This window comes from Streptomyces sp. NPDC006372 (genome assembly GCF_040612515.1).
Classification (GTDB): Bacteria; Actinomycetota; Actinomycetes; order Streptomycetales; family Streptomycetaceae; genus Streptomyces.
Window position 1 is genome coordinate 339,948 of the sequence record NZ_JBEXQJ010000002.1, and the last position, 114,963, is coordinate 454,910.

The 114,963-nt window shown below is 70.2% G+C and carries 105 protein-coding genes, 2 pseudogenes and 1 riboswitch (2 of these 108 running past the window's edge); of the genes and pseudogenes, 55 read left to right on the top strand and 52 right to left on the bottom strand.

The features are described from left to right. The 5 genes from ABZ016_RS06020 to ABZ016_RS06040 all read left to right on the top strand — a co-directional run. A protein-coding gene (locus ABZ016_RS06020; protein ID WP_356915307.1) for a sensor domain-containing protein crosses the window boundary here: on the top strand, positions 1–744 show its 3' portion. 462 nt of this gene lie to the left of the window's left edge; 744 of the gene's 1,206 nt are visible here — the last part of the coding sequence; its start codon lies off the left edge, out of view; it ends in the stop codon at positions 742–744. A gap of 110 nt (positions 745–854) precedes the next feature. After that, a complete protein-coding gene (locus ABZ016_RS06025) occupies positions 855–2,216 on the top strand; it encodes a sensor domain-containing protein (protein WP_356915308.1) in 1,362 nt (453 codons plus the stop codon). 248 nt (positions 2,217–2,464) lie between these two features. Further along, a complete protein-coding gene (locus ABZ016_RS06030) occupies positions 2,465–3,124 on the top strand; it encodes a response regulator transcription factor (RefSeq protein ID WP_356915504.1) in 660 nt (219 codons plus the stop codon). Between the two features lie 168 nt (positions 3,125–3,292). Further along, on the top strand, positions 3,293–5,230 hold the full coding sequence (locus ABZ016_RS06035; protein WP_356915309.1) for a 2-oxoacid:acceptor oxidoreductase subunit alpha: 1,938 nt from the start codon (positions 3,293–3,295) through the stop codon (positions 5,228–5,230). Continuing rightward, positions 5,223–6,302 (top strand): 2-oxoacid:ferredoxin oxidoreductase subunit beta, encoded by a 1,080-nt coding sequence (locus ABZ016_RS06040; RefSeq protein WP_356915310.1) that lies wholly within the window; start codon positions 5,223–5,225, stop codon positions 6,300–6,302. Before ABZ016_RS06035 ends, ABZ016_RS06040 begins: the two co-directional genes overlap by 8 nt. A gap of 33 nt (positions 6,303–6,335) precedes the next feature. Here the strand turns inward: ABZ016_RS06040 and ABZ016_RS06045 are convergent, their stop codons facing one another. Continuing rightward, complete coding sequence (locus ABZ016_RS06045) at positions 6,336–6,716, bottom strand: helix-turn-helix domain-containing protein (protein ID WP_356915311.1); 381 nt, start codon at positions 6,714–6,716, stop codon at positions 6,336–6,338. Between the two features lie 91 nt (positions 6,717–6,807). Here ABZ016_RS06045 and ABZ016_RS06050 point away from each other — a divergent pair, with 91 nt between their 5' ends. The 3 genes and pseudogenes from ABZ016_RS06050 to ABZ016_RS06060 all read left to right on the top strand — a co-directional run. After that, positions 6,808–7,662: an SDR family oxidoreductase gene (locus ABZ016_RS06050; protein WP_356915312.1), complete on the top strand. Its 855-nt coding sequence runs from the start codon at positions 6,808–6,810 to the stop codon at positions 7,660–7,662. 125 nt (positions 7,663–7,787) lie between these two features. Continuing rightward, positions 7,788–8,795 carry an EamA family transporter RarD gene (gene rarD / locus ABZ016_RS06055; RefSeq protein WP_356915313.1) on the top strand — a complete coding sequence of 336 codons (1,008 nt, stop codon included), beginning with the start codon at positions 7,788–7,790 and terminating at the stop codon, positions 8,793–8,795. Positions 8,796–8,811: 16 nt separating this feature from the next. Further along, positions 8,812–8,910, top strand: a pseudogene (locus ABZ016_RS06060) (transcriptional regulator); the annotation flags it as partial. Here the strand turns inward: ABZ016_RS06060 and ABZ016_RS06065 are convergent. Continuing rightward, the gene (locus tag ABZ016_RS06065; RefSeq protein WP_356915314.1) at positions 8,909–9,532 is read right to left on the bottom strand and encodes a CGNR zinc finger domain-containing protein; all 624 of its coding nucleotides are present in this window, start codon (positions 9,530–9,532) and stop codon (positions 8,909–8,911) included. The pseudogene ABZ016_RS06060 and the gene ABZ016_RS06065 sit on opposite strands and share 2 nt — an antisense overlap. A 21-nt stretch (positions 9,533–9,553) precedes the next feature. Between ABZ016_RS06065 and ABZ016_RS06070 the strand changes: the two genes are divergently transcribed. Together ABZ016_RS06070 and ABZ016_RS06075 are read left to right on the top strand one after the other, a co-directional pair. Next, complete coding sequence (locus ABZ016_RS06070) at positions 9,554–10,027, top strand: VOC family protein (RefSeq protein ID WP_356915315.1); 474 nt, start codon at positions 9,554–9,556, stop codon at positions 10,025–10,027. Between the two features lie 162 nt (positions 10,028–10,189). Continuing rightward, positions 10,190–11,137 carry a M28 family metallopeptidase gene (locus ABZ016_RS06075; RefSeq protein ID WP_356915316.1) on the top strand — a complete coding sequence of 316 codons (948 nt, stop codon included), beginning with the start codon at positions 10,190–10,192 and terminating at the stop codon, positions 11,135–11,137. Between the two features lie 3 nt (positions 11,138–11,140). On the opposite strand, the gene ABZ016_RS06080 is transcribed toward ABZ016_RS06075, so the two are convergent. After that, on the bottom strand, positions 11,141–12,523 hold the full coding sequence (locus ABZ016_RS06080; protein ID WP_356915317.1) for a tetratricopeptide repeat protein: 1,383 nt from the start codon (positions 12,521–12,523) through the stop codon (positions 11,141–11,143). A 158-nt stretch (positions 12,524–12,681) separates the two neighbouring features. Here ABZ016_RS06080 and ABZ016_RS06085 point away from each other — a divergent pair, with 158 nt between their 5' ends. From ABZ016_RS06085 to ABZ016_RS06095, 3 genes are all read left to right on the top strand, one after another. Further along, positions 12,682–13,188, top strand: a complete 507-nt coding sequence (locus ABZ016_RS06085) for a DUF6668 family protein (RefSeq protein WP_356915318.1) — start codon at positions 12,682–12,684, stop codon at positions 13,186–13,188. A 14-nt stretch (positions 13,189–13,202) separates the two neighbouring features. Next, positions 13,203–14,444 (top strand): amidase, encoded by a 1,242-nt coding sequence (locus ABZ016_RS06090; protein ID WP_356915505.1) that lies wholly within the window; start codon positions 13,203–13,205, stop codon positions 14,442–14,444. Positions 14,445–14,546: 102 nt separating this feature from the next. Continuing rightward, complete coding sequence (locus tag ABZ016_RS06095) at positions 14,547–15,128, top strand: NAD(P)H-dependent oxidoreductase (RefSeq protein WP_356915319.1); 582 nt, start codon at positions 14,547–14,549, stop codon at positions 15,126–15,128. A 19-nt stretch (positions 15,129–15,147) separates the two neighbouring features. Here the strand turns inward: ABZ016_RS06095 and ABZ016_RS06100 are convergent, their stop codons facing one another. The 4 genes from ABZ016_RS06100 to ABZ016_RS06115 all read right to left on the bottom strand — a co-directional run bounded on the left by ABZ016_RS06100 (position 15,148) and on the right by ABZ016_RS06115 (position 19,534). Further along, entirely contained in the window at positions 15,148–16,029 is an 882-nt protein-coding gene (locus ABZ016_RS06100) for an ABC transporter permease (protein WP_356915320.1), read from the bottom strand. Next, complete coding sequence (locus tag ABZ016_RS06105) at positions 16,016–17,002, bottom strand: ABC transporter ATP-binding protein (protein WP_356915321.1); 987 nt, start codon at positions 17,000–17,002, stop codon at positions 16,016–16,018. The genes ABZ016_RS06100 and ABZ016_RS06105 overlap by 14 nt, the downstream gene beginning before the upstream one ends. A gap of 40 nt (positions 17,003–17,042) precedes the next feature. After that, on the bottom strand, positions 17,043–18,281 hold the full coding sequence (locus ABZ016_RS06110) for a DUF2092 domain-containing protein (RefSeq protein ID WP_356915322.1): 1,239 nt from the start codon (positions 18,279–18,281) through the stop codon (positions 17,043–17,045). A gap of 242 nt (positions 18,282–18,523) precedes the next feature. Next, on the bottom strand, positions 18,524–19,534 hold the full coding sequence (locus ABZ016_RS06115) for a polyprenyl synthetase family protein (protein ID WP_356915323.1): 1,011 nt from the start codon (positions 19,532–19,534) through the stop codon (positions 18,524–18,526). Between the two features lie 504 nt (positions 19,535–20,038). After that, positions 20,039–20,217, top strand: a riboswitch (cyclic di-AMP (ydaO/yuaA leader). Between the two features lie 3 nt (positions 20,218–20,220). Between ABZ016_RS06115 and ABZ016_RS06120 the strand changes: the two genes are divergently transcribed. Then, positions 20,221–21,000 (top strand): LysM peptidoglycan-binding domain-containing protein, encoded by a 780-nt coding sequence (locus ABZ016_RS06120; RefSeq protein ID WP_356915324.1) that lies wholly within the window; start codon positions 20,221–20,223, stop codon positions 20,998–21,000. Here the strand turns inward: ABZ016_RS06120 and ABZ016_RS06125 are convergent. Further along, the gene (locus ABZ016_RS06125; RefSeq protein WP_356915325.1) at positions 20,964–21,812 is read right to left on the bottom strand and encodes an HAD family hydrolase; all 849 of its coding nucleotides are present in this window, start codon (positions 21,810–21,812) and stop codon (positions 20,964–20,966) included. The two genes, ABZ016_RS06120 and ABZ016_RS06125, sit on opposite strands and share 37 nt — an antisense overlap. Positions 21,813–21,985: 173 nt before the next feature. Between ABZ016_RS06125 and ABZ016_RS06130 the strand changes: the two genes are divergently transcribed. The 3 genes from ABZ016_RS06130 to ABZ016_RS06140 all read left to right on the top strand — a co-directional run bounded on the left by ABZ016_RS06130 (position 21,986) and on the right by ABZ016_RS06140 (position 25,460). Then, complete coding sequence (locus ABZ016_RS06130) at positions 21,986–23,071, top strand: GNAT family N-acetyltransferase (RefSeq protein WP_356915326.1); 1,086 nt, start codon at positions 21,986–21,988, stop codon at positions 23,069–23,071. A 20-nt stretch (positions 23,072–23,091) separates the two neighbouring features. Continuing rightward, positions 23,092–24,498 carry a glycosyltransferase gene (locus ABZ016_RS06135; RefSeq protein ID WP_356915327.1) on the top strand — a complete coding sequence of 469 codons (1,407 nt, stop codon included), beginning with the start codon at positions 23,092–23,094 and terminating at the stop codon, positions 24,496–24,498. A 206-nt stretch (positions 24,499–24,704) separates the two neighbouring features. Next, a complete protein-coding gene (locus ABZ016_RS06140; RefSeq protein ID WP_356915328.1) occupies positions 24,705–25,460 on the top strand; it encodes a polysaccharide deacetylase family protein in 756 nt (251 codons plus the stop codon). A 27-nt stretch (positions 25,461–25,487) separates the two neighbouring features. Here the strand turns inward: ABZ016_RS06140 and ABZ016_RS06145 are convergent, their stop codons facing one another. The 5 genes from ABZ016_RS06145 to ABZ016_RS06165 form a co-directional block, all read right to left on the bottom strand. After that, positions 25,488–26,579: a glycosyl hydrolase gene (locus ABZ016_RS06145; protein ID WP_356915329.1), complete on the bottom strand. Its 1,092-nt coding sequence runs from the start codon at positions 26,577–26,579 to the stop codon at positions 25,488–25,490. Continuing rightward, positions 26,576–27,016 carry a hypothetical protein gene (locus ABZ016_RS06150; RefSeq protein ID WP_356915330.1) on the bottom strand — a complete coding sequence of 147 codons (441 nt, stop codon included), beginning with the start codon at positions 27,014–27,016 and terminating at the stop codon, positions 26,576–26,578. Before ABZ016_RS06150 ends, ABZ016_RS06145 begins: the two co-directional genes overlap by 4 nt. Next, the gene (locus ABZ016_RS06155) at positions 27,013–28,815 is read right to left on the bottom strand and encodes a glycosyltransferase (protein WP_356915331.1); all 1,803 of its coding nucleotides are present in this window, start codon (positions 28,813–28,815) and stop codon (positions 27,013–27,015) included. The genes ABZ016_RS06150 and ABZ016_RS06155 overlap by 4 nt, the downstream gene beginning before the upstream one ends. A gap of 221 nt (positions 28,816–29,036) precedes the next feature. Continuing rightward, entirely contained in the window at positions 29,037–31,292 is a 2,256-nt protein-coding gene (locus ABZ016_RS06160) for a lipopolysaccharide biosynthesis protein (RefSeq protein ID WP_356915332.1), read from the bottom strand. Beyond that, the gene (locus ABZ016_RS06165) at positions 31,285–32,544 is read right to left on the bottom strand and encodes a DegT/DnrJ/EryC1/StrS family aminotransferase (protein WP_356915333.1); all 1,260 of its coding nucleotides are present in this window, start codon (positions 32,542–32,544) and stop codon (positions 31,285–31,287) included. Before ABZ016_RS06165 ends, ABZ016_RS06160 begins: the two co-directional genes overlap by 8 nt. 320 nt (positions 32,545–32,864) lie before the next feature. Here ABZ016_RS06165 and fahA point away from each other — a divergent pair, with 320 nt between their 5' ends. The 8 genes from fahA (at position 32,865) to ABZ016_RS06205 (ending at position 42,390) form a co-directional block, all read left to right on the top strand. Next, positions 32,865–34,082 carry a fumarylacetoacetase gene (gene fahA, locus ABZ016_RS06170; RefSeq protein ID WP_356915334.1) on the top strand — a complete coding sequence of 406 codons (1,218 nt, stop codon included), beginning with the start codon at positions 32,865–32,867 and terminating at the stop codon, positions 34,080–34,082. A gap of 222 nt (positions 34,083–34,304) precedes the next feature. Continuing rightward, entirely contained in the window at positions 34,305–35,243 is a 939-nt protein-coding gene (locus ABZ016_RS06175; RefSeq protein WP_356915506.1) for a M56 family metallopeptidase, read from the top strand. A gap of 158 nt (positions 35,244–35,401) precedes the next feature. Next, complete coding sequence (locus tag ABZ016_RS06180; protein ID WP_356915335.1) at positions 35,402–36,190, top strand: GntR family transcriptional regulator; 789 nt, start codon at positions 35,402–35,404, stop codon at positions 36,188–36,190. 33 nt (positions 36,191–36,223) lie between these two features. Then, a complete protein-coding gene (locus ABZ016_RS06185; RefSeq protein WP_003992261.1) occupies positions 36,224–36,451 on the top strand; it encodes a ferredoxin family protein in 228 nt (75 codons plus the stop codon). A 45-nt stretch (positions 36,452–36,496) separates the two neighbouring features. Continuing rightward, a complete protein-coding gene (locus tag ABZ016_RS06190) occupies positions 36,497–37,858 on the top strand; it encodes an ABC transporter substrate-binding protein (RefSeq protein WP_356915336.1) in 1,362 nt (453 codons plus the stop codon). Then, complete coding sequence (locus ABZ016_RS06195) at positions 37,855–38,733, top strand: ABC transporter permease (protein WP_356915337.1); 879 nt, start codon at positions 37,855–37,857, stop codon at positions 38,731–38,733. The genes ABZ016_RS06190 and ABZ016_RS06195 overlap by 4 nt, the downstream gene beginning before the upstream one ends. Further along, a complete protein-coding gene (locus tag ABZ016_RS06200; RefSeq protein WP_356915338.1) occupies positions 38,717–39,556 on the top strand; it encodes an ABC transporter ATP-binding protein in 840 nt (279 codons plus the stop codon). Before ABZ016_RS06195 ends, ABZ016_RS06200 begins: the two co-directional genes overlap by 17 nt. A 23-nt stretch (positions 39,557–39,579) precedes the next feature. Then, a complete protein-coding gene (locus ABZ016_RS06205; RefSeq protein WP_356915507.1) occupies positions 39,580–42,390 on the top strand; it encodes a fumarate reductase/succinate dehydrogenase flavoprotein subunit in 2,811 nt (936 codons plus the stop codon). A gap of 59 nt (positions 42,391–42,449) precedes the next feature. Here ABZ016_RS06205 and recQ read toward each other — a convergent pair whose 3' ends face one another. The 15 genes from recQ to ABZ016_RS06280 all read right to left on the bottom strand — a co-directional run bounded on the left by recQ (position 42,450) and on the right by ABZ016_RS06280 (position 60,632). After that, a complete protein-coding gene (recQ, locus tag ABZ016_RS06210; protein ID WP_356915339.1) occupies positions 42,450–44,432 on the bottom strand; it encodes a DNA helicase RecQ in 1,983 nt (660 codons plus the stop codon). A 164-nt stretch (positions 44,433–44,596) separates the two neighbouring features. Next, positions 44,597–46,246 carry an NADH-quinone oxidoreductase subunit NuoN gene (nuoN, locus tag ABZ016_RS06215; protein ID WP_356915340.1) on the bottom strand — a complete coding sequence of 550 codons (1,650 nt, stop codon included), beginning with the start codon at positions 46,244–46,246 and terminating at the stop codon, positions 44,597–44,599. Next, positions 46,243–47,814, bottom strand: coding sequence for an NADH-quinone oxidoreductase subunit M (locus ABZ016_RS06220; RefSeq protein ID WP_356915341.1), 1,572 nt, complete (start codon positions 47,812–47,814; stop codon positions 46,243–46,245). Before ABZ016_RS06220 ends, nuoN begins: the two co-directional genes overlap by 4 nt. 5 nt (positions 47,815–47,819) lie before the next feature. Beyond that, positions 47,820–49,784 carry an NADH-quinone oxidoreductase subunit L gene (nuoL, locus tag ABZ016_RS06225; RefSeq protein ID WP_356915342.1) on the bottom strand — a complete coding sequence of 655 codons (1,965 nt, stop codon included), beginning with the start codon at positions 49,782–49,784 and terminating at the stop codon, positions 47,820–47,822. Between the two features lie 15 nt (positions 49,785–49,799). Beyond that, entirely contained in the window at positions 49,800–50,099 is a 300-nt protein-coding gene (nuoK, locus tag ABZ016_RS06230; RefSeq protein ID WP_031141126.1) for an NADH-quinone oxidoreductase subunit NuoK, read from the bottom strand. Beyond that, complete coding sequence (locus ABZ016_RS06235; protein WP_356915343.1) at positions 50,096–50,938, bottom strand: NADH-quinone oxidoreductase subunit J; 843 nt, start codon at positions 50,936–50,938, stop codon at positions 50,096–50,098. Before ABZ016_RS06235 ends, nuoK begins: the two co-directional genes overlap by 4 nt. Next, entirely contained in the window at positions 50,935–51,576 is a 642-nt protein-coding gene (gene nuoI / locus ABZ016_RS06240; RefSeq protein WP_039933457.1) for an NADH-quinone oxidoreductase subunit NuoI, read from the bottom strand. The genes ABZ016_RS06235 and nuoI overlap by 4 nt, the downstream gene beginning before the upstream one ends. After that, positions 51,569–52,945, bottom strand: a complete 1,377-nt coding sequence (nuoH, locus tag ABZ016_RS06245; protein WP_356915344.1) for an NADH-quinone oxidoreductase subunit NuoH — start codon at positions 52,943–52,945, stop codon at positions 51,569–51,571. The genes nuoI and nuoH overlap by 8 nt, the downstream gene beginning before the upstream one ends. Further along, complete coding sequence (locus ABZ016_RS06250) at positions 52,942–55,446, bottom strand: NADH-quinone oxidoreductase subunit G (protein ID WP_356915345.1); 2,505 nt, start codon at positions 55,444–55,446, stop codon at positions 52,942–52,944. The genes nuoH and ABZ016_RS06250 overlap by 4 nt, the downstream gene beginning before the upstream one ends. Continuing rightward, positions 55,443–56,792 (bottom strand): NADH-quinone oxidoreductase subunit NuoF, encoded by a 1,350-nt coding sequence (gene nuoF, locus ABZ016_RS06255; RefSeq protein WP_356915346.1) that lies wholly within the window; start codon positions 56,790–56,792, stop codon positions 55,443–55,445. The genes ABZ016_RS06250 and nuoF overlap by 4 nt, the downstream gene beginning before the upstream one ends. Then, positions 56,789–57,649 (bottom strand): NADH-quinone oxidoreductase subunit NuoE, encoded by an 861-nt coding sequence (nuoE, locus tag ABZ016_RS06260; protein ID WP_356915347.1) that lies wholly within the window; start codon positions 57,647–57,649, stop codon positions 56,789–56,791. The genes nuoF and nuoE overlap by 4 nt, the downstream gene beginning before the upstream one ends. Then, positions 57,646–58,968, bottom strand: a complete 1,323-nt coding sequence (locus ABZ016_RS06265) for an NADH-quinone oxidoreductase subunit D (RefSeq protein WP_356915348.1) — start codon at positions 58,966–58,968, stop codon at positions 57,646–57,648. The genes nuoE and ABZ016_RS06265 overlap by 4 nt, the downstream gene beginning before the upstream one ends. Continuing rightward, positions 58,965–59,708 (bottom strand): NADH-quinone oxidoreductase subunit C, encoded by a 744-nt coding sequence (locus ABZ016_RS06270; protein WP_356915349.1) that lies wholly within the window; start codon positions 59,706–59,708, stop codon positions 58,965–58,967. Before ABZ016_RS06270 ends, ABZ016_RS06265 begins: the two co-directional genes overlap by 4 nt. Next, positions 59,705–60,259 (bottom strand): NADH-quinone oxidoreductase subunit B, encoded by a 555-nt coding sequence (locus ABZ016_RS06275; protein ID WP_018528252.1) that lies wholly within the window; start codon positions 60,257–60,259, stop codon positions 59,705–59,707. The genes ABZ016_RS06270 and ABZ016_RS06275 overlap by 4 nt, the downstream gene beginning before the upstream one ends. A gap of 13 nt (positions 60,260–60,272) precedes the next feature. Further along, positions 60,273–60,632 (bottom strand): NADH-quinone oxidoreductase subunit A, encoded by a 360-nt coding sequence (locus ABZ016_RS06280; RefSeq protein WP_003992243.1) that lies wholly within the window; start codon positions 60,630–60,632, stop codon positions 60,273–60,275. A 724-nt stretch (positions 60,633–61,356) separates the two neighbouring features. Between ABZ016_RS06280 and ABZ016_RS06285 the strand changes: the two genes are divergently transcribed. Beyond that, positions 61,357–62,196: a C40 family peptidase gene (locus ABZ016_RS06285; protein WP_356915350.1), complete on the top strand. Its 840-nt coding sequence runs from the start codon at positions 61,357–61,359 to the stop codon at positions 62,194–62,196. 263 nt (positions 62,197–62,459) lie between these two features. Next, positions 62,460–63,178 (top strand): annotated as a pseudogene (gene def, locus ABZ016_RS06290) (peptide deformylase). Here the strand turns inward: def and ABZ016_RS06295 are convergent. Continuing rightward, positions 63,179–64,471 carry a geranylgeranyl reductase family protein gene (locus tag ABZ016_RS06295; protein WP_356915351.1) on the bottom strand — a complete coding sequence of 431 codons (1,293 nt, stop codon included), beginning with the start codon at positions 64,469–64,471 and terminating at the stop codon, positions 63,179–63,181. It lies immediately after the preceding pseudogene. 98 nt (positions 64,472–64,569) lie between these two features. Between ABZ016_RS06295 and ABZ016_RS06300 the strand changes: the two genes are divergently transcribed. Continuing rightward, the gene (locus ABZ016_RS06300; RefSeq protein WP_356915352.1) at positions 64,570–65,100 is read left to right on the top strand and encodes a GNAT family N-acetyltransferase; all 531 of its coding nucleotides are present in this window, start codon (positions 64,570–64,572) and stop codon (positions 65,098–65,100) included. 110 nt (positions 65,101–65,210) lie between these two features. Next, positions 65,211–65,522 carry a PASTA domain-containing protein gene (locus ABZ016_RS06305; RefSeq protein WP_356915353.1) on the top strand — a complete coding sequence of 104 codons (312 nt, stop codon included), beginning with the start codon at positions 65,211–65,213 and terminating at the stop codon, positions 65,520–65,522. Positions 65,523–65,525: 3 nt separating this feature from the next. On the opposite strand, the gene ABZ016_RS06310 is transcribed toward ABZ016_RS06305, so the two are convergent. The 4 genes from ABZ016_RS06310 to ABZ016_RS06325 form a co-directional block, all read right to left on the bottom strand. Beyond that, complete coding sequence (locus ABZ016_RS06310; protein WP_356915354.1) at positions 65,526–66,221, bottom strand: demethylmenaquinone methyltransferase; 696 nt, start codon at positions 66,219–66,221, stop codon at positions 65,526–65,528. Further along, a complete protein-coding gene (locus ABZ016_RS06315; protein ID WP_356915508.1) occupies positions 66,218–67,303 on the bottom strand; it encodes an acyltransferase in 1,086 nt (361 codons plus the stop codon). The genes ABZ016_RS06310 and ABZ016_RS06315 overlap by 4 nt, the downstream gene beginning before the upstream one ends. 764 nt (positions 67,304–68,067) lie before the next feature. Beyond that, complete coding sequence (locus ABZ016_RS06320) at positions 68,068–70,284, bottom strand: bifunctional polysaccharide deacetylase/glycosyltransferase family 2 protein (RefSeq protein WP_356915355.1); 2,217 nt, start codon at positions 70,282–70,284, stop codon at positions 68,068–68,070. 14 nt (positions 70,285–70,298) lie between these two features. After that, on the bottom strand, positions 70,299–70,736 hold the full coding sequence (locus ABZ016_RS06325) for a hypothetical protein (protein ID WP_356915356.1): 438 nt from the start codon (positions 70,734–70,736) through the stop codon (positions 70,299–70,301). Positions 70,737–70,961: 225 nt separating this feature from the next. Here ABZ016_RS06325 and ABZ016_RS06330 point away from each other — a divergent pair, with 225 nt between their 5' ends. Further along, positions 70,962–71,984, top strand: a complete 1,023-nt coding sequence (locus ABZ016_RS06330) for a chitinase (RefSeq protein WP_356915357.1) — start codon at positions 70,962–70,964, stop codon at positions 71,982–71,984. A 16-nt stretch (positions 71,985–72,000) separates the two neighbouring features. On the opposite strand, the gene ABZ016_RS06335 is transcribed toward ABZ016_RS06330, so the two are convergent. The 5 genes from ABZ016_RS06335 to ABZ016_RS06355 form a co-directional block, all read right to left on the bottom strand. Continuing rightward, the gene (locus ABZ016_RS06335) at positions 72,001–72,447 is read right to left on the bottom strand and encodes a hypothetical protein (protein ID WP_356915358.1); all 447 of its coding nucleotides are present in this window, start codon (positions 72,445–72,447) and stop codon (positions 72,001–72,003) included. Positions 72,448–72,506: 59 nt separating this feature from the next. Next, positions 72,507–73,706, bottom strand: coding sequence for a cyclic dehypoxanthinyl futalosine synthase (gene mqnC / locus ABZ016_RS06340; protein WP_356915359.1), 1,200 nt, complete (start codon positions 73,704–73,706; stop codon positions 72,507–72,509). 70 nt (positions 73,707–73,776) lie between these two features. Continuing rightward, positions 73,777–74,769, bottom strand: coding sequence for a CPBP family intramembrane glutamic endopeptidase (locus tag ABZ016_RS06345; protein WP_356915360.1), 993 nt, complete (start codon positions 74,767–74,769; stop codon positions 73,777–73,779). A gap of 125 nt (positions 74,770–74,894) precedes the next feature. After that, entirely contained in the window at positions 74,895–75,623 is a 729-nt protein-coding gene (locus ABZ016_RS06350; RefSeq protein WP_356915361.1) for an A24 family peptidase, read from the bottom strand. Next, entirely contained in the window at positions 75,620–78,619 is a 3,000-nt protein-coding gene (locus tag ABZ016_RS06355) for a BTAD domain-containing putative transcriptional regulator (RefSeq protein ID WP_356915362.1), read from the bottom strand. Before ABZ016_RS06355 ends, ABZ016_RS06350 begins: the two co-directional genes overlap by 4 nt. Positions 78,620–78,936: 317 nt before the next feature. On the opposite strand from ABZ016_RS06355, the gene ABZ016_RS06360 reads away from it, so the two are divergent. The 9 genes from ABZ016_RS06360 to ABZ016_RS06400 all read left to right on the top strand — a co-directional run bounded on the left by ABZ016_RS06360 (position 78,937) and on the right by ABZ016_RS06400 (position 86,785). Further along, positions 78,937–79,593 carry a hypothetical protein gene (locus tag ABZ016_RS06360; protein ID WP_356915363.1) on the top strand — a complete coding sequence of 219 codons (657 nt, stop codon included), beginning with the start codon at positions 78,937–78,939 and terminating at the stop codon, positions 79,591–79,593. Continuing rightward, complete coding sequence (locus ABZ016_RS06365; protein ID WP_356915364.1) at positions 79,590–80,660, top strand: hypothetical protein; 1,071 nt, start codon at positions 79,590–79,592, stop codon at positions 80,658–80,660. Before ABZ016_RS06360 ends, ABZ016_RS06365 begins: the two co-directional genes overlap by 4 nt. 166 nt (positions 80,661–80,826) lie before the next feature. Beyond that, positions 80,827–81,489 (top strand): hypothetical protein, encoded by a 663-nt coding sequence (locus ABZ016_RS06370; RefSeq protein WP_356915365.1) that lies wholly within the window; start codon positions 80,827–80,829, stop codon positions 81,487–81,489. Further along, complete coding sequence (locus ABZ016_RS06375) at positions 81,477–82,562, top strand: hypothetical protein (protein WP_356915366.1); 1,086 nt, start codon at positions 81,477–81,479, stop codon at positions 82,560–82,562. The genes ABZ016_RS06370 and ABZ016_RS06375 overlap by 13 nt, the downstream gene beginning before the upstream one ends. Positions 82,563–82,653: 91 nt before the next feature. After that, entirely contained in the window at positions 82,654–83,295 is a 642-nt protein-coding gene (locus ABZ016_RS06380) for a hypothetical protein (protein WP_356915367.1), read from the top strand. Between the two features lie 153 nt (positions 83,296–83,448). Further along, a complete protein-coding gene (locus ABZ016_RS06385; protein WP_356915368.1) occupies positions 83,449–85,038 on the top strand; it encodes a putative T7SS-secreted protein in 1,590 nt (529 codons plus the stop codon). Between the two features lie 110 nt (positions 85,039–85,148). Next, positions 85,149–85,781, top strand: a complete 633-nt coding sequence (locus tag ABZ016_RS06390; RefSeq protein ID WP_356915369.1) for a hypothetical protein — start codon at positions 85,149–85,151, stop codon at positions 85,779–85,781. 14 nt (positions 85,782–85,795) lie between these two features. Further along, the gene (locus ABZ016_RS06395; protein WP_356915509.1) at positions 85,796–86,404 is read left to right on the top strand and encodes a hypothetical protein; all 609 of its coding nucleotides are present in this window, start codon (positions 85,796–85,798) and stop codon (positions 86,402–86,404) included. A 27-nt stretch (positions 86,405–86,431) separates the two neighbouring features. Beyond that, the gene (locus tag ABZ016_RS06400) at positions 86,432–86,785 is read left to right on the top strand and encodes a hypothetical protein (protein ID WP_003992223.1); all 354 of its coding nucleotides are present in this window, start codon (positions 86,432–86,434) and stop codon (positions 86,783–86,785) included. 66 nt (positions 86,786–86,851) lie between these two features. On the opposite strand, the gene ABZ016_RS06405 is transcribed toward ABZ016_RS06400, so the two are convergent. From ABZ016_RS06405 to ABZ016_RS06460, 12 genes are all read right to left on the bottom strand, one after another. Beyond that, positions 86,852–87,082 carry a hypothetical protein gene (locus tag ABZ016_RS06405; RefSeq protein ID WP_356915370.1) on the bottom strand — a complete coding sequence of 77 codons (231 nt, stop codon included), beginning with the start codon at positions 87,080–87,082 and terminating at the stop codon, positions 86,852–86,854. Between the two features lie 291 nt (positions 87,083–87,373). Beyond that, positions 87,374–88,423 carry a hypothetical protein gene (locus tag ABZ016_RS06410; protein WP_356915371.1) on the bottom strand — a complete coding sequence of 350 codons (1,050 nt, stop codon included), beginning with the start codon at positions 88,421–88,423 and terminating at the stop codon, positions 87,374–87,376. Then, complete coding sequence (locus tag ABZ016_RS06415) at positions 88,423–89,085, bottom strand: hypothetical protein (RefSeq protein ID WP_356915372.1); 663 nt, start codon at positions 89,083–89,085, stop codon at positions 88,423–88,425. Before ABZ016_RS06415 ends, ABZ016_RS06410 begins: the two co-directional genes overlap by 1 nt. A 51-nt stretch (positions 89,086–89,136) precedes the next feature. After that, positions 89,137–89,595: a pilus assembly protein TadG-related protein gene (locus ABZ016_RS06420; protein ID WP_356915373.1), complete on the bottom strand. Its 459-nt coding sequence runs from the start codon at positions 89,593–89,595 to the stop codon at positions 89,137–89,139. Then, positions 89,592–90,017 carry a TadE/TadG family type IV pilus assembly protein gene (locus ABZ016_RS06425; protein WP_356915374.1) on the bottom strand — a complete coding sequence of 142 codons (426 nt, stop codon included), beginning with the start codon at positions 90,015–90,017 and terminating at the stop codon, positions 89,592–89,594. Before ABZ016_RS06425 ends, ABZ016_RS06420 begins: the two co-directional genes overlap by 4 nt. Then, a complete protein-coding gene (locus ABZ016_RS06430) occupies positions 90,017–90,475 on the bottom strand; it encodes a TadE family protein (RefSeq protein ID WP_356915375.1) in 459 nt (152 codons plus the stop codon). The genes ABZ016_RS06425 and ABZ016_RS06430 overlap by 1 nt, the downstream gene beginning before the upstream one ends. Before the next feature lie 40 nt (positions 90,476–90,515). Further along, positions 90,516–90,767, bottom strand: a complete 252-nt coding sequence (locus tag ABZ016_RS06435) for a hypothetical protein (RefSeq protein WP_010041603.1) — start codon at positions 90,765–90,767, stop codon at positions 90,516–90,518. 74 nt (positions 90,768–90,841) lie between these two features. Next, on the bottom strand, positions 90,842–91,768 hold the full coding sequence (locus ABZ016_RS06440) for a type II secretion system F family protein (protein ID WP_356915376.1): 927 nt from the start codon (positions 91,766–91,768) through the stop codon (positions 90,842–90,844). Continuing rightward, positions 91,765–92,712, bottom strand: a complete 948-nt coding sequence (locus ABZ016_RS06445; protein WP_356915510.1) for a type II secretion system F family protein — start codon at positions 92,710–92,712, stop codon at positions 91,765–91,767. Before ABZ016_RS06445 ends, ABZ016_RS06440 begins: the two co-directional genes overlap by 4 nt. A 46-nt stretch (positions 92,713–92,758) precedes the next feature. Beyond that, on the bottom strand, positions 92,759–94,066 hold the full coding sequence (locus ABZ016_RS06450; RefSeq protein WP_356915377.1) for an ATPase, T2SS/T4P/T4SS family: 1,308 nt from the start codon (positions 94,064–94,066) through the stop codon (positions 92,759–92,761). Further along, positions 94,063–94,971 carry a hypothetical protein gene (locus tag ABZ016_RS06455; RefSeq protein ID WP_356915378.1) on the bottom strand — a complete coding sequence of 303 codons (909 nt, stop codon included), beginning with the start codon at positions 94,969–94,971 and terminating at the stop codon, positions 94,063–94,065. Before ABZ016_RS06455 ends, ABZ016_RS06450 begins: the two co-directional genes overlap by 4 nt. Positions 94,972–94,988: 17 nt before the next feature. Then, positions 94,989–95,714: a hypothetical protein gene (locus ABZ016_RS06460; protein WP_356915379.1), complete on the bottom strand. Its 726-nt coding sequence runs from the start codon at positions 95,712–95,714 to the stop codon at positions 94,989–94,991. A 490-nt stretch (positions 95,715–96,204) separates the two neighbouring features. Between ABZ016_RS06460 and ABZ016_RS06465 the strand changes: the two genes are divergently transcribed. The 4 genes from ABZ016_RS06465 (at position 96,205) to ABZ016_RS06480 (ending at position 101,616) form a co-directional block, all read left to right on the top strand. Then, the gene (locus tag ABZ016_RS06465; protein ID WP_356915380.1) at positions 96,205–96,924 is read left to right on the top strand and encodes a hypothetical protein; all 720 of its coding nucleotides are present in this window, start codon (positions 96,205–96,207) and stop codon (positions 96,922–96,924) included. Between the two features lie 139 nt (positions 96,925–97,063). After that, positions 97,064–99,166, top strand: a complete 2,103-nt coding sequence (locus ABZ016_RS06470; protein WP_356915381.1) for a hypothetical protein — start codon at positions 97,064–97,066, stop codon at positions 99,164–99,166. Further along, entirely contained in the window at positions 99,156–100,394 is a 1,239-nt protein-coding gene (locus tag ABZ016_RS06475; protein ID WP_356915382.1) for a hypothetical protein, read from the top strand. The genes ABZ016_RS06470 and ABZ016_RS06475 overlap by 11 nt, the downstream gene beginning before the upstream one ends. 31 nt (positions 100,395–100,425) lie before the next feature. Continuing rightward, positions 100,426–101,616, top strand: coding sequence for an acyl-CoA dehydrogenase family protein (locus tag ABZ016_RS06480; protein ID WP_356915383.1), 1,191 nt, complete (start codon positions 100,426–100,428; stop codon positions 101,614–101,616). Here the strand turns inward: ABZ016_RS06480 and ABZ016_RS06485 are convergent. Both ABZ016_RS06485 and ABZ016_RS06490 read right to left on the bottom strand, forming a co-directional pair. Then, complete coding sequence (locus tag ABZ016_RS06485) at positions 101,613–102,803, bottom strand: LCP family protein (protein ID WP_356915384.1); 1,191 nt, start codon at positions 102,801–102,803, stop codon at positions 101,613–101,615. The two genes, ABZ016_RS06480 and ABZ016_RS06485, sit on opposite strands and share 4 nt — an antisense overlap. Positions 102,804–102,855: 52 nt before the next feature. Further along, on the bottom strand, positions 102,856–104,781 hold the full coding sequence (locus ABZ016_RS06490; protein ID WP_356915511.1) for a glycosyltransferase: 1,926 nt from the start codon (positions 104,779–104,781) through the stop codon (positions 102,856–102,858). 621 nt (positions 104,782–105,402) lie between these two features. On the opposite strand from ABZ016_RS06490, the gene ABZ016_RS06495 reads away from it, so the two are divergent. The 12 genes from ABZ016_RS06495 to ABZ016_RS06550 form a co-directional block, all read left to right on the top strand. Then, positions 105,403–106,074: a hypothetical protein gene (locus ABZ016_RS06495; protein WP_356915385.1), complete on the top strand. Its 672-nt coding sequence runs from the start codon at positions 105,403–105,405 to the stop codon at positions 106,072–106,074. Then, entirely contained in the window at positions 106,071–107,156 is a 1,086-nt protein-coding gene (locus ABZ016_RS06500) for a hypothetical protein (RefSeq protein ID WP_356915386.1), read from the top strand. Before ABZ016_RS06495 ends, ABZ016_RS06500 begins: the two co-directional genes overlap by 4 nt. A gap of 45 nt (positions 107,157–107,201) precedes the next feature. Then, complete coding sequence (locus tag ABZ016_RS06505) at positions 107,202–107,507, top strand: hypothetical protein (protein WP_356915387.1); 306 nt, start codon at positions 107,202–107,204, stop codon at positions 107,505–107,507. Continuing rightward, positions 107,504–108,829, top strand: a complete 1,326-nt coding sequence (locus ABZ016_RS06510; protein WP_356915388.1) for a putative T7SS-secreted protein — start codon at positions 107,504–107,506, stop codon at positions 108,827–108,829. Before ABZ016_RS06505 ends, ABZ016_RS06510 begins: the two co-directional genes overlap by 4 nt. 396 nt (positions 108,830–109,225) lie before the next feature. Then, positions 109,226–109,858, top strand: coding sequence for a hypothetical protein (locus ABZ016_RS06515; RefSeq protein WP_356915389.1), 633 nt, complete (start codon positions 109,226–109,228; stop codon positions 109,856–109,858). Beyond that, on the top strand, positions 109,855–110,448 hold the full coding sequence (locus ABZ016_RS06520) for a hypothetical protein (RefSeq protein WP_356915390.1): 594 nt from the start codon (positions 109,855–109,857) through the stop codon (positions 110,446–110,448). The genes ABZ016_RS06515 and ABZ016_RS06520 overlap by 4 nt, the downstream gene beginning before the upstream one ends. Before the next feature lie 340 nt (positions 110,449–110,788). Next, complete coding sequence (locus tag ABZ016_RS06525; RefSeq protein WP_356915391.1) at positions 110,789–111,190, top strand: hypothetical protein; 402 nt, start codon at positions 110,789–110,791, stop codon at positions 111,188–111,190. 45 nt (positions 111,191–111,235) lie between these two features. Further along, on the top strand, positions 111,236–111,877 hold the full coding sequence (locus ABZ016_RS06530; RefSeq protein WP_356915392.1) for a hypothetical protein: 642 nt from the start codon (positions 111,236–111,238) through the stop codon (positions 111,875–111,877). Positions 111,878–112,617: 740 nt separating this feature from the next. Beyond that, positions 112,618–112,917: a hypothetical protein gene (locus tag ABZ016_RS06535; protein WP_356915393.1), complete on the top strand. Its 300-nt coding sequence runs from the start codon at positions 112,618–112,620 to the stop codon at positions 112,915–112,917. Further along, positions 112,914–114,080, top strand: a complete 1,167-nt coding sequence (locus ABZ016_RS06540) for a putative T7SS-secreted protein (protein ID WP_356915394.1) — start codon at positions 112,914–112,916, stop codon at positions 114,078–114,080. The genes ABZ016_RS06535 and ABZ016_RS06540 overlap by 4 nt, the downstream gene beginning before the upstream one ends. Next, positions 114,077–114,730, top strand: a complete 654-nt coding sequence (locus tag ABZ016_RS06545; RefSeq protein WP_356915395.1) for a hypothetical protein — start codon at positions 114,077–114,079, stop codon at positions 114,728–114,730. Before ABZ016_RS06540 ends, ABZ016_RS06545 begins: the two co-directional genes overlap by 4 nt. Before the next feature lie 21 nt (positions 114,731–114,751). Then, positions 114,752–114,963, top strand: the start of a protein-coding gene (locus ABZ016_RS06550) for a hypothetical protein (protein ID WP_356915396.1). Its footprint extends 1,102 nt past the window's final position; 212 of the gene's 1,314 nt are visible here — the first part of the coding sequence; the start codon lies at positions 114,752–114,754; its stop codon lies beyond the right edge, outside the window.

Here is a 114,963-nt window from a genome sequence, read left to right on the forward strand (position 1 = left end):
CTGTGGCCGGTGCTGCCGTTCATCGCGCGGGGGCTGACCAACGCCGACCGGGCCATGGTGCGCGGGCTGCTGTCGCCCTCCGACGAGCTGGAGCGGCGCATCGCCGAGCTGGAGTCGGACCGGGGGGTCGTGGTCGACACGGCCGCCGCCGACCTGCGGCGCATCGAGCGGGACCTGCACGACGGGGCGCAGGCCCGGCTGGTGAACCTGGCGATGGGGCTGGGCCTGGCCAAGGAGAAGGTGCTGGAGGACCCGGAGGCGGCGGCCTCGATGGTGTCGGAGGCGCACGGCGAAGTGAAGCTGGCGCTCCAGGAGCTGCGGGACCTGGCGCGCGGCATCCACCCGGCGGTGCTGACCGACCGTGGCCTGGACGCGGCCCTGTCCTCGATCGCCTCGCGCTGCACCGCCCCGGTCAAGGTCACGGTCGATCTGGCGGACCGGCCCGCCGCGGCCATCGAGGGCATCGCCTACTTCACCGTCTCGGAGCTGCTGCAGAACATCAGCAAGCACAGCGGGGCGAAGTCGGCGTCGGTGGATGTGTGGCGGACGGACGACCGGCTGCTCATACAGGTGTGGGACGACGGCCGCGGGGGCGCGCGGCTCGACCGCGGTACGGGGATGAAGGGCCTGGCCGACCGGCTGGACGCGGTCGACGGGCTGTTCGTCCTGGAGTCGCCCGAGGGCGGCCCGACGACGGTCACGGCGGAGCTGCCGTGGCGCGACCGGTCCGGAGCCCCGGGGTAGGGAAAACCCCCCGTCCAAGAGGCCGACGGACTCCATGGTCCGCCGACCTGCGGCGGAGCAGGGTGGAGGTACGAGGGCACAGCCGCAGGACGAGGAGAAGGACGACGCCGATGGCCACGGAGTACGGACAGGGGTACGGGCTCGACGGTGGGCCGGGGTTCCCCGGGAGCACGGAACGGCGGCACCGGCTGCCCGCCGCGCTGCGGGCGCCGGTGGAGGGCCGCACCTGGCGCGAGCTCGGCCATGTGCTGCTCAGCCTGCCGATCAGCATCCTGCTGTTCACGTACGCGGTGACGATGGTGTCGCTGGGGGCGGGGCTGCTGGTGACGTTCCTCGGCGTTCCGGTGCTGGCGGCGGCGCTGGCCGGGTGCCGTGGCTTCGGGGCGTTGGAGCGGATGCGGGCGCGGGCGCTGCTGGACCTGGACGTGGCCGAGCCGGAACCGCTGCGGATGAGGAAGCCGGGCGCCATGGCGTGGATGGGGGCCGTCCTCAAGAGCGGCACCTCGTGGCGGGCCCTGCTGTACGCGGTGCTGCATCTGCCCTGGGCGGTGTTCTCGTTCGCCGTCACGGTGAACGTCTGGGCGCTGGGGTGGGGTCTGCTGACGTACCCGCTGTGGTTCTGGGCACTGCCGATGCACGCCGGGCAGGACGGGATCCAGCTGTACGGCGACGAGACGCACCGGGTCTACCTCGACAATCCGTTCGAGATCACGGTGACCGCGCTGGTGGGGCTGCTGTTCACGATCGCCACGCCGTGGATCGTGCGGGCGCTGACCATGGTGGACCGGCTGCTGGTGCACGGGCTGCTCGGGCCGTCACGGCTGGCCTCGCGGGTGGTGGAGCTGGAGTCGGACCGGGGGGTCGTGGTCGACACGGCCGCCGCCGACCTGCGGCGTATCGAGCGGGATCTGCACGACGGGGCGCAGGCCCGGCTGGTCGGTCTCGCCATGGATCTGGGGCTGGCGAAGGAGAAGCTGCGGGAGGATCCGCAGGCGGCGGCGCGGATGGTGGACGAGGCGCACGGCGAGGTGAAGACGGCGCTGCAGGAGCTGCGGGACCTGGCCCGGGGGATCCATCCGGCGGTGCTGACGGACCGGGGGCTGGACGCGGCGCTGTCGGCGGTGGCGTCTCGGTGCACGGTGCCGGTGCAGGTCGAGGTCGACCTGGTGGAGCGGCCGGCGCCGGCGATCGAGGGGATCGCGTACTTCACGGTGTCGGAGCTGCTGCAGAACATCAGCAAGCACGCGCGGGCGACCTGGGCGGGTGTGGAGGTGTGGCGTACGGAGAACCGGCTGATGTTGCAGGTCGTGGACAACGGTGTGGGCGGGGCCGATGTGTCCCGGGGGTCCGGGCTCGCGGGGCTGGCGGAGCGGCTCGACGCGGTGGACGGGATTCTGGTGGTGGATTCGCCGGCCGGGGGGCCGACGCGGGTGACCGCCGAGTTGCCTTGGCGTGGGGCTCATGTGCGGTGATCTCCGGTCGGGGGCGTCCGTGGCGGGGGCTCCGCCCCTGTGACCCCGCCGGGGGGCTCCGCCCCTTGGATCCCCGGCCTTCGTCCTCCCACCGCCCGACACGGTCGGACATGAAGTAAGCCTTCCCTCCCCCATCCACCCCCCGATCCTGAAATGCTGGCCCTGTCGCACGGGTGGGCGCGGGGCCGTTGGGGGTCGCGGACGGGCGGCGTCGGGGCTGTGGGGGGCCGGACATCGTGGAGGACAGGGTGCGGGTGGTCATCGCCGAGGATTCAGTGCTGCTCAGGGAGGGCCTGACCCGGCTGCTGACCGACCGCGGGCACGAGGTCGTCGCCGGGGTCGGTGACGGCGGGGCGCTGATCAAGACCATCACGGAGCTGGACGCTCAGGGTGAGCTGCCGGACGTGGTGGTCGCCGACGTGCGGATGCCGCCGACGCACACCGACGAGGGCGTGCGGGCGGCGGTGCAGCTGCGCAAGGCGCACCCGGGGCTCGGTGTGCTGGTGCTGTCGCAGTACGTGGAGGAGCGCTACGCCACGGAGCTGCTCGCGGGTTCCAGCCGGGGTGTCGGCTATCTGCTGAAGGACCGGGTGGCCGAGGTGCGGGAGTTCGTGGACGCGGTGGTGCGGGTGGCCGAGGGCGGTACGGCCCTGGACCCGGAGGTGGTCGCCCAGCTGCTGGGCCGCAGCCGCAAGCAGGACGTGCTCGCGGGGCTCACCCCGCGGGAGCGTGAGGTGCTGGGGCTGATGGCCGAGGGGCGGACCAACTCGGCGATCGCGCGGCAGCTCGTGGTCAGTGACGGGGCGGTCGAGAAGCACGTCAGCAACATCTTCCTGAAGCTGGGGCTGTCCCAGAGCGACGGCGACCACCGCAGGGTCCTTGCCGTGCTGACCTACCTCAATTCCTGACATGCCGTATGTCTGGCAGGTCCGGACATCAGGCCGCATGATCGTCTCAAAGTCGTGTCCAACATACGAATGACCCAAATAAGGCGACCCTTACGGTCGTAGGGTTGATCCGGGAGGGCCTGCGGGAAGGCCTGTCCCGGACAGCCGCCTCGAGGGAGGTCCAGTTCAGTGACCAGCCAGGTCAGCAGCCCAGCGGAGCAGGCCGACGAAACAGACGAAGCAGTCGTGGGAGAGCAGCGCAAAGCGGCGGGCGCCAAGGACGTCCGCCGCCTCGACCGGGTGATCATCCGGTTCGCGGGGGACTCGGGTGACGGTATGCAGCTCACCGGCGACCGCTTCACCTCGGAGACCGCGTCGTTCGGCAACGACCTGTCGACGCTGCCGAACTTCCCGGCCGAGATCAGGGCACCCGCCGGAACCCTGCCGGGTGTGTCCTCCTTCCAGCTGCACTTCGCGGACCACGACATCCTCACGCCCGGCGACGCGCCGAACGTGCTGGTGGCGATGAACCCGGCCGCCCTGAAGGCCAACATCGGCGACCTGCCGCGCGGTGCCGAGGTGATCGTCAACACGGACGAGTTCACCAAGCGGGCGATGCAGAAGGTCGGCTACGAGACGTCTCCCCTGGAGGACGGCTCCCTGGACGGCTACCACGTCCACCCGGTGCCGCTGACCACGCTCACCGTCGAGGCGCTGAAGGAGTTCGACCTCACCCGGAAGGAGGCCGAGCGCAGCAAGAACATGTTCGCGCTGGGCCTGCTGAGCTGGATGTACCACCGGCCGACGGAGGGCACGGAGAAGTTCCTGAAGTCGAAGTTCGCGAAGAAGCCCGACATCGCGGCGGCCAACATCGCCGCCTTCCGGGCCGGCTGGAACTTCGGCGAGACCACCGAGGACTTCGCCGTCTCCTACGAGGTCGCCCCGGCGGCCACGGCGTTCCCGCCCGGTGTCTACCGCAACATCTCCGGCAACCTCGCCCTGTCGTACGGGCTCATCGCCGCGAGCCGGCAGGCGGATCTGCCGCTGTATCTGGGGTCGTACCCGATCACTCCGGCGTCGGACATCCTGCACGAGCTGAGCAGACACAAGAACTTCGGCGTGCGGACGTTCCAGGCCGAGGACGAGATCGCCGGTATCGGGGCCGCGCTGGGCGCGGCCTTCGGTGGTTCGCTGGCCGTGACCACGACGAGCGGCCCCGGTGTGGCGCTGAAGTCGGAGACGATCGGCCTCGCGGTCTCGCTGGAGCTGCCGCTGCTGGTCGTGGACATCCAGCGGGGTGGCCCCTCGACCGGTCTGCCGACCAAGACCGAGCAGGCGGATCTGCTGCAGGCGATGTACGGGCGCAACGGCGAGGCCCCGGTGCCGGTGGTGGCGCCGCGTACGCCGGCGGACTGTTTCGACGCCGCGCTGGAGGCGGCCCGGATCGCGCTGACGTACCGCACGCCGGTGTTCCTGCTCTCCGACGGCTACCTGGCCAACGGTTCCGAGCCCTGGCGGATCCCGGACCTGGAGGAGCTGCCTGATCTGCGGGTGCGGTTCGCGCAGGGCCCGAACCACACGCTCGACGACGGCTCCGAGGTGTTCTGGCCGTACAAGCGTGACCCGCAGACCCTGGCCCGTCCGTGGGCGGTCCCGGGCACGCCGGGTCTGGAGCACCGGATCGGCGGCATCGAGAAGCAGGACGGCACGGGCAACATCTCCTACGACCCGGCCAACCACGACTTCATGGTGCGTACCCGCCAGGCCAAGATCGACGGCATCGACGTGCCGGACCTCGAAGTGGACGACCCGCACGAGGCCAGGACACTGGTCCTGGGGTGGGGTTCGACGTACGGGCCGATCACGGCCGCGGTGCGGCGGCTGCGGCGGGCCGGGGAGTCGATCGCGCAGGCGCATCTGCGCCACCTCAACCCCTTCCCGCGGAATCTGGGCGCCGTGCTGGAGCGTTACGACAGGGTGGTGATCCCCGAGATGAACCTCGGGCAGCTCGCCACGCTCATCCGGGCGAAGTACCTGGTCGACGCCCACTCGTACAACCAGGTCAACGGCATGCCGTTCAAGGCGGAGCAGCTCGCCGCGGCTCTGAAGGAGGCCATCGATGGCTGAGACGTCCACGACAGGCACCGGCACCATCGAAGCGCTGTCCCTCGTCCCCAAGGCCGAGGGAAAGCAGTCGATGAAGGACTTCAAGTCCGACCAGGAAGTGCGCTGGTGCCCCGGCTGCGGCGACTACGCCATTCTCGCGGCGGTGCAGGGCTTCATGCCCGAGCTGGGGCTGGCGAAGGAGAACATCGTCTTCGTCTCGGGCATCGGCTGCTCGTCCCGCTTCCCGTACTACATGAACACCTACGGGATGCACTCCATCCACGGCCGCGCCCCGGCCATCGCCACGGGTCTGGCGAGCTCGCGCCGGGATCTGTCGGTGTGGGTCGTCACCGGTGACGGAGACGCGCTGTCCATCGGCGGCAACCACCTGATCCACGCGCTGCGCCGCAACGTGAACCTGAAGATCCTGCTGTTCAACAACCGGATCTATGGCCTGACCAAGGGCCAGTACTCGCCGACCTCCGAGGTCGGGAAGATCACCAAGTCGACGCCGATGGGTTCGCTGGACGCGCCGTTCAACCCGGTGTCGCTGGCGATCGGGGCGGAGGCTTCGTTCGTGGCGCGGACGGTGGACTCCGACCGCAAGCACCTGACGGAGGTGCTGCGCCAGGCCGCCGCCCACGAGGGCACGGCACTGATCGAGATCTACCAGAACTGCAACATCTTCAACGACGGCGCCTTCGACGCCCTGAAGGACAAGCAGCAGGCCGAGGAGGCCGTGATCCGGCTGGAGCACGGCAAGCCGATCCGGTTCGGCAGCGACCTCGCCAAGGGTGTCGTACGGGACCCGGCGACCGGTGATCTGAAGGTGGTGGCGGTGACGCCGGAGAACGAGGACCAGGTGCTCGTCCACGACGCGCACTCCGCGTCCCCGACGACGGCGTTCGCGCTGTCCCGCCTCGCCGACCCGGACACCCTGCACCACACGCCGATCGGCGTCCTGCGCTCCGTCGGCCGGCCCGTGTACGACACGCAGATGGCCGACCAGCTCGACCAGGCGATCGAGCAGCACGGCAAGGGCGACCTGGGGGCACTGCTGGCGGGCGGAGACACCTGGACGGTCGTCGGCTGACCTGCCGTACGGCCGCCTCGAGGCCCGGGACCGCTAGGAAGCGGCCCGGGTCTCGTCGTACGTCCGCCGCGCCTTCTCCACGTCGTCCATGCGGTCGTGCGTCCACTGCGTGAGGGCGCGTACCTGCTCGGCGGCCTCGCGGCCCAGGTCGGTGAGGGAGTAGTCGACGCGGGGCGGGATCACGGGCTTGGCGTCGCGGTGGACCAGGCCGTCGCGCTCCAGGGTCTGGAGCGTCTGCGTCAGCATCTTCTCGCTGACGCCGCGGTCTCCCCAGCGGCTGACCGCCCGGCGCAGCTCGCTGAACCGGTACGAGCGCTCCAGGAGCTCGATCAGGACGAGCACGCCCCAGCGGCTGGTGACGTGCTCCAGGACCAGGCGGTGCGGGCACAGGGCCTCGACTTCACTTACTGCCATGCCAGTACCTTACTTCAAAGTGGGTACTATCCAAAAGTTAGCGTCCCTCCTAGGGTTAGTGCCATCGCACCCCACAAGGAGAGTCGGCATCATGAGCATCATCGTCACCGGAGCCACCGGACACCTCGGTCGTCACGTCGTCGAGCAGCTGCTGGAGAAGGTCCCGGCCGGGCAGATCACGGCCGTCGTCCGCGACCCGGGGAAGGCCGCCGCCTTCGCGGATCGCGGCGTGCAGATCGCGACGGCCGACTACAACACCCCCGCGTCCTTCGACGGCCTCTTCTCCGCCGGTGACAAGGTGCTGTTGATCTCCGGCAACGAGTTCGACAAGGGGCGTGTGGAGCAGCACAAGGTCGTCATCGACGCGGCCAAGGCGGCCGGTGTGGCCCTGCTCGCCTACACCAGCGCCCCCGGCTCGCTGACCGCCGCGCTCGCCGACGACCACCGGGGCACCGAGGAGGCGCTGCTGGACTCCGGCGTGCCCTACGCCCTGCTGCGCAACGGCTGGTACCACGAGAACTACACGGAGAACCTCGCCCCGGTGCTGGAGCACAACGCGGTCGTCGCCGCCGCCGGCGAGGGCAGGGTCTCCTCCGCCTCCCGCGCCGACTACGCCGCTGCCGCCGTCGCCGTGCTGACCGGCGAGGGGCACGAGAACAAGACGTACGAGCTGGGCGGCGACACGGCGTGGAGCTTCGCCGAGTACGCGGCCGAGCTGAGCCGGCAGACCGGCAAGGAGATCGCGTACAGCCCCGTCTCCCCCGACGCCCTCGCCGGCATTCTCACCGGCGCGGGCCTGCCCGAGCCGTTCGCCCGGATCCTGGCCGGGGTCGACGCATCCATCGAGAAGGGCGAGCTGGTCGTCTCCACCGGCGACCTGTCCCGGCTGGCCGGGCGTCCGACCAGCCCGATCTCCGAGGCCATCGCCGCAGCGCTCAAGGGCTGAACTCCCCCGGCGGGTGAGCCACCCCACCCCCGGCTGTCATGACCGTATGCCGATACGGGCATGACAGCCGGGGGTACTCGGCGTTACCGTCGTGCACGCGGACACGACGTGCGAAGGAGGGGCCCGTGAAGCCGAGGGGTGAGCGGCACATAGGACTGCTGAACGGCTTCGCGGCCTACGGGATGTGGGGGCTCGTCCCCCTGTTCTGGCCCTTGCTGAAGCCCGCCGGCGCCATGGAGATCCTGGCGCACCGGATGGTGTGGTCGCTGGTCTTCGTGGGCGCCGCCCTGCTGGTGCTGCGGCGCTGGGCCTGGGCCGGCGAGCTGCTGCGGCAGCCGCGCAAGCTGGGCCTCGTCACGGTCGCCGCGACGGTGATCACCGTCAACTGGGGCCTGTACATCTGGGCCGTGAACTCGGGGCACGTCGTCGAGGCCTCGCTCGGGTACTTCATCAACCCGCTGGTCACCATCGCGATGGGTGTGCTGCTGCTGAAGGAGCGGCTGCGGCCGGTGCAGTGGGCGGCGGTCGGGACCGGCTGCGCGGCGGTCGTCGTGCTCACCGTCGGCTACGGCCGGCCCCCGTGGATCTCCCTCGCCCTCGCCTTCTCCTTCGCCACGTACGGGCTGGTGAAGAAGAAGGTGAACCTCGGCGGCGTGGAGTCACTGGCCGCCGAGACCGCGATCCAGTTCCTGCCCGCGCTCGGCTACCTCGCCTGGTTGACCGCGCAGGGCGGCTCCACCTTCGCCGACGAGGGCGCAGGTCACGCGGCGCTGCTCGCCTCGGCCGGCATCGTCACCGCGCTGCCGCTGGTCTGCTTCGGCGCCGCCGCCATCCGCGTGCCCCTGTCCACGATCGGCCTGCTGCAGTACCTGACGCCGGTCTTCCAGTTCCTGCTCGGCGTCCTCTACTTCCACGAGGCGATGCCGCCGGAGCGCTGGGCCGGGTTCGCGCTGGTGTGGCTGGCGCTCGCACTGCTCACCTGGGACGCCCTGCGCACCGCCCGCCGGGCCTCCCGCGCGCTCAGCAACGAGATGAGCGTGCCCGGCGCCACCAGGGCGACCGGCACGGTCAGCGCCACGCGGAACGCCGACAGCGTGGCCTCGGATCCGGACCCGGTGGACGCCAGGCCGTAGCAGGACGCCGCGCACCACGATCCAGACCCTGGTGACCTGGACGGAGCAGCACCAGGACGAGATCGCGGCGGCCCGGACCGCGTACGACGCCCGTGGGGCGCGGGACTCGGAGGCTACGGCTTCCCGGGCTCCTGGCGGGCTCGGTGGGCCCGGACCTTCTCGCGGTTCCCGCAGTGCTCCATGGCGCACCAGCGACGGCGGCCCGGGCGGGAGGTGTCGACGAAGAGCAGGTAGCAGTTGTGGGCGCCGCACTCGCGGACGCGGTGGGCGTACGGCCCGGTGAACAGGTCGATCGCGTCCCGGGCGACCGTGGCGAGCAGCTGGGTGCCGGTGGCGCCCGGGGCCCAGGCACGGCTGCCGTCCGGTGCGATACGGGCGACGAGCGGGGGCCCGGCCGCGGCGGCGTTGACGACGTCCAGGTGGGCGGCTCGCAGGGGGCGGTCGTGGGCGCGGTCGGCGGCGAGGGGGAACAGCGCGTCGCGCAGGGCGCGGGCGTGCTCCAGCTCTGCGGCCGAGACGGCGAGGTCCAGCCCGTCCGGCAGACGGCTGCGCCGCGCCCAGGCGACCAGGTCTGCGGGCTCGTGCAACACCTCCCAGCGCGCGAACGCACCCGGGCCGCCGGTCGGCAGCAGCTCCAGGCACAGGGCGCCGGGGTCGAAGCGGAAGGACTTCCCCTGGGACGAGACCAGCGTCAGCCCGGGCGTCCGGTCCGGCGATTCCCCTGCGCGTCCACTCACCTAACCAGTATAACTGGTTACATGACGCAGACATCGGCAACACCCGCTCCTGTGCACTGGAAAGTCGTCATCGACGCGAACGACCCGCACGCGCAGGCCGACTTCTGGGCCGCCGCCCTCCGGTACGAGACGGAGGACAACAGCGCGCTCATCGAGAAGCTGCTCGGCTTCGGCGCCGTGACGGAGGACCTCACCGTCGAGTGGCACGGGCGCCGCGCCTTCCGGGACCTGGTCGCGGTACGGCACCCCGAGGACCCGTTCGAGGAGGAGAGCGGAACGGGGCTGGGGCGGCGGCTGCTGTTCCAGCGGGTGCCGGAGGTGAAGACGGTCAAGAACCGGCTCCACCTCGATCTGCACCCGGGCGCTGGTCGGCGCGAGGAGGAGGTCGCGCGGCTGGAGAAGCTCGGGGCTCGCGTGCTGCGGCGGGTGGCGGAGCGGGGCGGCGAGTGGGCCCTGATGGCGGACCCGGAGGGGAACGAGTTCTGCGTGCACTGATGCAGGACCGGTGTCGGACCGGTGCGTCGGTTAACAAGGCCCTGGCCGGATAAGAGTCTTGACGGAGAGTCAGTAGCAGCTTCACCATCCAGGCACCCCATTCACTGTGGGCTGCCCGTGGCCATCCCACGAGCTTCCCAGAGGAACTCGGAGCCCCCACACATGAAGCTCTCCGTTTCCGCACGCGCCGCCGCCGCGGCCGCCGTCGCGACCACCCTGCTCCTGACGGGCGGTGCCGTGGCGGACGCCGCGTCCGCTCCGGCGAGACCGGCCGCCGCGTCCGACATACCCCTGGCGGGCGTCAAGGCCCATCTGTCCCAGCTCCAGTCCATCGCCACCGCCAACGGCGGCAACCGCGCGCACGGCCGGGCCGGCTACAAGGCCTCGCTCGACTACGTCAAGGCCAAGCTGGACGCGGCCGGATACACCACCACGGTCCAGCAGTTCACCTCCTCCGGCCGCACCGGCTACAACCTGGTCGCCGACTGGCCCGGCGGTGACACGAGCCAGGTCGTGATGGCCGGCTCGCACCTCGACAGCGTCTCGGCCGGGCCCGGCATCAACGACAACGGGTCCGGCTCGGCCGCCGTCCTGGAGACCGCCCTCGCCGTGTCACGGGCGCAGTACAAGCCCGCCAAGCACCTGCGGTTCGCCTGGTGGGGCGCGGAGGAACTCGGCATGGTCGGTTCCCGCTACTACGTCAACCGGCTGGCCACCGGGGACCGTTCACGGATCAGCGCCTACCTGAACTTCGACATGATCGGCTCCCCGAACCCCGGCTACTTCGTCTACGACGACGACCCGGCGATCGAGAAGACCTTCAAGGAGTACTTCAGCGGCGTCAACGTCCCGACGGAGATCGAGACCGAGGGCGACGGCCGCTCCGACCACGCGCCCTTCAAGAGCGCGGGCGTGCCGGTGGGCGGGCTGTTCAGCGGGGCCGAGCGGGCGAAGACGGCGGCGCAGGCGGCCAAGTGGGGCGGTACGGCCGGGCAGGCCTTCGACCGCTGCTACCACTCCTCCTGCGACACCACCGCCAACATCAACGACACGGCCCTCGACCGCAACAGCGACGCCCTCGGGTACGCGGTGTGGGCGCTGTCGGACTAGGACCTACTGGGCGCGGGCCCGTTCGGTGAGGCGGCCCATGCGGGCGCGGGCCGCCTCCAGACCCTCGATCTCCTCCGCGGCGGGGCCGCCCTCGGCGGCGAGGTCCGCCCAGAGGGTGATCAGATCCCGTCCCAGCTCCAGTCCCAGCGCCGGGTCGCGAACCGCGCGCCAGGCGGTGGCCGCGCTCTCCACGTTGCCGTAGGCGGCCTCTCCGTCGCCTGTACGCCGGTAGGCACCCGCCAGGTCGAGCGACAGGCGGAAGGCGCGGACCGGATCGCCGGCCAGGTAGGCGACGTAGGCGGTCAGTTCACCGAGCCGGAGCACCTCGGGGTGCTCCGGCCCCAGCGTTCCCGAGGCCTGTGCGACGGTCTGGTCGGCCAGTCCGGCCGCCGCCTCGATGCGGCCCTCCTTCACGGCTTCACCGATCCGCGCGATCGGCTCCGCGAGGACAGCCGGTGCGGCGGAGTCACCCGGGACGCCGAAGGGTTCGTCACCGAGCAAGGCCTCCGCGACGGCGTCGAAGCCGCGGATGGGGGTGGGCTTCAGGTCGGGGTCGGTGGCGAGCAGCTCCGCTTCGGACAGCGGGGCGGGAGCCGGGCGGCGCTTCGGGGCGGGACCCGCTTCGGGGACGGGCAGCGGCCGCGCGTCCATGGGCGGAGGCGGGCCGAACTGGCCGGTGGGGGGTGCGACGGTGCCGGGGGGCGTGGCTGTGCCGGGGGGCGTGGCCGTGGCCGGGGGTGTGTCTTCCGGGGTGGGCGGCGGGGTGGCTTGTACGGGTCGCAGCTTGAACGTCGGTGCGGGGTCGTCGGACGGCTGCTGTTCGGGTACCGCCCGCAGTGGGAACGTCGACGACGCGCCCCGGCCGGACTCCGGCATGGGACGCAGGATGTGCGTGGCGCTGTCGCTCTGCGGGTGCTGTTCCTCCGACGCGGGCGGCATCGGCCCAGGGGCGGGAGCCGGCGGCTCCGTCACCGCGCCCGCCGGGGGCGTCTCCCGGGGCGGAGGTGCCGGGGCGACGGCGTCGTCCGGTGGTGCCGTACGGACCGGCTCGGCGGTGAAGCGGCTGGAGCCGTCCGGGTCGACCTGGAGCGGGACGACGTAGCCGATGCGCTCGTCGTGGACCGTGGCGAGGACGGGGTGGCCGGTGGCGAGGGCGATGTGGTGGAGGCGGTTCAGGACGGCCTGCTGGATCTCCTCGCCGGGGGCCGCGAAGACCGGGACGCCTCCGACCGACGCCCCGTCGGACCCACCCGCCGCACCGGCTCCCGGCCCGGCTCCCGGGTCCGCACCGGCCACGGGAACCCGGACGTCCACCGGCGCCGCCGGGGTCGCCACGCGTGCGGCCTGCTTCTGTTCCCGCTTCTTCTCGCGGCTCAGTCGAGACATCGTCCCCTCACTCGGCGTCGTACACCTACGGTCGAGTGTGTCCGCTCGCTCCCGTTTCTCACGTCACCGCGGTGTCACAGGCTCGTCCCAAGGGCCGTGTGCCCCACGCCATCGTTCCGTATGGCATGCGGAGCCGGAGCACGAGGGAAGAGAGGGATATGCACACAGGCACGCGACAGGGACCGGAGATCTGGATCCGCGGCCCGGTGACCACCCCGGAGCCGGGGCCACCGCCGGAGCCCGCGCACGCCCATGCCGGGGCACGGCGTTTCTCCTGGGTCGGCACGCACGGCGGCGCCGGTGTCTCCACCCTCGCCGCGGTCTACGGCGGCTACGACAGCGGCCGCGCCTGGCCCGGGCCGGACGGTCCCCCGTCGGTGCTGCTGGTCGCGCGGACGCACGCGGCCGGGCTGGACGCGGTGGCCGCCGCGGTGGAGGTCTTCCGGCACGGCCGGGCCCCGCAGGCGCTCGACCTCGAGGGTGTCGTCCTCGTGGCGGACGCCCCGGGCCGGCTGCCGCGCCCGCTCGCCCAGCGGGTCAGGTCCCTGGAGTCGGTGATCGACGTGTACCGGGTGCCGTGGGTGCCGGCCTGGCGGCTGGGCGAGCTGGGCCGTCCGCCGCGCGAGACCGCGGCCCTGGCCCGGCTGACGGGAGCGGCGCGCTGACGGCCGCGGCGGCCCTGTCGGCCGGGGAGATCGCGGCGGGCGTACGGGCCCGGGAGCTGCGCGCTGTCGACGTGGTCACGGCGGCGCTGGAGCGGATCGAGCGGGCCGATCCGGCGCTGTGCGCGTTCGTCGAGGTGTGGCGCGAGGAGGCGGTGCGCCGGGCGGGCGAGCTGGACGCGCGGCTCGACCGGTGCTCCGGAGCCGTCCCCCGCGCGAGCGCGAGGGAGGGCGGGGCGCCTTTACGGGATGCCCCTTTTCGGGATACCCCGGATATCACTCGTACGAGCGATGCCGCACGGGCGGGCCGAGCCGGACCGCTGCCGCTGGCGGGCGTTCCCCTCGCCGTGAAGGGGCGGCACGGGTTGCGGGCGGTGGGTCCGCTGCTCGCGGCCGGCTGTGTGGCCGTGGGTGCGACCTCGGTGCCCGGGCCGGGTACTCCCTGGCAGACCTGGGGGCTCGGTGCTCACGGCCGGACGGTGAACCCGTGGCGGGCCGACCGTACGCCGGGCGGCTCGTCGGCCGGGGCCGCGGTGGCGGTGGCGGCCGGGCTGGTGCCGCTGGCGACGGGCGGCGACGGGGCCGGGTCGGTGCGGATCCCGGCGGCGTGGTGCGGCGTGGTCGGCTTGAAGACGACCCGCGGGCGACTGCCCTCCGCCGACCGTACGGGTCTCGCCGTCCCGGGCGTGCTCGCCCGCTCGGCGTCGGACGCGGCCCGCTGGTGGCAGGTGATGTCACGGGAGCCGGCGACGCCCGGCCCCCCGCTGCCCGTCACCGCCGTCTGGTCCCCCGACCTCGGTTTCGCCGGACCCGACCCGGAGCCCGTCGCGCTCGCCCGGGCGGCGATGGAACGGCTCGAGGCGGCCGGTGTCGTACGGCTCGTACGGCCGCGAGTGCCGCCCCGGCTGCTGGACCCGGGGCCCGCCTGGCTCGCCCTGCGCACACCCGGTGCCGACCCGGCCGGGGCCCACCGCGTCCGGGCGGAGAACGACCGGCGGCTGGCCGGGCTGTTCGCCGGTGCCGAACTGCTGCTGACGCCGACGGCACCCACCGCACCACACGGCCACGAGGGGCCCGGAGACCGCTACTCCACCTCGCTCACCTGGGCGTTCAACCTCAGCGGGCATCCGGCGCTGAGCCTCCCGGCGGGCTTCGGCGGTGACGGCTGCCCGGCCGGGCTGCACCTGGTGGCGGCGCACGGGCGGGAGGCGTTGCTGCTGGCCGTGGCGCGGGAGGCGGAGGCCGCCGGCACCCACTGAGGAGTCCCGGAGTGGCTGACGGGCACCCTTGGCGAATTAAATGCATCCGCATATGATGCAAGCGCGTGTAATTGACGTGCGCCTATCTTCTGGGGGACTCCCATGACCCGCCGCTTCCTTTTCGTCCTGGGCAGCGCCCGCGCCGACGGCAACACCGAACTGCTGGCCCGCCGGGCCGCCGAGCAGCTGCCGCCGGACGTCGAACAGCAGTGGATCGACCTCGCCGAGCACCCGATCCCCGACTTCGAGGACCTGCGCCACGACAGCGACCACGTCCGCCCGACCGAGGGCAACCTCGCCCTCCTGCTGGACGCCACCCTCGCGGCCACGGACCTCGTGATCGCCTCGCCCCTGTACTGGTACTCGGTCTCCGCGCACACCAAGCGCTACCTGGACCACTGGTCGGGCTGGCTGCGCACGCCCGGTCTCGACTTCAAGGCGACCCTGGCCGGGCGCACCCTGTGGGGCGTCACCGCGCTCGCGCACCAGGAGGAGGTGGTGGCCGACCCGCTGGTCGGGACGCTCAACAACTCGGCCGCGTACCTGGGGATGCGGTTCGGCGGGGTGCTGCTCGGCAACGGCAGCAAGCCCGGTGACGTACTGAACGACACCGAGGCGTTGACCCGCGCCAAGACGTTCTTCGCGCAGGAGGCGCCGCTCGCCCGGTTCCTGTACGAGGAGTGAGCACCAGAAGGAGTGAGCGCTAGGCGGTGATGTCCTTCGTCGTGAAGCGCGCCCAGGCCGCCGAGCCGAACACCGCCGCGTACAGGGCCTGGAGACCGAGGTTCTTGGCGAGGTCGTCCCAGTAGACCGGTTCGCGCATGAGGTCGGCGAAGGACAGCCAGTAGTGCGAGAAGAAGTACGGCTGGAGGGCGTGCAGTTGCGGGATCTGGTCGAGGATCTGGACCGTGATCAGCAGGCCGACCGTGGTGGCCATCGCCGCGATGCCGCTGTTGGTCAGCGTCGAGACGAACAGGCCGAGCGCGGCGACGCCGATCAGTGACGCGGCGACGACCAGGGCGATCAGCAGGGCTCTGCCCAGACCTTCGGCGAAGCTGATCTGCGTGCCGGAGATGGTCGTCAGGTCGCCGAGCGGGAAGAGGAGTGCTCCCACCGTCAGCGCCGAGACGGCGACCACGAGGGTGGCGGCCAGGCAGAACAGCACGACCGTCGCGTACTTGGTGAGCAGCAGACGGCTGCGGCCCGCGGGGGCGACCAGCAGGTAGCGGAGCGTCCCGGCGTTGGCCTCGCCGGCGATCGCGTCGCCCGCGACGACACCGATCGCCATCGGCAGGAAGAACGGGAGGGTGGCGGCCAGGGCGGTGAAGACGAGGAACAGGCCGTTGTTGGTGATCTGGGAGATGAAGGCCGGCCCTCCGCCGCCTCCCCCACCGCCGGGTGACGAACCGTCGCCCGTCTCGATCTTGACGGCGATGCCGACCAGGACGGGCACTCCCGCCAGCACGGCCAGCAGGGCGAGGGTGCGCCAGCGGCGGAAGGTGGTGGTGAGCTCGTTGCGCAGCAGCCCGAAGGTCCACAGCGGACTCACCGGGCGTGCGCTCTCGGCGACTTCAGCCCGCGACATCGAATCCCTCCCCCGTCAGCGCCACGAACGCGTCCTCCAGCGAGGCCCGTTCGACCGTGAAGCCGCGTACCCGGACTCCCGCGGTGACCAGCGCGGTGTTCACGTCGGCGAGGTCGCGGTCCGGTGGTTCGCCGGTCACGCGGTCGTCGGTCACGACCAGGTCGCCGACGCCCTGCTCCTTGAGGACGCGGGCCGCCTCCGCCGGATCCGGGGTGGTCACCACCAGCCGGCCGCGTGCCCCGGCGGCCAGCTCGGCGACCGGGCCCTGGGTGATCAGGCGGCCCTGTGCCATCACGGCCGCGTGCGTGCAGACCTGCTCGATCTCGTCCAGCAGATGGGAGGAGAGGAAGACGGTCGTGCCGTCCGAGGCCAGCTCCCGTACGAGGGTGCGGATCTCGCGCATGCCCTGCGGGTCGAGGCCGTTGGTCGGCTCGTCGAGCACGAGCAGCCGGCGCGGCCGGAGCAGTGCGGCCGCGAGGCCCAGGCGCTGCTTCATGCCCAGCGAGTAGGCCTTGGCCTTCTTGCCCGCGGCGGCCGTCAGGCCCACCCGGTCCAGGGCCGCGGCCACCCGGGCACGCCGGGTGCGCGGGTCGGCGGCCGGGTCGGCGGAGTCGTACCGGATCAGGTTGTCGCGGCCGGAGAGGAAGCCGTAGAGGGACGGGCCCTCGATGAGGGCGCCGACGTGCGGCAGCACGGCGCGGGTGGCCCGGGGCATGGGCTGCCCGAGCACCCGTGCCGCGCCGGAGGTGGGCTCGATGAGGCCCATCAGCATGCGGATGGTGGTGGTCTTGCCGGAGCCGTTGGGCCCGAGGAAGCCGAAGACGCTGCCCGCCGGGACGGTCAGATCGAGCCCGTCGACGGCGAGCTGCCCGCCGCGATAGCGCTTGGTGAGCCCCCGTGTGGCGATGACGGTCTCCCCACCCAGGACATTCGCGCCGCTCTCCTCCGGCTCCGCGGCGGGCTGTTCGGCCATCGGCTTCCTCGTTCTCTCGGTGTCCCGTGACGTACGGGACCTACTTGCCGGCGTCGGCCGCCTTCACGAGGGCGTCCTTGGTGACCATGCCGACGTAGACCTTGCCGTCGTCCGTCATCAGGGCGTTGACCAGGCGGGTGGAGAAGACCGTGCCCGAGCCGAACTTGCCGGTGACCTTGTCGCCGAGCGAGTTCACGAAGCCGCCGAGGTCGCCGCCCGCCTCACCGGAGGGCACACCCTCGCCGCCGGTGTCGAAGGTGGCTATGGCGTTCCAGCCCTCGCCGATGGTCTTCATGCCCTCGGCACCGCCGAAGCCCTTGCCCAGGTCCTCCGGGGACTTCGGGGACTTCAGGGACTTCGGGGCGCGCTCGGCGTGCTTGCGCGCCCCACCCTTGTCGGAGTCCTTCTCCTCGGTGACCTTCGCACCCTTCGGCGGGGTGAAGTCGAAGGTCGACGCGGCCGGCCGGTCGAAACTCACCTTGGTGAAGCCCGCGTCGACGACGGCGGCGCCCCCACTGGCCGGGGTCAGTGTGAACTTCAGCGGCGTACCCGTCTTCGCGTCCACCGCGACGGTGACCGCGCCGACCGTGGAGCCGGACTGCTTCGGCTTGATGAGCAGCTTGTAGGCGTCCCGGCCGGCGACCTGGGCGGTGCCGTCCACGGTCACGGAGGTCGTGTCGTCGACGGCCTTCAGGGCCTCCTCGGCGAAGTCCTTCGGCGTGGCCGGCGGCTGCTCCTTCTCGTGCTTCGGGCTGTCCGAGGCGGTGCCGTGGTAGACCTCGTTCGACTTGCTGTCGTAGCCCCAGAGGTCCTTGCCGTTGTGGACGACGCTGTACTCGGCGGCGTTCTCCAGCAGCGACAGCTTCTGCTTCTCCGGGCCGTCGACAGCGACGCGCAGGGTGTGCGTGCCGGAGGCCAGTTCGGTGAGCTTGGACGTCGGGTCGGCGGAGGAACCGCCCTCGCCCGGGCTCGCCGCACCGGACATCAGGCTGCTCTCCAGCCCGCCGAGGTCCGGCAGTCCGAGATCCGTGCTGATCTTCACCGTGCCGGACAGCTGCTGCACGTCCGACTTGGCGATCTTCTCGATGAGCTGCTGTGCCGTGATCTTCGGGAGGTCGGGGTCGCCCGAGTCGGCGAGTGCGGGGACCAGGCCGATCGTCGCGGCCGCCACCCCCATCACCGTGACCGGGACGACGTACCGCGCGGCTTTGCTCCGCCGGGAGCGCTGCTCGTCGACCTCCCCGGCGGTCGTGTTCTCGTCGGATGCGTACGGTGCCATGTGTGCCCTACCTCCGTGGTCGGCGGCGGCTGTCCGTGTCGTCCACGCACTCGTCCCTGAGCCGCCATTCTCACCCGAACAGGTGAGGAGTGGTGTTCTTCGGTGGTCTCCATCTGACCAAATCGGCCGGGGAGATACGTCAGACCGCGGGCTCAACTCCACGTACTGCTGGGGTATGACACGGAGGGGCGGTGTCTCCCCCGACCCGTAGGGGGCGGGGGATGAACCGGACCGGTGCCGCGCTAGCCGGCGCGGTGCACCACGGCGTCGCTCAGCTCCACGAGAGCCGCCTTCGCGGCGCACTCCGGCAGGGGTGCCAGGGCCGAGCGGGCGTCCTGGGCGTAGCGGACGGTGTCCCGGCGGGCCTGTTCCAGCGCCGGGTGGGCGCGCAGCAGGCGCAGGGCCTCGGCGTGCCGGGCGTCGTCGGTGAGGTCGGAGTCCAGCAGCTCGCACAGGGCGATGTCGTCCGCGAGCCCGAGCCGGGCCGCGCGCTCGCGCAGCCGCAGCACCGGCAGCGTGGGGATGCCCTCGCGCAGGTCGGTGCCCGGGGTCTTGCCGGACTCGTGGGAGTCGGAGGCGATGTCCAGGACGTCGTCAGCGAGCTGGAAGGCGACGCCGAGCCGCTCGCCGTACTGGGTCAGCACGTCCACGACCGTCTCGTCGGCGCCGGACATCATCGCGCCGAACCGGCACGACACCGCCACCAGCGAGCCGGTCTTGCCGCCCAGCACGTCCAGGTAGTGCTCGACGGGGTCCCGGCCGTCCTGCGGTCCGGCCGTCTCCAGGATCTGCCCGGTCACCAGCCGTTCGAACGCCTCGGCCTGCACACGGACCGCCTCGGGGCCGAGGTCGGCCAGGATGTGCGAGGCGCGGGCGAAGAGGAAGTCGCCGGTGAGGACCGCGACGGAGTTGCCCCAGCGGGTGTTCGCGCTCGCCACCCCGCGGCGCACGGCGGCCTCGTCCATCACGTCGTCGTGGTACAGCGTGGCCAGGTGGGTCAGCTCCACGACGACGGCGGACGGCACGATCCCGGGCGCGTACCGGTCACCGAACTGGGCGGAGAGCATCACGAGCAGCGGACGGAACCGCTTGCCGCCGGCCCGCACCAGGTGCTGGGCGGCCTCCGTGATGAAGGGCACCTCACTCTTGGTGGCCTCGAACAAGCCTTCCTCGACAGCCGCCAACCCGGCCTGGACATCGGCTTCCAGAGCCTGGTCCCGCACGCTCAGCCCGAACGGCCCGACGTCGGTCACGAGGGGTCTCCTGTCTGCTGTGTCTGCCGGTGATTACGCGGATTGTCGATAGGTCGCTGCCCTCACTCGAGTCAGCGTATCCGGTCACGTTTCGATCACCGCCAGCGCCCATGGTTACAGGCCGGGTGGTATCCGATCACGACCTCCATGTTTTCGATCAGTCCATAAGAACAGACATTTATCCACTTACCAGGAGGTAGCGAGATATAAACGATTTGCCGCGTTGCGTAAGTTAATTCCCTTTGCTGATATGTACCGCACAGGCTCGTGATCAGTGAGTTCGGTCACGTCGCCCCTTTTGCCCCCTCGCTCCGGCACCGGCCCGTACCCCCTTCCACCGAAAGCCAGTTGAGCCTTGGCTCCCGCAAAGGATCAAGCGGGCCAAACCACTCAGACCAAGGTCAACCGGCTCGGAATGTGACTCCGGTGCTTGTTCCCGACATGTGCTCTCGCATACGTTCCCGGCTTGTCCGGCGGACCGCCGAATCCTGCCGCCGCCCGGACACCCCACACACACCGACTCACTCACGCAGGGCAGGAGCGGGGGACCCAGGTAAGTCGCCGGTCCGCACAGCGGACCGGCTCGGGGTGAAGCCGCGTACGGCAGCACAGCGCCGTACGCGGCCGGACACCTCCCGGCCCGAACCCGACAGCTCACCTCGCAGGCGCCGGAGAGGAACATCGCCATGGCCGGACGAGGCATGCACCGTCGCAGCAGAACCAGCCCGCTCACCCGAGGCGTCGTAGCCGTCGGAACCGGCGGAGCGGCACTCACCCTTCCGCTCCTCGGCGCGACGCACGCGAGCGCCGCCGAGCCCCAGAGCGCTCCCGTCGTCGCACAGTCCGTGCACCAGGCGGCCCAGCCCGCCAAGTCCCTCGCGTACACCGTGGTCAAGGGCGACACGCTCTACCGCATCGCGGACAAGTACGACGTGTCGGGCGGCTGGAAGCAGCTCTACAAGGACAACCGCGCCGCCGTCGGCGACAACCCGAAGCTGATCCACCCGGGTCTGAAGCTGAAGGTGAAGACCGCCAAGGCGGACGCCGCCCCGAAGCAGGCGACCAAGTCGTCCGCCCCCGCCAAGCCGGCCGCGAAGCCCGCCACGGGCGTCGCCCAGGCCGCCCCCGCCGCCGCGAAGACCTACGCGAACAACCTCGACGGGTGGATCCGCGAGTCGCTGGACATCATGGCGCAGAAGGGGATCCCGGGGTCGTACGACGGCATCTACCGCAACATCATGCGTGAGTCGTCCGGCAACCCCCAGGCGATCAACAACTGGGACTCGAACGCCGCCGCGGGCACCCCGTCCAAGGGCCTGCTCCAGGTGATCGACCCGACGTTCGCCGCCTACCACGTGCCCGGTACCTCCTTCGACCCGTACGACCCGGTCGCCAACATCACGGCGGCCTGCAACTACGCGGCGGCCCGCTACGGCTCGATCGACAACGTCAACGGCCCGTACTGATCCACCCCGCCCAGCAGTCGCTCGAGGACGACGGCGATGCCGTCGTCCTCGTTCGACAGCGTGACCTCGTCGGCCACGGCCTTGAGTTCGGGATGGGCGTTGGCCATGGCGACGCCGTGGGCGGCCCAGTCGAACATCGGGATGTCATTGGGCATGTCACCGAAGGCGATGGTGTCCGCCGGCCGCAGCCCCAGGTGCTCGGCGGCCAGCGCCAGGCCCGTCGCCTTGGTGATGCCGCACGGCTGGAGTTCGACCGTGCCGGGCCCCGACATTGTCACCGTCGCCAGTGAGCCGACCACCGAGCGGGCCGTCGCCGCCAGCTCGTCGTCCGTCAGACCGGGGTGCCGCAACAGCACCTTGCTGATGGGCTCGCACCACAGGTCGTCCCGTCGCTCGACCCGTACGGCGGGCAGGGTCGGGTGCGGCATGAGATAGCCCGGCTCGATGAGCGTGAGCCCGTCGACCCCGTCCTGGTCGACCGCGGCGTACACCTCCCCCACCTCGGCCTCGATCTTGCCGAGGGCGGTCTCCGCCAGTTCACGGTCCAGCGTGATGGACCACAGCAGCCGGTCCGCGCCGGCGTCGTACACCTGCGCGCCCTGGCCGCACACCGCGAGCCCCGTACAGCCGAGGTCGTCGAGGAGCGGCCGCACTCTCGGGGCCGGCCGGCCCGTCACCACGAGGTGCTGGGCGCCGGCGTCCGCCACCCGCGCGAGTACGGCGAGAGACCGGTCGGAGAAGGTGTCGTCGCCGCGCAGCAGCGTCCCGTCCAGGTCGGTGGCGATGAGTGAATATGCGAGGGGTGCGGCCATGATCAGAGAATACGGACAGCGCGCCCGTTCGTTTCATCGCACGGTGGACACCGATTGCCCGATTGAGGGCCCCTCTGCACCAGTTGGCAACAACATGGTCCGCTACCTACCCGTGAGGCCGTCCCGAGCGGTACCTTCCAAGTGTCCAGGGGGGACTTGATCGGGGGGTCGGGTTGAGCAGTGGGCGCATTCGTGTGGCCGGGGCCGGGGAGCTTCGCGAGGCGGAGAGGGAGCGCTGGCGAGCGCTGCGCGCCGCGGCGGAAGCACCGCGCAACCCGTTCATGGAACCGGAGTTCACCGAAGCCGTGGGCCGGGTGCGGCCGCAGGCACGGATCGCGGTGGTGTACGACGGGCCGGAGCCGGCCGGCTTCCTGCCCTACGAGCGCGGCCGGTGGGGTCAGGGCCGGGCGATCGGACTCGGCGTCTCGGACGCGCAGGGCGCGATCCTGCGGCCGGGCCTGGACCTGGAGACGGGCGAACTGCTGCGGGCCTGCTCGGTGTCCAGCTTCGCCTTCGACAACCTGGAGGCCGAGCAGCGGCTCTTCGTCCGGTACGCGGCGGAGGAGTACGCCACCTTCGTCATCGACGTGGAGAAGGGCTACGAGACGTACGAATCGGTGCTGCGCGCCCAGTCGCCGAAGTTCCTGAAGACCACCCTGGCCAAGGAGCGCAGGCTGGGACGGCAGGTCGGCGAGCCGCGCTTCGTGTTCGACGAGCGCGACCCGGCCGCGCTGCGCACCCTCATGGAGTGGAAGTCGGCGCAGTACCGCAGGACGGGCCGGCGGGACCGGTTCGCCCAGGAGTGGATCACCCGCCTCGTGGGGCGGCTGGCCCGGACCCGGGCGCCGGAGTGCAGCGGCACACTGTCCGTGCTGTACGCCGGGGAGCGGCCCGTCGCCGCGCACTTCGGACTGCGTTCGGCGTCGGTCCTGGCCTGCTGGTTCCCGGCCTACGACCCCGAGTTCTCGAAGTACTCGCCGGGTCTGGTGCTGCATCTGCGCATGGCCGAGGCGGCGGCCGCCGAGGGCATCGGCATGCTCGACCTGGGGCGGGGCGCGGCCGAGTACAAGGACGCGCTGAAGACGGGCGAACTGCCCGTGTACGAGGGAGCGGTGACGCGTCCGGGGGCGGGCGCGGCGCTGCACTGGCTGAGCCGCGAGCCGGCGCGCCGCGCGCACAGCTTCGTCCGCGGCCGGCCGCGGCTCGCGGCGCTGGCGGCGCGGACCCTGAAGGGCGCGGCCCGGCTGCGCCGTACCTGACACGAGTGGGGGGAGGGCGCATGGCTCGTTCGGCACGTGCGCGGGAGGAGATACGCCGGTTCCTGGACATCGGGGCGGTGCAGGTTGCCGAGGTGGACCTCGATGGGGCGGAGGCGGTGCTCAGACCGGGTCCGGGGAATCCGCCGGTGACGAGCGGAGAGGTGTTCGTACTGGTCAGGAGGGGCGGCCGGCCCGTGGGCACGCTGCTCGGTCGGGTGCCGGAGGGGGCGGACGCCAAGGCCGTGCTGGCGGAGCGGGCGCGGGCGGAGTGTGCGGTGGCCGTCGGTGAGGAGCCCGGGGATGCGGTTGAGCCCGGGTCGGCTCTTGAGCCCGGGTCGGCGGTTGAGTCCGGGTCGGCGGTTGAGTCCGGGTCGGCGGTTGAATCCCGGTCGGCCGGTGCGTCTCCGTACGCGAGTGTCGTCGTCGCGACCCGGGAGCGTGCAGGCCAGCTGGCCCGCGCGCTGGACTCGCTCCTGGCGCAGGACCATCCGCGGTTCGAGATCGTCGTCGTCGACAACGCACCCGTGACGGACGGGACGAGGGAACTGGTCGAGCGGAAGTACGCCGAGCGCGTGCGGTACGTGTGCGAGCCGGTGCCCGGCCTCGCGGTCGCGCACAACGCGGGGCTGGCGGCCGTCCGGGGCGAGGTGGTCGCGTTCACCGACGACGACGTGGTCGCCGACCCGCGCTGGCTGACCGAGCTCACCGCGCCCTTCGCCGCCGACGCCGGACTGGGCTGCACGACCGGGCTGATCCTGCCCGCGCGGCTGACGACCCCGGCCCAGGTGCTGCTGGAGAGCCACGGCGGCTTCGCGAAAGGCTTCACTCCAAGGACGTACGACCCGGCACACCCGCCGGTCGACGAGCCGCTGTTCCCGTTCACGGCCGGGCGGTTCGGCTCGGGCGCCAACATGGCCTTCCGGACGGCCGTCCTGCGTTCCGTCGGCGGTTTCGACCCGGCCACCGGCGCCGGGACGGCCGCCCGGGGCGGCGACGACCTCTACGGCTTCGTCCGCGTCCTGGCCCAGGGCAACCGGCTGCGCTACACGCCGTACGCGCTGGTGTGGCACCACCACCGGGAGACCTGGCGGGATCTGGAGACCCAGGCGTACGGCTACGGCGCCGGGCTCACCGCCTACCTCACCGCGGTGCTCGTCAACCGCCCCGCCCTGCTGCCGGCGTTCCTCGCCCGGCTGCCCCGCGGCCTCGCCCACGCCCGCGCGCTGACCGCCGTGCGCGAGACGGAGGGGGCGGGCGGTGCCGGCACGCCGGGTGATCACGACGTGCGCACGCATCCGTGGCCGCGGCGGCTGTCGCGATTGCAGCGCAGGGGGATGGTGTACGGGCCGGTCGGCTATCTGAAGGCGCGGCGGGCGCTGCGCGCGGCGGCCGGCACGCGAGCGGAGACCGTTCAGGGGGCGCGATGAGGACGGACGGCAGAGGCGGGGCGGAGCACCAGGGTGCGCGGGACGGCGAGGGCCCACCGGCCCCGGCGGGTGCGACGGCTTCGGCGGGCGCGCCCGCCCCGGGAGGTGCGCCGGCTCCGGCGGGCGCGCCAACCCCGGCAGGTGCGCCAGCACCGGCGGGTGCGGTCGGTACTCCGGCCATCCCCGTCTTCCTCTACCACGCCGTGATGGACGACCCGCCCGACTGGATCGCCGAGTTCACGGTCAGCCCGCGGGAGTTCGCGGCCCACCTCGACGCCGTGGTGGACAGCGGCCGGACGCCCGTCACGATCAGCACGGTCGCCGACCATCTGGCCGGCCGGGCGCCCCTGCCGCCCCGGCCCGTGCTGCTCACCTTCGACGACGGCTTCGCCGACCTGCCCGGCCCCACCGCCGAGGCCCTGGCCGGGCGCGGCCTGTGCGCCACCGCCTACCTCACCACCGGCGCCATCGCCCCGGGCGGCCGCAGCCTGCTGCCGCCCGCCCCGATGATGACCCTGGACCGGGCGGCGGAGCTGGAACGTTCCGGCATGGAGATCGGCAGCCACACGGTCACCCACGCCCAGCTCGACACCCTGTCCGGCAGGGACCTGGCGTACGAACTGCGCTCGTCCAAGGCCGTGCTGGAGGATGCCCTCGGGCACGAGATACGGCATCTCGCCTATCCGCACGGCTACAACAGCCCGCGTGTGCGGGCCATGTCGGCCCGGGCCGGCTACGAGACGGCGACCGCCGTACGGCACGCGCTCAGCTCCGACCGCGACGAGCGCTACCGCATCGCCCGGCTCATCGTGCGGCGCGGTCACACCGTCGCCGACGTCGAGGCCTGGCTGGCGGGGACGGGCGCCCGGGTCGCGCCGTACCGGGACGGGCCGAAGACGATCGCGTGGCGGTGGTACCGGCGGGCCCGCGCGGTGCTGCACGGGCCCGAGTTCGCGGGCTGAGCTGCGCTCTCCCGTTGCTGTCCTCGGCTACTTGAGCGGCTGGTTGAGGTAGGGGTCGGCGACCGCCTTGCGCAGACTGTTCCAGGCCGCGTCGTTCGCCACCGCGAGGTCGCAGTGCGGTCCGGGGTCGCGGTAGTTCCACTGGAGGGCGGCCTTGACGCCCTCCAGGCCCTTCAGCACCGCGGGCACCTGCGCGTACCACTCGGCCTGCCGCTGCGGGTGGGCCGGGTCCTGCGCGGTGCCGAACTCGGAGAGCATCAGCGGCTTGTCGTCGGAGATGTGCTCCCGGATCCAGTCGTGCACGGTGTTCTGGGTCTGCGCGAAGGTCATCCAGTCCGCGTTGTGGCAGCGGTAGTAGTTGTACTGGTTGTAGCCGATCCAGTCGACGTAGTCGTCCCCCGGGTACATCCGCTTCATCTCGTCGGCGTGGTCGAGGTAGCCGGTGGTGATCCACGTCCACACGACGTTGTCGACGCCCAGCGCGCGGAACCGGTCGTGGATGTGCCGGTACGCCTTCACGTAGTCGGCGGGGGTGCCGCTGGCCGGGGTGCGGGTGTCCATCTCCAGGTCGAAGGAGAGGAACACCTTCTTGCCGTAGGCCTTGACGCGCTCGGCCTGGACGTCGATCACGGTCTTGTCCAGCTCGCCGGACGCGATCTGCTTCCACGTGGGCTGCTGCCGCTTCGTGCCGCCCCACCACTTGCTCTCCCAGGACAGCAGCAGCAGGTGGTCCTCGCCGACGCGGCGTTCCTCCGGAGTGAGCAGCCGGCCCTCCCGGCGGGCGCCCTTGGCCAGGGACATGTCGTGGTACGTGTACACGATGTCGAGCTTGCGGCCCACGCGTTCCTCGTAGGCGCGCACCTTCTGCGGCAGGTTGTGGCGGTCGTGCGGCACGAACGCCCCGAACCAGGCGCCGCAGGGCGGTTCCAGGAGTGCGGTGGGGCGGCAGTCCGCGCGGGAACCGGTGGCTCCCGGTTCCGGTCCGGAGGCGTTACGGAGGGCGAGCAGGGCGACCAGGACGGCGCTGACGACGGTGGCGGACGTGATCAGCAGCCGGCGCCGGCTCGATGCGAACGGACGGTGGGAGCGATCGGAACGGTCGTGACGGTCGAACCTCACTGAGCGGAACCCTTCGGTGTCCTCGGCGTCGTCCTCGGCGGCGGGGAGGCGCGCAGCGGCGGACAGAACGCGGCGAGCGTGGTCAGCAGCGTCAGCGTCAGCAGCACCCGCTGCGCGCTGAAGGTGTGCGTGGCGATCAGGACGGTCGCGACGAGCATCACGGCGCCGACGCTCACGAACAGAATCAGCATCAGCCGCTCCAGCAGGTCGGAGTGGCGGGCGAAGTCCGGGTCCCGCCGCTCGACGGGCCCTTCGGCGGGCCGCGCCCCCAGCGCGGGGGCGCAGACTCTGACCGCGGCGGCGCCCGGGCCGGCCGCCAGGAAGAGGACGACCGCGGCGCCCCGCAGCGGCGACCCGCCGGGCAGGGCGAGCGTGGCGAGCGCGAGCCAGCCGCCGAACGGCGGCAGCATCCGGACCACGAGTTCCTGCGGTGTCATCGCTCCGCTCCCCCGGTCTGCTTCAGTACGTAGAGCCACCCGGCGCTGTTCTCCGCCACGAGCCGGAACCGTGGTGAGGCGGCGACGGACTTCTGGATGCGGTCCAGCTGCGCCTCGTCGAGCTGTCCGTTCATCTCGGAGTTGGCCAGCTGCCCCTGGGTCAGCAGGAAGTAGGCCCGGGCCGGCCGCTCCACCCCGGCCATGTCCCTGGCGAGGGTGGCGGCCGGGCTCTTGACGATCCGGTCGACGTGACTGCGGCCGTCGTCGAGGAACCAGTAGTGGTCGATGCTCCCGTAGGAGGCGTACGCGAGCGGGTAGTTGCGGTTGGCGGCCACGACGAGCGAGCCGTCGGGCGCCTGGTCGAAGAGCTGCCGTACCAGGTTCACTTCCTGCGGCGGGAAGTAGTTGATCCGGTCCTTGCCGGAGTAGCTCGGGACGAACGCCAGGGTGCCGAGGAGCAGGGCGGTCAGCGGCACCCAGGTGACGATCCCCCAGCGGCGGCTCCCGGCCGGGCTGCGGGCCTCCTGTGCGGCGGCGTCGGCGGCCAGCGTACGGACCTTCGGCAGCAGCGCGGCGGCGGCGAAGAAGGCGGCGCCGGGCAGCATGAACAGCAGCACCCGGAAGATCATCTCGCTGCCGTAACTGCTCGCCGCGAACATCGGCAGCGGGGCCGCCGCGATCAGCAGCAGGGGCAGGGCGCGATGGCGCAGCACCCGCTGCCGCAGCACGCCGAACCCCGCGAGCAGCAGGACGGAACCGGACAGCAGCCGGGCCGCCCAGGAGGTCGCGATCGCCCCGGTGCCGGTCGGGGTGGCGCCGTAGCCGGTCTCGACGTTGGCGCCGACGTCGCCGATGGAACGGATCATGTCCGGCATCGCCGCGGACAGGAAGGGCAGCGCGGCCGTGAGGCACCAGGCCAGGAAGATCACCGCGGTGGTGGCCAGCGGGACCCAGTCGCGGTGGCTGCGGGTGAGGCACAGGGCGAGCAGACAGACGACCAGCATGCCCGGGGTGAGCTGGTGGGAGATGACGATCGCCACGATCAGGACGGTGATCACCACCGTCCACACGGCCTGCCGCGGCCACCCGTCGCGCACGGCGGACCGGCCGAAGCGGCGCAGGACGACGGCCAGGACGCCGACGTGCAGCGCGTAGGCCACGGACTGGGGGGAGAAGTAGTCCTGCCCCACCCAGTTGGCGACGTAGAAGAGCCAGACCGCGGTCCAGATCAGCCGCCGGTCCTCGGTGAAGGTGCGGTAGATCAGCAGCAGCGGGAGCAGCAGCATCAGACTGGAGACCAGGGGCCACCAGGCCATGAACATCGACGCCGAGTCCACGCCCAGGAGCCGCACCAGGGCGGCCTGGGCGGCGAAGAAGCCCGGCCACTGGTCGTACACCGCCATGTCGCCGATCTGATCGGCCGTCTGGAGGCCGCCCGCCGTCAGCAGGTGGTCGATGACCGCGTCGTGCTTCCACGCCCAGGCGTACAGCGGGGTCGGGTAGACCACGGCCTGGGTGGCCCGCTCCATCACCAGCAGGCCGAGGACGTACGCCGCCGCCCAGCGGCCCGGCCTGCGCGGGTCGCGGACCGTGAACCAGAAGCCGGTGGTGAGCACCACGAGGCCCGCCCAGAAGGCCGGGTGCAGCGCGGTGACCAGTCCGTAGTCGTCGAGCCGCGAGACGTCGGTGTGCCGCACGGCGTACGCCCAGAGCACGAGCGCGACGAGCAGCGGGACGCCGGGCCAGGCGAACGCGCGCCGGGTGGTCCAGGCAGGGGGCAGGTCGGAAAGGTCCGTCACGGGCTCATGGGCGGGGCTCGACGACTCCGAGGACGACGGGCTGGAGGACTGGCTGGAGGTCTCGGGGGTGGTGCCGGGCAGGTCCGCTCCGTCCCGCGCGGGCGTGGGTTCCGGCGTGGATCTCTCCCGTGGAGTTGCTGGCGGACGCACGGTGGTTCCCCCCTGGCGGTTCGGCTCTGTGTGGCTCTGTTCGGCTCTGGAGATCGGTCAGTGGAGATCGGTCAGTCGGCGGGCGGGCCGTTCGGTTCTCCGCGGTGCGGCCGCCCCCGGGCCGACGCGGCACGGCGGCGGAGCGGCGGAACCCGGACGAGCAGGGCGAGTACGACGAGTGCGAGAAGCAGCGGCGGCGCGACGGGGGCGAGCGCCTCGCGCCACGCCCAGCCGCCGACCGCGACGAGATAGAGAACCCCCCAGCGCCCCTGCCACGGCAGCCGCCCGCCCGCGCTCGCGAGCAGCAGCCACAGCGGCACGAGGCACAGCAGCTGGCAGACGGGCGGTGCCCAGCGCAGCAGCGGCTCGGGCCCGTTCAGGCCCAGCACGTCCGCGAGGAAGCCGGCCGTCTTCCCGTACAACGCCCCCTCCACCGGCCCCGGTTTCCGGCCGAGGGCGACCGGTGCGGCGTACAGGGCGAGCAGGGCGGTGTACAGCGCCGCGCCGGGCAGCCACGGGTCGCGCCGTGCGCACAGCGTGACCGCGGCGGCGAAGACCACGAGCAGCAGGCCTCCCGCGGTGAGCGACGGCAACGGCAGGCCGTCCAGCAGCTGACGTCCTGTCAGTGCCGGTGGGGTGGCGCCGTCGGGCCACGGCAGGTCGGCCAGCGGCGCCCAGAAGAAGACGGTGGCGACACCGAGGAGGCTCCAGAGGGCGCCTCTCAGCCGCCGCTCCTGTGGCTCTCGGTCCGTGGGCGCCGGCCCGGGCTCGTGAGGTGCTGGTTCCCGGGTGGGGCTCTCCGGCCGCACGATCAGCGCCAGGGTGTCCGCCTGCAGCGCCTCACGCTCGTATCCCGGGCGGCCGATGAACAACGTCACCGTGTCCTCGTCGCCGTCCTTGGGCTGGTAGGCGGCCCGGCGGGCCCAGTTCGTGCCGTACCCGGCGGTGGCGTTCAGCTTCGCCCAGTGCGTGCCGTAGGAGGGGGCGGCGGGGGTACGGGCGGCGGGCGCGATGTCGTTGTGACGCAGTGCCGCTCGCAGTCCGGCCGCGGAGACGATCGCGATCACCGTCATGCTCAGCAGCACCGCCCAGCCGGCCCCCGCGATCCCGGCCGGGGTGAACAGCGCGGCCGCGCTGCCCAGCACCAGGGCGCACATGGCCCCTTGGAGCGCGGCCAGCACACCCGTGCGCCCCTGGACGCGCAGCACGCCGATGTACAGCTCCACCACGACTCGCGGCAGCGCGCCGAGGGCGAGCAGCCGCAGCACCGTCGAGCCGTGCTCGGCGTAGTCCGGGCTGAAGGGCGTGAGGATGTACGGGGCGAAGAGGACCAGTACGGCCACGACCGGGACGAGCAGCAGTGTCATGCGGCGCAGTGCGCCCCGGACGCCGTCGGCGAGCTGCCGGGGGTCGTGCGAGGCGTGCGCGGTGAGGGACGAGGCCATGTTGATGGCCATGAACTCCATCGTGCCGCCGACGGTGTACGCCACGTAGAAGAAGCCGTTCTCCGCCGCGCTGAAGCGGACCGCGACCATCACCGGCAGCAGGTTGATCATCGCCAGGCTGAACAGCGCGCCCAGCGAGTCACCGGCGAGGAAGCGGCCCATGTCGCGGAGTTTCGGGGGCTCTTTGTGACGGTCGAGTTCCGCCTGGCGCGGGATGAGCCGGCGGAAGATCAGCCAGCCCAGCGGCAGGGTGGAGAAGGCGATCGCCACCGCCCAGGAGACGAAGATGCCGAGGACGGGCAGCGTGCCCGCGAAGACGGCCAGCAGGCCGAGCTTCCCGACCGAGAACACCGCGTTCCCGGCGGGCACCCACTCGGCCTTGCGCAGCCCGGTGAGCACTCCGTCCTGGAGGGTGAGCAGCGCCCAGGCCACGCACGCCGCGACGAACACCGCCCCGGCCATCGGCGTGCCCAGCGGGGCGTACGAGGCTCCCCACGCGTCGAGCGTGAGCAGGAAGACGGCGGCGGCGAGCGCCACGACCAGCGAACTCGCCGCGTACGTGCCCCACACCAGGCGTCCGGTCTCGCGTCCCGCGCGGGGGACGAAACGGACCACGGCACCGATCATGGTGGTGGCCGTGATGCTGGCGAGCAGCCGCATCGCGGCGATGGCGGCGGAACCCTGTCCGACGGCCTCCTCCGAGTAGTAGCGGGCGGCCACCAGCCAGAATCCCAGGCCCAGTACGGCGGAGACGCCGGTGCTGAGCATGAGGAAGTAGGCGTTCTTGAACAGCGAGTCGTGCGTGTGCTCGCTGTCGGCAGGTTTCGGCCCGCCACCGTCGGAGCGCGTGGTGGCGGGCTCGTGCACCTGGGTCTCAGACAAGGGACTGCCCCGGCCCTCCCGCTGTCGGCCCGCCGCGGGGCGGTTCTCCCGGTGCCTCGACCGGCCGCGCCCCGGACCGCTCCAGCACCTCGGCGACCGTCCGGGCCCGCAGCGGGTCCACGGGCAGCGCGTGCCGCGCGAACCAGCGGGCTCCCTCGGGTGCCGGTGAGGGGTCGGTGAAATCCGCGCCCGCGTAGTCGTCCAGCGGCGGGTCGTAGAGGTAGCCGACGACCACGCCCTGCCGCGCCAGCGCCGCGATCGCCGCGTCCCGGTCCGCCACGAACAGCGGCACACGGAACAACGGCTGGGTGCCGTGCGTGTCGCGCGGCTTGGCCCAGGGCGTGGACAGCAGCAGCTCCGTGCCCGCCCGGCAGGCGTCCAGCACGTCGTCCAGCCGGTCGAGTCTGCGCCCGATGCGCCGCAGCCGCAGCCGGCCGGACTCCTGGCGGTAGTCGTGCATGTCGACCCGGACCCAGGGATGGTGGGCCTCGAGTCCGGGGGCCCGGTCGGCGGCCCGCGCGAGTTCGTCCGGGCGCAGGGGCATGCGGATCTCCTCGCGGTCCGCCAGCCCCAGCAGCCGGATCGCGGCCCAGGCGGCGCGCCGCAGCCGCAGCCCGCGCACCGTCGCCTCCGCGTACGGCCGGACGGCGTAGGCGAGTTCGGAGCCGATCCGGTTCGGGGTGAGCAAGCCCGCGCACGTCTTCGCCACCGCCTCCCGCAGCCCCGGGTCGGCGAGGGAGAGCATGCCTCCGGCCTTGGCCCCGACGTGCTTGGACAGGCTGAACACCGAGGCCTCGCCCCAGGCGCCGACCGGCCGGCCGCCCACCGTGCTGCCGATGGCGTGCGCCCCGTCCTCGAACAGCGGGATCCCCAGCGCGTCGCACTTCTGCCTCAGCCGCGGTGCCGGGTCCGGGTTGCCGTACAGGTTCGTGGTGAGCACGGCCGACACCGAGCGCCACGTCTCCTCGGGCACGGCATCCATGTCGATCGACGCGTCGAGCGGGTTCAACGGCGCCTGCACCGGGCGCAGTCCGGCCGCGAGCACGACGAAGAAGATCACGTCGTCGTTGACCGGCGACATCAGTACCCGGCCGCCGGGCGGGCACCAGTGGCGCAGCGCCACGTACAGCCCGAAGCGGCACGACGGTACGTACACACATTCCCGGCCGAGTCGCGCGCGCATGGTCTCCTCCAGCCGTTCCGGCTGAGAACCACGCCGCGTCGAGCCCGGACCGGCCTCCCCAATGGCCATCCGCCCCCCTGGTGTGCCGTGGGAACGCCCCCTCCCCGAGGCCTTCCGGCACCCGCCCAGAGTCGCCCCGTTCGCACCGCTCCGTCAAGATTGCGTCGCGTCCTGTGGATAACTTCCGGCTCGTACGAATGTGCCACCCCGTCCGCCGCGTCCGGACGTGCCGGAACCGCGCCGCCCGGCATTCCCCGGCCCCACCTGCCCCGTTCGTCCGTGTCCGCCCCCTCGGACTCTGCCCAGGACCGGGGTGCCACCCGTAACGTGTGGCACGACCACGAACACGTGGCGACGACACGGCACACCCGAAAGCGAGGCAGCACCCGATGCCCCCCTTCGATGTCCCCGAGGGCGATCCCTTCGGCCCGCACAACCTGCCGTACGGCGTGTTCTCCCTCCCCGGCACCACCCACCGGACCGTGGGCGTCCGGCTCGGCGACCACGTGCTGGACGCGGGCGCGGCGGCCCACGCGCTCGGCTCGCCGTACGCCGCCCTGCTCGCGCAGCCGACCCTCGGCCCGCTGCTGGCCGCCGGCCGCACGGCCTGGTCGGACGTACGCCGGGCGCTGACGGCCTGGGTGACCGTGCCGTCCCACCGCGAGACCGTCGAACCGCTGTTCCACCCCCTGTCCTCGGTGACCCTGCACCTCCCCTTCGAGGTCGCGGACTACGTGGACTTCTACGCCTCCGAGAACCACGCCCGGAACGTCGGCCGGATCTTCCGGCCCGACGCCGAGGACTCCCTCACCCCCAACTGGAAGCACCTGCCGATCGGCTACCACGGCCGCTCCGGCACGGTCGTCGTCTCGGACACGGACGTCGTACGGCCCTCGGGCCAGCGCAAGGCGCCCACGGACGCCGCGCCCGTGTTCGGCCCGTCCGTCCGCCTGGACATCGAGGCGGAGGTCGGCTTCGTCGTGGGCGTGCCGTCCCGGATGGGCACGCCGGTCGCCCTCGGCGACTTCCGCGAGCACGTCTTCGGGCTGTGCCTCCTGAACGACTGGTCGGCACGCGACATCCAGGCCTGGGAGTACGTGCCGCTCGGCCCGTTCCTCGGCAAGTCCTTCGCCACGTCGGTGTCGGCCTGGATCACCCCGCTGGACGCCCTGGAGGAGGCCCGGGTGGCGCCGCCGGCCCGGACCCACGAGCTGCTGCCGTACCTGGACGACAGCCACGAGGAGCCCAGCGGCTACGACCTGCGGATCAGCGTCGCCGTCAACGGGCACGTCGTCTCCGAGCCGCCCTTCTCCACCATGTACTGGACGGCCGCCCAGCAGCTGGCCCACATGACCGTGAACGGGGCTTCCCTGCGCACCGGGGACCTGTACGGCTCGGGCACGGTCAGCGGGCCGGCCGACCGGGAGCGCGGCTCCCTGCTGGAGCTCACCTGGAACGGCCGCGACCCGCTCGAACTCCCCGACGGCAAGCGGACGTTCCTGGAGGACGGCGACGTGGTGACCCTCTCGGCCTGGGCCCCGGGGCCGGACGGCGTGCGGGTGGGGCTGGGCGAGGTGACGGGGCGGGTGGTCCCGGGAGCGGAGTGAGTACCCTCCCGGCACTTCTGTTCGCGTTCGGCCCCTGACTCACACCGCCCGGCCCGTCATACTGGGCATCGGGCGGTGTGCCCCGCGCACCGAGGCAGTCGCACGCCCGGCGACCGACCTCTTCCGCGCGACCCGTGGCCGCCCTCCTCCGCACGACCCGTAACCGCTCTCCCGCACCACTCGTAGCCGCCCTCTTCCGACCAGGAACCGGAGCCCGTGGCAATGACCGTCTGCCTGCTCCTGCTGAGCGTTGTCGCCGTGACGGCCGCCGTGCCCGCACCCCGGGCGCTGACCCGGGCCGCGTGGCCCGAGCGGGAACCGGTGGTCGGGCTGTGGGTGTGGCAGTGCCTGGTCGCCACCGTCCTGCTGTGCTGCGTGACGGCGCTCGCCCTGGGCGCCGCCGCCGTCTTCGGCACGGTCCGCGCCCAGCTCTTCGCCCCGGCGCCGCCCGCCGTGACCGCGGCGTACGACCTGTCCACCGCCCCGCCGTGGGCCGCCGCCCTCACACTGCTGCTGGCCTGCGGTGCCGCCTGGACGACCGCGATGCTCGCGCGTGAACTCGTCGAGGCGCGCCGGCGGCGCGCCCAGTCCCGCGCCCATCTGCGCGAGCGCGCCCCCGACCTGCCGGCGGGCCTGGGGGCCGCGCGCGGCCCCCTGCTCGTGCTGGAGGACGAGTACCCCGACGCCTGGTGGATGCCCGGCAACCCGCCCCAGCTGATCGTCACCACGGGCGCCCTGCACCGCCTCACCGGGCATCAGCTCGACGCCGTCCTCACCCACGAGCGCGGCCACGCCCGCGCCCGCCACGACTGGCTGCTGCACCTGTCCACCGCGCTGGCCACCGGCTTCCCGCGCATCCCGCTGTTCGCCCACTTCTGCGACCAGACCCACCGCCTGGTCGAACTGGCCGCCGACGACACCGCCTCCCGCCGCTGCGGCCACCTGACCACGGCCCTGGCCCTGATCGAGCTGAACCAGCACCGCGGTGTCCTGTCCTGCGCCTCCAGCCACCGCCTGCTGGGCGAGCGGGTCGACCGGCTCCTGGCACCCCCGCCCCGGCTGGGCCGCCGCCACCGGGCCCTGACCACCACCACGGCCGCGCTGGTACCGCTGCTGCCGCTGCTGATCGTGTTCGCGCCGGGCCTGACGGCGCTCTCGTAGCCGGAGCGGCCGACGTAGCCGGAGCGTCCGGCGGGGTGGTGGCAGATCTTCCCGCAAGCCCGCCGAAAACCCAGTTCAGCAGTCGAACCGGTCACAATCCCGGTGGCGCAACATTCCCGCAACACTACTTTTCCTATCGGATAGGTATGGTCCGATCCATGCCTACCGACCGCATCCGGGACCACGCCGGCCAGGGAGCGGCGACCACCGTCGCCGCCCACCGCGCGCGGCGCCGGCTGCGCGCCGACCGGGCACGGCAACTGGCCGACCTGTTGCGACGCCAGCTGCTCGCCGACGCCTTCCCCGGCGGCACCCTCCCCCACGAGTCGACCCTCGCGACCGACTACGGCGCCAGCCGCAACACGGTCCGCGAGGCGCTCGACCTGCTGCGGGCCGAGGGTCTCGTCGAACGCCAGCCCGGCGTCGGCACCGTGGTCGTGGCCCACAAGTACCCGCACGGCCTCGACCGTCTGATGGGCCTCGCGGAAACCCTCCGCGAGCACGGCCGGGTCACCAACGAGGTCCGCACCATGGGCCCCGCCCCGGCACCCGCGCCCGTCGCCGAGCGGCTCCACCTCGCGCCCGGCACCGACGTCCTCTACATCGAACGGCTGCGCCGCCTGAACGGCCTGCCCCTGTCCCTCGACCTCACCTACGTCCCCCTCGACATCGGCACCGGACTGCTCGGCGCCGACCTCGAGAACACCGACGTCTTCCGCCTCCTGGAAGCCGTCACCGGCCAGCGTCTCGGCCACGCCGAGATCACCCTGGAAGCGGTCAGCGCGGACACCCACTCGGCCGCCGTGCTGGAGGCCCCGCGCGGCGCCGCCGTCCTCATGCTGGAACGCCTCACCCACCTCGCGGACGGCCGCCCGGTCGACCTGGAGTTCATCCGCTTCCGCGGCGACCGCATCACCATGAGCGGCCTGCTGCACCGGAACCGGTAACCACCCCGCTCGCGCACTCTCCCGGAGACATCCATGCCCTTGGCGCCCCAGCGGGCCGACGTGCCCGTGACCATCGACGAGTCGAAGTGCATCGACGGCTGCACGCTCTGCGTGGACATGTGCCCGCTGGACTCCCTCGCCATCGACGAGCGCAACGGCAAGGCCTACATGCACGTCGACGAGTGCTGGTACTGCGGCCCGTGCGCGGCCCGCTGCCCCACCGGAGCCGTCACGGTCAACATGCCCTATCTGCTCCGGTGAGAGGCCCGAACCACCATGTCCCGAACCAGCTTGCCCCGAATCAGCATGTCCCGATCCAGCGCGCAACGCGCAGCGGTCGCGGTATCCGCCGTCGTCCTCCTGCTCCCGCTCAGCGCCTGCGGCGGTGACGCCGAGGCCGGCAGCGGCTCCACGGTCACCGTCACGGTCGGCTACCAGTCCCGGACGATCAACACCGTCACGGCGGGCACCCTGCTCCGCTCCCTCGGCTCCTTCGAGAAGCAGCTGAACTCCCTCCACGACGGCGTCCACTACAAGGTGAACTGGCAGGACTACGCCACCGGCGCGCCCATCACCGCCCAGATGACCGCCGGGAAGATCGACATCGGCTCGATGGGCGACTTCCCGCTGCTCATCAACGCGGCCCGCGGCAAGCAGCTGAACAGCCCCACCCGGCTGGTCTCGGTCACCGGCTACAACCTGCGCGGCGGCCTCAACACCATCGTCACCGCGCCGGACTCCAAGCTGACCTCCCTGAAGGACCTGAAGGGCAAGAAGGTCTCCACGAGCGTCGGCTCGGCCGCCGACGGCACCCTCGTGCGGGCCCTGCAGCGCGCCGGCATCGACCCGAACAACGGCATCGAGAAGCTCAACCAGCAACCCTCCGTGGGCGCCTCCGCCCTCGCGGCGGGCAGCGCGGACGCCCTGTCCCAGTTCGTCGCCTGGCCCGGCCTGCTCGCCTACCAGGACAAGGCGAAGGCGATCTACGACGGAGCCCGGCTGAACCTGCCGACCTTCCACGGCGTCACCGCCCGCGAGGACTTCGCGAAGGAGCGTCCGGCCGTGCTGGACGCGTTCCTGAAGGCCCAGGCGGAGGCGACCGACTACCTCAACGACCACCCGGTGGACGCCGCCGAGAAGGTCGCGAAGGCGACCGGCCTGCCCGCCGAGGTCGTCTACCTCTACAACGGCGCGCACGGCCTCGCCACCTTCGACCCGGCGATCAAGCCCCAGCTCGTCTCCGCCCTGAAGAAGGACGTGTCGATCCTCAAGGCGGCGAAGCTCACCGGCGACGTGGACGTCGACTCCTTCGTCGACGACCAGTACGTGAAGAAGGCCCTCGGAGCGACGGCGTACACCAAGCATCTCGCCACGAAGCCCGCCCCGGCCGCGAGCGAGGCCTGGCCCAAGGGCGCCTCGAAGACCGTCAGCTTCACATCCCCCTCCGAACTGCTGCGTTATGTCGCCGGGCACCGGGACGCCCTGCGCGCCGCCTACGTCCCCGACACCACCACCGGCACCCTCTGGTTCGCCGACAAGGCCGTGTGGGTGGCCGACGGCTCCAAGCTGCTGCCCTTCGTCGCACCCGACACCGCGCAGGCGTACGTCGCCGGGCACGGTGGGGCGCGGGTCGTCTCCTATGCCGACGCCCTGGAGCAGGCGTCGTGACGCGGTATGCGCTCCGGGTCCTCTCGCTGGTCGCCGCCCTCGGCCTGTGGCAGACGCTGACGAGCCTGCACGTCGACCTGTGGCTGCGCTTCTCGCAGTTCCCTACGGTCACCGACGTGGCCCGTGCCTTCGCCGCCCGGCTGTCCGGGCCGGACTACTGGACGGACCTCACCGACAGCCTCACCCGGATCCTCACCGGCTTCCTGCTGGCCGCTGTCCTGGGCGTGGCCACGGGCGTGCTCGTGGCCCGCTCGCGTCTCGCCGAGGACCTGCTCGGGCCGGTCCTGGAAGTGATCCGCCCCATCCCGGCCATCGCCCTGGTCCCCGTCGCGATCCTGCTGTTCCCCTCCAACGAACAGGGCATCGTCTTCATCACCTGCACCGCCGCCTTCTTCCCGGTCCTGGTCTCCACCCGGCACGCGGTGCGCGCCCTGACGCCCGTGTGGGAGGAGGCGGTGCGCACCATGGGCGGCGGCCGGTGGCGGATCCTCGGCTCGGTCGTCCTGCCGGGCGCGCTGCCCGGGGTGTTCGGCGGCCTGTCCGTCGGCATCGGCGTGTCCTGGATCTGTGTGATCTCCGCCGAGATGATCTCCGGCCAGTACGGGGTCGGCTACCGCACCTGGCAGGACTACACCGTCGTCGACTATCCCGGCGTGTTCGTCGGCATGGTCACCATCGGCGTCCTCGGCTGGCTCACCTCCACGGCCGTGGAGCTGCTGGGCCGCCGCCTCACCCGCTGGCTGCCCCGCACCGCGTACGTCCCCGGCGGCCGGCCGCCACGGCCCGCCCGGTCGGTGAAGCCGGCCCCGGCCGCCCCCGCCACGGCACCCGGCGCGGCCCGACCCGAGGAGGCACGCGATGAGCACCTCGTCTGACACCGCTGCGAACACCTCGTCCGAGGACGTCCGGAACACCACCTCCACGACCGGTGCCACCTTCACGACCGGTGTCACCGCGACGCCGGTGCGCGGCACCCGGCTCACCCTGTCGGGCGCCTCCCTCGGCCGCCCCGGCGCACCGGCTCTCGACCAGGTCGACCTGGACATCGCCCCCGGCGAGATCCTCACCGTCGTCGGCCCCTCCGGCTGCGGCAAGTCGACCCTGCTGCGCACCCTGGCCGGCCTGCTGTCGCCGCTCGCCGGCGAGATCGCCCAGGACGGACAGCCGCTGACCGGCCCCTCGGCCGACCGCGCCCTGGTCTTCCAGGAGGACGCCCTGCTCCCGTGGCGGGGCCTGCGGGCCAACGTCGAACTCCCCCTCGCCATCCGGGGCGTGTCCCGCGCCGAGCGCCGGGAACAGGCCCAGGCCTGGCTGGAGCGGGTCGGACTCGGCACGCAGGCACGGCAGTTGCCGCACCGGGTCTCCGGCGGGCAGCGCCAGCGGGTCCAGCTGGCCCGCGCCCTGGCCGGACGCCCGCGCGCCGTCCTGATGGACGAGCCGTTCGGCGCGCTCGACGCGCAGACCCGCGCGGGCATGCAGGACCTGCTGGTGGAGGTGCTCCAGGGCACCGGCGCCACCGTCGTCTTCGTCACCCACGACGTGGACGAGGCGCTGTTCCTCGGCGACCGCGTGGCCCTGCTCGGCGCGGGCGGCCTCGTCGCCGTACGGGACATCCCCCGCCCGCGCGACCGCGGCGCGCGGGACGACTCGGCGCGCGTGGCCCTGCGGCGCGACGTCCTCACTTCGCTCGGTACGTGAAAGGCACCCCGGTGACCACCTCCGTGAACTCCCCTGCGGACACCCCCCTGGCCGTCCCGTCCCTCGCCGACGCCGAGGAACTGACCTGTGACGTTCTCGTCATCGGCGGCGGCACCGCCGGCACCATGGCGGCCCTGACCGCCGCCGAGCACGGCGCGAACGTGCTGCTGCTGGAGAAGGCCCACGTGCGTCACTCCGGCGCGCTCGCGATGGGCATGGACGGCGTGAACAACGCGGTCATCCCGGGCCGGGCCGAACCCGACGACTACGTCGCCGAGATCACCCGCGCCAACGACGGCATCGTCGACCAGTCCACCGTCCGGCAGACCGCCACCCGCGGCTTCGGCATGGTGCAGCGGCTGGAGTCGTACGGCGTGAAGTTCGAGAAGGACGAGCACGGCGACTACGCGGTCCGCCAGGTCCACCGCTCCGGCTCGTACGTCCTTCCGATGCCGGAGGGCAAGGACGTCAAGAAGGTCCTGTACCGGCAGCTGCGGCGGCGCGAGATGCGGGAGCGGATCCGCATCGAGAACCGGGTGATGCCGGTCCGCGTGCTCACGGCCGGAGGACAAGCTGTCGGGGCGGCGGGCTTCAACACCCGCACCGGACAGTTCGTCCAGGTCCGCGCGGGCGCGGTGATCCTCGCGACCGGCGCCTGCGGCCGACTGGGGCTGCCCGCCTCCGGCTACCTCTACGGCACCTACGAGAACCCCACCAACGCGGGCGACGGCTACGCCATGGCCTACCACGCCGGCGCCGAGCTCACCGGCATCGAGTGCTTCCAGATCAACCCGCTGATCAAGGACTACAACGGCCCGGCCTGCGCCTACGTCGCCAACCCCTTCGGCGGCTACCAGGTCAACCGGCACGGCGAACGCTTCGTCGACTCCGACTACTGGTCCGGCCAGATGATGGCCGAGTTCGCGGCCGAAGTGGCCTCCGACCGGGGCCCGGTCTACCTCAAGCTGAGCCACCTCCCCGAGGAGTCGGTCTCCGCCCTGGAGACGATCCTCCACTCCACCGAACGCCCGACCCGGGGCACCTTCCATTCCGGCCGCGGCCACGACTACCGCACCCACGACGTGGAGATGCACATCTCCGAGATCGGCCTGTGCGGCGGCCACTCCGCCTCCGGTGTCCGCGTGGACGACCACGCCCGTACGACCGTGCCCCGCCTGTACGCGGCCGGTGACCTGGCCTGCGTCCCGCACAACTACATGATCGGCGCGTTCGTCTTCGGCGACCTCGCGGGCGCCGACGCGTCCCAGTACCAGGCCTACGCGGGCGAGTTGCCGGCGGAGCAGCTGCGGGAGGCGCACGAGCTGATCTACCGTCCGCTGCGCAACCCGGAGGGCCCGCCGCAGCCTCAGGTCGAGTACAAGCTGCGCCGTTTCGTGAACGACTACGTGGCCCCGCCCAAGTCCGGTGCCCGGCTGTCGCTGGCCCTGGAGGCGTTCCAGCGGATGCACACCGACATCGCCGAGATGGGCGCCCGCACCGCGCACGAGCTGATGCGCTGCGCCGAGGTCACCTTCATCCGCGACTGCGCGGAGATGGCCGCGCGGTCCTCCCTGGCCCGCACGGAGTCCCGCTGGGGCCTCTACCACGACCGTCTCGACCATCCCGCTCGCGACGACGCGTCCTGGTTCCACCATCTCGATCTGCACAAGTCCCCCTCTGGTGCGATGGAGTTCACGGCCCGGCCCGTGGCTCCCTATCTCGTTCCGGTCGACGGCTTCGCCCCCGTCGGCGGCGCTCCCCGTCACCTCGGCGAGGTCCACGCCGAGGACGTGGCGACGGCGGGCTCGCGGGATCTGGCGCCGGTCGCGGCACAGGCCGGAGCGGCGGCGCCGGCAGCAGCGGCCGCAGGGGCGGAGGCTGCACAGCCCTCCGCTCCCGCGGGTGAGCGGTCCGCCGCCCGCCTCCTCGAACTCGTCGCCCTCGCCGACGAGGAGCCAGAACTCGATGCCCTTCGGCCCTACTTGACCGACCCCGAGCCCGCTGTCCGCCGCGAGGCGGTCGCCGTGCTCACCGAGACCCTGCCGCCGGGCACGGGCCCCGCCCTCGCCGCCGCCCTGCGTGACGCCGCCACCGAGGTGCGTGGCGCCGCGGCCGCGTCACTGCGCGAGCTGGTCGAGACGCTCCCGCCCGAGCCCGAGCTGCGCGACGGCCTCGCCGCCGCCCTGTCCGAACCCGACCCGGTGGTCCGCGCCGCCGCGCTGGACGTCCTGCGTGCCCTGCGCCTCGGAGACGCCGGCCTGTTCGCGGACGCCCTGGCCGACTCCGACATCGCCGTCCGGATCGAGGCCGTGCGAGCACTGGTGTCGGTCGACGCCGCCGGCGAACTGGCCGGTGCGGCACCGGCCGACCCGTCCCGCGAGGTCCGGGTGGCGATCGCCAAGGGCCTGGCCACGGTGGGTGCCGACCGGCTGGCGGGTGACGCCCCGGCCGGCTCCGCCGCCGCTGCCGACCCGGTCGAAGTGGCCCTGGCGGCTCTCCTCGACGACCCCGACGCCCTGGTCCGCGCGGCGGCCTACGGTGCACTGGGCACGACCGGCTGCCCGGCGCCCCTCACCGCGCGGGCCGTGGCATCCCTGTCCGAGACGGCCTGGCAGGTGCGGGCGGGCGCCGCAACCGCGCTGTCCGTCGCCGATCCCGAGGTGGCCGTCCCCGCCCTCGCCAAGGCCCTCGCGGACACCAACGCCGACGTCCGCAAGGCCGCCGTCCTGGCCCTGACCCGGCACAGCGCCACCGAGGAGGCCCGCGCCGCCCTCGCCACGGCGACGACGGACTCCGACGCGGATGTCAGGGCGTACGCGGCACGAGCGCTGTGACGGTTGCTCCGGCGGGACCGGCGCGCGCGACCACCGCGCCGGCCCCGCCGGAGCCCGCCCTATATCCAGTCCGGCTCCGGCTCGGTGTCCGTCTCCGGCCAGTCGTCCGGCCCGCTCCGGCCGGGTGCGGCGGCCTGCTCCGCCCCCGGCCGGGCGCCCAGGGAGGCCAGCACCTCCAGCACACCCTCCCCGTACGTCGCGAGCTTCTTCTCGCCGATCCCGCTGATGCCGCCCAACTCGGCCACCGAAGCCGGCCACAAGGTGGCGATCTCCCGCAGAGTCGCGTCGTGGAAGATGACGTACGCCGGGACGCCCTGCTCGCGAGCCTGCTCCGCCCGCCAGGCGCGCAGTGCCTCGAACGCGGGCAGCAGCTCCTCGGGCAGCTCGGGGGCGGCCGCCTTGCCCTTGCGCTCGCCCCGCCCCGAGCCGGAAGCCGACGAGGCCGCCGACCGGGAGCTCACCGGCTTCTTCGGCTCCTTGCGCAGCGGCACCTCGCGCTCCCGCCGCAGCACCGTCCCGCTGGCCTCGGTCAGCACCAGCGTGCCGTACTCGCCCTCCACCGCGAGCAGCCCCTGGGCCAGCAACTGCCGGATGACGCCCCGCCACTCGCCTTCGCTCAGGTCCTCGCCGATGCCGAACACCGACAGCTGATCGTGGTCGAACTGGATCACCTTGCCGGTCCGCTTGCCCAGCAGGATGTCGACGATCTGCACGGCGCCGAACTTCTGCCCGCGCTCCCGCTGGAGCCGCACCACCGTCGACAGCACCTTCTGCGCCGCGATGGTGCCGTCCCAGGTCTCCGGCGGGGTCAGGCAGGTGTCGCAGTTGCCGCAGCCGACCGGGTCGGGGTCCTGGCCGAAGTAGGCGAGGAGCTGGCCCCTGCGGCACTGGACCGTCTCGCACAGCGCCAGCATCGAGTCCAGATGGGCCTGGGCCCGCCGCCGGAAGGCCTCGTCGCCCTCGCCGGACTGGATCAGCTTCCGCTGCTGTATGACGTCGTTCAGCCCGTAGGCCATCCAGGCCGTCGACGGCAGCCCGTCACGGCCCGCCCGGCCCGTCTCCTGGTAGTAGCCCTCGACCGACTTCGGCAGATCGAGGTGCGCGACGAAACGCACGTCCGGCTTGTCGATGCCCATCCCGAAGGCGATGGTCGCCACCACGACCAGGCCGTCCTCCCGCAGGAAGCGGGACTGGTGGGCCGCGCGGGTGCCCGCGTCCAGACCGGCGTGGTAGGGCACCGCCTCCACGCCGTTGCGGCTGAGGAACTCGGCGGTCTTCTCGACCGAGTTGCGCGACAGGCAGTAGACGATGCCCGCGTCGCCCGCGTGCTCCTCGCGCAGGAAGCTCAGCAGCTGCTTCTTCGGGTCCGCCTTCGGCACGATCCGGTACTGGATGTTGGGCCGGTCGAAGCTCGCCACGAAATGCCGGGCCGACGGCATGTTCAGCCGCTCGGTGATCTCCTGGTGCGTGGCGCGCGTGGCTGTCGCCGTCAGCGCGATCCGCGGCACGTCGGGCCAGCGCTCGCCCAGCAGCGACAGGGACAGGTAGTCGGGCCGGAAGTCGTGACCCCACTGGGAGACGCAGTGCGCCTCGTCGATCGCGAAGAGGGAGATCTTTCCGCGGGAGAGCAGATCGAGCGTGCTCTCCAGCCGCAACCGCTCCGGCGCCAGGTACAGCAGGTCCAGCTCGCCGGCGAGGAACTCGGCCTCCACCACCCGCCGCTCGTCGAAGTCCTGCGTGGAGTTCACGAACCCGGCCCGCACGCCCAGCGCCCGCAGCGCGTCCACCTGGTCCTGCATCAGGGCGATGAGCGGGGAGACGACGATTCCCGTACCAGGTCTGACCAGGGAGGGGATCTGGTAGCACAGTGACTTGCCGCCACCGGTCGGCATGAGCACGACGGCGTCGCCGCCCGCCACCACATGCTCGATGACGGCTTCCTGCTCACCGCGGAAGGCCTCGTACCCGAAGACCCGGTCCAGCGCGGCGAGCGCCTCGCTCTGCGTCACTGACATCTCGGCGATACCGCCTGTCCCACCCATCGTCGTGCCCCCCGTACGTCGTCCCTCGACCACTGTGTCCACGATAGGGGGCACCGCCGACAGCCCCCGGAGTTATCCACAGGCTGGGCGAGCGCCGGCCCGGAAAACCGGCGGCCCGGCTCCCCCGAAGGGAAGCCGGGCCGCGGCCTCACAGCCGTGCGGCGTCAGCGGACGAAGACCCCCGCCTGCCCCGCGAGGTCGAGGAAGTACTGCGGTGCCACACCTAGCACCAGCGTGACCACCACACCCAGCCCGATCGCCGTCATCGTCAGGGGCGACGGCACGGCCACCGTCGGGCCCTCCGGTCGCGGCTCGCTGAAGAACATCAGCACGATGACGCGGATGTAGAAGAACGCCGCGATCGCCGAGGAGATCACACCGATCACGACCAGCGGGGCGGCCCCGCCCTCCGCCGCCGCCTTGAACACGGCGAACTTCCCGGCGAAGCCGGAGGTCAGCGGAATGCCCGCGAAGGCCAGCAGGAAAACGGCGAACACCGCCGCCACCAGCGGGGACCTGCGCCCGAGCCCCGCCCAGTTGGACAGGTGCGTCGCCTCACCGCCCGCGTCCCGTACGAGGGTGACCACCGCGAAGGCGCCGATCGTCACGAACGAGTAGGCGGCGAGGTAGAACAGCACCGACGAGACACCGTCCGGCGTGGTCGCGATGACACCCGCGAGGATGAACCCGGCGTGCGCGATCGACGAGTACGCCAGCAGCCGCTTGATGTCGGTCTGCGTGATGGCGACGATCGCACCGCCCAGCATGGTGACGATCGCCACGGCCCACATCACCGGCCGCCAGTCCCAGCGCAGACCGGGCAGGACGACGTAGAGCAGCCGCAGCAGGGCGCCGAACGCCGCCACCTTCGTCGCCGCCGCCATGAATCCGGTCACCGGCGTCGGCGCGCCCTGGTAGACGTCCGGCGTCCACATGTGGAACGGCACCGCGCCCACCTTGAACAGCAGGCCCATCACCAGCAGCGCGGCCCCGATCAGCAGCAGCGCGTCGTTGCCCATGGTGCCGGCGAGCGCCGGGTTGACGTCCTGGACCGTGCCGTCGACGACCTGGGCGATCGTCGCGTACGACATCGAGCCCGCGTAGCCGTACAGCATCGCGATGCCGAACAGGGTGAACGCGGAGGCGAACGCGCCGAGCAGGAAGTACTTGACCGCCGCCTCCTGCGACATCAGCCGCTTGCGGCGGGCCAGCGCGCACAGCAGGTACAGCGGGAGCGAGAGGACCTCGAGCGCCACGAACAGCGTCAGCAGGTCGTTGGCCGCCGGGAAGATCAGCATGCCGGCGACGGCGAACAGCAGCAGCGGGAACACCTCGGTGGTGGTGAAACCGGCCTTGACGGCCGCCTTCTCGCTGTCGCTGCCCGGCACGGAGGCGGCCTGCGCGGCGAAGGAGTCGACCCGGTTGCCGTGCGCCTCCGGGTCGAGGCGCCGCTCGGCGAAGGTGAACAGGCCGACCAGGGCCGCCAGGAGGATGGTGCCCTGGAGGAAGAGGGCGGGTCCGTCGACGGCGATGGCGCCCATCGCCGCGATGCGCGCCTTGGTCGTGCCGTAGCCGTCCGCCGCGAGCGCGACGACCGCTGCGAAGGCGGCGGCGAGCGCGACGACGGACACGAACATCTGGACGTAGTAGCGCGATTTACGCGGTACGAACGCCTCGATCAGGATGCCGAGGATCGCCGCACCGACGACGATCAGCGTGGGCGCCAACTGTCCGTACTCGAACTTCGGCGCGTCGATCTTGGTGATCGGGTCGGCCGCGGTTGTCCACAGGCTGTGGACGGCTGATGCGCTCACTTGGCCGCCTCCACCTCGGGCTGGGGGTCCTTCTTGTGTACGTCGGACATGGTCTGCTGGACCGCCGGGTCGATGATCTGCGTGATGGGCTTCGGGTAGACGCCCAGGAAGATCAGCAGGACGACCAGCGGTGCGACCACCACGAGCTCCCGCACCCTGAGGTCCGGCATCTTGGCGACCGCCGGTTTCACCGGGCCCGTCATCGTCCGCTGGTAGAGGACGAGGGTGTAGAGGGCGGCCAGGACGATGCCGAAGGTGGCGATGATCCCGATCACCGGGTAGCGCGTGAAGGTGCCGACCAGGACCAGGAACTCACTCACGAACGGCGCCAGTCCCGGCAGGGAGAGGGTCGCGAGGCCGCCGATCAGGAACGTGCCGGCGAGCACCGGGGCGACCTTCTGCACGCCGCCGTAGTCGGCGATGAGCCGCGAGCCGCGCCGGGAGATCAGGAAGCCCGCCACCAGCATCAGCGCGGCCGTGGAGATGCCGTGGTTGACCATGTAGAGCGTCGCCCCGGACTGGCCCTGGCTGGTCATCGCGAAGATGCCCATGATGATGAAGCCGAAGTGGGAGATCGACGCGTAGGCCACCAGCCGCTTGATGTCGCGCTGGCCGACCGCGAGCAGCGCCCCGTAGATGATGCTGATCAGGGCGAGGACGAGGATCGCAGGCGTCGCCCACTTGCTGGCCTCCGGGAACAGCTGGAGGCAGAAGCGGAGCATCGCGAAGGTGCCGACCTTGTCGACGACCGCCGTGATGAGCACGGCGACCGGGGCGGTGGACTCCTGCATGGCGTTGGGCAGCCAGGTGTGCAGCGGCCACAGCGGCGCCTTCACCGCGAAGGCGAAGAAGAAGCCGAGGAACAGCCAGCGTTCGGTGCTGGTCGCCATGTCGAGCGAGCCGCTGGCACGGGCCGCGGCGATCTCCGTGAGCGAGAAGCTCCCGGCGACGACGTACAGGCCGATCACCGCGGCCAGCATGATCAGACCGCCGACCAGGTTGTAGAGGAGGAACTTCACGGCCGCGTACGACCGTTGCGTCGCCGCCGCCTTCTCGCCGTGCTCGTGGGCACGGTCCCCGAAGCCGCCGATGAGGAAGTACATCGGGATCAGCATGGCTTCGAAGAAGATGTAGAAGAGGAAGACGTCGGTGGCCTCGAAGGAGATGATCACCATCGCCTCGACGGCGAGGATCAGGGCGAAGAAGCCCTGCGTCGGCCGCCACCTGGTGCTGCCCGTCTCAAGGGGATCGGCGTCGTGCCAGCCGGCGAGGATGATGAACGGGATGAGCAGCGCCGTGAGCGCGATGAGCGCCACGCCGATGCCGTCCACCCCGAGTTCGTAGCGGACGCCGAAGTCCGCGATCCAGGCGTGGGACTCGGTGAGCTGGTAGCGGTCGCCGTCCGGGTCGAAGCGGACCAGGACGGTGATCGCCAGGACGAGCGTGGCGAGTGAGAAGAGCAGCGCCAGCCACTTGGCGGCGGTGCGCTTGGCGGCCGGTACGGCGGCCGTGGCGATCGCCCCGACGGCCGGGAGCGCCGCTGTCGCTGTCAGCAGAGGAAAGGACATCGGTATCAGACCGCCCTCATCAGCAGGGTCGCGGCGACGATGAGGGCCGCACCCCCGAACATCGAGACCGCGTAGGAGCGGGCGAAGCCGTTCTGCAGCCTGCGCATCCGCCCGGAGAGGCCGCCGACCGAGGCCGCCGTGCCGTTGACGACGCCGTCGACCAGGGTGTGGTCGACGTAGACCAGGGACCGCGTCAGGTGCTCGCCGCCGCGGACCAGGACGACGTGGTTGAAGTCGTCCTGGAGCAGGTCGCGCCGGGCGGCCCGGGTGAGCAGCGAGCCGCGCGGGGCGACGGCCGGGACCGGGCGGCGGCCGTACTGGGCCCAGGCGATGGCGACGCCGATGACCATGCACACGACGGTCGCGCCGGTGACCACGCCCGCGCTGATCGGCGAGTCGCCGTGGCTGTGCCCGGTGATGGGCTCCAGCCAGTGCACGAAACGGTCGCCGATGCTGAAGAACGCGCCGCCGAACACCGATCCGATGGCCAGCACGATCATCGGGATCGTCATGATCTTGGGCGACTCGTGCGGGTGCGGCGGGGTGTACTCGCCGCGGGTCTCGGCGGCGGGCTCCACGTCGGGCCGGTCCGGGGACGGGGTCGGGGCGTTGCGCCAGCGCTCCTCGCCGAAGAACGTCATCAGCATCACGCGCGTCATGTAGTACGCCGTGATGGCCGCGCCGAGCAGGGCGCAGGCCCCGAGGATCCAGCCCTCGGTGCCGCCCTTGGCGAACGCCGACTCGATGATCTTGTCCTTGGAGAAGAAGCCGGACAGACCCGGGAAGCCGATGATGGCCAGGTAGCCGAGGCCGAAGGTGACGAAGGTGATCGGCATGTACTTCCGGAGACCGCCGTACCTCCTCATGTCCACCTCGTCGTTCATGCCGTGCATGACCGAACCGGCGCCGAGGAACAGCCCGGCCTTGAAGAAGCCGTGCGTCACCAGGTGCATGATCGCGAAGACGTAGCCGATGGGGCCGAGACCCGCGGCCAGCACCATGTAGCCGATCTGCGACATGGTCGAGCCGGCCAGCGCCTTCTTGATGTCGTCCTTCGCGCAACCGACGATCGCACCGAAGAGGAGCGTGACCGCGCCGACGATCGTGACGACCAGCTGCGCGTCGGGGGCACCGTTGAAGACGGCCGCGGAGCGGACGATCAGGTAGACACCCGCCGTCACCATGGTCGCGGCGTGGATCAGGGCCGAGACCGGGGTCGGGCCCTCCATCGCGTCCCCGAGCCAGGACTGCAGCGGCACCTGGGCGGACTTGCCGCAGGCGGCGAGCAGCAGCATCAGTGCGATGGCGGTCAGCTTGTCCTCACCGGCGGCACCGGCGAGCCCGGCCTCCGTGTGGGTGCCGAGCACCGGCCCGAAGGCGAAGGTGCCGAACCACAGGAACATCAGCATGATCGCGATGGACAGGCCCATGTCGCCGACGCGGTTGACCAGGAAGGCCTTCTTCGCGGCCGTGGCGGCGCTGGGCTTGTGCTGCCAGAAGCCGATCAGCAGGTAGGAGGCGAGACCGACGCCCTCCCAGCCGACGTACAGCAGCAGGTAGTTGTCGGCGAGGACGAGCAGCAGCATCGCCGCGAGGAACAGGTTCAGGTAGCCGAAGAAGCGGCGGCGCCGCTCGTCGTGCTCCATGTACCCGACGGAGTAGAGGTGGATCAGCGATCCGACGCCCGTGATCAGCAGGACGAACGTCATGGACAGCTGGTCGAGCTGGAAGGCGACGTCCGCCTGGAAGCCCTCCACCGGGACCCAGCTGAACAGGTGCTGGCTCATCTCACGGTGCTCGGCGCTCTTGCCCAGCATGTCGGTGAAGAGCACGACGCCGAGGACGAAGGAGACGGCCGCGAACAGCGTGCCGACCCAGTGACCCACGGCGTCCAGGCGGCGTCCGCCGCACAACAGGACCGCCGCTCCGAGCAGGGGCGCCGCCACCAGCAGCGCAATCAGGTTCTCCACGATTCTCCCGACCCCTTACAGCTTCATCAGGCTGGCGTCGTCGACCGAGGCCGAGTGGCGGGCACGGAACAGGGACACGATGATCGCGAGCCCGACCACGACCTCCGCGGCGGCGACGACCATCGTGAAGAAGGCGATGACCTGCCCGTCGAGGTTGCCGTGCATCCGGGAGAAGGCGACGAACGCGAGGTTGCAGGCGTTGAGCATGAGCTCGATGCACATGAACACCACGATCGCGTTGCGCCTGATCAGCACGCCGGTCGCGCCGATCGTGAACAACAGGGCCGCGAGATAGAGGTAGTTGACCGGGTTCACTTCGACGCCTCCTCGGGCCGCTTGAACGTGGCCGGCTCGATGGCCTTCCGCTCCAGGCGCTCCTCGGCACGCTGCTCCAGGGCCCGCAGGTCGTTGAGCGCCTCCTGCGACACGTCCCGGATCTGGCCCCGCTCGCGCAGCGTCTTGCTGACGGTGAGGTCGGACGGGGTGCCGTCGGGGAGCAGGCCCGCGATGTCGACCGCGTTGTGCCGGGCGTACACACCGGGCGCCGGCAGCGGCGGCAGGTACTTGCCCTCGCGTACGCGCTCCTCGGCGAGCTCCCGCTGTGTCTTGGCGCGCTCGGTGCGCTCGCGGTGGGTGAGCACCATGGCGCCGACGGCGGCCGTGATGAGCAGGGCACCGGTGATCTCGAACGCGAAGACGTACCGGGTGAACAGGAGGGCGGCGAGGCCCTGCACGTTGCCCCCGGCGTTCGCCTGGCCGATGCCGTTGAACTCCTTGAGGGAGGCGTTGCCGATCCCGGCGAGCAGCAGGATGCCGAAGCCGAGACCGCACAGCAGGGCCAGCCAGCGCTGGCCCTTGATGGTCTCCTTCAGGGAGTCCGCCGCGGTGACGCCGACGAGCATCACCACGAACAGGAACAGCATCATGATCGCGCCGGTGTAGACGATGATCTGCACGACGCCCAGGAAGTAGGCGCCGTTGGCGAGGTAGAACACCGCCAGGATGATCATGGTTCCGGCGAGGCAGAGGGCGCTGTGCACAGCCCTCTTCATGAGGATCGTGCACAGGGCGCCGATCACCGCGACGGTGCCGAGGATCCAGAACTGGACAGCCTCTCCGGTGGAGGTGGAGTAGGCGGCGAGCTGGGTGGTCATCGGCCGATCACCTTCTCCGACGCCGGCTCGGTCCCGCCGAAGGTCGAGTCGGCCTCCTGCACGACCTCGCCCTTGGAGTGGGCGACCTGCTGCTCGGTGCCGGGCGCGGCCTCGGTGACCAGGCCCCGGTAGTAGTCCTGTTCGTCCATGCCCGGGTAGATGGCGTGGGGCGAGTCGACCATGCCCTCCTCCAGACCGGCGAGCAGCTGCTCCTTGGTGTAGATGAGGTTGGCCCGGCTGGAGTCGGCGAGCTCGAAGTCGTTCGTCATCGTGAGCGCGCGCGTGGGGCAGGCCTCGATGCACAGGCCGCACAGGATGCAGCGGGCGTAGTTGATCTGGTAGACGCGGCCGTACCGCTCGCCCGGCGAGTAGCGCTCCTCGTCGGTGTTGTCCGCGCCCTCCACGTAGATCGCGTCGGCGGGGCAGGCCCACGCGCACAGTTCGCAGCCGACGCACTTCTCCAGGCCGTCCGGATGGCGGTTGAGCTGGTGCCGTCCGTGGAAGCGCGGAGCCGTGGTCTTCTGCTGCTCGGGGTACTGCTCGGTCAGCCGCTTCTTGAACATGGCCTTGAAGGTCACGCCGAAGCCGGCCACGGGGTTCTGGAAACCGGGCTTGGTGTCCTTCGGTTCCTCAGCCATCGGACGCCTCCTTTCCATCCGTAGATCCGCCCAGAGATTCGTCACTCTGAGTATCGGGGCCACCACTGACAATCAGCTCCCGGTCGCGGCGCGAGCGGCGTCGCGGAACCGGCGGAAGCTCCTGTCCGGGCAGCGGCGGCACGGGGAATCCGCCCGCCATCGGGTCGAAGGCCGCCGGGGTCCCGGCCGGCCGGGCGTCCTGCTTGGACTTCTCGCGGAACATGTCCGCGACGAAGGAGAGCACCAGCAGGGCCAGCACGCCGCCGCCGACGTAGAGGGCGATGTCGCCGAAGTCGTAGCCCTCGTTGCGCAGGGCCCGCACGCTGGCGACGAGCATCAGCCACACCAGCGAGACCGGGATGAGGACCTTCCAGCCCAGCTTCATCAGCTGGTCGTAGCGGACGCGCGGCAGGGTGCCGCGGATCCAGACGAACATGAACAGCAGCAGCTGGACCTTGACCGTGAACCAGAGCAGCGGCCACCAGCCGTGGTTCGCGCCCTCCCAGAAGCCGCTGATCGGCCACGGGGCGCGCCAGCCGCCGAGGAAGAGCGTGGTGGCGACCGCCGAGACGGTCACCATGTTGACGTACTCGGCGAGCATGAACATCGCGAACTTGATCGACGAGTACTCGGTGTTGAAGCCGCCGACCAGGTCGCCCTCGGACTCCGGCATGTCGAAGGGGGCGCGGTTGGTCTCGCCGACCATCGTCACGATGTAGATGACGAAGGAGAGCGGCAGCAGGACGATGTACCAGCGGTCCTGCTGCTGTTCGACGATCGCCGACGTCGACATGGACCCGGAGTAGAGGAACACGGAGGCGAAGGCGGCGCCCATCGCGATCTCGTAGGAGATCATCTGCGCGCAGGAGCGCAGGCCGCCCAGCAGCGGGTAGGTCGAGCCGGAGCTCCAGCCGGCGAGGACGATGCCGTAGATGCCGACCGAGGCGACCGCGAGGACGTACAGCAGCGCGATCGGCAGGTCGGTGAGCTGCATCGTGGTGCGCTGGCCGAAGATCGAGATCTCGTTGCCGGCCGGGCCGAAGGGGATCACCGCGATCGCCATGAAGGCAGGGATGGCCGCGACGATCGGCGCGAGGACGTACACCACCTTGTCCGCGCGCTTGACGACGACGTCCTCCTTGAGCATCAGCTTGATGCCGTCGGCGAGCGACTGGAGCATGCCCCAGGGGCCGTGCCGGTTGGGGCCGATGCGCAGCTGCATCCAGGCGACGACCTTGCGCTCCATGACGATGGAGATCAGCACGGTCACCATCAGGAAGGCGAAGCAGAACACCGCCTTGATGGCGACCAGCCACCAGGGGTCGGTGCCGAACATCGAGAGGTCTTCTGCGGCGAGGTACGGGCTCATGCCTCCACCTCCTTGGGGGCCTCGCCGGCGAGGGTCGCCGGGCCGATGCGGACGAGGGAGCCGGGCCGCGCCCCGGTGTCGGAGGCGACGCCGGCGCCGGTGGAGTTCAGCGGGAGCCATACCACCCGGTCGGGCATCTCGCTGATCTGAAGCGGGAGCTCGACGACTCCCCGGGGGCCGGTCACCGCGACCAGGTCGCCTTCCCTGACGCCCGCCTCGGCGGCCGTCGCGGCCGACAACCGCGCGCGTGCGGCGTGCCGGGTGCCGGCGAGCGCCTCGTCGCCCTGCTGGAGGAGGCCCTGGTCGAGCAGCAGCCGGTGCCCGGCGAGAACCGCCTCCCCGGCGGCCGGGCGGGGCAGCGCTCCCGCGGTCTCCAGGGGCTCGGTGGCCCGCGGGCCGTCCCAGGGGCCGAGCCGGTCGATCTCCGCGCGTACGGTGCGCAGATCGGGCAGTCCGAGGTGGACGTCCATGGCGTCGGCGAGCATCTGCAGCACACGTGCGTCGCCGGGTGCGAGGCGGCGGATCATCTGATCGGGCTTCAGCGCCGCCTCGAAGAAGCGGACCCGGCCTTCCCAGTTGAGGAAGGTCCCGGCCTTCTCGGCGACCGCCGCGACCGGCAGGACGACGTCGGCCTTGCGGGTGATCTCGCCGGGCCGCAGTTCGAGCGAGACCAGGAAGCCGACCTCGTCGAGTGCGGCACGCGCGCGTGCCGGGTCGGGCAGGTCGTCGATCTCCACGCCCGCCACCAGCAGCGCCTGGAGCTCTCCGGTCGCGGCGGCCTCGACGATCTGGCCGGTGTCGCGGCCGTAGCGGTGCGGCAGTCCGGCGACACCCCAGACGGCGGCGACCTCGTCACGCGCGCGGGGGTCGGTGGCCGGACGCCCGCCCGGCAGCAGCGACGGCAGCGCGCCCGCCTCGACGGCACCGCGCTCCCCCGCCCGGCGCGGGATCCACACCAGCCGCGCCCCGGTCGCGGAGGCGGTCCGCACGGCGGCGGTCAGGCCCCCGGCCACCGCGGCCAGCCGCTCGCCGACGACGATCACGGCGCCCTCGGCGCGCAGCGCCTCGGCGGCGAGCGCACCGCCGTCCTCCAGACCGACGCCGCTCGCGAGTGCGTCCAGCCACTCGGTCTCGGTGCCGGGAGCCGCCGGCAGCAGCGTGCCACCGGCCTTCTCCAGACCCCGGGTGGCGTACGTGGCCAGCGAGAAGACCTTCTGCCCGTGCTTCCGCCAGGCCTTGCGGAGCCGCAGGAAGACGCCGGGCGCCTCCTCCTCCGCCTCGAACCCGACCAGCAGGACCGCGGGCGCCTTCTCCAGGGCGGTGTACGTGACGCCCGTACCGTCGAGGTCCCGGCCTCGCCCGGCCACCTGGGCGGCGAGGAAGTCGGCCTCCTCGCTGCTGTGCACGCGCGCACGGAAGTCGATGTCGTTGGTGTCGAGCGCCACGCGCGCGAACTTGCTGTACGCGTAGGCGTCCTCGATGGTGAGGCGGCCTCCGGTCAGGACGCCGGTGCGGCCCCGGGAGGCCAGCAGCCCCTGGGCCGCGATCTGCAGCGCCTCCGGCCAGGAGGCCGGTTCCAGCTCACCCTCGGCGTTGCGCACCAGGGGCGTCTCGAGCCGGTCCCGCTGCTGCGCGTACCGGAACCCGAACCGGCCCTTGTCGCAGATCCACTCCTCGTTGACCTCGGGGTCGTTCGCCGCGAGCCGCCGCATGACCTTGCCGCGCCGGTGGTCGGTGCGGGTGGCGCAGCCACCGGAGCAGTGCTCGCAGACCGACGGGGAGGACACCAGGTCGAACGGGCGGGAGCGGAATCGGTACGCCGCCGAGGTCAGCGCGCCGACCGGGCAGATCTGGATGGTGTTGCCGGAGAAGTACGACTCGAACGGGTCGCCCTCGCCGGTGCCGACCTGCTGGAGCGCACCCCGCTCGACCAGCTCGATCATCGGGTCGCCCGCGACCTGGTTGGAGAACCGGGTGCAGCGGGCGCACAGCACGCACCGCTCGCGGTCGAGCAGCACCTGCGTGGAGATCGGGACGGGCTTCTCGTAGGTCCGCTTGCGGCCCTCGAAGCGGGATTCGGCGTCGCCGTGCGACATGGCCTGGTTCTGCAGCGGGCACTCGCCGCCCTTGTCGCAGACCGGGCAGTCCAGCGGGTGGTTGATGAGCAGGAGCTCCATCACACCCTTCTGGGCCTTCTCGGCGACCGGCGAGGTGAGGTGGGTCTTGACCACCATGCCGTCGGTGCAGGTGATGGTGCAGGACGCCATGGGCTTGCGCTGGCCCTCGACCTCGACGATGCACTGGCGGCAGGCGCCGGCCGGGTCGAGCAGGGGGTGGTCGCAGAACCGGGGGATCTCGATGCCGAGCTGCTCGGCGGCCCGGATGACCAGGGTGCCCTTGGGCACGCTGATCTCCGCGCCGTCGATCGTCAGCGACACGAGGTCCTCCGGCGGGACCGCCGCCTCTCCCCCGCCTGAGGGAGCGTTGGTGGTCACGGTCATGCGGTCACCTCCGTGCGGTCGGCCCAGGCCGTCGACCTGGCCGGGTCGAAGGGGCAGCCCCGGCCCGTGATGTGCTGCTCGTACTCCTCGCGGAAGTACTTCAGCGAGGAGAAGATCGGCGAGGCGGCGCCGTCGCCGAGGGCGCAGAAGGACTTGCCGTTGATGTTGTCGGCGATGTCGTTCAGCTTGTCGAGGTCGGACATCTGTCCCTTGCCGGCCTCGATGTCGCGCAGCAGCTGCACGAGCCAGTACGTCCCTTCGCGGCAGGGCGTGCACTTGCCGCAGGACTCGTGGGCGTAGAACTCGGTCCAGCGGGTGACGGCACGGACCACACAGGTCGTCTCGTCGAAGCACTGCAGAGCTTTTGTGCCGAGCATGGAACCCGCGGCGCCCACTCCTTCGTAATCAAGAGGGACGTCGAGATGCTCGTCGGTGAACATCGGGGTCGAGGAGCCGCCCGGCGTCCAGAACTTGAGGCGGTGCCCGGGGCGCATCCCGCCGCTCATGTCGAGGAGCTGGCGGAGCGTGATCCCGAGCGGTGCCTCGTACTGGCCGGGGCTGGCGACATGGCCGCTGAGGGAGTAGAGCGTGAAGCCGGGCGACTTCTCACTCCCCATCGACCGGAACCAGTCCTTGCCCCGGTTCATGATCGCGGGAACCGAGGCGATGGATTCGACGTTGTTCACCACAGTCGGGCACGCGTAGAGGCCCGCGACAGCGGGGAAGGGGGGACGAAGCCGCGGTTGGCCCCGGCGGCCTTCGAGCGAGTCCAGCAGTGCGGTCTCCTCACCGCAGATGTACGCGCCCGCCCCCGCGTGCACGGTGATGTCGAGGTCGAGTCCGCTGCCCAGGATGTTCTCGCCGAGGAAGCCCGCCTCGTAGGCCTCGCGCACGGCGGAGTGCAACCGCCGCAGTACGGGGACGACTTCCCCCCGCAGATAGATGAAGGCGTGCGACGACCTGATGGCGTAACACGCGATGATCATGCCCTCGATGAGGCTGTGCGGGTTCGCGAAGAGGAGCGGGATGTCCTTGCACGTCCCCGGCTCCGACTCGTCGGCGTTGACAACAAGATAGTGCGGCTTGCCGTCCCCCTGGGGAATGAACTGCCACTTCATCCCGGTGGGGAAGCCCGCGCCGCCGCGTCCGCGCAGACCGGAGTCCTTGACGTACGCGATCAGGTCGTCCGGCGACATGGCGAGCGCCTTGCGCAGCCCCTCGTAGCCGTCGTGCCGCCGGTACACGTCCAGCGTCCAGGACCTGTCCTCGTCCCAGAAGGCCGACAGCACCGGGGCGAGCAGCTTCTCGGGGCTCATGTCTTTCAGCTCGGGTGCCAAGGTCATCACTCCCCCTCCTCGGCGGTAGGCCCGGCCGGGTGGGCCGGGTCGGAGGCCGACGTGTCCTGCGGCGCGTCGTGCGAGCTCAAGTGCTCCGTCGGTGACGGGTCGTGCGGTGCCTCGGTGCGGGCCGCCTCACCGCGCGGATGCACGACGCGCGCGGAGCCGCCCTCCCCCTTGGCGAGCTTCAGGCCGACCAGGGAAGCGGGCCCGGCGCTCCCCCCGGACTCGACGGCTCCGTCCCTCTCGTCGGGGAAGCCGGCGAGGACCCGCGCGGTCTCCTTGAAGGTGCACAGGGGCGCCCCGCGGGTGGGCGTGACCGGCCGTCCGGCGCGCAGGTCGTCGACGAGGCGCTTGGCGCTCGACGGGGTCTGGTTGTCGAAGAACTCCCAGTTGACCATCACGACCGGCGCGAAGTCGCAGGCCGCGTTGCACTCGATGTGCTCCAGGGTGACCTTGCCGTCGTCGGTGGTCTCGCCGTTGCCGACGCCGAGGTGCTCCTGGAGCTCCTCGAAGATCGCATCCCCGCCCATGACGGCGCACAGGGTGTTGGTGCACACCCCGACCTGGTAGTCGCCGCTCGGCCGGCGCCGGTACATGGTGTAGAAGGTGGCGACCGCGGTGACCTCGGCCGTGGTGAGGCCGAGCATCTCCGCGCAGAACCGCATGCCGGTGCGCGTGACATGGCCCTCCTCGGCCTGCACGAGGTGCAGCAGCGGAAGGAGGGCGGACCGGGAGTCCGGGTAGCGGGCGATGACCTCGCGCGCGTCGGTCTCCAGCCGGGCCCGTACGTCGTCCGGGTAGGCGGGTGCGGGCAGTTCGGGCATGCCCAGGCTGACGCCCCGCTCGGAGGATGAGGTGGTCACCGGTCGACGCCTCCCATCACGGGGTCGATGGACGCGACGGCGACGATGACGTCGGCGACCTGGCCGCCCTCGCACATCGCCGCCATGGCCTGCAGGTTGGTGAAGGACGGGTCCCGGAAGTGGACCCGGTAGGGGCGGGTGCCGCCGTCGGACACGACGTGCACCCCGAGCTCGCCCTTGGGCGACTCGACCGCCGCGTACGCCTGTCCCGGCGGGACGCGGAAGCCCTCGGTGACCAGCTTGAAGTGGTGGATCAGGGCCTCCATGGAGGTGCCCATGATCTTCTTGATGTGGTCGAGGGAGTTGCCGAGCCCGTCGGGGCCCAGGGCGAGCTGGGCCGGCCAGGCGATCTTCTTGTCGGCGACCATGACCGGGCCGGGCTGGAGCCGGTCCAGGCACTGCTCGACGATCCTGAGCGACTGGCGCATCTCCTCCAGCCGGATCAGGAAGCGGCCGTAGGAGTCGCAGGTGTCGGCGGTCGGGATCTCGAAGTCGTACGTCTCGTAGCCGCAGTACGGCTGGGTCTTGCGCAGGTCGTGCGGCAGGCCGGTGGAGCGCAGGATCGGGCCCGTCGCGCCGAGGGCCATGCAGCCGGCCAGGTCGAGGTAGCCGACGTCCTGCATACGGGCCTTGAAGATGGGGTTCCCGGTGGCGAGCTTGTCGTACTCCGGGAGGTTCTTCTTCATCTTCTTCACGAACTCGCGGATCTGGTCCACCGCGCCGGGCGGCAGGTCCTGGGCGAGTCCGCCGGGGCGGATGTACGCGTGGTTCATCCGCAGGCCGGTGATCAGCTCGTAGATGTCGAGAATGAGTTCACGATCACGGAATCCGTAGATCATGATCGTGGTGGCGCCGAGTTCCATGCCGCCGGTGGCGATGCACACCAGGTGCGACGACAGCCGGTTCAGCTCCATCAGGAGCACGCGGATGATCGAGGCCCGGTCCGGGATCTGGTCCTCGATGCCGAGGAGTTTCTCGACGCCGAGGCAGTACGCCGTCTCGTTGAAGAACGGCGTCAGGTAGTCCATGCGCGTCACGAAGGTGGTGCCCTGCGTCCACGTGCGGTACTCGAGGTTCTTCTCGATGCCGGTGTGCAGGTAGCCGATGCCGCAGCGGGCCTCGGTGACGGTCTCGCCGTCGATCTCCAGGATCAGGCGGAGCACGCCGTGGGTGGATGGGTGCTGCGGGCCCATGTTGACGACGATGCGCTCGTCGTCGGCGCGGGCCGCGGTCTCGACGACCTCGTCCCAGTCGCCGCCGGTGACCGTGTAGACGGTGCCCTCGGTGGTCTCGCGAGGAGATGCGTGCGAGGTGCTCATGAGTACGACCTCCGCTGGTCCGGAGCCGGGATCTGGGCGCCCTTGTACTCGACGGGGATGCCGCCGAGGGGGTAGTCCTTGCGCTGCGGGAAGCCCTGCCAGTCGTCCGGCATCATGATCCGCGTCAGGGCGGGGTGGCCGTCGAAGACGATGCCGAAGAAGTCGTACGTCTCGCGCTCGTGCCAGTCGTTCGTCGGATAGACCGAGAACAGCGACGGGATGTGCGGGTCGCTGTCGGGGGCGCTGACCTCCAGGCGGATCACCCGGTTGTGGGTGATCGAGCGCAGGTGGTAGACGGCGTGCAGCTCGCGGCCCTTGTCGTTCGGGTAGTGCACGCCGCTGACGCCGGTGCACAGCTCGAAGCGCAGGGCCGGGTCGTCGCGCAGGGTGCGGGCGACGAGGAGCAGGTGCTCGCGCTCGATGTGGAAGGTCAGCTCGTCGCGGTCGACGACCGTCTTCTCGATGGCGTTGTCCGGGAGCAGGTCCTGCTCCTCCAGGGCGCCCTCCAGCTCGTCGGCGACCTCGTCGAACCACCCGCCGTAGGGGCGGGTCGCCGGTCCCGGGAGCCGGACCGAGCGGACCAGGCCGCCGTAGCCGGAGGTGTCGCCGCCGTTGTTCGCGCCGAACATGCCGCGCTGGACCCGGATCTCCTCGCCGCCCTCGCCGCGCCGGCCGGGGAGGTTGGAGGCCGACAGGTCCTTCTCGGGGTTCGGGCCGTTGGTGCCGTTCGCGTCGCTCACCGCAGCAGCCCCTTCATCTCGATCGTGGGCAGGGCCTTGAGCGCCGCCTCCTCCGCCTCGCGGGCGGCCTCCTCGGCGTTCACGCCGAGCTTGGAGGACTGGATCTTCTGGTGGAGCTTGAGGATGGCGTCCATCAGCATCTCCGGCCGTGGCGGGCAGCCGGGGAGGTAGATGTCGACCGGGACGATGTGGTCGACGCCCTGGACGATCGCGTAGTTGTTGAACATGCCGCCCGAGGAGGCGCAGACCCCCATGGAGATCACCCACTTGGGGTTCGGCATCTGGTCGTAGACCTGCCGCAGCACCGGCGCCATCTTCTGGCTGACCCGGCCGGCGACGATCATCAGGTCCGCCTGCCGCGGCGAACCCCGGAAGACCTCCATGCCGAAGCGCGCCAGGTCGTAGCGCCCGGCGCCGGTGGTCATCATCTCGATGGCGCAACAGGCGAGTCCGAACGTGGCCGGGAAGACGGACGACTTGCGCACCCAGCCCGCGGCCTGCTCGACGGTGGTCAGCAGGAAGCCGCTCGGCAGCTTTTCTTCGAGTCCCATGACGTGTGGCCCCTCAGTCCCATTCCAGGCCGCCGCGCCGCCATACGTACGCGTACGCGACGAAGACGGTGAGCACGAAGAGCAGCATCTCCACGAGCCCGAAGATCCCCAGGGCGTCGAAGGTGACGGCCCAGGGATAGAGGAAGACGATCTCGATGTCGAAGACGATGAAGAGCATCGCCGTCAGGTAGTACTTGATGGGGAAGCGCCCGCCGCCGGCCGGCGTGGGGGTCGGCTCGATACCGCACTCGTAGGCCTCGAGCTTGGCCCGGTTGTACCGCTTGGGCCCGATCAACGTGGCCATGACCACGGAGAAGATCGCAAAGCCTGCCCCGAGGGCTCCCAGTACGAGGATGGGCGCATAAGCGTTCACCGCTCCTCGCTCCTCTCAGTCGGCACTGACTGCTGGCGGTTTGCATCGGGCTCACATCCGCCCCACCCGTCCCGCGAACCCCGCCCGCCCCGGCGAAGATCGGGAACATGTGAAGCAGGTCACAAGCCCAACCGCGTGCATCTTATGCCCGACGCTCTGTGATCTGCGACACGGGGTATTGCACAAGCTTTGTGATCTCTGCCACCTGACGATCGATCATGAAGTCGGATGAGCGGTGATCTTCACACGCGAAGCGTCCGAGTGATCACCAGAGGTGACATTTTGGCCAGTCGCCGCAGGCCGGAGGGGGCGTCTCAATATCAAGAGAGTTCCCTTGCATGCAAATTGGCGATGGACTCGATCTCCTGATAGAGGCGCGTTCACACATCAGGGGGCTCACGGAGCGGGGTGTGGACGCGTGCATTCGTTCACGATCTTCGCGAGGCCGTGATCCGGTCGTGATCTACGGCGCCGGACGCGGCCGGACCGGCGGTCGTTCCGTGACGTGCGCCACACCCATGAGAGGCCCATGAGAACGGGGCTTGGCCAATCAACCCAACCGATGGTAGGTCCGGAGCAATTCGGGCGTATTGATCAAAGACCGTGATCACAGCCTCGTAACAGGCCGCCCGCAATGTCCGTTACGGCGTCAATAAAGAGCCTCGAGCGGGGGTTTTGGGGTGCTGTTTGAACAACTGTGGCGCAGCACACGTTTCTTGAAGATATGAAGGAGCCCCTGGTACCGGTTGTTCCCATGTCCCACACCGCTCACATACGCAGCCACCGGAAACCCCGCCGCAGCGCGACCTCTTCGATCGCCCTGCGCGCCGGCGTTGCCGGTGGCGTTCTCAGCATGGCAGCGGCGGGTGCGTCGGCCTCGGCGAACGCCGCCGAGCCGGTGACGCAGACCATCGAACTGCCCACCCTGACGGCCGACATGTCCGCTCAGGTCGCCCAGTCCGCGGCCGCCACCCAGCAGGCGGCCGCCAACTACGAACTGCGCGCCGAGCGTGACGCCGCCGCCGCCAAGGCCGCCGCAGAGGCCAAGAAGGACCTCGCCGAGGCGAAGAAGAAGGCGGAGGCCAAGAAGAAGGCCGCCGAGGCCGCCCGCAAGGCCGCCGCCGAGCGCGCCAACCGCAGCTCCGAGCGCGCCACGCTCTCCGCGTCCGCGTCGGCGTCCGCCTCCACGTCGGTGTCGGCGCCCTCCAGCGGCAGCGTCGCGACCGTCATCGCGTTCCTCAAGGCCCAGGTGGGCGACGCCTACGTCATGGGCGCCACCGGTCCCAACGCCTGGGACTGCTCCTCCCTCGTGCAGGCCGCGTACAAGCAGGTTGGTGTGGACCTGCCGCGCGTCTCGCAGGACCAGTCGATGTCCGGCACGGACGTCCCGCTGTCCAGCGTCCAGGTCGGCGACATCCTCTACTGGGGCGGCAAGGGCTCCGCGTACCACGTGGGTGTCTACATCGGGAACGGCCAGTACCTGGACGCGGCCAACCCGTCCAAGGGCGTCGTCATCCAGGACCTGTCGGGCTACCCGGCGTCGGGCGCGGTCCGCGTCCTCTGACGTCACACGTACGGGCTTGAGGGCCGCTGCCGCTACGGGGGCAGCGGCCCTCCCGTGCTGTCTGTGCCTCTCCTGCCGCCCTGGCGGCGTTCTCCCGGCCTGTCCGGGCCGGAGTGGGTCCCGGGGTCGGCTGAGTCCCTTCCAGGGCGCCCTGAGGGGCTCCTGGGGCTTTCTCCCGCGTGGCCGGACTCCTCCTGGGACGGCTGCGGATCTTCTGCTCTCATGAGCGCCGGTCAGCAGAACCGACACCCGAGGAGAGACAGATGCCCAGCGTCTTCGTACAGGGACGGCCCGTCGACGCGTACCCGCGGCTCGCGCCCGAGGCCCGGCGCGGGAAGGTCCGGCGGATCACCGAGACCGGTGAGGAGGTCCTGCACAAGCCGTGCCGGGACGTCACCGAGTTCGGCCCGGACTCAGGGGCTGTCGTTTGGATCACGCCGCAGACGCGGGGTCCGGCACGCACATCTGCCGCCGATTTCCTGCGACCTGATCCAAACGACAGCCCCTGACCGCACTCATCGACGACATGTTCCTGACCATGTACATCGCGGACGGAGCCGGGCTCGCCGCGAACCAGGTCGGCGTCGACCTGCGGCTGTTCGTCTACGACTGCCCGGACGACGACGGCGTGCGACACGTCGGGCACGTCGTCAACCCGGTCCTGGAGCCGCTCGACGCCTCGCGCAGGAGGCTCCTCGACGACTCGGAGGGCTGCCTCTCCGTCCCCGGCGCGGTGATGGACGTACCGCGCCCGGACCGGGCCGTCGTCCGCGGCTGCGACAGGGACGGCGCACCGCTCGTCATCGAGGGCACCGGCTACTTCGCCCGCTGCCTGGCGCACGAGACCGACCACGTGAACGGTCAGGTGTACCTGGACCGGCTGTCCGGGCGGGAGCGCAAGGAGGCCCTGCGGCAGATGGCGGACCGGCGGGAGGAGGTGCTCGCGCGCCGGGCCGCCAACGTCGAGGCGTTGAACGCCTGATCAGGCCTTCGGCGCCACCTTGCTCAGGCCGTTGATGATGCGGTCCATCGCGTCGCCGCCGGTCGGGTCGGTGAGGTTCGCGAGGAGCTTCAGCGTGAACTTCATCAGCAGCGGGTGCGTGAGACCGCGCTGCGTGGCGATCTGCATGACCTTCGGGTTGCCGATCAGCTTCACGAAGGCACGGCCGAGCGTGTAGTAGCCGCCGTAGGTGTCCTTGAGCACGCGCGGGTAGCGCTGGAGGGCCATCTCGCGGCCGGCCGGCGTCGGCCGCGCGTGGGCCTGGACGATGACGTCGGCGGCGATCTGGCCGGACTCCATGGCGTAGGCGATGCCCTCGCCGTTGAAGGGGTTCACCAGGCCGCCGGCGTCGCCGACCAGCAACAGCCCCTTCGTGTAGTGCGGCTGGCGGTTGAAGGCCATGGGCAGGGCGGCGCCGCGGATGGGGCCGGTCATGTTGTCGGGGGTGTAGCCCCAGTCCTCCGGCATGGACGCGCACCAGGCCTTCAGGACCTCGCGCCAGTCCAGCTCCTTGAAGGAGTCGGAGGTGTTCAGCACGCCCAGGCCGACGTTGGACGTGCCGTCGCCCATGCCGAAGATCCAGCCGTAGCCGGGAAGCAGACGGTCCTCGGGGCCGCGGCGGTCCCACAGTTCGAGCCAGGACTCCAGGTAGTCGTCCTCGTGCCGCGGGCTGGTGAAGTACGTCCGCACCGCCACGCCCATCGGGCGGTCCTCGCGGCGGTGCAGGCCCATCGCGAGGGACAGGCGGGTGGAGTTGCCGTCGGCGGCCACGACGAGCGGCGCGTGGAAGGTGACCTCGCGCTTGTCCTCGCCGAGCTTGGCGTGCACGCCGGTGATACGGCCCGTGCGGTCGTCGACGATCGGCGCGCCCACGTTGCAGCGCTCGTACAGCCGGGCGCCCGCCTTCTGGGCCTGCCGGGCGAGCTGCTCGTCGAAGTCGTCGCGCTTGCGGACGAGACCGTAGTCGGGGAAGGAGGCGAGATCCGGCCAGTCGAGCTGGAGCCGCACCCCGCCGCCGATGATCCTGAGGCCCTTGTTGCGCAGCCAGCCGGCCTCTTCCGAGATGTCGATGCCCATGGCCACCAACTGCTTGACGGCACGCGGCGTGAGGCCGTCGCCGCAGACCTTCTCGCGCGGGAACGCGGTCTTCTCCAGCAGGAGGACGTCGAGTCCCGCCTTGGCGAGGTGGTAGGCGGTGGTGGAGCCGGCCGGCCCCGCGCCCACGACGATCACATCGGCGGTGTTCTCGGAGAGGGGCTCGGTCACGTCGGTCACGGCGGGATCTCCCCAAGGTTCGGAATCTGGTGCCGACCGGCACTGGACATGGGCAGTCTATGCAGCAGCATTCGTCACCCGGCTGAAGGGCTGCCTCCGTGAACCGAGCTCTCCCCGCTGTACGGCTCCGTGTTCCCACCCACGAGGACGCGTTCGTCTGGCACCGGATCTTCGACGACCCGGACGTCATGGAGTTCCACGGCGGCAGGTCCGCCGAGCTGTCGGTCTACGAGGAGCTCACCGCGCGCCAGCGCCGGCACGACGCGGAGCTCGGCTTCTGCCTGTGGACCGTGCTCGACGGGTCCGGGCAGGTCATCGGCTTCACCGGGGCCCAGCCCTGGGAGCAGAGCTGGGGCCCGGCGGGCGAGATCGAGATCGGCTGGCGGCTCGGCCGGGAGCACTGGGGCAAGGGGTACGTCACCGCGGCCGCGCGGCAGACCCTGGAGCGGATGCGGGCGGCCGGCGTACCGGGCGTGGTGGCGATGGTCGATGCCCGCAACACCCGGTCCGTGGCGGTCACGCGGCGCCTGGGCATGCGCCTGGCCGAGACGTTCACGACGCCGGCCTCGGAGCGGACGGGCCACTGCTACCGCCTCGACCTCCGGAGACCGTCCGCTGACGCTGCGTAGTCGACTGTCACAGAAAGACACCTGTCGCTTCCGGCCGGTGCGGGGCGGGAGTTACCCTTCCCGTACCGCTGGGGGTGACATCTGTGCAGATAACCCGCAAAACACCCGAAGTGCATGTACCGCGTCTGGTCGGCCTGATGGCCGTGGACGCGCGGGAGACGGCCCGGGCGCGGGGCCTGTTCCTCAACGCACCGGACCGGCCCGACTTCCATCTCGCCGTCGTCGACTACGTCGTCCGCCAGTACCCGCAGCCCGGGGCGGAGGTGCCGCGTGACTCGATGGTCTACGTGTGGTTCGACTTCGGTCCCGGCGAGGGCGGCGGAGGCGTGCACGAGCCGCGGATCCCGCGGCCGCCCGGGGGCGGCCTCCGACGCGAGCTGGACGAGCCGGGCGACCCGTACATGGTCCCCAGCTCCTCGTGAGGGTCAGCTCTCCTTGAAGCCCCGGTGCAGGGCGACGATCCCGCCGCTCAGGTTGCGCCAGGCCACCCGCGACCAGCCGGCCTTGCCCAGCCGCTCGGCGAGGGCGGGCTGGTCGGGCCAGGCGCGGATGGACTCGGCGAGGTAGACGTAGGCGTCGGGGCTGGAGGACACCGCCCGGGCGACCGGCGGCAGGGCGCGCATCAGGTACTCGGTGTAGACCGTGCGGAACGGCGCCCACGTCGGGTGCGAGAACTCGCAGATCACGATCCGCCCGCCGGGCCGGGTCACCCGGAGCATCTCGCGCAGGCCCGCGTCCGTGTCCTGCACGTTGCGCAGCCCGAAGGAGATGGTGACGGCGTCGAAGGTGTCGTCCTTGAACGGGAGCCGCGTCGCGTCGCCGGCGGTGTACGGCAGCCAGGGCTGCCGCTGCTTGCCGACCTGGAGCATGCCCTGCGAGAAGTCGCAGGGGACGACGTAGGCGCCGGTGCGGGCGAAGGGCAGCGAGGACGTGCCCGTGCCCGCCGCCAGGTCGAGGATCTTCTGCGCCGGGCGCGCGTCGACCGCCTTGGCGACCTCCTGGCGCCATCGCCGGTCCTGGCCGAGGGACAGCACGTCGTTGGTCAGGTCGTACCGTTCCGCCACGTCGTCGAACATCGAGGCGACTTCGTGCGGCTGCTTGTCCAGGGATGCGCGGGTCACGGGCCCATTCTTGCAGCACCCCCTCCGGGCAGGAGCCTCGGCTGCTTGCGTGCCGCCACGTCCTCCACCCAGCCGCACAGCAGCACGAACACCGCGATCAGCACCCAGCCCACGCCGAACATGAACCACTGGCTGTCCAGCGGCAGGTACGCCTCGAAGGCGGGCACGTCCCAGAAGCGGTCGATCAGCGGCACGGCGAGGATCAGCGCAATCTCGTGCCAGAGGTAGATCGTCACCGCGCGTGCGTTGAAGACGGTCACGAGCCGGTCCAGCCGCCGGAAGCGGGCGAGCCCCGCGAGGTCGGTCCTCAGGCGGGCCTTGGCGTACATCAGCAGCGTCACGAACCCCGCCGACCAGAAGGCCTGCGCGAGCGGGTTCTCGTCGAGGTCGTACGTGCCGTACTCGGCCTGGTGGGAGAAGGCGTACCAGCCGCCGTACGCCAGGGCGCCCAGTGCGAGCGGGACCACCGCGCCGGGCTTCAGCCGGGCCAGGACGCCGTCGTGGTGCGCGAAGCCGAGGAGCCAGCAGGACAGGAACGTCGCCAGGTCCGTGAGCGCGCTGCCGAGGCGGCCGTCCGGAGGCTGCCAGGCGTAGGTGCAGGCGACGATCGGGACGAGGGACGCCAGCAGGACCGGGACGGGCGCGAGGCGGAACGTCTTCAGCAGGAGCGGGGAGAGCAGCACGAACCACAGGTAGGCCCGCAGGTACCAGAGGATCTCCCAGGCCTGCTCGCCCCAGGCGCTGCCCGGTGGGTCGCCGAGCGGCACCACCCAGTAGACGATCTCCCGGCCCGGCATCCAGCCGCGCACCAGCATCGCGCCGACCACGAACACGCCCCAGAACCAGAAGGGCGGCAGCAGCCGGCGGACGCGGCTCTTGATCACCACGGGCGCGGGGCGCTTCAGCGATCTCGCCATGAGGGTGCCGGCGAGGCAGAACATCACCCCCATGGAGGGGAAGAGCAGCCCGGCCCAGGCCCACCCGAAGGTGTGATAGGTGACGACACGGACGAGGGCGACGGCCCGAAGCGTGTCGAAGTACCGGTCCCGCACGGGGCCTTCGGCGGGCGGACTTCCGGGCAGGTATCCCTGCGCACCCGGGCCCTCCGCACCCAGGACCACGGCGGCCGAGCCTCCGCCAGGCGGACCTCCGGCGGACAGGCCTCCGCAAGGCAGGCCTCCGGCGGCCGGGCGCGGGGTGGCCGAGCCTTGGGCGGCCGGGCCCCCGACAGCCGAGCCACCGGCAGGCGAGCCCTCGGTGGCAGGGCCCGCGGTGGCCGAACCCCAGACGGACGGACCCCCGACAGGCGAGCCCCCGGCGGACCGGCCCGGAGTGGCCGAACCCCAGACGGGCGGACTCCCGGCGTCCGGGCCCCCGGCAGGCGAGCCCCCAGCGGACAGACCCTCGACGGGCAGGCCCCCAGCAGGCGAGCCCCCAGCGGACAGACCCTCGACGGGCAGGCCTCCAACGGGCGGGCCCCCGAGGCCAGGGCCCGCAGTGGCCGAACCCCATACGGACGGGCCCCCGACAGGCGAGCGCCCGGCGGACAGGCCCGGAGTGGCCGAACCCCAGACGGACGGACTCCCGGCGTCCGGGCCCCCGGCAGGCGAGCCCCCGGCGGACAGACCCTCGACGGGCAGGCCCCCAACGGTCGGGCCCCCGAGGCCAGGGCCCGCAGTGGCCGAACCCCAGACGGACGGACCCCCGACAGCCGAGCCCCCGGCAGGCGGACCCCCGGAGGGCAGGCCGCCGGTGGCCGGGCCCGTAGCGGTCGGGCCCGTAGCGGTCGGGCCCGTAGCGGTCGGCCGTTGCGGGCGCGTCGGCGTCGTCCTTCTGTGCGCTCCCATCAGCTCACCCCCGCCGGGGTCCCGACCTCGCCGGTTCGCTTCAGCTTCTGCCAGCGCAGTCGGCCGCCGGTGAGGGCGGTGACGCAGGAGTGGATGAGGACGAGGTACATCATCTGCCGGTAGGCCAGCTGCTGGAGCGGCATCATCAGCAGGTAGCGGTACTTCTCCCGGTCCAGGCGGAAGGCGTAGGCCGCGCACAGGAGCTGCACGCCCAGCACGGCGCACCACGCGAGCAGGGCGGCCTTCAGGTCGATGAAGATCATCGAGTAGAGGGTGAACACGTCGATCAACGGCGCGAACACCGGTGTGACGATCTGGAACAGCACCACCAGCGGCATGCCGACCCGCCCGAAACGCCCCGAAGGCCCCCGGTCCGTGAGGGACTTGCGGTGCTTCCACAGCGCCTGCATGGTGCCGTACGACCAGCGGTAGCGCTGGGACCACAGCTGCTTGAGCGACCCCGGCGCCTCGGTCCACGCGCGCGCGTGCTCCTGGTAGACGACCCGCCAGCCGGCCCGGTGCATGGCGATGGTGATGTCGGTGTCCTCGGCGAGGGTGTCCTCGCTCATCCCCCCGACCTGGAGCACCGCCTCGCGGCGGAACGCGCCGATCGCACCCGGAATCGTGGGCATGCAGCGCAGCAGGTCATACATGCGCCGGTCGAGATTGAAGCCCATCACGTACTCGATGTGCTGCCAGGCGCCGATGACGGTGGTGCGGTTGCCGACCTTGGCGTTGCCCGCGACCGCGCCGACCCGCGGGTCGGAGAAGGGCTGGACGAGCTGCCGTACGGTGTCCGGCTCGAAGACGGTGTCGCCGTCCATCATCACGACGATGTCGTGAGCGGCGTGCCGCACTCCGTTGTTGAGCGCGGCCGGCTTGCCCGCGTTGGCCTGTCGGATCACCCGCACGTTCGGCATGCCCAGCGACTCGGCGATGTCCGCCGTGCCGTCCGTCGAACCGTCGTCCACGACGATGATCTCGATCGGATGCGTGCTCCGCGCCAGCGAGTCGAGGGTGTTGGCGATGCACTCCTTCTCGTTGTACGCCGGGACGACCACGCTCACCGGCCGGGTGACCGCCGGCCCCCAGCTGAAGCGGCGCCTGTTGCGCTGCCGGTGGTGGCGGCGGGCGAGCACGAGCATCATCCCGAAGCGGCCCATGACGGCCACGCCGACCACCAGGAGGCCCACGGAGAGCGCCGGCACGGCCCATTCGGCGACGGCGACCGCGGCGATCAGGGCCTTGCCCTCGTAGAGGAGGGCGCCGGTGGCCTCGCGGTGGGCGGCCTGGAGGCGGGTCCTCCCGTCCTGAGGCACACCGGCCGGCGTCTGCTGCCGCCGCTCCATGGCCCCGCTGATCGTGGTGAAGCTGTACCCCTTCGCCCGCATATTCTCGATGTACTCCGGCAGCGCGGCGATCGTCTGCGAACGCTCGCCGCCCGCGTCGTGGAAGAGAACCGAGGCCCCCTTGTTCTTCTTCGGCGTCGCCCACTGGACGATCTTCGAGACGCCCGGCCGCTTCCAGTCGTCACTGTCGGTGTCGACGAAGACGCTGGTGTAGCCGTCCTGGCCGAGCTTCTCGTAGACGGGCCAGCTGTAGTTGTCGATGGCGTCCGTCTGCGAGGAGTACGGCGCCCGGAACAGGGTGGTCGTGATGCCGGCCGCGCCCGCCAGCGCGAGCTGCGTCTGCTCCATCTCGCGCCGGACGCGGGCGTCGCTCTGGTACGACAGGTCGACGTGCGTGAAGGTGTGGATCCCCACCTCCTCGCCCTGCTCGACCATGTCCCGCACGATGTCCGGGTGGCGCGACACCATCGAGCCGACCAGGAAGAACGTGGCGGGCACGTCGTACTTCTCGAGGATCGAGAGCACCTGGGGCGTCCAGGTCGGGTCGGGGCCGTCGTCGAAGGTGAGCGCGATGGTCTTGTCCGGGACGGAGACGGTCGTGGCCTGTCCGCCGCGGAAGGTGAGGATCGGCCCGCCGTCCAGGACGTCGTCGGGCACGTCGCCGGCGGCGGCCCCGGTGCGCACCCGCTGGTCGCCGCCGACCTCGGCGCGCAGATAGCCGTCGAGCAGCATCACGCAGACCAGCGCGAGCAGGAGCAGCAGGGCGAGGATGACGCGCGGTCTCTGGAGCGCGGCGGCCTTGCCGGCGGCCCGCTCCATCCGGGACGGGGCGCGGCGGCGGCCGCGCGAAGGGGTGGTCGTGGTCATACGGCGGCCCCCGCTCAGTCGGCGACCGCGACGGCGGAGGCCGAGGCGGACGCGGACGCGGACGGGGAGACGGAGGGGGCGACGGACGGGGACGCGGTGCGGCCGGCGGTGCCCGCTCCGGCGACCTGGGGCGGGGCGGACGGGGCGACGCTCGGCGGGGCGACGCCGGGGCCGCCGGGTCCCCCGCCCTGCGGACGGCCGCCGCCGGGCCCCGCACCCGCGAACGGAAGCAACTGCGAAGGCGTCAGCGACGTGCCCCAGCCCATGAAGGCCGCGCCGAGCACGGCCGCGTAGCCGAGGCAGACGACCCCCAGCAGGAGGCCGAACCGGCGCAGCAGTCTGGCGCGGCGTCCGGAGTTGTCAACGAACACGGGCCCTTCGGCGGATCCGTTGCCGCGTTTGCGACGGCGACCGCGAGTGGCGCGGCTTTCGATGGCAGGCTCGGAATGCATTCCCCGGACATTAGGATGCCTTTATGTGCTCTAAACTCTGGTTTTCATGTGAGAGACCCATGAGAAACGAGTCAACCTGTCCTTTCTCTGAGAGTTCTCGCGAACGCCCGCACAACGCGCCGTGATCGCCCAGCATCGTGAGACGTTTGCTGCGGGGAAACGTACTAGGGGTTTACGCCTTATGGCCTGGACCCTGATGACCTCATGAGAACGGGAGCGTGCGTGATGCGGAGTTACCGGAAACCGGCGGCGGTCGGACTGGGCTGCCTGATCGCCCTGGCCACCACCGCGTGCTCCGAACAGGGCGAGGCGGCACGCCCGGCACCTTCGATGCCGGCCGCGCCCGGCAGCAGCTCACCCCCCGCCGCGGCCGGCACCTCGTACGCCCCGTACGTCAGCGCCACGGAGGCCGCCGACACCGACTCCGCGGGCTCCCCCACCACGTACAACCTGGCCTTCGTCATAGCCGACGGCGGCGACTGCGCACCGCGCTGGAACGGCACGCACGCCATCGGCGACTCGGCGGTGAAGTCCCGTATCGCCGCGCTCAAGAAGGACGGTGGCCAGGTCCGGGTCTCCTTCGGCGGCGCCTCCGGCGAGGAACTCGCGGCGGCCTGCGACGAAGCACCGGAACTGGCGGCGGCCTACGGCGAGGCCCTCGACGCGGCCGGTGCCACCCGGGCCGACTTCGACGTGGAGGGCGACGATCTCGCCGACTCCGCCTCCATGAAGGTCCGTTCGGAGGCGATCGCGCTGCTCCAGAAGGAACGCACGGACCTGGAGGTCTCCTTCACGCTTCCCGTCATGCCCTCCGGCATGGACAAGAAGAGCCTGGCACTCCTCGCCTCCGCCAACGACAACGGCGTGAAGGTCGGCACCGTCAACCTGATGACGATGAACTACGGCGAGTCCTACGACGGTGACATGGGCGGCTACGCCCTCACCGCCGCCAAGGCCGCGCACACGCAGCTGAGGAAGGTCTTCGGCACGTCGGACGCGCAGGCCTGGCGGGGCATGGCGCTCACCTCGATGATCGGCGTCAACGACGTCGACGGCGAGACCTTCACGCTCGCCGACGCGGCCGAGGTCCGTGCCTTCGCCGAGGAGAAGGGCATCGGGTGGGTGTCGATGTGGTCGGCGGCACGGGACCGCCAGTGCGCGGCCGGCACCCCGACCGACCGGGCGGCCACCGACTGCAGTGGGGTGAAGCAGAGTTCGGGGGCGTTCGCGGAGGAGTTCGCGAGCTGACGCCCGGGCGTTCCGCTCAGCGGCGCCGGTGTACGAGCCGCCCGGCGCACACCGTGGCGACGCACTCCCCCGCCGCGTCGTACACGGCGAGGTCGGCGCGGCCGGTCGGGACGATCGCGGTGTGGCGCGCTCGGGACAGGACGGCGACGTCGTTGCGGTCGGCTGCGGACCGGAGTTCGGCCGAGTCGACGTACTCCTCCAGCACGGCCACCGCGCCGAGCTTCAGCACCTCGTGGACGCGTTCGCGCGGGCTCGGGGCGTCCGGGAGCGGGCCCTCGTGGACGCGGGCGGGGCCGAGGGTGCCGGGCCAGCGGCGCACCCGTGCCTTCGGGAACGCCTCGCGCACGTCGTCGAGTTTCCCGACGGCACCGATCCGGTCCCGTCCGACGACCACCGCACCGCCCTTGACGGGCTCGGAGTCCCAGGTGATGCGGACCGCGTCGGCCGTGTGAATGGTCTCCAACTCTGCTGCGCTGCCGATCGGTTGAGGGTGAATCGGTGGGACGGGTCAGCCGGTGCGGCTCAGTTGGGGGCGAGCAGCTTCAGCTCGGGGTGAGCCGTGCCGCCCTCGATGGCCGTGGACGAGATGTGCGAGGCCACGCGGTCGTCGACGGGATCGTTCGCCGGGTCGTCGTGGACGACGAGGTGCTCGTAGGTGGTCGACCGCTGCGCGGGCACCCGCCCGGCCTTCCGGATCAGGTCGATGATCTCCATCCGGTTGGACCGGTGCTTGGCGCCGGCGGAGGAGACGACGTTCTCCTCCAGCATGATCGAGCCGAGGTCGTCGGCGCCGTAGTGCAGGGAGAGCTGCCCGATCTCCTTGCCCGTGGTCAGCCACGAGCCCTGGATGTGGGCGATGTTGTCCATGAAGAGGCGGGCGATCGCGATCATCCGCAGGTATTCGAAGAGGGTCGCCTGCGTCCGGCCCTTCAGGTGGTTGTTCTCGGGCTGGTAGGTGTACGGGATGAAGGCGCGGAAGCCACCCGTGCGGTCCTGGACGTCCCGGATCATCCGCAGGTGCTCGATGCGCTCGGCGTTGGTCTCGCCGGTGCCCATCAGCATGGTCGAGGTGGACTCCACGCCCAGGCCGTGCGCGATCTCCATGATCTCCAGCCAGCGCTCGCCGGACTCCTTGAGCGGGGCGATGGCCTTGCGGGGCCGCTCCGGCAGCAGTTCGGCACCGGCGCCGGCGAAGGAGTCGAGCCCGGCGGCGTGGATGCGCCGGATGGCCTCCTCGACCGACACCTTCGAGATGCGGGCCATGTGCTCGACCTCGGACGCCCCCAGGCTGTGGATGACCAGCTGCGGGAAGGCCTGCTTGATGGCGGAGAAGTGCTTCTCGTAGTACTCGACGCCGTAGTCCGGGTGGTGCCCGCCCTGGAACATGATCTGCGTGCCGCCCAGCTCGACGGTCTCGGCGCACCGGCGCAGGATGTCGTCCAGATCGCGGGTCCAGCCCTTGTCGGTGTCCTTCGGGGCGGCGTAGAAGGCGCAGAACCGGCACGCCGTGACGCAGACGTTCGTGTAGTTGATGTTGCGCTCGATGATGTACGTCGCGATGTGCTCGGTGCCCGCGTACCTGCGGCGGCGAACGGCGTCGGCGGCGGCGCCCAGCGCGTGCAGCGGGGCGTCCCGGTACAGCACGAGTGCCTCGTCGGGGGTGATCCGCCCACCGGCGGCTGCGCGGTCGAGGATGGGCTGAAGGTCGGCCTTCTCGGTCACCGGGCGTCCCTTTCGTAAGGGTTGTGGACGGACCAGCCCAGCGTACGCCAGGGGCTGGTGGGCCCGGACGTCAGGCCGTGCGGGCGGGGTCGGAGGCGGGCGGGTACGGGGGCTGCGGGTATGGGGGGTACGGGTACGGGGGGTGCGGCGGCATCACCGGGGCCGAGAGACGCTGCGGCGCGCGGCGCCGGGCGAGCCACAGCACGATCGCCGCGTAGAGCAGGTCCGTGACCATGGCGGCGAGGGCCAGCTGCCAGGGCGCGTCGGCCGCCGTCTCGTCGGAGGACAGGCCGTCGACGACCGCCGCGGAGACACCGAAGGCGAGCAGGTTGTTCATCACGTGCAGGGCTATGGCCGCTTCCAGCCCGCCCGTGCGGATCGTCAGCAGCCCCGACACGACCCCGGAGACCATCAGACCGATGAAGCCCCACCGGGTGCCCCAGCCGTGGGCGGCGGCGAACAGCACGGCCTGCGGGAGCACGGCGAACCAGGGCGAGCGCACGAAGGCACCGACCGCCTGGGTCAGCCACCCCCGGAAGACGTACTCCTCGGCCGCGGCCTGGAGCGGGACGAGGAGAGTCAGCACGGCCAGGGAGACGAGGAAGGAACGCCAGCCCACCCACACGTCGGACTCACCGGTGCCCGGCAGGAAGAAGGCGGTCACCGTCAGCAGGGCGATGGGCGGCATGGCGGCCAGCAGACACCGCCCCAGCCAGCCGGCCCGCAACCGCCCGGTGACCGACGACACGGTCCCGACGGACCGCCGCCCCGGCCACAGCACGACCAACAGCACCAGCGGCAGGGCCAGGGCGATGGACACCAGATCCATGGCCGTGCTGCCGAGAGGTCCCAAGTCGACGTCACCGTCAGCTGTCTCCGGCAGATCGGCCACCATCCCGAGAACCTCGGCACCGACGAGCAGCACGAGGAGCAGCACGAGGTAGGCGCCGAAGAACAGCAGAAATCCGACCACGGGCCGCCACCAGCGATGACGGCCCGTGGTGCGGTCCAGGCGGTGGTAGGGGACGCCGGTGGGGGCGGCGGGCGGGAACGCGGTCGTCATGATCAGCATCATGACAACCGGGGTGGACCCCGGACGTCCGTCCCCAGCATGAGTACGGATTCAGCCCCAGGGGCGATCCCCCGCCACGGACCGGGGCTCCGATGAGCGGGCCCGCCACCCCGGGATCAGGCCGTGTACGCGCCCACGAGGAGCCCCAGGAACGCCCCGGCGATCAGGAACGGGCCGAACGCGATCGCCGTCTTGCGTGAGGCCCGCCGTGCGACGACGAGGGCGCCTCCGTACAGCGCGCCCAGCAGGAAACCGGCGAAGGTGCCGAGCATCACCGTCGGCCAGCCGTACCAGCCCAGTACCGCCCCTGTGCCCAGGGCGAGTTTGACGTCGCCGAAGCCCATGCCCGCGGGGTTGATGAGGAACAGGACGAAGTAGCCGCCGCCCAGGGCGAGGGAGCCGAGCAGGGCGGTCGTCCAGTGCCCGGCGTGCTCGGGCACGAGTGCGGTGAGGCCGAGCAGGGCGAGTGCGGCCCCGGCGAAGGGGAGGGTGAGCGGGTCGGGCAGGCGCCGTACGCGGAAGTCGACGACCGTGAGCAGGACCCCGACGGGCGCGAGCAGCAGCCAGACGCCGAGCTCGGGGCGGGTGCCGGTGGCGGCGGCGAGGGCGGCGCAGACGAGGGCCGTGGCGATCAGCAGGGGTGCCGTACGCGGCCCGTCTCCGCCCCCCTCGCACTCCGGGCACGCGGCGCGCCCCAGCCAGCCCTTGAGGGCATGGCCGTCGGGGCACCGCCCGTGCCAAGGCTCCCCCGCGGGAGCCGAGAACCGGTAGGCGGCACGCGGCAGGAACGCACCCGCCGCCGCACCCCACAGCGCGGCGGCGAGAACGAGCAGCCCGGTGTTCATCCCACCGCGGCGATCGCGTCGCGCCAGGTCGGCAGCAGCTCGTCGAGCAGCGCCTCGGTGCGCGGCGGCAGGCCACGGGCCCCGCTGCGGCCGATGAGGTCGGTGGCGAGCCCGGTCAGCCGGTCCGTGTCACCGGTGGCGTGGGTGGCGCGCAGCAGCTCGTGCCAGAGCCGCTCGTCGGTCGGGGCCGTCCGCAGCGCGGCGTTGAGGGCCTCGATGGCCTTCTCCGCCCGGTTCTTCTCCATGTGGAACTCGCACAGCGCGAGCCCGGTGTCCGCGACGAGCAGCGGCAGCTGGGCGTCGACGATCTCGTGGCCGAGCCACCGGTAGCGGCCCTCGGGCCGGTCGGCGAGCAGCGGCCCGCGCACCAGCACGAGCGCGTCGGTGAGCAGCCGCCCGCGCACGGCCCGGCTGCCGGCCCCACTGCCCTGCGTGGCCTCGTGGTAGAGGGACCGCAGCACGTCCAGGTCGGAGACGACGGACTTGGCGAGGGTGAGCCGCCCGGTGCCGTCCCGGCCGAGGCGGGGCGTGCCGTCGGGGTCGGCGCCGAGCCAGTCGCGCAGCCGGTCCAGCAGCGCGTCCCGTACGTCGTCGGTGACGCCGCGCGGCCACAGCGCGGAGGACAGCACACGCGGGTGCACGCCCTCGCGGTGCAAAAGCAGCAGGGCGAGCGCCTCGTGGAGCAGCGCGCTGCGCTCCCCGTCCGGGGTGTCGAGCCCGATGATCTCGTACGGCCCGACGAGCCGGGCGTAGACGGCCGGCCGGCCCTGCTCGCTGATGTCGACGAGGAACGGCGGGGTGGTCGCGGGCCCGTCGGTCTCGCGCTCGGGGTCGGCCTCGACGAACAGCTCCACCACGGCGCGCTGTTGGGTGGCGGGCAGCAGCTGGGCGTCGAGTTCGAGCCCGAGGAGCGGCGCGAGCAGCTTGCCCTGGCCGGTGATCTCCATCTCCCAGGCGGCGCCCGGCAGGTCGCCGGTCTCGGTGCCGACGAGGTAGCCGATGCCGAGCCGGCCCGCGTCGGCGGCGAGTTCGGCGAGCTTCACGGCGTCCTCGGCGGACGGCTGGGCGGCGAGCAGGACCAGGTGCGGGGCCCAGCGGGTGTGCTGGGCGGGCCCGGTACGGCCGGTGAGGACGGAGTCGTGCCCGGCGGCACCGAGCGCCCCGCGCCGCTGCCGCGTCTCGGCCTCCATGGTCTCGACGAGCGCCTCGATGTCCTCGAGGTGCCGGATCCGGTTCGGCGCGAGCGGGGTGAGGTCCTCCCCGAAGCCGACGAGCGTGATGGTCATGCGGTCGGACCAGCCGTTGGTCGCCAACTCGGCGGCGACGGACGCGAAGACGGCGGCCCGGTCGGCCTCCCGGCCGGAGAGCGAGACGATGCCGGGCACCGCCTCCAGGTTGAGCAGCAGCCGCGAGTCGTCCATGGTGCCGAGGCTGACGAGCCCCGGGTAGGGCGCGGCCGTGTCGACGTCCTCGTAGCGCTCGGCGTCCGTGCGGGCCAGCATCCAGAAGGTCTGGTCCTGACCCTGCTGCCAGGGGGCGGGCGGCTTCCCGGCGGGCTGGGCGAGCTGGAGGTGCAGGTCGCCGTTGCTCAGCCAGGCGGCGTACACGACCGGCAGGGCCCGCGACTCCTCGGCGAGGGAGGCGGCGAGACCACGCAGGGACCGGTCGAGCAGCCGTACGCCCTCGGGGTCGGCGCCGACGAGCAGCGCGTCCTGGACGTCCTGGGCGTCGCCGGTCGGCGTGGGCGGCTCCATACCGCGCCGCCCGCCGACCGACCCGAACGCCGACTGCCACAGCGCCTGCCGGCGCCGGCGTCCCAGGGCGCCGAGGAGACCGGCGGCGAGCAGCGGGGCGGCGAGGAGGGCTTCGGGGAGGCCGAAGGAGCTGCCGGACTCGGCGTCGACGCCGGTGGCCTGCTGGTGGCCGGAGCCGTCGGGCCGCTGCTGGTCCGGGAGGGACACCTGGGCGGCACCGCCACCGGTCTGCTGGTGTCCGCCGCCGGCCTGCTGGTGGCCCCCGCCGCCCTGGGCGTGATCGCCGGTCTGGGCGTAGTCGGAGATCTGCTGCTGCACGTCCGGCGAGACATCGGGCGCCTCGTCGGGCATCTCGACGAGCTCGCCGCCGCGGGCGTCGCCCGGCATCTCCATGATCCACCCGGGCCGGATGAGACTGGCCTCGGAGAGCTTGGAGCCGTCCGGCTGGATGCGGTCCTTGTTGAGCTCGAAGATCTCCTTGTAGCGGCGCCCGTCACCGAGGTGCCGGTCCGCTATCTCCCACAGGGAGTCATGGTGACGTCCCTCGGGCGGCTGGATCCGGTAGTACTTCGTGTCGCCCTGCTTGGCGGTGCTGCCGCCGGCTTCGGCGTGGGCGGCGGCGTGCGAGGCCTGCTCGGCGAGGGCGGACGCGGCACCGGCGGCCTGCTCCTGCTGCTGGGCGAAGAGACCCGGCGTCTGCTGGGCCGCGGCGACGGTGGGCCTCTGGTTGGCGTCGTAGCCGCTCTGCCCGAGCTGCGACAACCCGGGCGTGAAGCTGGCGGCGGTGGCGCCGACGAGCAGCAGCGCCGCGACGAGCTGCCGGGCGAGCAGCTGACTGGGCCCGGCCCCCGGCACCCGCCCCGGCACCCCGACGCCGGACAGCGCGGCCTTCATCTCCACGAGCACGCAGGCGGTGAACTGGGCCCACGCGAGCCACACGACGACGGTGAGGATGTTCAGGAACGTGTGGACGGTGATCTCTTGCTGCAGCCAGTCGAGGCTGGGCACGCCGTTCGGCAGCGGCCACCCGATCTGCGTGGCCAGTGCGCCCGGCACGCCGACGAGCAGCACGGCCAGCGCGACGAACGCGAAGAACGCCTTGACGAAGTCCCCGAACGACCGCCGCCGGATCCGCACCGGCTGCGGCGTCCGGTTCCTCGGAGCCGTGGTTCCCGTCGTACTTCCCGTTCCCGTCGTACTTCCCGTCGAGCTTGACGAGCTTGAGGTGCGGCGTCGTGGCATGGCGGGTGTCCTGGGGTCGTGTGTGGAGTGCCGTGAGGCGGGCTGTGAGCGGAGAGGTGTGCTGAGCCTACAGAGATCTTATGGACTCTTTTTGAGGTCGTCGAAGGCTGGACGGAAGTGACCCCGGTGACGTCCGATTTGCCCCCGTAGCCACGCGCGCCCACTGGCGAGACCGCTCACCAGGGTCACTCCCTTCGCGAGCGCTACGCACACTCCTCACGCCCCCCACACAATCAACCATGTTCACTCGAGGGGCCAACTCCCGCCCCTGATAGCTTCGTTCCCTGTTGCACACGCCGAACTTCGGGGGAGACGCCGTGGCCCACCGCGCCCTGACCACCACAGCCGCCGCCTTCGCAGCGACGGCGGCCCTTCTGCTCACCGCGTGTGGCGGGAGCGGCGACGACACGTCGCAGGACGACATCAAGGGCGCGGACGCGGGGCCGAAGAGCCCGTCCGCGTCCGCCTCCGGCCCCGCCGCGGCCGACCGCCCGGACGTCAGCGTCCCGAAGGACCTGAAGCTGGTCTTCGACTTCGACGAGCCGTCCGACACCAAGCAGGCGGCGGCGCTCGGCGACGCCGAGAACTACATCCGCGCGCTGAAGCACGGCATCGCCGAGCAGGATCCGGAGGATCCGGCGTACCGGTTCTACTCCGGCGCTCAGGCCTCGCAGTACGCCAAGTCGCAGATCGAGTCCTGGGTCAGGGGCGGATGGACCGTCACCGGGACGGACAAGTACTACGACGAGGACATCACTCCCCTGAAGGACAGCAAGAGTCTCCTCGTCTCGTTCTGCCGGAACCAGGCCAAGTTCTACGGCAGGGAGATCAAGTCCAAGAAGGTCCTCCACACCGAGGAGAGCCTGGACAGTTACCAGTCGTGGAAGCTGCTCATGATCCCCCCGTCCGGCTCCTCGCAGGTCTGGAAGACCGGCAACGTCGAGGTCGTCGGGAAGGCGAAGCAGTGCCGATGACGTCATCCGCACGGCGGGCAGCGGGCTGGGGCGCCACCATGGGCGCGGCCGCGGTGCTGTGGACCGGCGGCACCGCTCACGCCGACGCGCCCACGGGAGACACCACCGCGCCCTCGACTCCCCCTCCATCGGGCGGCGCGAACAACCAGGAAGTGTCAGCCGCCGTCTCCAGGATCAGGGTCACCCAGGAGGGCGGCTCCACGGGCGGGAAGCAGGGCACCCTCTCGTCGACGGACGTGACCTGGGAACCCCCGCCCTGCTGGTACGAGCCCGTCATGACACCGGAGCAGCTCAAGAAGTTCTCGGAGTCCGGCGACGCGCTCGGACAAGTCAGCCCCCATGCCTCCTGGGGCGGCCAGAAGCTGTGGACGGACCACTACCGGGACGGCAAGGACGCCTACAACTACGAGGACGAGTCCCTGGTCACCCGCAAGGGCTACAAGAACTACAACCTCGGCAAGGACGGCTACTTCTGGCGCGGAGTGGCCCGCGACCAGGACTCGTACGACTGCGAACGCGTCATGTTCTGGCAGGACGCCGGCGAGATCCCCGAAGTGCCGAACGCCCCCACCGCCGAGACCCTCGCCGACTACGCCTACGACAAGGTCAAGGTCCCGGACACCAAGGTCGAACTGAAGCCGGAGGCAAAGTCGACGGTCAACCTGCCCACATGGGTCTGGCTGGACAAGGGCACCTTCAAGGACGTCAAGGTCCGCGCGGAGCTCCCGAACACGGACCTGTGGGCGGAGACGACGGCCAAGCCGGTCGCCCTCCACCTGGATCCGGGCACCGAGGACGCCGAAGTGTTCCCCGCCTCCGGCGACTGCGAGATCAACGACGACGGCAGCATCGGCACCCCCTACATCAAGGGCAGCGCCGACAAGACCCCACCCTGCGGCATCCGCTACCTCCACGCCACCGACGGCACCCCCTACCAGCTCTCCGCCGGCATCACCTGGCAGATCACCTGGCAGGGCTCGAACGGCACGGGCGGCGACCTCCCCGACGGCACCTTCGAGACGACGCAGGACATGAACGTCCAGGAAATCCAGTCGATCAACCGCTGAGACGCCCCGTGGGGGTCAGTGGACCAGCGCCGACCGTGTTCGCAACCGCCACGTCACACTCCTCACCTTCCCCACACAATCCACCACTGCCTCTCATGGGTCGGCGAGGCACCGCTGATAGCTTCGTTCCCTGTCGCGTACATCGAAACTACGGGGGAGATCGACTGTGGCCCGCCGCGCACTGAACACCACTGCCACTGCCTTCGTCGCGGCGGCAGCACTGTTTCTGACCGCCTGTGGCGGGAGCGATGACGCGTCGTCGGGCGACATCAAGGGCGCGGGCGACGCGTCGAGCAGCCCGTCGGCCTCCGCCTCGGCGTCGACCGACGTCGACCGGCCCGATGTGAGTGTGCCGAAGGACCTGGATCTGGTCTTCGACTTCGAGAAGCCGTCGGACCAGGACAGCGCGGCGGCCCTCGATGACGCCGCCAACTACATCCGCGCGCTGACCCACGGCATCACCAAGCAGGACCCGGAGGACCCCGCCTTCCAGTTCTACTCGTCCGGCCAGGCTTCCCAGTACGCGCACTCGCAGATCAAGGAGTACGTGGACGGCGGCTGGACGCTCACGGGCGAGGACCGGTACTACCAGGCCGAGACCAGCCCGGGCGACGAGTCGGAGAAGGTCAAGACCGTCAGCGTCACGTTCTGTGAGGACCAGTCCAAGGTCTACGGCAAAGAAGTCAAGACCGAAAAGGTCCACCGTACCAAGGAAAGCCTGGCCAGCTACCAGAAGTTCACCCTCCTCATGACGTCCGTGAAGGGCAACCCGGTGTGGCGCGCCCAGCAGGTCACCGTCGAGGGGAAGGCGGAGGCATGCCGAGGCTGACCGCTTCCCTGCGTACACAGTTGGTCGTGGGGCTGGCGGTCGGCTCTCTCGTCTGGACCGCCGGTACGGCCTACGCCGACAAGCCGGTCGGCGGTGAGGCCAAGCCCCCTCCGCAAGGAGGAAGCGACGGCAAGGGAGGCCTGTCGGCCTCCGTCTCCAATATCCAGGTCACGTACCCGAGTGGTGGAGGCGGTGGCGACGACAAGGGCGGCAACCTGGGCACCGTCGATCCCGACTGGAAGCCTCCGGCCTGCTGGTACGAGCCCGCCTTCACTCCGGAGCAGTTGAAGAAGTTCGTGGACACCGACAGCGGTGGTGACGTGGGCATCCACGAGTCCTGGTGGGGCAAGGGGCTCTGGACCGACCACTACCGCGACGGCAAGCCGGCGGAGAACTTCGACCTGCAGGCGGCGCGGAACAGCAGCGCCGAAGGATACAAGGACTACAACCTCGGCAAGGACGGCTACTTCTGGCGCGGTGTCGCCCCCGACCCCAACGCGTCGGACTCGTGGGACTGCGGCCGCATCATGTTCTGGGTCGACGCCGGCCAGATCCCGGACGACCCGAACGCGCCCACCCCGAAGACACTTGCCGAGTACGCCTACGACAAGGTCAAGGTCCCGGACACCAAGGTCGAACTGAAGCCGGAGGCCAAGTCGACGGTCAACCTGCCCACGTGGGTGTGGCTGGACAAGGGCACCTTCAAGGACGTCAAGGTCCGCGCGGAGCTCCCGAACACGGGCCTGTGGGCGGAGACCACCGCCAAGCCCGTAGCCCTCCACCTGGAGCCCGGCACCGAGGACGCCGAAGTGTTCCCCGCCTCCGGCGACTGCGAGATCAACGACGACGGCTCCATCGGCACCCCCTACACCAAGGGCAGCGCCGACAAGACCCCACCCTGCGGCATCCGCTACCTCCGCGCGACCGACGGCACTCCGTACCAGCTGTCGGCCAGCGTCACCTGGCAGGTCTCCTGGGAAGGCTCCGACGGCTCCGGCGGCGACCTGCCGGACGGCACCTTCGAGACGACGCAGGACATGAACGTCCAGGAAATCCAGTCGATCAACCGCTGACGTGAGCAGAGAGGCGAGGCGGCGACGCAAGGCCCACCTCTTCCGCGCAGTCCGAACCACCGAACACACCGAACACCGGGGGAAACGAACCGTGGCACGCCGCCCTCTGCCCATCACCGCCGCCACGCTGACGGCGACAGCGGCACTACTGCTGACCGCCTGCGGTGGGGGTGACGACAAGTCACCGGACGACATCAAGGCCGCGGACGCAGACTCGAACCCGTCGGCTTCGTCAACCACCCCGTCCGGCGCCAAGCGTCCTGACATCACCATCCCGAGCAGCTTCCAGCTGACCTTCGAGAACTGGACCAGCAGCAACCCCGGCAAGCAGGCGGTGCTCGACGACGCCAAGGAAGAGGTCAGGGCCGGCTACGCGGCGATCATCGCGAACGACCCCGACAGCGAGGCCGTCGCCTTCTACGACACCGAGGGCGTGCGCGGGCAGACCAAGGAGTGGATCAAGTCCTACACGGACAAGAACGTCACCGTGATCGGCAAGCTGCCCGCCTTCGACCCTGAAGTCAGCCTGGTCGGGAACGGCAAGGGAGCTTCGCTGACCTACTGCACGGACGAGAGCGACGCGAAGACCAAAAACCGCAAGACCAGCAAGGTCGAGGGGAACCCGGCCGGCACGAACCCTTACGTCCGCTACTCCATCTCCCTGACAAAGAACGAGCACGGCGTCTGGAAGAACTCGTCGGTGCACTCCGAGCGAGGGAAGTGCTCCAAGTAAGGGCGAGATCGCAGTCGTCCGCGGTTTCCTCGAACGGCATCCTCATCCCCAGCGGGGCAACGCCGTTCGGCGGGGTCAGGCCGCAACTGGACCGTGCGGTAGGTTCCAAGCACGTTCTGGGGCGGAAGTTGCAGGCGCTACGGGGGAGTACGCGTGACACACAGGCCAACCGACTGGCACATACTCGACCTGGACCACGACCCCACCCCGGGCGACCCGCAACGTATCCGCAAACTCGCCGGCGAGCTGCACGACTTCGCCGACGATGTCGCCGACGCTCTGCGTGATCTCAAGGGCATCGCCAAAGAGGACGAGATCCTCTCGTGGGCGGGCAAGACGGCGGACGTGTTCGCGGAGGAGTTCGCCGACGCACCCAAGAAGCTGCGGAAGCTGAAGAAGTCGTACGACCTGGCCGGTGACGCCCTCGCTTCCTTCTGGCCGGACCTGGAGACCGCCCAGGACAAGGCCGACAAGGCACTGCGTGACGGGCGAAAGGCTCGTGCGGATCTCACCACCGCTCAGACGGCACTGTCCGGCGCCAACGACTGGGTACGGACGGCGACCGAGAAGGCCGACTCGTACGACCCGTCGAAGAACGGCGGCAAGGACGTCCCCAAGCCGGACGAGGCCGACGTCCGCCGCGCCACACGCAACGCGCAGCACGCCAAGGCCCGTCAGACCGCGGCCGAGCAGAACGTCCAGACCGCGCAGAACGCCCTCGACGCGGCCAAGAAGCTCGCAGGCCAGGCGCAGCGGATGCGTGAGGAGGCCGCCCGCCGCACGGTCACGAAGCTGCAGGAGGCCTCCGACGCCGGGATCCCCAACCGTCACTGGTGGGAGGAGATCGGTGACTGGGTGTCCGACCACTGGGACGAGATCGTCACCGTCTGCAAGTGGGTCGTGACCGTCGTCGGCATCATCGTGATGATCATCGGCGGCCCGCTCGGCTGGCTGGTCTTCGCAGCGGCCTTGGTCGTACTCGCCGACACCATGAGAAAAGTCATCAAGGGGCAAGCCGGGTGGGGGGATCTCCTATGGGCAGCACTCGACTGCATACCGGCCACGAAGGGCTTCACGAGTATCGCGAAGCTCGGAAAACTGTGGAAGGCCGGGGGCCTCAAGGCACTCGGTGCCGGCTTCATGAAGGGCATCGGCGGGGGGCTCCTCAAGAAGGTTCAGCAACTCCGGTCGGGAGAGGGCCTTCGCTCCATCTACCGCCCCTTCAAGGGATCCAGCCGACTGTTCGGCGGGACGATCCCGTACCGTGCCCTCTCTCCGAAGTCTCGCCAACTGGCTCGAGACCTTACTAGAGGCCCGGTGCACATCACCCCCAACGAGGTGAACGTCTCGCATATGGCCGAACTCCAGAAGTTCCATGGTGTCGAGCACGCCGTTGTGCAGAATGCGGCCGGAGAGATGCGCCTCTTCCAGGGAGACGAGGTGACCACGATCATCCCCAAGGAACTCCGGGACGAGGGTTACAAATTCACGGTGCACACCCACCCTGAAGACCGGATCCCCGGACCGCCCGACGAGATGGAAGCCGCACGCGGAATGAAGAACAGCATGAGTCGCGACCTGGACAACAAGCGCACTCCACACATGGAAGCTGTGATCAGCCGAGACGGGAACGTGCGCTTCTTCGACAACAACGGCGTGCTCGAGCTGCCCCAAGGCACCTACCCGCCGGGCGGGCCGATCAGTGATCGGGGCGGGATCGTCCCTGTTTCAGGCCTACGATGAACGTCTCCACCCATCCGAACCGACCCGACAGGCGCACGAACATGCCGGATATCAACGAATGCCAGATCTGCGGAGCCCCGGCCCCGCCGATCCCTGGACAGTGCGACGGAGTGGCCGGATACCGCCTGATTCGGGACCCATGGTCCACGTCCCCTTCCTTCCTCGACGGCAATCTGCACTTCTCCTGCCTCGAGGAGTCGGACAAGAGCGCCGAATTCTCCACCGAGTTCACGCGAATGATCCAAGCCGGCCACGAGGAAATCGACAGCCTTGACGGTTCGCTACCTCCTCTCACGCGTATGGGTCTCGCCATGAACCGGATCTTTTCCGGGACTGAGTGCTCCGTCTTCCAAAGCGGCGTGTCCGACCGGTGGATGGTGGTCAAGCACACAGGCCTCTGGTTCCGGCTGAGTTATGAAGACCTTTTGAGTATCGGGCGCGGAGAAGTACCCCGGTCCCCCGCAGAGGTCATCACGTACCGGCTTCCTGTGGATCTGGGGAACGAGATCGGCGAGTACGGCCTTCCCGCAGTGCTGGCCATGCTCGGAGTCGCGGATCGCTACGCTCCAGAGAGCGAGCTGACGGGCATCGACTATGAGTACGTGGACTATTACCCCCCGAAGCAGCTCCTCGACTACGTCGTCCGAGCGCCCCTTTCCATTCCGCGGGAGGCACACTCGTTTCTCGCCGAATACGTCACGAGCTACACGCCCGTCACCTTCGAGGACGAGGAGAACCCGTGACGACACAAAGTGGCATGCCGACCGGCCTTTCCCTCTCCGTCCCGGAATCGTGGTGGGAGTTCGACATCCGCCCCGAAGGCCGCGAGGCAACCGTCCGGGCTCTCGTCGACGAACGGGTACGGGAGTCTCCGGAGCTGGCGCCCTACCGCGCCGATGTGACCAGCATGCTGCGCAAGATGGCCAAGGACGCTCATGACTCGGGCGCCCTCTACATGGGCTGTATGGCGGAGAACTTCGACGGCATCCCGTTGTCCGCGACCGTCACGGTCTCCGTCCTGGGAGCGAAGAACAAACAGGGTGCGACCCTGTCCACAGACCCCCGGGCCATCGCCGACAGCCTGCGCACCATCACGCCGCGCCGCGAGGGTGACGCCTGGCGCAAGGTCACGACCGTCGAGATTCCGGAGGTGGGTCCGGCGGCGCGCACCTACGGCGTCGAGGACGTGCCGGTCGCCGAAGGGGACAGTCGCACGCTGCGTATGGTGCTGACCCAGACGTACGTACCCGTACCGGGAACCACCGACCAGGTCGTTCTCGTCTCGGGAGCCAGTCCCGTGCTCGACCTTGCCGAGGCGTTCCATGACATCTTCGACGCTGTGACGAGTACGTTCCGTTTCGTCTGAGTCGTCCGACCGACTGAGGGATTCCACATGAGCAAGGGCAAGAGCGACCTCGCGCTCCCACTCACGGAGTTGGAGGGCTACGGGCGCCGGCTGCGTTCCATCAAGACCCGCCTGAATCACACCAAGAAGCTCTTCGAGTCCTACAAGGACGACATCGGCGACGGCAGTGTCAATGACGCGCTCGATGATTTCGAGTCCAACTGGGAGGACGGGCGTGAGGACATCACGCAGCAGCTCGATGCGCTGGCGAGTATGTCGGATGCCGTTGTTCGTGAGTTCAAGAAGCTTGATGACGAACTCACCAAGAAGGTGAACGACGCCATGAAGACCGAGGACAAGCGGGGCGGGAAGGGCGACAAGGGGAAGGGCGGGGGCAAGTAGCCCACTGCGCGGACGAAATGAAAGGGCCCCGGATCCGTAGATCCGGGGCCCTTCGCACGCCTGTCGTCAGGAAGCGACGCCGGCGTTGAGGTGCAGGTCCGTCGCGACGCCCTCGGGCGAGACGGCGAGACCCAGGCCGCCGCCGACCCCGGCGGTGACGCCGGCGGCCGTCGTCTCGACGTAGAGGCCGGCCGCGGCACCGGCACCCGCGGCGACGCCGCCCGCCTGGCCGCCGGCGATGGTGTCCAGATCGGCGTCGGACATCTGGGCGGTCACGATCTGCGGGGTGAAGGCCATGGGAGGCGGTTCCCTTCGTTTCAATAATTCGAAGTGCTCGAGCGTGACCGATCAAAGCACGTCGGAAGAAGGGTCGGCCAGTCAGCGGTTATGGGCGAGTGGCAGGATTCGGTTACTCAATTCATGAGTGTGACCATTCCGGCACCGAATGACCCGACGCCTTCACATTTCCCGCCGTTGCGCGGTACAGCAGTGCAATGCGCGACGCGGTGAGGGAGCCGCGCCCTGCCCGTGCCCTGCTTTCTCACGGCCTCACGGTGAACGGTGTGCAGATCCGTCGAATGTTCCGGATCAGCGGTTCACCGACTGGATCTCCCGCACCGTCACGTCCTGTGTCGTACCGAATGTGCCGTCGGGCAGGTCGCCGCCCTGGCCGTTCGTGCTCGTCCAGCTGATCTTCCAGGTGACCGTGGCCCGCAGTGGGTAGGGGCCGTCGTCGCCGGTGGCGCGCAGGTAGCTCACGCCGCAGGGCGGGGTCTGGTCGGCCTTGCCCTTCGCGTACGGTTCGCCGATGCTGCCGTCCTCGTTGATCGCGCATGCGCCGGATGCGGGGTACGTCTGGGCGTCGGCCGTGCCCGGCTCGATGTGCAGGGAGACGGGTTCGGCGGTGGTGGTCGCCGACAGGCCCGTGCCGGGGAGGCTCGCCGTCACCGACTGCTTCTTGAACTTGGCCTTGTCGAGCCAGATCCAGGTGGGCAGGTTGACGGTGGACTTGCCCGCCGGCGCCATCTGGATCTCGGTGTCGGGGACGGGGAGTTCGTCGTAGGCGTACTCGGCGAGGACCTTCGGGGAAACGGCCAGGGGCTCCTTCGGGGGGTCGCCCTCGTCGACCCAGAAGGGCGGCTTGTCACAGGACATGGCTTCGGGATCGTCCTTGCGGTTGGGGTTCACCGCCGCCGCCCAGAACATGCCCTCGCCCTGCTTGTCCAGGTTGTAGTTCTTGTATGGGTGGCCGTCCTTGTACCGGGTGTCGAGGGAGTCACCGATGAAGTCCCCGACGCCGTAGAGGAACGGCATGTCGAAGTCCCGCCAGGACTTCACCGTGGCCTGGATCTCCTTGGGCGAGAACGCGGGCTCGTACCAGCAGGCCGGCGGTGTCCAGTTGCTGTTCGAAGGGGTCAGGGTTCCCGTGGAGGATCGGGAACCGCCGCCGGTGGTGACCGTGACTTTGGTCTTGGCCCTGATGACCCCGTCCTTCGAAGAGCCCTCGGCGTCGCCTTCGTAGCTGCCCTTCTCGCCGCCGCCCTTTCCGCCACCGGCTGTGGCCGTGGACGGCACGGCAGCCACGGCGACGGCCAGGGTCGACGCCGCGACGGCGCGCAGCACAGTCGTACGGCTCATCACATGCACCTCTTCGCGGCCTCGGTGGACGAGACGGTGGCGGTCTGCCACACCCCCTTCGCGTTCTTCTCCAGACGCGTGTTGTAGAAGACGTAGTCGCTCGGGGACGCCTTGACCGATCGGTCGACCTTGTCGGTACTCCGGTCCTTCGGGTACGTCTGGGTCGCGTCCATGCAATACGTGACCGAGGCCGCGCCGCCCTTGAGGAACGTGACCTCGCGGTCGTAGTAGCGGGTCTTGCCGGTGAAGCTCCGGGCCTCGTCGCGGAAGGACTGGATGTACGAGGCCGCCGACGCCAGGGCGTCACCCTTGGAGTAGAACCGCAGGGCCGGGTACTTCTTCGCGTCGACGGTGATCGCCTCGTCGATGGAGTTGATACGCCGCTCGTTGTCGGCGAGCACGGCGTCCTTGGCCGCGTCACCGGTCGTGCCGCCCTCGAAGACGTTCTCCACATCGGATGGCAGCTTGATCTCCGGCCGGTCGATGTTGTCGGCCGAGGCCGATGCCGACGGGTTCGCCGAACCCGACCCCGAGTCCGCGCCCGCGATCTTGTCGCCGTCCTTCGAGTTCGAAGTGTCGTCCGAGCCACCACAGCCCGTCAGCAGCAGCGCCACCACCGCGGTCAGGGCGGTCGCGGCCGCCGTGGTCGTGCGTGTGCGCATGGGGTTGTACCTCCTGTGGGGGGATCGGTGCTCAGTGAAGCCGGGAGGGCCTCACTGGACCTCGTTCTGTGCCACCGCCTGCCCGTGGACGACCACGTCGCCGCCGTAGAACATCCCCGTGAAGACCGGGGAGTACGTCAGCTGCACCTCGACCTCCACCTGCTGGGCGTCGGCCGCCACGCAGTGGGTCGCCGCGATGTCCGCGCCCGTCATGTCCATCTCGCGGGCGAAGGTCTTCACGCGGGCATTGCAGTTCCCGAAGTTGATCGGCGCCGGGCCGCCGTCGTTCTCGTAGAGGGCGTCCAGGTCGATGTCCTGGGCGGCGTAGCGGGCGGCCTGTTCGGCGATGTCGGCGGCGCGTTCACGCTTGGAGATGGACAGGCCGCCGTCGATGACGAACGCCGAGAGGGAGAGGAAGACCAGGGTGAAGATGATGACCGCGCCGGCGCCGGAGCCTCGGTCGTCCAGGTACGCGCGGCGGGCCGCCCACCACGACTGGCAGTACCTCACGCCGACCTCCGGAACGGGTCGAGCGGGGAGCTGAAGCTCGCCGTCAGTGTCGTCGGGACATCGAGGCCGAGCATGGCGAGGCCCCGCACCTGGCAGCTCACCTCGACCGTGAAGATGGTGTCCGGCTCGAAGCCCTTGCTCGTCTGGACGACGGACACCGGGCCCGAGCAGACGTCAGCCAGGTTGGCCTCCGCGGCCTTCTTGGCCTCGGCCATGGCCGTCCCGTGGTTCTTCTGGATGGAGCCGGCGCGGGCCGCGTCCCGGGCCGCACCGTCCAGTGCCCCACGGCCGTCCACGAGTTGCCCGAAGGCCACCAGCACCAGGATGAACAGGATCATCACCGGCGCGAGGATCACCACTTCGACGGTGGACAGGCCTCGGTCGTCCGTCAGCCTGCGGTTCCAGGAAGGAGACGGATCCATCAGTTCTCCTCCCGAACGAACCGCTCCACAGGCCCGGCCGACTGCGCGTGCACCGTCAGATCAAGCCCCGGAAACACCGTCGGCACCCGCGCCGCGATCTCCACACCCACCGTGTTCGGCTCCGGCTGCACCATCGTCACGTCCGGCGACAGCACCAGCTGCGGACCCAGCTGCTGGATGTAGCTGTCCACCACGTCCTGGGCCTCGCCCCGCCACCCGCCCGGGTGTTCGTCGGCGGTGGCGCGGGCCTTGCGGGCTCCGGCCTGGGCCGCCGCCTGGGCGACGTGGTCGGCGAAGAAGTACAGCGCGAACTGCACCGTCGCGAAGATCATGAAGAACAGGACCGGGGTGAGCAGCACGAACTCGATCGCGGTCATGCCGGAGTCACCGCGGGCGGCCGCGGCTCTCCGCGCGGCCCGCACCCTGCGGCGTATCCGTCTGCTCACGTCTGCCGGCATCCCCGTGAACCCCGTTGTCCCTCCGTTGTCCCTGAGAAGATCAGCAGGTCTTGCCCGCGTCCGCACCCTTGATGCAGTCGCCGACCTTGTTGGCGCCCTCGCTCAGCGCGGCGTTGATGATCGCGGCGACCACACCGACGATCGCCACGACGACCGCCGAGATGATGACCCACTCGACCGCGGAGGCACCGCGGTCGAGCTCGCCGGAGCGGGCCCGCTCCGTACGCGCCTGGAGGAAGGTGACCAGGAAGTCCACGGCAGGGATGCCGGTGTGGAAGTTACGTCCGTTCATGACGTCTTGTCCTTTCGAAATCGGTTCACGGAGGTTCTGGAGTTGTGAAGGTCGCTGCAAGGCTCACGCACGGTTCACTGCACCTGGAACACCCGCATCGCCGCCGGAAAGATCAGGAACACCAGGAACCCGGCGCACAGCAGCAGCTGCGCGACGAGCATCGACTGGGACTTCTCACCCGCGCTGCCCTCGATCTCGGCGAGTTCGCGGTGCCGCATGGTCTCGGCGCGGGAGGCGAGGGACTCGCGGACCTTCGCACCGTCGTCCGCGACCAGGGCCAGGGAGGCGGAGAGGTCCTTGAGCTCCTCCACGCCGATCTCCTCGCCGAGCGCGCCGAGCGCCTGCCACTGGCTGACGCCGGTGATACGGGCGTCGGACAGGGCGTTGCGGATGCGCTGGTTGGCCCAGCCGTCCGACACCTCCGCCGCCGCCATCAGGGCCTCCGGCAGACCGCGTCCACCGGCCAGGCTCATCGACACCAGGTCGAGGTACGCGCCGATCACCCGCCGGAGGTCGCGCCGCTTCTCGGCCGCGTCCCGCCGTACCTCCAGGTCCGGCAGGAAGAAGAAGATCAGCGCGAAGAGCAGCGCCAGCCACACCGGGATGATCGGGCTCCTGCCCACACCCAGCGTCCAGACGATGGCGAACAGGAACGGGCCGAAGAACAGGCCCGCGACACCCAGCAGCACCTTCGTCGCCAGGAACTTCTCCCAGCTGCGCTCCAGGACCGCCAGGTCCGCGCGCAGCGAGCGCTGCTCCCAGCCCTGCTGGAGGTAGAACTCCGAGACCTTCAGACCGACTTCGGCCCGCATCGCCCCGAGGCGGCCCTTCTCCCGCTCGGCGCGCGCCGACTCGTAGGCGGCGGAACTGCGGGCCCGCATCGCGTCGATCCGCGCGACCTGTGAGACCGCGCTCCGCTTGCTCGGCATGAGGGCGCGGACCAGGGCGTAGATGCCCAGGCCGATGATGGCGCCGACGACGAGCGGCATCGTCAGGTTCATCGCCGTACCCCCTCTTCCTGCGGCAACTGCTGGGACGACTGCGACGGCGTCCTGGGACGGACGAACTGGACGGACGCCTCGTCACGTACCAGGAAGCGCTCCGGCGTCTCGATGGTGGACAGCTTGCGCAGCCACCAGAAGCCGAGCGCGAACAGGCCGCAGACACAGGCCAGGACGAGCTGGCCGGCGGGAGTGCCGTACGGCTCCACGAAGTCTCGGTTGAAGATGGACAGGCCGAGGACGAAGGCGATCGAGACCGCCACGACGATCTGCACCGAGCGCCGGGTCGAGGCGCGCTGCGCCATCACGCGCTGGCGCATGTCGACCTCCTCGCGGGCGGACTTGGCCAGGGCGCCGAGGACTTGGCGCAGACCCGGGCCGCGCAGCCGGGCGTTGAGGATGAGCGCCGCGACGATGATGTCGGCGGAGGCGTCGTCGATCTCGTCGGCGAGGTGCTGGAGCGCCTCGGGCAGCGGGGTGCGGGCGCGCAGCCGGTCGACGAGGGCGTCGAGGTGGGGACGCAGGACCGGGGCGGCGGCGCGGGCGGAGGCCGGGATGGCCTGCTCCAGGCCCACCGCGCCGGCGATGGTGTCGCGCAGGGACTCCGTCCAGGAGGCCAGGGCCTCCACACGGCGCATGGCGGCCCGTTCCTCACCGGCGCCGCCGAACAGGCGGTCCCAGAAGAAGACGAGGACGCCGGCCGCGAGGCCCGCGACGGCCCAGCGGGTGAGGACGAGGACGACCAGGCCGACGATCGCGGCGAGCGAGCCGCGCTGCCCGGCGAAGCGGATGAGTTCACTCGCCCGCTGGGCGGCCTTCTGCTTCTCGTGGTCGGGCTTGGCGGGCAGTCCGCGTACGGCGACGAGGAGCAGGGCGAGGCCGCCGCCGACGGCGACGCCGCTGCCGATCGAGTACAGGACGGTGGTGGAGAACAGGCCGCCCATGGAGCCGAGCGAGCCGAGTGCTGCGAGAGTCGTGTTCACCCCCGGCTCACCCCCAGGTCCCGGTCGGCCGGTACCCGTGTGCCATCAGTTCCTCCAGGCAGGCTATGGGGGCGTGCGGCACGATGCGGCCGTCGGGAGCCTCGGCGAACACCTCGCTGGACAGGACGCGTCCGTCGACGCCGTTGACCTCACGGACGGAGGTGACCATGCGCTGGAGGCGGCCGCCGTTGCCGAAGTTGTTGCGCCGCTGGATGAAGACGACGAAGTTGACCGCGCCCGCGATCAGCATCTGGCTGGCCTCGATGGGCAGCCGTTCGGAGGCCTGCAACGCGTAGGTGGAAATACGGTTGAAGACCTCGTGGGAGCTGTTGGCGTGGATCGTGGACAGCGAGCCGTCGTTGCCCTGCGACATGGCGTTGAGCATCGTGACGATCTCGTCGCCGAGGACCTCACCGACGATGACGCGGGAGGGGTTCATACGCAGCGAGCGTCGCACCAGTTCCGCCATGGGAATGGAGCCCTGCCCCTCGGAGTTGGGCAGCCGTTCCTCGAAGGCGACGACGTTGGGGTGCAGGTCGGGGAAGGTGTCGAGGCCGAGCTCCAGGGCCCGTTCGACGGTGATGAGGCGCTCGTGCGGCGGGATCTCGTTGGCGAGGGCGCGCAGGAGCGTGGTCTTGCCGGCGTTGGTGGCCCCGGCGATCATGATGTTCTTGCGGGCGCGGACCGCGCAGGCGAGGAAGTGGGCGACCTCGGGCGACAGTGTGCCGTTGCCGACGAGGTCGGAGATGAACACCTTGCCCATGCGCGCACGGCGGATGGAGAGCGCCGGGCGCCTCGCCACGTCCATGACGGCCGACAGACGCGAACCGTCGGGCAGGCGGAGGTCGAGCTGCGGGTTGGCCGAGTCGAAGGGCCGGGAGGACAGACCCGAGTAGGCGCCGAGGACCTGGATGAGCTCGACGAGCTCCTCGTCGGTCTCGGCGACCGGGTCGCCCTTCACCTCGCGCCCGTCGGCGTATCCGACGAAGACCTGGTCGCACCCGTTGATGTCGATGTTCTCGACCTCGGGGTTGTCCAGCAGCGGCTGGAGCCGGCCGACGCCGAACAGCGCGGCGTGCACGGCGGCCGCGTACTGCTCCTCGGTCTCGGCGTCCAGCGGCGTACGGCCCGCGTTGATCTCGGCGCGGGCGTACTCCTCCAGGATCTGGGCTATGACGGCACGGGCGTACTGTCGTTCGTCCTCCGTGGACATCGGAGTGACGTTGTTGATCTGGTCCTGTCGGCGCTGTTCGGCGATGCGGTCGCCGGCGTCCTGGCGGAACCGCTTGACCAACTGGTGGTCGACAGCGGTCATGTGCCGGCCCCCGCGTGGCCCTGCATCTGGCCCGGGTGCTGGTGCTGGTGCTGGACGTGCTGGGCCTGCTGCGCCTGGTGGGCCTGGTTCGCCTGGGCGGAGGCGGCCCAGGCGGCGCCGTACTGCTGGTACAGATCGGCGGCGACCTTGCGGGCCGAGCGGATCAGCAGCGACTTGTCGAGACGCCCGCGCCTGCGGCCGGCCAGCTGGTCGGCGCCGGCCGGGTCGTCGGCGATGGTGCCGACCACGCGGGCGCCGGTCTGGGCGTGCACGAGCATGTCGTTGACCTGCGAGGCGAGCTTGCCCGCGGTGCCCGTGTCGGCGATCAGCACGACGCCGATCACCGGGTTGGCGAGGGTCGCGGCGCCGCGCGGGCCGCCGTGCAGCTTGCCGGCCAGGGCGGCGGCACGGTCGCGGACACGGGCCAGGGCCTCCGGCTCGGTGCGCGAGACGAGCAGCACGAGCGAGGCGTGCGGGAACAGTTCGACGGCCGGGGTGTCCCCGCTGATGCGTCCGCAGTCGGCGATGACGTCGGCGGCGGCGTGCGGGGAGTCGGCGAGGGAGGAGAAGGCGTGGCCGAGGGTCGGCCACAGCCCCGCGAGCCCGGCCGCCTGCTCGGAGATACCGAGCCCGACGAGCACCTCGAGCCCGCCGCTGAGCGGCTGTACGTGGTCCCAGAGCTGGTCCGGCGCGAGTCCGCGGCGCGCGGTCGCGGCGATGGACAGCATGCCGGTGTTGGGGTCGAGCGGTCCGCCGTGCGCCGCGGCACTGCGGTAGACGAGGTCACCGCCCGCCGGGTCCGCCTCGGCGAGCAGGACACGCCGCGGCCAGACCGCCGAGAGAGCGACGGCCGCGGTGGTGACGCCGGGGGAACCCTTGTCGGCGGCGAGAGCGATGAGCGCCATGGGTTGGGTGCCGCCTTCTAGTTGCCGGGGACGTGCACGATGGCGACCTCGTTCGCGGCCGCCGCGGAGGCGAGCGCGGCCGCGTCGGCCTGGTCCACGAGGAGGGTGAGCGAGAGGTTGCCCGTGCTCACGGTGGCGTCGTCGCCCTCGTCCACGCTGTTCACGCGCGCGTTCTCGACGATGGCGCCGCCGCCGGAGGTCGAGGTGCCGCCCGAGCCGGTGTCGCTGTCGGAGTTGTTCGAGCCGGAGCCGGTGGTGCTGACGCGGTAGGCGGAGACGACGTCGCCGGCCTTGATGTCCGAGGGGTACGTGCCCTCCTTGAGGGCGAGGCCCACGGAGGCCTTGCCGACGGGGAGACTCGCCTTCTCGGCGAACATCTGCCCCATCACAACCGTGTCCTTGTAGATCGTGGACTTGGCCTTGAGCGACTTGAGGCTGCTCAGCTGCTCCCACTTGATGTAGTTGATGCTGTCGTCGGCGGCGACCATCACGGAGGTCACGTTGTCGCCGACGGACTGTCCGGCCTGGATCTCCTTCGTCACCTTGACGACCTCGACCCGGTCACCGGCCTGCAGCACGAGCATCGTCGCGCCCAGTGCGCCCACCAGGATGAGCAGCACCGCGAGCGCGGCCAGGGCCGGTTTGCGCTCGCGAGGTGGTGTGGGAAGCCGGTCACCGACCGACGCCTGAGCCGGAGCGGCGGAACGACCGGCGCCCGCCCCCGTACGCTCTTGGATCTTCACGCAACCGCTCCCCGTACACCCAAGAAGTTATTTACCAAATAGGACACTTCACACTTCTCGGCCCTCTGGAGCAGCGCCTGAGCTGGCCGGATAGCCAGCGCCGAAGTGAGTGTCAAGCCATGGCACCGTATCAGCCGCACATAAGCCCCTCAAGACGCGTCCGAACTCAGGGAACGCACACCACGTGCCGTTACTCATCTGCAACTTCGGGCGTTCGCGGACCCGTTGGGCAAAGGGCTGAAACGACAGACCGGCTGTGCTGAAGCGAATCGACCCCGACCACGCAGGCACCCCCACCCCGGGGCGTTCGACACCTCCCGGCCATCATGCCTGCACGGTTCACTCACGAAGTCGAGGCCGCGTTGTTACGCGCTCTTGCCTCGCGAGGGTGAACACCATGAGCGATGGACCGTCGGAAGCGGACGGTGGGTTCAGTAGAGTGCGGCGGCGTCCTCATCCAGGTCGTCATCCCCCCCACGAGGAGTCCCTCATGAAGCGAGCCGTGCTCGCCGTCTCCGCCCTTTCCCTGCTGTCCCTCACCACGCTCACCGCGTGCGGCGGGAGCACCGGCTCGGACGCGGCGGCCGACAAGCCCGAGCCCACCGCCGCCCAGGCGAAGCAGGTGACTCCGGCCGAGCGGCTCGCGAAGTTGATGATCACGAAGGCCGATGTGCCCGGCCTCGATGTGAAGGCCCCTTCGAAGAAGGACGACGAGTACGTCTTCGCCAAGTCCGCGGACGACGTAACGGTCGACAAGCCGGCCTGTGCCCAGCTGGCCCTCGCGATGAACCAACTGGCTGTCGGCGAGCCGCAGGCCGCCCTGACCCGCCACGTTCCGGACGGGAGCAAGTTCACGTACATCACGCTCGCGACGTACGCTCAGGGCAAGGCGGAGGCGGCGTTCGCCGGGCTGTCCAAGGGAGTTGCCGCGTGCGGCGGTGGCTTCACGGCGAAGGCGAACGGCACGAGCAGGTATGACTCCGTCGCCACCGAGAAGCCCGTGGCAGAGGCCGGTGACCAGTCGATCGCGTTCCGCGCCACGACGACCTTCCAAGGCATCACCCACACCATGCATGGGCAGGCAGTCCGCAGCGGTGACGTCGTCGCCGTCTACTTCTCGGTCGACGGTATGGCCATGGTCCAGGACCGGCCAGGAGACGCGAAGCTCCCGGCGGCGGTGGTGAAGGCGCAGAACGCGAAGCTGGGCTGAGACTGCCGGTAACAGTCCTCGGCCACCGGATCAGTCCCCGCCGGGGAACCGGCCGTACGCGACCGGGCGATCTGTAGCAGTTGCGAAGCCCCGAGTAGAGTGCGGCGCGGACAGCGATCGGACCGCGGGGGGCACAACGGTGAGAGCAGTCACGGCGAACGCGCTTTGCGCAGGACAGACGCGGCCAGGTAGCGGCGGCCGGACCCGTGTCCTCCGCCTGCTGCTCACCCTCTGCGCGCTGACGGCCCTCTTCGCACCCGCCACCCCGGCCCGGGCAGCGGACACCACCCCCGCCCAGGCAGCGGACACCGCCCCGCCCTCCCAGGCCGCCTACTTCGCCGACCGCCTCCGCGAGAACCCGGTCTACGTCACCGACCAGCTCCCCCGCGAAGTGCCCCGGGCCACCGCCCCCGACTTCGCCAGGATCGCGAAGAAGACCGGCGTCCCGACCTACGTCCTGGTCCTGCCCATGCAGAGCAGCACGGGCGGCAAGGAGCTGCTCGGCGCGGTGCACGACCGGCTCGGGCGCGACGGGCTGTACGTCCTGATCGAGGGCACGGATGTCGCCCAGGCCACGGCCTACGGCGTCCGCGCCCCGGCCGACGCCGCCGCCACCGTCGCGCTGTACGAACTCCCCTACGACGCGGGACCGTTGCGGAGCTTCGAGCGTTTCGCCGAAGTCATCGCGCAGGGCGGGGAGAAGGCCGCGGACCGTGCCGAGGCGGCTCGCGCGAAGAGCGAGGACGACGAGCCCGCCGAGATGTACATCGGCCCGTCCGACCGGAGCAACCAGTCGCTCCTCACGGGGACGCTGCTGACCGGCGTACCGCTGCTGATCATGCTGTCGGCCGGGTATGTACGGCGCCGCCGCCGACGTTCCGGGGCCGAGCGGCGACTGCCCCGGTGGGTGGTGCCCGGCACGGCCGCCCTCACCGCCACCGCGATCGCCCTCACCGCCCCTGTCGTCTTCGACCAGACCAGGTCCAGCGCGGCGCGCACCCCCTCCCCCGCCGACCTCTCCGCCCGTGTCGAACGGGTCGCGGCGGGCCTGAAGCAGGACCCCGTGTACGCGGACCCGGAGAGCCCGCGCGTCCTCGACGCCCGGCAAGTGGACCGGCTGCACGACCGGATCCGGGACTTCCGGCGTTCCGACGGCGGCGGCCCGGTGTACGTCTCGCTCGTGCCGCAGACACCCGAGAGCGAGTCGGCCGGTGACCCGGACCTCTTCGCCGCGGCCGTGCACGCCAAGGTGGGCGTGGACGGGGTGTACGTGGTCGCCGATCCGGCCGACGGCACGATCGACGTCTACAACCACGGCCTGCGCCTGGACTCCAACCACCTCTTCCTGGACCTGCCGGACTCCGTCGCGTACGGCGACAGCAAGGCGGACCGGGCCGACGACCACCTCCTCGGCGAGCGCCTCGACGCGCTGATGACCTTCCTCGACGAGACCCCGCGCACGGACCGTCCCGGTTCCGAGTCCGCCCCGGCCCCCGCTCCGAGGGCCGCCGACGAGCACACCCTCCCGCCGCTCTTCGCCACCGACTTCTGGCCCGGCCTGTTCGTGGGCGCCTTCCTGGCGCTCCTGCTGTCCGGGATCGCGGCCGGACTGACGTGGATCGTCGGCGCCCTGCTACGGCGGCGATCCGCCACGCCCCAGTCGCCGGCGTCAGCGCCTGCATCGGCGTCCGCGTCCGTGTCGGCGTCGAACCTCCGGCGTACCGCGCACGCTGAACTGACGTCGCTGATCGGTGAGTTCACCGAGCCGTCCAATGACGAGCCGGACGACCACGGCGAGCACGGCCGGGCCTGGGACTGCCTCGACGCGGCGATGCTCCTCGTCGAAGGCGACCCCGGCCGCACCCGGGAGCGGGACACGGACCCGGCGACCCTGGTCACCGTCATCGTGCTCGCGCGAGCGGGCCGGGCCGCGCTCGCCGGTGAGGCGACGGAGCAGTGCTGCGGCGTCAACCCGCTGCACGGCCCCGCCGTCGGCCGCCGCCACGTGCGCGTGTCCAGGGAAGGAAACCGCCGCCGCATGCTGCCCGTCTGCGATCCCTGCCGTGACACGGCCGTCGCCGAACCGGGCGGCATCCCGGACAGACTGCTGAAGCTGCCCGGCCTCGAGTCCGGTGGCAGCCGCCTCCCGTACTACGAGGCGACCGACGGCCCGCTGTCGGCCGTACCGGACGGCATCGCCCGGCTCATCGACAAGGTGAGGGAGACCGCAGGTGTCCACTGACGTCAAGCGCGTGATCACCGCCCTCGCGGCGCTGCTGCTGACGGTGCTCACCGTCGCGCCCGCCCGGGCGGCGGACGGCGACGGCCCGAGCGCCGGGCAGCGCATCGCGAACGCCCTGCGCACCTCGCCCGTCTACGTCGACGAGGCCTACGCCGACGCCGTACCGCCCGCCCGGCAGCGGCAGTTGGCGGACCGGATCCGCCGGACGGGCCTGCCCATCAAGGTGGTGCTCAGGCCGCTCACCAAGGGCGACGCGTTCGACGGCGACTCCGACGTCCTGGCGGGGACCGTCCGGGACCGGCTTCCGGGGCGGCGGGAGCTCATTCTCATCACCACGGACAGCGACTTCTCGGACTCCCTCAACGGATACGAGTGGCCGTCCGACACCCACCAGACCCGCGACGCCGTGTCCGCCGCCGGTCTCCTCGACGAGATGCGGGACGCCGGGCTGGCCGATGTGGCCGCCAAGGCGGTGGACCTGGTGGCGGAGGGCAAGGGCAGGCAGCGGTACGAGGAGGCGACGGCGGACCTGGACGGCCCCACGCCCACGCCCGCCGGGTCGCAGTCCGCCAAGCCGGAATCCGGCGACTCCGGTTGGCTGCTGTGGTCCCTGGTCGCCGTTCCGGCCCTGGCCCTGACCGTCCTCGCGACCCGGACCGTGCTCCGTTCCCGCGGGGCCGCTCCGGCCGTACCCCAGCTGGTGTTCGCGACCGCCCGCGCGGCCGACGAGGCGGAGCTGCGGCACCGGGCGCAGGCGGAGGTCCTGGCCCTCGGCGAGACGACGCAGGCCGCCGACGTCGCCACGACACCCGGCCTCCAGCACGCCCTCGACGCCTACGCCGCCGCCGGCACGGTCCTCGACGAGGCCCGGGGCCTGCCGGACCTGGCGGGCGCACTGGCCCTGGCCCAGGAGGGCCGCGACGCCCTGACCGGCTCCCCCGGCCTGCCCCTCTGCTTCTTCAACCCGCTGCACGGCCGTGCCGCCCGCCGCACCGGCTGGCGCCCGCTGGGCCGGCGGGAGCGGCTCGACGTGGCGGTGTGCCAGGAGTGCGCGGACGCGCTGCGGGAGCGCCGCGCGCCCGAGGCGCTGACCGACACGGGGCGGGACGGCCGCGCGGTCCCCTACTTCGAGCTGCCGGGCGAGCGGAGCGTATGGGCCGCGACGGGGTACGGCTCACTGATGTCCCCGTTGGCCGGGTTCAACTCATCCCGCGCAAGGGCCCGTTGACACCGGACGTGCGGGGGTTCACGGTGCAGCCATGACTTCGGGCACCGCACCTGCCACCACTTCTCGAACCGACACGGACCTGGTCGAACGCGTGCGCGCGCTCGGGCCCCTCGTCCGCGAGCACGCCCTGCGCGCCGAGCGGGAACGGCGGGTGACACGGGAGGTCGTGGACGCGCTGACGGCCACCGGACTCCAGCGGATGAACGTGCCTCGCCGGTACGGCGGTTACCAGAGCTCCCTGCGCACCCAGGTCGACGCGCTGGCCGAGGTCTCCGCCGCGTGCGGTTCGGCCGGCTTCATGACGCTGATCCAGGCGGGCTGCTCGTTCGTCGCCGCACTCTTCCCCGACGAGGCGCAGGACGAGATCTTCACCAGCCCCGACGTCCGGGTCGGCGGCACCCTGATCCCGGGCGCGACGGCGGTCCCGACCGGTGACGGCGGCTACGTGGTGAACGGGACCTCCCCCTTCGCCACCGGCTGCCGCGACGCCGACTGGCACCTGCTGACGGCCCGGGTAGAGGGCCGGCCGGACGCGGTGTGGACCGCGGTGCCCGTGACCGAGCTGGAGATCCTCGACGACTGGCGGGTGACGGGTCTCGCGGGCAGCGGCAGCAACACCGTCGTGGCGCACGACGTCGTCGTACCGCCCCACCGCGTGCTGCCGGTCGGGCCGCTGCTCGGCGGCTCGTTCGCGTCGAAGGACAACGCCGACGACCCGTTCTACCGGGTGCCGGTCCTGCTGATGTTCTGCGCCTGGGCGACCCCCAACGCCCTCGGACTGGCCCGTTCGGCGCTGGCGGAGTTCCGGGAGCGGATCCACCGGCGGGGCATCACGTACACCTTCTACGAGCGGCAGAGCGAGGCGCCCGTCACACATCTCCAGGCGGCGGAGGCGGCGTTGAAGATCTCCTGCGCCGAGCATCTGACCGACGAGATCATCGCGCTGCTTCAGTCACGGGCGGCGAGCGGGGAGCCGTACACGGCCGAGGAACGGGCCGGGGTCCGGGCGCGGAGCGGCTATGTGGCGCGGCTGTGCCTGGAGGCCGCCGAGCTGATCGGCTCCGCCTCGGGAGCGTCCTCCCTGCACGAGGAGGTGCCGATCCAGCGGACCGTGCGCGACCTGCGGGCGCTGAACCTGCACGCGTTCGTCCACCCGGCGACCAATCTGGAGCTGTACGGCAGGGTGCTGGCGGGGCTGGACCCGGGGACGCCGTTCCTCTAGCCGCCCCCAGTGCTCGGCGGTGTCCGGTCCTCGCGCAGCGCGGTGAACAGGGCGCGGGCCCGCCGGTCGTCCCACTTCACCGCGCTGCCCTTGGAGGTGCGCAGGTTGGGATCGGCCACGGGCACGTTGAGCTGCCGGCCACCGCCCGAGGCGGCCTTGCGCAGAGCCTCGAAGAGCGACATGAGGTCGGGCAGCTCCGTGCCGTCGTCGACGATGAGCGTGTCGAGGCCGGCGCGCAGGGTCGGGAAGGACTTGGACGGGTCGGCGAGGGTCCTCGGGGTGACGGCCTTGCGGGCGAGGGCGGCGAGGAATCTCTGCTGGTTCCGGGTACGGCCCAGGTCCCCCTTGGCCTCCTGCTTGCGCTGCCGTACGAAGGCGAGGGCCTCGGCGCCGTCGAGGGTCTGGCAGCCGGCGGGCAGGTTCGCGCCGGAGTCCTTGTCCCGTACGGCCTTCTCCAGGCACAGGTCCACACCGCCGACGGCGTCCACCACCCCCACGAATCCGGCGAAGCCGATCTCCGTGTAGTGGTCGATGCGCACACCGGTGTTGCGTTCCACGGTCCGCACGAGCAGGTCGGGACCGCCCAGCGAGAACGCCGCGTTGAGTTTGTTCGGCGCGGCGCGGTAGCTCCGGCCGGTGTCGGGGTCGACGTAGGGCGGCAGGGTCACCCAGGAGTCGCGGGGCAGGCTGAGCATGGTGGTGCCGTTCGCCCCGGTGTGCAGCAGGATCACCGAGTCGGTGCGGCGGCCCTCGGCCGACCCGGTGTTCAGCTGCTTCCGGTCCTGCTGGGACAGTCCCTCGCGGCTGTCGGAGCCCACGACCAGGTAGTTGGTGCCCTCGCCGCTCGTCACCCGGCCGTCGAGCGCGCCGAGGTCGACCTGCTGGTTGAGCCGGGTGTCGGCCCAGACGTAGGTACCGACGCCGCCGATCAGCAGCACGGACGTCAGGACGGCCGCGGTACGCAGGAACCGGCGGCGCCGCGTGGGACGCCGCCGGTTCCTGCTGCCACCGCGTCCGCCGTGCCCTGGGCCGCTGCCGTCGTAGCGGCCGGGCGCGGCGGGCGAGGGCATCCCGGGCAGGGGGGCGGTGCGGGTCGAGGGCGGGGGTGCCCGGAAGACCGGGGGCGGGACCCTCCCGGGGTCCTGCCCCGCGCGGGCGCCTCCCGCAGGGTCGGTCCAGTCGCTCATCGGCCCATCCCGCTGCTTCACCTCGGCAGATGCTGTGGGGGGTGTCGTGTGGTCAACGCATAGGCACACCCCTATACGGAACGGGCCCACCGATCTGTTCAGCGGCAGTCCCGGACCGCTGCATCCGCTGCCACCGCAACCGGCTGCCGAGCAGCAGCGCGACGAGCGACTGAATGACGACGAGATACATCAACTGCCGGTAGACGACGATCTGGAACGGCATCGACCACAGGGCCCGGACCGGCTCGCCGTCGAGTCTCAGCGCGTAGCCGGAGCAGACGATCTGCACCCCGAGGAACGCGAACCACACCGCCGCCGACTCCCACGGGTCCCGGAACAGCACCCCGTACAGGGCGTAGACGTCGATGACGGGCGCCAGCAGCGGCAGGGCGACCTGGAAGAGCGCGAGGTACGTCAGCCCGCGCCGCCCGAACCGCCCGGCGGGCCCGATGCCGAACACGGCCCCGCGGTGCTTCCACATCGCCTGCAGCGTGCCGTAGCACCACCGGTACCGCTGCCGCCACAACTGCCGGATGCTGGTGGGCACTTCGGTCCAGGCGACGGCGGACTCCTCGTACAGCACCCGCCAGCCGGCCCGCCACAGCGCCATCGTCAGATCGGTGTCCTCGGCGAGGGTGTCCTCGCTGACCCCGCCGACGCCGATCACCGCACCCCGGCGGAACGCCCCGATGGCGCCCGGCACGGTCGGCATGCACTCCAGCACCTCGAACATGCGCCGGTCGAGGTTGAAGCCGAAGACGTACTCAAGGTGCTGCCAACGGGCCAGCAGGCTGCGCCGGTTGCCAACCTTGGTGTTGCCGCTGACGGCCCCGACGGCCGGGTGCGCGAGCGGCTGCACGATCCGCTCGATGGCGTCGGGTTCGAAGACGGTGTCGGCGTCGACCATCACGACGATGTCGTAACGGGCGTGGGCCAGCCCGGTGTTGAGAGCGGCGGCCTTCCCGGAATTGACCTGCCGCACCACCTCCACTCTCGCATCCCCCATGTTCTCGGCGATGTCGGCGGTCCGGTCGGTCGACCCGTCATCGATCACGATGACCTGCAACTCCCGATGGCTGGAGTCGAGCAGCGACCGCAGGGTCGACCCGATCCCGGCCTCCTCGTTGTACGCCGGGACGAGCACGGTCACCGGCCCGGACGCCTCCCGCATCCAGGGCGCCCCGGTCGAGAACCGCTCCAGCCGGCGCACATGGGCCCGGGCGAACAGCGCGAGCAGCAGCAGCCGCAGCACGCCCAGCCCACCGGCGACGCCCAGGATCCAGATCATGGCGGTGGAGAAGACCTGCCCGAGGCTCGTCACCCAGATCAGCCCCTGCCCCAGCCAGCGCTCGGTGAGGGAGGGCGAGGTGTACGGGACGAGCTCGAGCCCGTCGGACACGGTGGTGAACCGCTCCACGCTCCGGTCGTTCAGAAGCCTGCGCGCCTCCTGATACGCGCTCTCCGTCTGACTGAGCTGCCGGACGATCCCCTGCGCCGGCTTCCGCGCTCCCTTGTCGGCGGCGACCAGCACGTACCCGTACCCGGTGGCCTTGCGCGCCGCCTGCCACTCGCGCCCGCAGAGCGTGTCCGGGCTGGTGGTGCGCGGCATCCGCAGCAGGTTCGTCCGCTGCCCGGTGGTTCCGGCGAGAACGCTCTGGGTCAACTCGAGCTCGGCCTGGAAGCGGGGCGCGGACGACTCCCCCAGCACGGCCCCGGTGTACGTGTTGGACCCGATCTCGTGCCCCTCGGCACGAATCCGCCGCATCAGCTCCGGGTGGCGGGCGGCCTGGGCGCCGTGCACGAAGAAGGTGGCCCGCGCGTTGTTCCTGCGGAGCAGATCCAGCAACCGCGGCGTCCAGACGGGGTCGGGCCCGCCGTCGAAGGTGAGCGCGACGGTCCGGGCGGGCATCTCCCCGGTCCGGATCCCGTCCCGGTTGATCCCGATCACGGGCCCGCCCTTCGCCACGGCATCCGGCACGGGCGAGACACAGGGCGACCGCGCCTTCGCGGCGTCCACCTCGTGCTGGGTCCAGCCCTCGAAGATCAGCAGGGCGAAGACGAGGGGGAGGGTGAGGGCCAGGAGCAGCCAGTGGGCACGGGGGTCACGGGACTGTTTGTGACGGGCTTTGGTGCGGCGGGTGGGGGTTGCGGGGGTGTGCGGGGCGCGGGGGGATTCGGCGGAGGTCAGGGGGCGTCACCGCCCCCGGCCACTTCTTCACGGCCTCCTCGGGAGGCGGTGCCTCTTCTTGGGTTGCGGTGCTTGGTGGGGGTGGGGGTGGGGGTGTGCATGGGGCGCGAGTGTAGTTTCGGAGGTGTGGTCGTAGGGGTGGAACTGTGAGCTTCACAGGGAGATCTGCCTGTGCGTGCAAGGCAGCGCAGTAGCGAATCGGGATCCCCGGCAGGCGCGGCGTCCGACGCCGTATACGGCAGCACCAAGCACGGTCACCCGTTTGGGCACGATCAGGACACAACCAGCCCCTCGAGGGCCCCTTACATCCTGGATTGCCCCTGAAATCGCGCAAGTTCGCTCTGGTGAAACCGGAAACCTCACCGGTAGCGTCAGCACTCCGACTGAAGTTCTGTCTCACGGGGAGTCACTGTGAAGCGCCGCCCATTGCCCGTTGCTGTCGCACTGACGGCGACGGCAGCACTGTTGTTGACGGCCTGCGGTAACGGGGACGACAAGTCCAGCGACAACGACAAGATCGCCGGCGCGGACCAGGCAGCGGAGTCACCGAAGGGGTCGGCATCGCCCTCGGGAGCACCGGCAGGGGACAAGCCGGACGGCGTGGATGTATCCCTGCCCGAGGACATGGATCTGGTCTTCGACTGGGACAGGCCGAAGGACAAGAACGAGGCGGCTGCGATGGATGATGCCGCGAACTTCGTCCGAGCCATCTACCGAGGCGTCGACAAGCGCACGACCAAGGACGCCGCCATGGTCGCATACTCGACAGGCGATGGGATGAGGTACGCCAAGACGCAGATCGACGCCAGGCTGAAGGGTGGCTGGACGGCAACCGGCACGCGGCGCCACTACCAGGCCACCACCCGGTCCGCACCGAACGGCAACTCGGTGGAGGTTGCGTTCTGCGTGGATTCAACCAAGTTCTACTCCCGAGAGGTCAAGACCGGGAAGGTCCTGAAGGGCGCCCCCAACATCACGGACTTCGACTACTTCAAGATCGTCATGGTCAAGCTCCCCACCGGAGATGGTCCGTGGCAGGCGTCCAAGGTGTACGTGGAAGCGAAGGCGGCGAAGTGCCAGTGACCAGAGCACGCCACACATCCCGCAGCACCGGCGTGGCTGCCCTGGCGCTGGCCTTGGCCGTCCTCGCCCTCACGGAACCGGCCTACGCCGGAGAAGAGCCGGCCAACACCCAGGGTGCCAACACAGAACAGTCGGGCGGCGACGACGGCAACGGCATCTACGCCGCCGCCCGCATCCAATACTCCGGATCCGTAGCCAAGAACGGCGGCACCGGAAACGTCACGTCCTCCGACGTCAACTGGACGCCACCTCCTTGCTGGTACGCCCCCTACCTCGGCGCCAAGGACTTCAAGAAGGAGATGTCCAAGCACATCGAGAGCCAGCTGAACACACCCGGTATGGGCGGGACCGCGGGTGCGGCGATCGGTGAGACGAAGCGCCACTACGAGGACGGATACAGCTGGCCCGGAACACCGGGCTACAAGGACTACAACGTCAAGAACGACGGCAAGGGAATGTTCTGGGCCGGCGTCGAGAACCCCAACGAGCCGGACTACCTCAAGCGTTCCTCCTGCACGGACCTCCCCTTCTGGGTCGAGAACGGCGACGCCCCGCCGCCCCAGTACGAGGAAGCCATCACCCCGAAGATCCTCGCCGCCCTCGCCTACCAGCACATGGAGCTTCCCGACACCAAGGTCACCCTCGCCCCCGAGGCCGACACGAAAGTGAACCTGCCGACCTGGGCTTGGCTCGACAAGGCCGTGTTCGACGAGGTCCAGGCCACGGCGGCCATCAACGTCCCCGGCTTCAACATCCAGGCCACCACCACCGCCAAGCCGGTGTCCCTCAAGCTGGACCCGGGCACCAAGGACGCCGAGACCTACCCGGCCTCAGGCGAGTGCGCCATCAACGGAGACGACTCCATCGGCGAGCCCTACGCCAGGGGCAAGGCTGACGAGACACCGCCGTGCGGGCTCAAGTACCTCCGCTCCTCCGGCGACGGCACGTACAAGCTCCGGGCCACCATCACCTGGGACATCGCCTGGACCGGTACGGGCGGCGCGGGCGGGGACCTCCCGAACGGCACGTTCGGCAACGAGCAGGACATTACCGTCCAGGAAATCCAGTCCGTCAACAGGTAAATTTTCAAACCAGAAATACTTCCCACAGGAGCTCAAGCAGCAGCCATGGCAGGCGACGCAGATCTCATCGTGAATATCGATCTCCTTGTTGAGTCAGAGTCTAATTTGGGAAAGATTCAAAAAGAACTCAAGGATATCGGCAACAGAAAAGATGATATGCGCCCCTACTGGGGGAGCGGGGAAATCAGTGACGTGATGGGCGATTTTGTCGACAATTGGGACGACTATCGCGCCAAAATGCTTGAGAGTCTCGAAGGTGTTGGCAAACTCGTAACGAACACGATCAACGGATTCACCGGAGCAGATGCCGCACTGGCGAAAGAGCTCAAGAAGGCGAGGAAGGGCAAGTGAGCGCGTCATCCAAGCCCCGCCCACGAGACTGGCACCCGCTTGCCGATTCCGATCCCGTTCCCGGAGATGCGGAAGAGATCCGCGATGAAGTAAAGCACATGAAGGCCGTTGCTTCCTCTCTCCGGGAACAATCCGAACGACTTCGCAAAATCAAGGACGACGACGAACTCAAAGGCAAGTACGCAGGCAAGCTGCGCGACGATTCTGAGGTACTGGAAAAGCATCTACGAGAGGTCGCCAGTCGCTACGAACGAGTTCACGTTCACCTGTCGAACTGGGCCAACGATCTTGAGCACTATCAGGGTGAAGCCGACAAGGTCCTGGCGAACGCGAAGAAAGAGCAAGAGCAACTCGACGCGGACAAGGCCAAAAAGAACGCAGGAGACGGAAAGACCCCAAACCCCTCGGAGAGTGGCACCGAAGGGGATCCCTTGCGGGAGTATCGGAATAAGCTCGATGGCATCGTGGGCGACCGAGACGATCGAGCCGGATACTACGCAAAAAAGATTCGCAACGAGATCGAAGATATCATCGAAGACAGCTTTTGGGACGACATCAAGGGTTGGATTCATGAAAACATCGACAGCATCAAGTGGGTGCTTGATTTTGCTGGTTGGGCCGCCACAGCTTTGGCGCTTCTGGCACCCTTCGTCGCCTTCATTCCCATTATTGGCCAGATAGCCATCGCGCTATCCGTGGCCGTCTTGCTAACGAGAATGGTCCTGTTCACCGCAGGAGAGGCAAGCCTCGCCGATGTGGCCATGGACGCCGTCGGCTTGGTGGCGTTCGGCGTGGGTGCCAAGATGTTGACCAAGCTCAAGCTGGCCGATAAGGCCGTCAAGGCTGCTTCACAGGTGCAGCGCACCGCGCGGCTCAAGGTAGCGTTGCGAGTCAACAGAGCCGCCCGAGACGAGCTCACCCGTGTCATCGCCACGACAACAGACGACGGCCTCAAGAACTTTGCGCGTCAGAGCCTCAACCGCATGAGAAAAGAGATGTCACAGAATGCCGGACGCGTAACTGACGAAGCATCCGTCACACCAACTCGCTTGGAGCGTTTGGGCTTCGGAGACGACGGAGCTCGCTCCGCCATCGAAAATATTCGCCGGAATAGCGACTTGTTTCCTGACGCTGCGTCCGCTGTCGGCAAGTCAGAGAACTACTACAAGGGCGCAGTCGCAGCCGCAGCCACAGGCGCGACGGCAGACGCCGTTGACAAGGTGTTCGGCAACAGCGATGTCTTTTCGGATAAGCCATACAGCGAGGCTTACGACGACTTCAAGGGAGACTTTATCAAAGTGCCGGAAGATACACACTGGTAGAGTCTCGGTCAGGGGAGAAAGCCATGCAATCAAATCGACAAAATCATACTTTCGGAAGTTTGGGTGCAGGGCCGACCGGCCTAGCCAAACTGTGTCTCATCGTGGGAATGTGCTCGATTTTCATTGCAGCCCTGGGGTCTGCAGCGCCCGACCCTGCCAAGGACGTCATTTATTGGGTTCAGCGCGCGATCGTAAGTGTAGCCATCGTCATACTTCTGGCCATCTTCTTCAAGTATCCGCTCCCCTCGCAACGTCCCGAAGGCCTCACAGGCGTATTGATCGCTTCTGCCGGGCTCTTTCTCGCTGCTTGGGTCACAGGTATATGGCCCGGTGTCTTCGTAGCGCCTCTACTTCCGCTTCTTGTTGTTGGTTCATGGTGCGTGGAGAGGCTGCGACGTGGCTGAGCACAGCCCGATGGATCCCATCGTTCCTGTCGGATTCAATCTCATTGCCCCACCCGGGTGGGATAGAATCGACCTCCGCGACGACTCAATGAATGATTCAATTCTGAGAATCGTTGACAATTCCATCAACCAGCTTCCTGGCGATCTCCCCAAAGACGATGTCAGTAAGCTACGGATGGAGCTCTTTAAGCGGCTCAAGAAGGCTGTCAGAAAAGCAGCAAAAGCGAATGGTCTGCTGCTCTACCTGCCCGTGCAGCGCGTAAGAAGCACTCTGGCACCAGCGTCCTTTGTCGTTTCCCAGGTATCCGGTGCAGGTGTGGGAATCCAGCCAAACGACGTACTTGGAGCACTGGCAGCAGGCCGCGGGAGTAGTGAACCTGTTGATGTTGACGGCTCACAAGGGACTCGCATTGAGCGAGTCGTTCCACCCTCCGACGACTCAGAAGGTAGCTTTTCTTCGCGGCGAATCGAATATGTACTTCCCCTTCCCGCCAGTTCACTTCCACGCTGGCTGACAGTGACCTTCAGCACCGTGGGAGACGGAGACCCTGACAGCGAATTTACTTCTGCCCTCGTCGACCTTTTTGATGCTGTAATGACGACTTTCCGCTGGAGCTACGCGTGATCTTCTTCGAGACCGAGGCTGATCCAACCGAGTGGTTTCTCATGCCACTGCATTGGACGTCCGAAAACGAGCACGAAATTGCGGATTGGTCCGCCACCTGTGCGGAGATCATGTACCGGCGTCACAAAAAGTGGTGGCGGAGTCCGAACCGGGACGCATTGGCTAATCGTTTCCGGCGTCTGATCGAGGCCCACCCGATCCCGGACGTTCCAGCACATCAGGCCTTTCTCTACGGCGCCGATCCGCGCAGGCTTCCGCAGCCGTTCTACGCTCTCGTGGTGCAGCCAGAAGGGGAGGATCGGGATGCAGACCTGCGTACCGTCGTCCAGGCAACAGACAAGAACACCGTCCGTCCACCCGACATCGAGCCTTTCAACTCCGACCGCGTGGGACCAGGGCTACGCTGCCTTCGCTATTTCGGCGACGAAGGGGAGCTGGGCGTATCCCTCAACTATGGTTGGTGGTCTGAGGAGCACCAAGTGTACGTTTCGCTGCGCACAGTGACGGCGGAAATCGGATGGCTGGCAACCAACATCGACATTTTCGACGAATTCGCCAGGAGTATCTGGCTCAACGCAAACCCAGAGTGAACTGCTTCAACGGCTCAAATGGGCCGCGTCGGGCATGCTCCGATCTCCGGAAGCCGTGGTTGCGTCCTGAGAAGTGGTGTACAGGCTCCCACCTAATCCGGGCGTTTGCCCTGGCATCGTAGTGAGCGTCTGGATATCGTCATGGACTCCGGCTACAACGTCGCTTACCTCTCCCACGCCCTGGCAGACCTGTCCGCCGTCCTGGTCGGACGTCTGCGCTTGGACTGCGTCATAGCTCCGTGGCCCCGACCCTGCCCGCTCCGGGCCGAAGGGCGGACTGCCGCGTCGACACGGCGGCGACCTGACCTTCGCCAAGCCCGACAGCCGGCACGAACAGGGGATGACCCTCTACCTCCCCACCGAACGCCTCCATGGCATCGCGCTGCCCGTCTCGATCGTGGCCTCCGAGCCGATCGAGATTCCGCGGGTCAGCCCCAACAGCGGCCCGGAAGCGGTCCTGGCCGCGCTGGCTTCAGAGACCCCTGGAGCCGAGGTGCGGGAACTGGACGACACCGCGGCTCTGCGCTCGGAGCGAGATGTACCCGCCGACCCGGCCCAGGGCGTCGACGTCGCTCACCGCAGGGTCGAGTACCTCGTACCGATCCCGGACAGCACGCCTGATCGGTACCTCACCTTCTCCTTCAGCGCGCTGATCGCGCCCGGCTCGGATCCCGCCTTCTACGACACCCTCGTGGAGCTGTTCGACGCCGTCATGAGCACCTTCCGCTGGAGCTACTCCTGAGGATCTCCCCCTCCACTGCCCACGCCCCGACGAAAGAGACCGCTCATGTCAGACGGCACCCTCTGGAGCGCTGACCTCGGCGCCCCGCTCCACATCGATACGGATGCCGACCCATACCTATGGGGCTATCTCCATCTCCAGATCGACAAACGGACCTTCAAGGAATGGCTGGACCAGCACCTGACCGGCTTGGCCGCCATCCACAACATCGAACTCACCCGTAAGCTCCGCCGCTTCCACAAGAACTTCTACGAGCAGACGCTTGTCATCCTGCGGGACAAACTCCAGGCCGACGAGGCGTTCATCTACCACCCTGTTCCGCTCACCTACATGCCCTTGGTAATGCACGCCACCCGCATCCACTGCGAAGCCCCTGACGCGGCCTCCTGTGAGGGGTTCAGCGCGCCGACCGTGCCGCACCCGGACATCCCCGAGTGGCAGCAACGGACCGGCAGCATTGCTTTCGCCTCCCCCCATCTGGGCGAGGACGGTGTCCGGGTCACCCGCTCCTACCCGGCGGACAGCACCATCATGATGACCTCGGTGACCTATCACTGGCACACCCCGCCCGGCATCCCCGACGTGTGCCTCCGCGGGCACCACGACGATCCGGAAGTGATCGCCGCGGCAATGGAGCCACTGGACGACTTCGCGCGGACGCTCCGACTTCCCGAAACGGCCCACTGACCGGCGCCGCCTGGGGAGGGTCAAGCGGCGAGCATTGATGAGCGGCATTCCGCATGCCCGTCGAGGCGCCAGCTAGTACAGCCTCAGGCCTTGTGACTGCTCATCGGTGATGTCTTCGTCTGGTCATGCTGGTTGATGTGGCGCCGGAGCAGGTGGAGGGGTGGGGCAGAGGAACCGGCCCGACTCACCTGAGGGTTGGGGTCTGTGTTCGAGGTGTTCGCTGACCGGTTCGGCAGCCTGCTGCCGGGCCGGGTCGCGAGCACGGTTACTTCGCCGGCCATCTCGGGCATGCGCAGGCCCCGCTGATGCTGGATGACACCCAGGCATCAAGAAGGGGTCCGGTCGGTCGGGCGCCCCGCCAGCACTGCGAGGTGACCCTTCCTCTTCATCCCCGGCCCCGACCGGTTGCCGGTCTCCGCCCTGCGCCGCGATAGCAAAGTCACTCCCAAACGACCAGTAGCGAAGGCAACGTTCCGCGCTGTCCGATCAAACTTGGGAACGATACAGACACGACACGGATCAAATCTGCCAGGCATCTCCTCATTTGCCCATGTTTGCAGGGAAGTTCGCTCTGGCGAAACCATGAACGTCACCGATACCGTCTGTGTCCTCGCCTGACGCTTGGCCTCACGGGGGCTGACTTGAGTGCGCCACCCTTGGCCCGCTGATCAGACTTGGTGCCCCATGAGGTTCATGTCCGCAGCCACAAAGAGAACAGATTTCATTCCAACGGGGACCTCATGAGCGACTTGTACATCGATGGCGAAATGCTGAACCGGGTGCGCCACAACCTCAGAGACATCGACGATCTCTTCGCCAAGCCCATCAGTGCAATGAAGAACATCGACGCCAAAGCCATGGGTGCATCCGACCTCGAGCGCCGCATGGAAGATTTCGGCGACGAGTGGGCATACGGGATAAAGCAACTGCGCAAGTTTTCCAAGGGCGCCGCGAAGACTCTCGACACGATCGAGAAGACCTTCAGTCAGCTTGATCTGGACCTCGCGAACGAGCTTTCGAAGGCGGCCAAGAAAAAGTGACTGCACCAACTGCCGACGACTTTCCGGCGCTTGGCTTCGTCCCGTGCCCTGGAGACCACGCAGCCGTTGACAAGGTTTCCGATTCGATCCGTCACACCGCGGATGCCCTCGGTGAGATCAAGCGGGTTCTCAAGGGTGCGGCGGACGGCGACTGGCGAGGCAAAGCCGCCATCGCTTTTCGAGAGCTCCTCGATGAAGACTTCCGCCCGAAGGTCGAGGACGCCTACGACTCCTTCGACAAGGCGAAACGGGTAATTCAGGGCTGGTCCGACTATATGGAGGACAAGCAGAAGAAGGCTCGCAGCCTTGAGCGAGAAGCCGCCGAGGCCAAGGGAGAGGCTGACAAGAGCAAGGACAAAAACGGTTCCGGGTCCGACAAGAAGAAGACCTCGAGCGGGAGTGGCGACGAGACCGACCCCGTCGAAGATGTCCGTAAACGTGCCCGCACACTTCACTCAGAGTACGAGGAAGAAGGCCGCAACGCTGCCAAGCAGCTCCAGAAGGCCATTGACATCGCACCCGATGAGCCGGGTTTCTGGGAGAAGCTCGGGGAAAGTATCAGCAACGCGCTTGACGCTGTCGCTGATGCGGCTGCCTGGCTACACGACCAGGCGATCGAACTCCTGGGGAAGCTCGCTCCTCTGCTGGACTTGATCGGTGACGTCGCCGGACTCCTCAGTGCGGTCACCGGACTCCTCGCACTCGTCCCGGGGCTGCAATTCCTCGGAGCCGCTTCGCTGATCCTCGCCGGCGTCGCTCTGGGCGCTCACTACCTGTCCGCAGTGGGCACGACCGGAAGTTTCGGCAAGGCGTTGCTGACCAAGGACGTCATCATGGATGCCGTTGGCTTCGGTCTGGGCAAGGTCGGCGCGAAGCTCGGCGAAGGCATTCTCGCAGCGGCCAAGGCGTCTGGCGCCCCCACGCGCATGGTGCCTCAGCTCATCGGTCCCGCGCAGGAACTGCCCATGGGCTACTTCCAGTTGGCGTCGAGTAGCTATGCAATGGGCCAGAGCGAATTCATGTGGCGGACTGGTCAGTACTTCTCCACGTGGACCGGCAACGTCATGACGGCCGAAGGCAGCGGTGACAGCATCGAGACGCTGGGCAAGATCTTTTCCTGGGACTTCGGTCCTCTGACGGACAAGCCAAAGGTCACCAATTGAGCACCACCATCCGAACCACAGGTATCAAGCCCGGGGAAATCAACCTGTTCGTTCCGCCCGACTGGTTCGATCTCATGGCCGACGGCACGGACAGGGAGGCAACGCGGGCGCGGTGCGCCGAACTCGTCCGGGCCACGTATCCGAACACCCCTGCAGAGCGCAGGGAGGAGTTCACCAACGGCCTCCTCTACTGCTACGACCGGTACCTCGTCGACGGCGTGCTGATGTACGGAGTCATCACAGCTCCCCTGCCCAGTACGGGAGCACAAGCCGTCTGGCAGGTCTACGGCGGTGTTGTCGCCGTACCCGAACGTCCCGAAGAAATGGACCTCGGAGAACTGCTGGCGCAGGTGTTCGACCAGCAGTTCTCCGAGGAGATGGCTTACGTCGAAACGTTCCCCACTGACGCGGGGCTGGGTTTCGGATTCATCTCACAGCCCGCAGTGCTGGTCCCCCACGACTGGGAAGGCGATGCTGGCACAGAAACGCGAACAGGTCTCGCTGGAGTGCTTTCCTGCCCCCATGACGGTGGCAAGGGTCTCCTGGTCATCGGAACGAGCCTGGACCCCGACCAGGTGCGAGAACTGGCCGGCCTGGTCGCGGTCATCGCAAGCCACTCGGTCTTCGTCTCCCAAGCATCGAGTGAATGAGCGGACGACACAGGAACGGACATGACGACGAACGCCCGCAATGGTCAAACAGTCCCCGCCCGCACCTCGTTCTTCCGCGCGGCGCCTCTCCCGGAGCCGCCCGGTACACCGGGCAGCTGGCCGGATCGTGCCGCCCGGTTGCAGGATCAGGCAGAGGCACTCGATGTACTGATCCGCGAGGATCTCGCACGCGGTCGTGCCCTTGCGTTTCTCCTCTGTGCAGGGGTCGTGAC

What these genes read in the sequence shown, in the direction of transcription:
- ABZ016_RS06025 (WP_356915308.1), top strand. Translation starts at nt 855, where the DNA reads ATGGCCACGGAGTACGGACAGGGGTACGGGCTCGACGGTGGGCCGGGG.
- ABZ016_RS06040 (WP_356915310.1), top strand. Translation starts at nt 5,223, where the DNA reads ATGGCTGAGACGTCCACGACAGGCACCGGCACCATCGAAGCGCTGTCC.
- ABZ016_RS06045 (WP_356915311.1), bottom strand. Translation starts at nt 6,716, where the DNA reads ATGGCAGTAAGTGAAGTCGAGGCCCTGTGCCCGCACCGCCTGGTCCTG.
- ABZ016_RS06050 (WP_356915312.1), top strand. Translation starts at nt 6,808, where the DNA reads ATGAGCATCATCGTCACCGGAGCCACCGGACACCTCGGTCGTCACGTC.
- ABZ016_RS06070 (WP_356915315.1), top strand. Translation starts at nt 9,554, where the DNA reads ATGACGCAGACATCGGCAACACCCGCTCCTGTGCACTGGAAAGTCGTC.
- ABZ016_RS06075 (WP_356915316.1), top strand. Translation starts at nt 10,190, where the DNA reads ATGAAGCTCTCCGTTTCCGCACGCGCCGCCGCCGCGGCCGCCGTCGCG.
- ABZ016_RS06080 (WP_356915317.1), bottom strand. Translation starts at nt 12,523, where the DNA reads ATGTCTCGACTGAGCCGCGAGAAGAAGCGGGAACAGAAGCAGGCCGCA.
- ABZ016_RS06085 (WP_356915318.1), top strand. Translation starts at nt 12,682, where the DNA reads ATGCACACAGGCACGCGACAGGGACCGGAGATCTGGATCCGCGGCCCG.
- ABZ016_RS06095 (WP_356915319.1), top strand. Translation starts at nt 14,547, where the DNA reads ATGACCCGCCGCTTCCTTTTCGTCCTGGGCAGCGCCCGCGCCGACGGC.
- ABZ016_RS06100 (WP_356915320.1), bottom strand. Translation starts at nt 16,029, where the DNA reads ATGTCGCGGGCTGAAGTCGCCGAGAGCGCACGCCCGGTGAGTCCGCTG.
- ABZ016_RS06105 (WP_356915321.1), bottom strand. Translation starts at nt 17,002, where the DNA reads ATGGCCGAACAGCCCGCCGCGGAGCCGGAGGAGAGCGGCGCGAATGTC.
- ABZ016_RS06110 (WP_356915322.1), bottom strand. Translation starts at nt 18,281, where the DNA reads ATGGCACCGTACGCATCCGACGAGAACACGACCGCCGGGGAGGTCGAC.
- ABZ016_RS06120 (WP_356915324.1), top strand. Translation starts at nt 20,221, where the DNA reads ATGGCCGGACGAGGCATGCACCGTCGCAGCAGAACCAGCCCGCTCACC.
- ABZ016_RS06125 (WP_356915325.1), bottom strand. Translation starts at nt 21,812, where the DNA reads ATGGCCGCACCCCTCGCATATTCACTCATCGCCACCGACCTGGACGGG.
- ABZ016_RS06135 (WP_356915327.1), top strand. Translation starts at nt 23,092, where the DNA reads ATGGCTCGTTCGGCACGTGCGCGGGAGGAGATACGCCGGTTCCTGGAC.
- ABZ016_RS06140 (WP_356915328.1), top strand. Translation starts at nt 24,705, where the DNA reads ATGGACGACCCGCCCGACTGGATCGCCGAGTTCACGGTCAGCCCGCGG.
- ABZ016_RS06150 (WP_356915330.1), bottom strand. Translation starts at nt 27,016, where the DNA reads ATGACACCGCAGGAACTCGTGGTCCGGATGCTGCCGCCGTTCGGCGGC.
- ABZ016_RS06165 (WP_356915333.1), bottom strand. Translation starts at nt 32,544, where the DNA reads ATGGCCATTGGGGAGGCCGGTCCGGGCTCGACGCGGCGTGGTTCTCAG.
- fahA (WP_356915334.1), top strand. Translation starts at nt 32,865, where the DNA reads ATGCCCCCCTTCGATGTCCCCGAGGGCGATCCCTTCGGCCCGCACAAC.
- ABZ016_RS06175 (WP_356915506.1), top strand. Translation starts at nt 34,305, where the DNA reads ATGACCGTCTGCCTGCTCCTGCTGAGCGTTGTCGCCGTGACGGCCGCC.
- ABZ016_RS06180 (WP_356915335.1), top strand. Translation starts at nt 35,402, where the DNA reads ATGCCTACCGACCGCATCCGGGACCACGCCGGCCAGGGAGCGGCGACC.
- ABZ016_RS06185 (WP_003992261.1), top strand. Translation starts at nt 36,224, where the DNA reads ATGCCCTTGGCGCCCCAGCGGGCCGACGTGCCCGTGACCATCGACGAG.
- ABZ016_RS06190 (WP_356915336.1), top strand. Translation starts at nt 36,497, where the DNA reads ATGTCCCGATCCAGCGCGCAACGCGCAGCGGTCGCGGTATCCGCCGTC.
- ABZ016_RS06200 (WP_356915338.1), top strand. Translation starts at nt 38,717, where the DNA reads ATGAGCACCTCGTCTGACACCGCTGCGAACACCTCGTCCGAGGACGTC.
- recQ (WP_356915339.1), bottom strand. Translation starts at nt 44,432, where the DNA reads ATGGGTGGGACAGGCGGTATCGCCGAGATGTCAGTGACGCAGAGCGAG.
- ABZ016_RS06220 (WP_356915341.1), bottom strand. Translation starts at nt 47,814, where the DNA reads ATGTCCTTTCCTCTGCTGACAGCGACAGCGGCGCTCCCGGCCGTCGGG.
- ABZ016_RS06235 (WP_356915343.1), bottom strand. Translation starts at nt 50,938, where the DNA reads ATGACCACCCAGCTCGCCGCCTACTCCACCTCCACCGGAGAGGCTGTC.
- nuoI (WP_039933457.1), bottom strand. Translation starts at nt 51,576, where the DNA reads ATGGCTGAGGAACCGAAGGACACCAAGCCCGGTTTCCAGAACCCCGTG.
- nuoH (WP_356915344.1), bottom strand. Translation starts at nt 52,945, where the DNA reads ATGAGCCCGTACCTCGCCGCAGAAGACCTCTCGATGTTCGGCACCGAC.
- ABZ016_RS06250 (WP_356915345.1), bottom strand. Translation starts at nt 55,446, where the DNA reads ATGACCGTGACCACCAACGCTCCCTCAGGCGGGGGAGAGGCGGCGGTC.
- ABZ016_RS06265 (WP_356915348.1), bottom strand. Translation starts at nt 58,968, where the DNA reads ATGAGCACCTCGCACGCATCTCCTCGCGAGACCACCGAGGGCACCGTC.
- ABZ016_RS06275 (WP_018528252.1), bottom strand. Translation starts at nt 60,259, where the DNA reads ATGGGACTCGAAGAAAAGCTGCCGAGCGGCTTCCTGCTGACCACCGTC.
- ABZ016_RS06285 (WP_356915350.1), top strand. Translation starts at nt 61,357, where the DNA reads ATGAAGGAGCCCCTGGTACCGGTTGTTCCCATGTCCCACACCGCTCAC.
- ABZ016_RS06320 (WP_356915355.1), bottom strand. Translation starts at nt 70,284, where the DNA reads ATGACCACGACCACCCCTTCGCGCGGCCGCCGCCGCGCCCCGTCCCGG.
- ABZ016_RS06325 (WP_356915356.1), bottom strand. Translation starts at nt 70,736, where the DNA reads ATGCATTCCGAGCCTGCCATCGAAAGCCGCGCCACTCGCGGTCGCCGT.
- ABZ016_RS06330 (WP_356915357.1), top strand. Translation starts at nt 70,962, where the DNA reads ATGCGGAGTTACCGGAAACCGGCGGCGGTCGGACTGGGCTGCCTGATC.
- ABZ016_RS06345 (WP_356915360.1), bottom strand. Translation starts at nt 74,769, where the DNA reads ATGACGACCGCGTTCCCGCCCGCCGCCCCCACCGGCGTCCCCTACCAC.
- ABZ016_RS06350 (WP_356915361.1), bottom strand. Translation starts at nt 75,623, where the DNA reads ATGAACACCGGGCTGCTCGTTCTCGCCGCCGCGCTGTGGGGTGCGGCG.
- ABZ016_RS06355 (WP_356915362.1), bottom strand. Translation starts at nt 78,619, where the DNA reads ATGCCACGACGCCGCACCTCAAGCTCGTCAAGCTCGACGGGAAGTACG.
- ABZ016_RS06365 (WP_356915364.1), top strand. Translation starts at nt 79,590, where the DNA reads ATGACGTCATCCGCACGGCGGGCAGCGGGCTGGGGCGCCACCATGGGC.
- ABZ016_RS06375 (WP_356915366.1), top strand. Translation starts at nt 81,477, where the DNA reads ATGCCGAGGCTGACCGCTTCCCTGCGTACACAGTTGGTCGTGGGGCTG.
- ABZ016_RS06395 (WP_356915509.1), top strand. Translation starts at nt 85,796, where the DNA reads ATGCCGACCGGCCTTTCCCTCTCCGTCCCGGAATCGTGGTGGGAGTTC.
- ABZ016_RS06400 (WP_003992223.1), top strand. Translation starts at nt 86,432, where the DNA reads ATGAGCAAGGGCAAGAGCGACCTCGCGCTCCCACTCACGGAGTTGGAG.
- ABZ016_RS06405 (WP_356915370.1), bottom strand. Translation starts at nt 87,082, where the DNA reads ATGGCCTTCACCCCGCAGATCGTGACCGCCCAGATGTCCGACGCCGAT.
- ABZ016_RS06410 (WP_356915371.1), bottom strand. Translation starts at nt 88,423, where the DNA reads ATGAGCCGTACGACTGTGCTGCGCGCCGTCGCGGCGTCGACCCTGGCC.
- ABZ016_RS06415 (WP_356915372.1), bottom strand. Translation starts at nt 89,085, where the DNA reads ATGCGCACACGCACGACCACGGCGGCCGCGACCGCCCTGACCGCGGTG.
- ABZ016_RS06425 (WP_356915374.1), bottom strand. Translation starts at nt 90,017, where the DNA reads ATGGATCCGTCTCCTTCCTGGAACCGCAGGCTGACGGACGACCGAGGC.
- ABZ016_RS06430 (WP_356915375.1), bottom strand. Translation starts at nt 90,475, where the DNA reads ATGCCGGCAGACGTGAGCAGACGGATACGCCGCAGGGTGCGGGCCGCG.
- ABZ016_RS06435 (WP_010041603.1), bottom strand. Translation starts at nt 90,767, where the DNA reads ATGAACGGACGTAACTTCCACACCGGCATCCCTGCCGTGGACTTCCTG.
- ABZ016_RS06440 (WP_356915376.1), bottom strand. Translation starts at nt 91,768, where the DNA reads ATGAACCTGACGATGCCGCTCGTCGTCGGCGCCATCATCGGCCTGGGC.
- ABZ016_RS06445 (WP_356915510.1), bottom strand. Translation starts at nt 92,712, where the DNA reads ATGGGCGGCCTGTTCTCCACCACCGTCCTGTACTCGATCGGCAGCGGC.
- ABZ016_RS06450 (WP_356915377.1), bottom strand. Translation starts at nt 94,066, where the DNA reads ATGACCGCTGTCGACCACCAGTTGGTCAAGCGGTTCCGCCAGGACGCC.
- ABZ016_RS06455 (WP_356915378.1), bottom strand. Translation starts at nt 94,971, where the DNA reads ATGGCGCTCATCGCTCTCGCCGCCGACAAGGGTTCCCCCGGCGTCACC.
- ABZ016_RS06465 (WP_356915380.1), top strand. Translation starts at nt 96,205, where the DNA reads ATGAAGCGAGCCGTGCTCGCCGTCTCCGCCCTTTCCCTGCTGTCCCTC.
- ABZ016_RS06480 (WP_356915383.1), top strand. Translation starts at nt 100,426, where the DNA reads ATGACTTCGGGCACCGCACCTGCCACCACTTCTCGAACCGACACGGAC.
- ABZ016_RS06485 (WP_356915384.1), bottom strand. Translation starts at nt 102,803, where the DNA reads ATGAGCGACTGGACCGACCCTGCGGGAGGCGCCCGCGCGGGGCAGGAC.
- ABZ016_RS06505 (WP_356915387.1), top strand. Translation starts at nt 107,202, where the DNA reads ATGGCAGGCGACGCAGATCTCATCGTGAATATCGATCTCCTTGTTGAG.
- ABZ016_RS06525 (WP_356915391.1), top strand. Translation starts at nt 110,789, where the DNA reads ATGACCCTCTACCTCCCCACCGAACGCCTCCATGGCATCGCGCTGCCC.
- ABZ016_RS06530 (WP_356915392.1), top strand. Translation starts at nt 111,236, where the DNA reads ATGTCAGACGGCACCCTCTGGAGCGCTGACCTCGGCGCCCCGCTCCAC.
- ABZ016_RS06535 (WP_356915393.1), top strand. Translation starts at nt 112,618, where the DNA reads ATGAGCGACTTGTACATCGATGGCGAAATGCTGAACCGGGTGCGCCAC.